102 protein-coding genes, 2 tRNA genes and 1 riboswitch (2 of these 105 only partly in view) are annotated in these 115343 nt (G+C 72.2%); of the genes, 57 read left to right on the top strand and 47 right to left on the bottom strand.

Annotated features, from left to right (window positions below; translation table 11 throughout):
- Positions 1-2069, bottom strand: partial view of an arabinosyltransferase domain-containing protein gene (locus JAP66_RS05640; protein ID WP_199430471.1) — the 5' portion only. 1090 nt of this gene lie to the left of the window's left edge; the window shows 2069 of its 3159 coding nt (coding positions 1-2069); it begins with the start codon at positions 2067-2069; its stop codon lies beyond the left edge, outside the window.
- A 42-nt stretch (positions 2070-2111) separates the two neighbouring features.
- Positions 2112-2855 carry a cobalt-precorrin-6A reductase gene (locus JAP66_RS05635; RefSeq protein ID WP_199430631.1) on the bottom strand — a complete coding sequence of 248 codons (744 nt, stop codon included), beginning with the start codon at positions 2853-2855 and terminating at the stop codon, positions 2112-2114.
- Between the two features lie 19 nt (positions 2856-2874).
- Here JAP66_RS05635 and JAP66_RS05630 point away from each other — a divergent pair, with 19 nt between their 5' ends.
- Entirely contained in the window at positions 2875-3945 is a 1071-nt protein-coding gene (locus tag JAP66_RS05630; protein WP_199430470.1) for a cobalt-precorrin-5B (C(1))-methyltransferase, read from the top strand.
- A gap of 32 nt (positions 3946-3977) precedes the next feature.
- Here JAP66_RS05630 and cobM read toward each other — a convergent pair whose 3' ends face one another.
- Positions 3978-4721, bottom strand: coding sequence for a precorrin-4 C(11)-methyltransferase (cobM, locus tag JAP66_RS05625; RefSeq protein WP_199430469.1), 744 nt, complete (start codon positions 4719-4721; stop codon positions 3978-3980).
- Complete coding sequence (gene cbiE, locus JAP66_RS05620; protein WP_307849446.1) at positions 4718-5908, bottom strand: precorrin-6y C5,15-methyltransferase (decarboxylating) subunit CbiE; 1191 nt, start codon at positions 5906-5908, stop codon at positions 4718-4720. Before cbiE ends, cobM begins: the two co-directional genes overlap by 4 nt.
- A gap of 24 nt (positions 5909-5932) precedes the next feature.
- Positions 5933-6080: riboswitch (adenosylcobalamin (AdoCbl) riboswitch) on the top strand.
- 22 nt (positions 6081-6102) lie between these two features.
- On the opposite strand from cbiE, the gene JAP66_RS05615 reads away from it, so the two are divergent.
- From JAP66_RS05615 to cobC, 4 genes are all read left to right on the top strand, one after another.
- Entirely contained in the window at positions 6103-8094 is a 1992-nt protein-coding gene (locus tag JAP66_RS05615) for a putative cobaltochelatase (protein ID WP_199430467.1), read from the top strand.
- Between the two features lie 150 nt (positions 8095-8244).
- Positions 8245-8859: a cob(I)yrinic acid a,c-diamide adenosyltransferase gene (gene cobO, locus JAP66_RS05610; RefSeq protein ID WP_199430466.1), complete on the top strand. Its 615-nt coding sequence runs from the start codon at positions 8245-8247 to the stop codon at positions 8857-8859.
- Between the two features lie 4 nt (positions 8860-8863).
- Positions 8864-10219 carry a cobyrinic acid a,c-diamide synthase CobB gene (locus JAP66_RS05605; protein WP_199430465.1) on the top strand — a complete coding sequence of 452 codons (1356 nt, stop codon included), beginning with the start codon at positions 8864-8866 and terminating at the stop codon, positions 10217-10219.
- Entirely contained in the window at positions 10212-11273 is a 1062-nt protein-coding gene (gene cobC / locus JAP66_RS05600) for an Rv2231c family histidinol phosphate aminotransferase CobC (RefSeq protein WP_199430464.1), read from the top strand. Before JAP66_RS05605 ends, cobC begins: the two co-directional genes overlap by 8 nt.
- A 7-nt stretch (positions 11274-11280) precedes the next feature.
- On the opposite strand, the gene JAP66_RS05595 is transcribed toward cobC, so the two are convergent.
- Genes JAP66_RS05595 through JAP66_RS05585 form a run of 3 tightly spaced genes read right to left on the bottom strand, consistent with a single transcriptional unit; the run spans position 11281 to position 13698 of the window.
- Positions 11281-12030 carry an adenosylcobinamide-GDP ribazoletransferase gene (locus JAP66_RS05595; protein WP_235998760.1) on the bottom strand — a complete coding sequence of 250 codons (750 nt, stop codon included), beginning with the start codon at positions 12028-12030 and terminating at the stop codon, positions 11281-11283.
- A complete protein-coding gene (cobT, locus tag JAP66_RS05590; RefSeq protein WP_199430463.1) occupies positions 12030-13058 on the bottom strand; it encodes a nicotinate-nucleotide--dimethylbenzimidazole phosphoribosyltransferase in 1029 nt (342 codons plus the stop codon). Before cobT ends, JAP66_RS05595 begins: the two co-directional genes overlap by 1 nt.
- A gap of 13 nt (positions 13059-13071) precedes the next feature.
- Positions 13072-13698, bottom strand: a complete 627-nt coding sequence (locus JAP66_RS05585; protein ID WP_199430462.1) for a bifunctional adenosylcobinamide kinase/adenosylcobinamide-phosphate guanylyltransferase — start codon at positions 13696-13698, stop codon at positions 13072-13074.
- Between the two features lie 36 nt (positions 13699-13734).
- Here JAP66_RS05585 and JAP66_RS05580 point away from each other — a divergent pair, with 36 nt between their 5' ends.
- Entirely contained in the window at positions 13735-14673 is a 939-nt protein-coding gene (locus JAP66_RS05580) for a cobalamin biosynthesis protein (protein ID WP_199430461.1), read from the top strand.
- On the opposite strand, the gene JAP66_RS05575 is transcribed toward JAP66_RS05580, so the two are convergent.
- The 3 genes from JAP66_RS05575 to JAP66_RS05565 form a co-directional block, all read right to left on the bottom strand.
- Positions 14664-15431 carry a CbtA family protein gene (locus JAP66_RS05575; RefSeq protein WP_199430460.1) on the bottom strand — a complete coding sequence of 256 codons (768 nt, stop codon included), beginning with the start codon at positions 15429-15431 and terminating at the stop codon, positions 14664-14666. The two genes, JAP66_RS05580 and JAP66_RS05575, sit on opposite strands and share 10 nt — an antisense overlap.
- Before the next feature lie 107 nt (positions 15432-15538).
- Positions 15539-15754, bottom strand: a complete 216-nt coding sequence (locus tag JAP66_RS05570; protein ID WP_199430459.1) for a CbtB domain-containing protein — start codon at positions 15752-15754, stop codon at positions 15539-15541.
- Between the two features lie 102 nt (positions 15755-15856).
- The gene (locus JAP66_RS05565) at positions 15857-17146 is read right to left on the bottom strand and encodes an epoxide hydrolase family protein (RefSeq protein ID WP_199430458.1); all 1290 of its coding nucleotides are present in this window, start codon (positions 17144-17146) and stop codon (positions 15857-15859) included.
- 62 nt (positions 17147-17208) lie between these two features.
- Between JAP66_RS05565 and JAP66_RS05560 the strand changes: the two genes are divergently transcribed.
- Entirely contained in the window at positions 17209-18195 is a 987-nt protein-coding gene (locus JAP66_RS05560) for a helix-turn-helix transcriptional regulator (protein ID WP_199430457.1), read from the top strand.
- Here the strand turns inward: JAP66_RS05560 and JAP66_RS05555 are convergent.
- The 3 genes from JAP66_RS05555 to gltB all read right to left on the bottom strand — a co-directional run bounded on the left by JAP66_RS05555 (position 18170) and on the right by gltB (position 26246).
- Positions 18170-20074 (bottom strand): LamG-like jellyroll fold domain-containing protein, encoded by a 1905-nt coding sequence (locus JAP66_RS05555; RefSeq protein WP_199430456.1) that lies wholly within the window; start codon positions 20072-20074, stop codon positions 18170-18172. The genes JAP66_RS05560 and JAP66_RS05555 overlap by 26 nt on opposite strands.
- Positions 20075-20263: 189 nt before the next feature.
- Positions 20264-21715 carry a glutamate synthase subunit beta gene (locus JAP66_RS05550; protein WP_199430455.1) on the bottom strand — a complete coding sequence of 484 codons (1452 nt, stop codon included), beginning with the start codon at positions 21713-21715 and terminating at the stop codon, positions 20264-20266.
- Complete coding sequence (gene gltB / locus JAP66_RS05545; RefSeq protein WP_199430454.1) at positions 21708-26246, bottom strand: glutamate synthase large subunit; 4539 nt, start codon at positions 26244-26246, stop codon at positions 21708-21710. The genes JAP66_RS05550 and gltB overlap by 8 nt, the downstream gene beginning before the upstream one ends.
- 457 nt (positions 26247-26703) lie before the next feature.
- Here gltB and JAP66_RS05540 point away from each other — a divergent pair, with 457 nt between their 5' ends.
- Entirely contained in the window at positions 26704-27882 is a 1179-nt protein-coding gene (locus JAP66_RS05540) for an acyl-CoA dehydrogenase family protein (RefSeq protein ID WP_199430453.1), read from the top strand.
- 58 nt (positions 27883-27940) lie between these two features.
- Here JAP66_RS05540 and JAP66_RS05535 read toward each other — a convergent pair whose 3' ends face one another.
- The 5 genes from JAP66_RS05535 to JAP66_RS05515 form a co-directional block, all read right to left on the bottom strand.
- A complete protein-coding gene (locus JAP66_RS05535; RefSeq protein ID WP_199430452.1) occupies positions 27941-28201 on the bottom strand; it encodes a YjhX family toxin in 261 nt (86 codons plus the stop codon).
- Positions 28202-28310: 109 nt separating this feature from the next.
- Entirely contained in the window at positions 28311-29102 is a 792-nt protein-coding gene (locus JAP66_RS05530; protein ID WP_199430451.1) for a 2-keto-4-pentenoate hydratase, read from the bottom strand.
- A gap of 49 nt (positions 29103-29151) precedes the next feature.
- Entirely contained in the window at positions 29152-31971 is a 2820-nt protein-coding gene (locus tag JAP66_RS05525) for an FAD-binding and (Fe-S)-binding domain-containing protein (RefSeq protein WP_199430450.1), read from the bottom strand.
- 6 nt (positions 31972-31977) lie between these two features.
- A complete protein-coding gene (locus JAP66_RS05520; RefSeq protein ID WP_199430449.1) occupies positions 31978-33255 on the bottom strand; it encodes a hydroxyacid-oxoacid transhydrogenase in 1278 nt (425 codons plus the stop codon).
- A 73-nt stretch (positions 33256-33328) separates the two neighbouring features.
- A complete protein-coding gene (locus JAP66_RS05515; RefSeq protein WP_199430448.1) occupies positions 33329-34036 on the bottom strand; it encodes a GntR family transcriptional regulator in 708 nt (235 codons plus the stop codon).
- A 110-nt stretch (positions 34037-34146) separates the two neighbouring features.
- Here JAP66_RS05515 and JAP66_RS05510 point away from each other — a divergent pair, with 110 nt between their 5' ends.
- The 3 genes from JAP66_RS05510 (at position 34147) to JAP66_RS05500 (ending at position 37999) form a co-directional block, all read left to right on the top strand.
- The gene (locus tag JAP66_RS05510; protein WP_199430447.1) at positions 34147-35298 is read left to right on the top strand and encodes a CaiB/BaiF CoA transferase family protein; all 1152 of its coding nucleotides are present in this window, start codon (positions 34147-34149) and stop codon (positions 35296-35298) included.
- Between the two features lie 58 nt (positions 35299-35356).
- The gene (locus JAP66_RS05505; protein ID WP_199430446.1) at positions 35357-37102 is read left to right on the top strand and encodes a beta-propeller domain-containing protein; all 1746 of its coding nucleotides are present in this window, start codon (positions 35357-35359) and stop codon (positions 37100-37102) included.
- A gap of 132 nt (positions 37103-37234) precedes the next feature.
- The gene (locus tag JAP66_RS05500) at positions 37235-37999 is read left to right on the top strand and encodes an isocitrate lyase/phosphoenolpyruvate mutase family protein (RefSeq protein ID WP_199430445.1); all 765 of its coding nucleotides are present in this window, start codon (positions 37235-37237) and stop codon (positions 37997-37999) included.
- 12 nt (positions 38000-38011) lie between these two features.
- Here JAP66_RS05500 and mtnA read toward each other — a convergent pair whose 3' ends face one another.
- Complete coding sequence (mtnA, locus tag JAP66_RS05495; RefSeq protein WP_199430444.1) at positions 38012-38995, bottom strand: S-methyl-5-thioribose-1-phosphate isomerase; 984 nt, start codon at positions 38993-38995, stop codon at positions 38012-38014.
- 133 nt (positions 38996-39128) lie between these two features.
- On the opposite strand from mtnA, the gene JAP66_RS05490 reads away from it, so the two are divergent.
- The 5 genes from JAP66_RS05490 to JAP66_RS05470 are packed head-to-tail and all read left to right on the top strand — an operon-like array spanning position 39129 to position 45807.
- Entirely contained in the window at positions 39129-40481 is a 1353-nt protein-coding gene (locus tag JAP66_RS05490) for a TrpB-like pyridoxal phosphate-dependent enzyme (protein WP_199430443.1), read from the top strand.
- Positions 40482-40527: 46 nt separating this feature from the next.
- Positions 40528-41895, top strand: coding sequence for an MFS transporter (locus JAP66_RS05485; protein ID WP_199430442.1), 1368 nt, complete (start codon positions 40528-40530; stop codon positions 41893-41895).
- Positions 41896-41943: 48 nt separating this feature from the next.
- Positions 41944-43155 carry a cysteine desulfurase family protein gene (locus tag JAP66_RS05480; RefSeq protein ID WP_199430441.1) on the top strand — a complete coding sequence of 404 codons (1212 nt, stop codon included), beginning with the start codon at positions 41944-41946 and terminating at the stop codon, positions 43153-43155.
- Positions 43155-44243, top strand: coding sequence for a tRNA 2-thiouridine(34) synthase MnmA (mnmA, locus tag JAP66_RS05475; protein ID WP_199430440.1), 1089 nt, complete (start codon positions 43155-43157; stop codon positions 44241-44243). The genes JAP66_RS05480 and mnmA overlap by 1 nt, the downstream gene beginning before the upstream one ends.
- A 49-nt stretch (positions 44244-44292) precedes the next feature.
- Complete coding sequence (locus JAP66_RS05470; RefSeq protein WP_199430439.1) at positions 44293-45807, top strand: acyl-CoA synthetase; 1515 nt, start codon at positions 44293-44295, stop codon at positions 45805-45807.
- A 19-nt stretch (positions 45808-45826) separates the two neighbouring features.
- Here JAP66_RS05470 and JAP66_RS05465 read toward each other — a convergent pair whose 3' ends face one another.
- The 4 genes from JAP66_RS05465 to JAP66_RS05450 all read right to left on the bottom strand — a co-directional run bounded on the left by JAP66_RS05465 (position 45827) and on the right by JAP66_RS05450 (position 48618).
- The gene (locus JAP66_RS05465) at positions 45827-46246 is read right to left on the bottom strand and encodes a TA system VapC family ribonuclease toxin (RefSeq protein WP_199430438.1); all 420 of its coding nucleotides are present in this window, start codon (positions 46244-46246) and stop codon (positions 45827-45829) included.
- Positions 46246-46503 carry a hypothetical protein gene (locus tag JAP66_RS05460; protein ID WP_199430437.1) on the bottom strand — a complete coding sequence of 86 codons (258 nt, stop codon included), beginning with the start codon at positions 46501-46503 and terminating at the stop codon, positions 46246-46248. The genes JAP66_RS05465 and JAP66_RS05460 overlap by 1 nt, the downstream gene beginning before the upstream one ends.
- Positions 46504-46638: 135 nt before the next feature.
- Positions 46639-47682, bottom strand: coding sequence for an MBL fold metallo-hydrolase (locus JAP66_RS05455; protein WP_199430436.1), 1044 nt, complete (start codon positions 47680-47682; stop codon positions 46639-46641).
- Between the two features lie 96 nt (positions 47683-47778).
- A complete protein-coding gene (locus tag JAP66_RS05450) occupies positions 47779-48618 on the bottom strand; it encodes an LURP-one-related family protein (protein ID WP_199430435.1) in 840 nt (279 codons plus the stop codon).
- A 118-nt stretch (positions 48619-48736) separates the two neighbouring features.
- Here JAP66_RS05450 and JAP66_RS05445 point away from each other — a divergent pair, with 118 nt between their 5' ends.
- Genes JAP66_RS05445 through JAP66_RS05430 form a run of 4 tightly spaced genes read left to right on the top strand, consistent with a single transcriptional unit; the run spans position 48737 to position 53176 of the window.
- Positions 48737-49774 (top strand): uroporphyrinogen decarboxylase/cobalamine-independent methonine synthase family protein, encoded by a 1038-nt coding sequence (locus JAP66_RS05445; protein WP_199430434.1) that lies wholly within the window; start codon positions 48737-48739, stop codon positions 49772-49774.
- A gap of 9 nt (positions 49775-49783) precedes the next feature.
- A complete protein-coding gene (locus tag JAP66_RS05440; RefSeq protein WP_199430433.1) occupies positions 49784-50479 on the top strand; it encodes a hypothetical protein in 696 nt (231 codons plus the stop codon).
- An 11-nt stretch (positions 50480-50490) separates the two neighbouring features.
- A complete protein-coding gene (gene ligA / locus JAP66_RS05435; RefSeq protein WP_199430432.1) occupies positions 50491-52623 on the top strand; it encodes an NAD-dependent DNA ligase LigA in 2133 nt (710 codons plus the stop codon).
- Positions 52616-53176, top strand: a complete 561-nt coding sequence (locus tag JAP66_RS05430; protein WP_199430431.1) for a GNAT family N-acetyltransferase — start codon at positions 52616-52618, stop codon at positions 53174-53176. The genes ligA and JAP66_RS05430 overlap by 8 nt, the downstream gene beginning before the upstream one ends.
- A gap of 15 nt (positions 53177-53191) precedes the next feature.
- Here JAP66_RS05430 and JAP66_RS05425 read toward each other — a convergent pair whose 3' ends face one another.
- Both JAP66_RS05425 and JAP66_RS05420 read right to left on the bottom strand, forming a co-directional pair.
- Complete coding sequence (locus JAP66_RS05425; protein ID WP_199430430.1) at positions 53192-53857, bottom strand: hypothetical protein; 666 nt, start codon at positions 53855-53857, stop codon at positions 53192-53194.
- A gap of 104 nt (positions 53858-53961) precedes the next feature.
- The gene (locus JAP66_RS05420; RefSeq protein ID WP_199430429.1) at positions 53962-54615 is read right to left on the bottom strand and encodes an ACT domain-containing protein; all 654 of its coding nucleotides are present in this window, start codon (positions 54613-54615) and stop codon (positions 53962-53964) included.
- 241 nt (positions 54616-54856) lie between these two features.
- On the opposite strand from JAP66_RS05420, the gene gatC reads away from it, so the two are divergent.
- The 4 genes from gatC to JAP66_RS05400 are packed head-to-tail and all read left to right on the top strand — an operon-like array spanning position 54857 to position 58711.
- A complete protein-coding gene (gene gatC / locus JAP66_RS05415; protein WP_199430428.1) occupies positions 54857-55156 on the top strand; it encodes an Asp-tRNA(Asn)/Glu-tRNA(Gln) amidotransferase subunit GatC in 300 nt (99 codons plus the stop codon).
- Complete coding sequence (gatA, locus tag JAP66_RS05410) at positions 55153-56670, top strand: Asp-tRNA(Asn)/Glu-tRNA(Gln) amidotransferase subunit GatA (protein ID WP_199430427.1); 1518 nt, start codon at positions 55153-55155, stop codon at positions 56668-56670. The genes gatC and gatA overlap by 4 nt, the downstream gene beginning before the upstream one ends.
- Positions 56667-58172 (top strand): Asp-tRNA(Asn)/Glu-tRNA(Gln) amidotransferase subunit GatB, encoded by a 1506-nt coding sequence (gene gatB, locus JAP66_RS05405; RefSeq protein WP_199430426.1) that lies wholly within the window; start codon positions 56667-56669, stop codon positions 58170-58172. Before gatA ends, gatB begins: the two co-directional genes overlap by 4 nt.
- 2 nt (positions 58173-58174) lie before the next feature.
- A complete protein-coding gene (locus tag JAP66_RS05400; RefSeq protein WP_199430425.1) occupies positions 58175-58711 on the top strand; it encodes a hypothetical protein in 537 nt (178 codons plus the stop codon).
- A 50-nt stretch (positions 58712-58761) separates the two neighbouring features.
- Here the strand turns inward: JAP66_RS05400 and JAP66_RS05395 are convergent, their stop codons facing one another.
- Positions 58762-59952, bottom strand: coding sequence for a PQQ-dependent sugar dehydrogenase (locus JAP66_RS05395; RefSeq protein ID WP_199430424.1), 1191 nt, complete (start codon positions 59950-59952; stop codon positions 58762-58764).
- Positions 59953-60052: 100 nt separating this feature from the next.
- On the opposite strand from JAP66_RS05395, the gene JAP66_RS05390 reads away from it, so the two are divergent.
- On the top strand, positions 60053-60967 hold the full coding sequence (locus JAP66_RS05390; protein WP_199430423.1) for a 2-hydroxyacid dehydrogenase: 915 nt from the start codon (positions 60053-60055) through the stop codon (positions 60965-60967).
- Between the two features lie 73 nt (positions 60968-61040).
- Positions 61041-61640: a DoxX family protein gene (locus JAP66_RS05385; RefSeq protein WP_199430422.1), complete on the top strand. Its 600-nt coding sequence runs from the start codon at positions 61041-61043 to the stop codon at positions 61638-61640.
- Positions 61641-61703: 63 nt separating this feature from the next.
- Here JAP66_RS05385 and ilvD read toward each other — a convergent pair whose 3' ends face one another.
- Both ilvD and JAP66_RS32000 read right to left on the bottom strand, forming a co-directional pair.
- Positions 61704-63548, bottom strand: a complete 1845-nt coding sequence (ilvD, locus tag JAP66_RS05380) for a dihydroxy-acid dehydratase (protein ID WP_199430421.1) — start codon at positions 63546-63548, stop codon at positions 61704-61706.
- 10 nt (positions 63549-63558) lie between these two features.
- Positions 63559-64026, bottom strand: a complete 468-nt coding sequence (locus JAP66_RS32000; RefSeq protein WP_307849445.1) for a PH domain-containing protein — start codon at positions 64024-64026, stop codon at positions 63559-63561.
- A 330-nt stretch (positions 64027-64356) separates the two neighbouring features.
- On the opposite strand from JAP66_RS32000, the gene JAP66_RS05370 reads away from it, so the two are divergent.
- From JAP66_RS05370 to JAP66_RS05330, 9 genes are all read left to right on the top strand, one after another.
- Entirely contained in the window at positions 64357-66225 is a 1869-nt protein-coding gene (locus JAP66_RS05370; RefSeq protein WP_210769675.1) for an acetolactate synthase large subunit, read from the top strand.
- Complete coding sequence (gene ilvN / locus JAP66_RS05365) at positions 66222-66728, top strand: acetolactate synthase small subunit (RefSeq protein ID WP_199430418.1); 507 nt, start codon at positions 66222-66224, stop codon at positions 66726-66728. Before JAP66_RS05370 ends, ilvN begins: the two co-directional genes overlap by 4 nt.
- 60 nt (positions 66729-66788) lie before the next feature.
- On the top strand, positions 66789-67802 hold the full coding sequence (gene ilvC, locus JAP66_RS05360; protein WP_199430417.1) for a ketol-acid reductoisomerase: 1014 nt from the start codon (positions 66789-66791) through the stop codon (positions 67800-67802).
- 93 nt (positions 67803-67895) lie between these two features.
- Positions 67896-68153 (top strand): DUF397 domain-containing protein, encoded by a 258-nt coding sequence (locus JAP66_RS05355; protein WP_199430416.1) that lies wholly within the window; start codon positions 67896-67898, stop codon positions 68151-68153.
- A gap of 311 nt (positions 68154-68464) precedes the next feature.
- Entirely contained in the window at positions 68465-70060 is a 1596-nt protein-coding gene (gene serA, locus JAP66_RS05350; protein ID WP_199430415.1) for a phosphoglycerate dehydrogenase, read from the top strand.
- Positions 70061-70292: 232 nt separating this feature from the next.
- The gene (locus JAP66_RS05345) at positions 70293-71333 is read left to right on the top strand and encodes a 3-isopropylmalate dehydrogenase (RefSeq protein ID WP_199430414.1); all 1041 of its coding nucleotides are present in this window, start codon (positions 70293-70295) and stop codon (positions 71331-71333) included.
- Positions 71334-71459: 126 nt separating this feature from the next.
- Positions 71460-71717, top strand: a complete 258-nt coding sequence (locus tag JAP66_RS05340) for a hypothetical protein (RefSeq protein WP_199430413.1) — start codon at positions 71460-71462, stop codon at positions 71715-71717.
- 230 nt (positions 71718-71947) lie between these two features.
- Positions 71948-73567 (top strand): citramalate synthase, encoded by a 1620-nt coding sequence (gene cimA / locus JAP66_RS05335; protein WP_199430412.1) that lies wholly within the window; start codon positions 71948-71950, stop codon positions 73565-73567.
- A gap of 88 nt (positions 73568-73655) precedes the next feature.
- Positions 73656-74435, top strand: a complete 780-nt coding sequence (locus tag JAP66_RS05330) for a fumarylacetoacetate hydrolase family protein (RefSeq protein WP_199430411.1) — start codon at positions 73656-73658, stop codon at positions 74433-74435.
- On the opposite strand, the gene JAP66_RS05325 is transcribed toward JAP66_RS05330, so the two are convergent.
- Positions 74410-75657 carry an FAD-dependent oxidoreductase gene (locus tag JAP66_RS05325; protein ID WP_199430410.1) on the bottom strand — a complete coding sequence of 416 codons (1248 nt, stop codon included), beginning with the start codon at positions 75655-75657 and terminating at the stop codon, positions 74410-74412. The two genes, JAP66_RS05330 and JAP66_RS05325, sit on opposite strands and share 26 nt — an antisense overlap.
- An 88-nt stretch (positions 75658-75745) precedes the next feature.
- Between JAP66_RS05325 and gltX the strand changes: the two genes are divergently transcribed.
- From gltX to JAP66_RS05305, 4 genes are all read left to right on the top strand, one after another.
- On the top strand, positions 75746-77227 hold the full coding sequence (gltX, locus tag JAP66_RS05320) for a glutamate--tRNA ligase (protein WP_199430409.1): 1482 nt from the start codon (positions 75746-75748) through the stop codon (positions 77225-77227).
- A 146-nt stretch (positions 77228-77373) separates the two neighbouring features.
- Positions 77374-78123, top strand: coding sequence for an HAD family hydrolase (locus JAP66_RS05315; protein WP_372448942.1), 750 nt, complete (start codon positions 77374-77376; stop codon positions 78121-78123).
- 118 nt (positions 78124-78241) lie between these two features.
- A tRNA-Gln gene (locus JAP66_RS05310) sits at positions 78242-78313 on the top strand.
- A gap of 49 nt (positions 78314-78362) precedes the next feature.
- Positions 78363-78435: transfer RNA gene (locus tag JAP66_RS05305), tRNA-Glu, on the top strand.
- Between the two features lie 120 nt (positions 78436-78555).
- Here the strand turns inward: JAP66_RS05305 and JAP66_RS05300 are convergent.
- Positions 78556-79275, bottom strand: coding sequence for an IclR family transcriptional regulator (locus JAP66_RS05300; RefSeq protein ID WP_199430407.1), 720 nt, complete (start codon positions 79273-79275; stop codon positions 78556-78558).
- Between the two features lie 91 nt (positions 79276-79366).
- Here JAP66_RS05300 and leuC point away from each other — a divergent pair, with 91 nt between their 5' ends.
- The 3 genes from leuC to JAP66_RS05285 all read left to right on the top strand — a co-directional run bounded on the left by leuC (position 79367) and on the right by JAP66_RS05285 (position 82298).
- Positions 79367-80794, top strand: coding sequence for a 3-isopropylmalate dehydratase large subunit (gene leuC, locus JAP66_RS05295; protein ID WP_199430406.1), 1428 nt, complete (start codon positions 79367-79369; stop codon positions 80792-80794).
- Between the two features lie 2 nt (positions 80795-80796).
- Entirely contained in the window at positions 80797-81399 is a 603-nt protein-coding gene (leuD, locus tag JAP66_RS05290) for a 3-isopropylmalate dehydratase small subunit (protein WP_199430629.1), read from the top strand.
- 230 nt (positions 81400-81629) lie between these two features.
- Positions 81630-82298 (top strand): HU family DNA-binding protein, encoded by a 669-nt coding sequence (locus JAP66_RS05285; RefSeq protein WP_199430405.1) that lies wholly within the window; start codon positions 81630-81632, stop codon positions 82296-82298.
- A 73-nt stretch (positions 82299-82371) separates the two neighbouring features.
- Here the strand turns inward: JAP66_RS05285 and JAP66_RS05280 are convergent, their stop codons facing one another.
- The 3 genes from JAP66_RS05280 to cofC all read right to left on the bottom strand — a co-directional run bounded on the left by JAP66_RS05280 (position 82372) and on the right by cofC (position 86294).
- Positions 82372-83337 (bottom strand): NUDIX hydrolase, encoded by a 966-nt coding sequence (locus tag JAP66_RS05280; protein ID WP_199430404.1) that lies wholly within the window; start codon positions 83335-83337, stop codon positions 82372-82374.
- A complete protein-coding gene (locus tag JAP66_RS05275; RefSeq protein WP_307849444.1) occupies positions 83334-85553 on the bottom strand; it encodes an RNA degradosome polyphosphate kinase in 2220 nt (739 codons plus the stop codon). Before JAP66_RS05275 ends, JAP66_RS05280 begins: the two co-directional genes overlap by 4 nt.
- A 99-nt stretch (positions 85554-85652) precedes the next feature.
- Positions 85653-86294 carry a 2-phospho-L-lactate guanylyltransferase gene (gene cofC / locus JAP66_RS05270; protein ID WP_199430628.1) on the bottom strand — a complete coding sequence of 214 codons (642 nt, stop codon included), beginning with the start codon at positions 86292-86294 and terminating at the stop codon, positions 85653-85655.
- A 125-nt stretch (positions 86295-86419) separates the two neighbouring features.
- On the opposite strand from cofC, the gene JAP66_RS05265 reads away from it, so the two are divergent.
- The 3 genes from JAP66_RS05265 to JAP66_RS05255 all read left to right on the top strand — a co-directional run bounded on the left by JAP66_RS05265 (position 86420) and on the right by JAP66_RS05255 (position 88805).
- The gene (locus JAP66_RS05265; RefSeq protein ID WP_199430402.1) at positions 86420-87118 is read left to right on the top strand and encodes a lysophospholipid acyltransferase family protein; all 699 of its coding nucleotides are present in this window, start codon (positions 86420-86422) and stop codon (positions 87116-87118) included.
- Position 87119: 1 nt separating this feature from the next.
- Positions 87120-88130 (top strand): NAD(P)H-dependent glycerol-3-phosphate dehydrogenase, encoded by a 1011-nt coding sequence (locus JAP66_RS05260; RefSeq protein ID WP_199430401.1) that lies wholly within the window; start codon positions 87120-87122, stop codon positions 88128-88130.
- A 195-nt stretch (positions 88131-88325) separates the two neighbouring features.
- A complete protein-coding gene (locus JAP66_RS05255) occupies positions 88326-88805 on the top strand; it encodes a cysteine dioxygenase (protein ID WP_199430400.1) in 480 nt (159 codons plus the stop codon).
- Between the two features lie 51 nt (positions 88806-88856).
- Here JAP66_RS05255 and JAP66_RS05250 read toward each other — a convergent pair whose 3' ends face one another.
- A complete protein-coding gene (locus tag JAP66_RS05250; protein ID WP_372448939.1) occupies positions 88857-89534 on the bottom strand; it encodes a pyridoxamine 5'-phosphate oxidase family protein in 678 nt (225 codons plus the stop codon).
- Positions 89535-89568: 34 nt separating this feature from the next.
- On the opposite strand from JAP66_RS05250, the gene pdxR reads away from it, so the two are divergent.
- Both pdxR and JAP66_RS05240 read left to right on the top strand, forming a co-directional pair.
- Entirely contained in the window at positions 89569-90984 is a 1416-nt protein-coding gene (gene pdxR, locus JAP66_RS05245) for a MocR-like pyridoxine biosynthesis transcription factor PdxR (RefSeq protein ID WP_199430399.1), read from the top strand.
- A gap of 11 nt (positions 90985-90995) precedes the next feature.
- A complete protein-coding gene (locus JAP66_RS05240) occupies positions 90996-92093 on the top strand; it encodes a D-alanine--D-alanine ligase family protein (RefSeq protein WP_199430398.1) in 1098 nt (365 codons plus the stop codon).
- Between the two features lie 60 nt (positions 92094-92153).
- On the opposite strand, the gene JAP66_RS05235 is transcribed toward JAP66_RS05240, so the two are convergent.
- Both JAP66_RS05235 and JAP66_RS05230 read right to left on the bottom strand, forming a co-directional pair.
- A complete protein-coding gene (locus JAP66_RS05235) occupies positions 92154-92711 on the bottom strand; it encodes a DUF3515 domain-containing protein (RefSeq protein WP_199430397.1) in 558 nt (185 codons plus the stop codon).
- Between the two features lie 22 nt (positions 92712-92733).
- Positions 92734-92967, bottom strand: coding sequence for an Lrp/AsnC family transcriptional regulator (locus JAP66_RS05230; RefSeq protein ID WP_106178414.1), 234 nt, complete (start codon positions 92965-92967; stop codon positions 92734-92736).
- A 126-nt stretch (positions 92968-93093) separates the two neighbouring features.
- Between JAP66_RS05230 and JAP66_RS05225 the strand changes: the two genes are divergently transcribed.
- From JAP66_RS05225 to JAP66_RS05210, 4 genes are read left to right on the top strand one after another with little or no spacing between them, the layout of a single operon-like run.
- Positions 93094-94062: a thiamine-phosphate kinase gene (locus JAP66_RS05225; RefSeq protein WP_199430396.1), complete on the top strand. Its 969-nt coding sequence runs from the start codon at positions 93094-93096 to the stop codon at positions 94060-94062.
- A gap of 18 nt (positions 94063-94080) precedes the next feature.
- Entirely contained in the window at positions 94081-94551 is a 471-nt protein-coding gene (locus JAP66_RS05220; protein ID WP_199430395.1) for a GNAT family N-acetyltransferase, read from the top strand.
- 8 nt (positions 94552-94559) lie between these two features.
- Positions 94560-95081 carry a gamma carbonic anhydrase family protein gene (locus JAP66_RS05215; protein ID WP_199430394.1) on the top strand — a complete coding sequence of 174 codons (522 nt, stop codon included), beginning with the start codon at positions 94560-94562 and terminating at the stop codon, positions 95079-95081.
- Between the two features lie 20 nt (positions 95082-95101).
- Positions 95102-95779, top strand: a complete 678-nt coding sequence (locus tag JAP66_RS05210; protein ID WP_199430393.1) for a uracil-DNA glycosylase — start codon at positions 95102-95104, stop codon at positions 95777-95779.
- Positions 95780-95853: 74 nt separating this feature from the next.
- Here the strand turns inward: JAP66_RS05210 and rpmB are convergent, their stop codons facing one another.
- A complete protein-coding gene (gene rpmB / locus JAP66_RS05205; RefSeq protein WP_112272104.1) occupies positions 95854-96045 on the bottom strand; it encodes a 50S ribosomal protein L28 in 192 nt (63 codons plus the stop codon).
- Between the two features lie 145 nt (positions 96046-96190).
- On the opposite strand from rpmB, the gene JAP66_RS05200 reads away from it, so the two are divergent.
- From JAP66_RS05200 to JAP66_RS05175, 6 genes are all read left to right on the top strand, one after another.
- The gene (locus JAP66_RS05200) at positions 96191-97774 is read left to right on the top strand and encodes a DAK2 domain-containing protein (protein ID WP_199430626.1); all 1584 of its coding nucleotides are present in this window, start codon (positions 96191-96193) and stop codon (positions 97772-97774) included.
- Between the two features lie 2 nt (positions 97775-97776).
- Positions 97777-99936, top strand: coding sequence for an ATP-dependent DNA helicase RecG (gene recG, locus JAP66_RS05195; RefSeq protein ID WP_199430392.1), 2160 nt, complete (start codon positions 97777-97779; stop codon positions 99934-99936).
- 135 nt (positions 99937-100071) lie between these two features.
- The gene (locus JAP66_RS05190; RefSeq protein ID WP_199430391.1) at positions 100072-100986 is read left to right on the top strand and encodes a S8 family peptidase; all 915 of its coding nucleotides are present in this window, start codon (positions 100072-100074) and stop codon (positions 100984-100986) included.
- Between the two features lie 143 nt (positions 100987-101129).
- Positions 101130-104504, top strand: a complete 3375-nt coding sequence (locus tag JAP66_RS05185) for a pyruvate carboxylase (RefSeq protein ID WP_199430390.1) — start codon at positions 101130-101132, stop codon at positions 104502-104504.
- A 28-nt stretch (positions 104505-104532) separates the two neighbouring features.
- Positions 104533-105375 carry an arginase family protein gene (locus JAP66_RS05180; RefSeq protein WP_199430389.1) on the top strand — a complete coding sequence of 281 codons (843 nt, stop codon included), beginning with the start codon at positions 104533-104535 and terminating at the stop codon, positions 105373-105375.
- A 160-nt stretch (positions 105376-105535) separates the two neighbouring features.
- Positions 105536-106774, top strand: coding sequence for a PucR family transcriptional regulator (locus JAP66_RS05175; protein WP_307849443.1), 1239 nt, complete (start codon positions 105536-105538; stop codon positions 106772-106774).
- 58 nt (positions 106775-106832) lie between these two features.
- Here JAP66_RS05175 and JAP66_RS05170 read toward each other — a convergent pair whose 3' ends face one another.
- The 10 genes in view from JAP66_RS05170 to JAP66_RS05125 are tightly spaced (at most 4 nt apart) and all read right to left on the bottom strand, a layout consistent with a single transcriptional unit that may run on beyond the window.
- On the bottom strand, positions 106833-107363 hold the full coding sequence (locus JAP66_RS05170) for a hypothetical protein (RefSeq protein ID WP_199430387.1): 531 nt from the start codon (positions 107361-107363) through the stop codon (positions 106833-106835).
- The gene (locus JAP66_RS05165; RefSeq protein ID WP_199430386.1) at positions 107360-107872 is read right to left on the bottom strand and encodes an Rv1363c family protein; all 513 of its coding nucleotides are present in this window, start codon (positions 107870-107872) and stop codon (positions 107360-107362) included. The genes JAP66_RS05170 and JAP66_RS05165 overlap by 4 nt, the downstream gene beginning before the upstream one ends.
- Positions 107857-109056 carry an MCE family protein gene (locus tag JAP66_RS05160; protein WP_199430385.1) on the bottom strand — a complete coding sequence of 400 codons (1200 nt, stop codon included), beginning with the start codon at positions 109054-109056 and terminating at the stop codon, positions 107857-107859. The genes JAP66_RS05165 and JAP66_RS05160 overlap by 16 nt, the downstream gene beginning before the upstream one ends.
- On the bottom strand, positions 109056-110120 hold the full coding sequence (locus JAP66_RS05155; RefSeq protein ID WP_199430384.1) for an MCE family protein: 1065 nt from the start codon (positions 110118-110120) through the stop codon (positions 109056-109058). The genes JAP66_RS05160 and JAP66_RS05155 overlap by 1 nt, the downstream gene beginning before the upstream one ends.
- On the bottom strand, positions 110120-111124 hold the full coding sequence (locus JAP66_RS05150; protein ID WP_199430383.1) for an MCE family protein: 1005 nt from the start codon (positions 111122-111124) through the stop codon (positions 110120-110122). The genes JAP66_RS05155 and JAP66_RS05150 overlap by 1 nt, the downstream gene beginning before the upstream one ends.
- Positions 111121-112113, bottom strand: coding sequence for an MCE family protein (locus tag JAP66_RS05145; RefSeq protein ID WP_199430382.1), 993 nt, complete (start codon positions 112111-112113; stop codon positions 111121-111123). The genes JAP66_RS05150 and JAP66_RS05145 overlap by 4 nt, the downstream gene beginning before the upstream one ends.
- Entirely contained in the window at positions 112110-113120 is a 1011-nt protein-coding gene (locus tag JAP66_RS05140; protein ID WP_199430381.1) for an MCE family protein, read from the bottom strand. Before JAP66_RS05140 ends, JAP66_RS05145 begins: the two co-directional genes overlap by 4 nt.
- Positions 113117-114394, bottom strand: a complete 1278-nt coding sequence (locus JAP66_RS05135; RefSeq protein WP_199430380.1) for an MCE family protein — start codon at positions 114392-114394, stop codon at positions 113117-113119. Before JAP66_RS05135 ends, JAP66_RS05140 begins: the two co-directional genes overlap by 4 nt.
- Positions 114391-115233, bottom strand: coding sequence for an MlaE family ABC transporter permease (locus JAP66_RS05130; RefSeq protein ID WP_199430379.1), 843 nt, complete (start codon positions 115231-115233; stop codon positions 114391-114393). The genes JAP66_RS05135 and JAP66_RS05130 overlap by 4 nt, the downstream gene beginning before the upstream one ends.
- A 4-nt stretch (positions 115234-115237) precedes the next feature.
- Positions 115238-115343, bottom strand: the 3' portion of a protein-coding gene (locus tag JAP66_RS05125; RefSeq protein WP_199430378.1) for an MlaE family ABC transporter permease. The gene runs 686 nt beyond the window's last position; only the last 106 of its 792 coding nucleotides appear in the window; the start codon falls outside the window, past its right edge; its stop codon occupies positions 115238-115240.

The following is a 115343-nucleotide window of genomic DNA, read 5'->3' as shown; positions in this document are numbered from 1 at the left end:
GAGCCCCGCCACAGTGCCCGGCCGCGCCGTTCCGCGACCGGCGGCGGCCCCGGCCGTTGCGCGCGCACGTTCTCCACGAAGGCGATCACCGCGGCCATCCCGGCAGCCGCCATGAGGATCGTCGACAGCGCGACACCGCCGAGCGAGGGCGGGATGTCGTACCAGGGCACGCCGATCTGCGAGACGAACCAGTACGCGTTCGGGCCGGTCGCCGCGAGCGCCACCACGACGAGCAGCCCGGCCGCGAAGGCCGCCCGGTTGCGTTTCGAGCGCAGCACCGACGAGCTGATCGCCAGCGCCGTGAGCGCCGCCATCGCGGCGCCGACCGCGGCGAACGCGCCGAAGTGGTGCGTCCACTTGGTCGGGGTCAGCGCGAGCAGCAGGAAGAACAGCGCGACGGTGGCGATCAGCCTGCGGCTGGGACCCAGCGCCGCACCAGGGATCCGGCCACGGCGCAGCAGCACCAGCAGGCACGCGCCGGTGCACAGCATGAGCAGCAGCACGGGGAACCGGCGGCTCGCCGAGCCGTCCGCCCCGGTGCTGAACAGCAGTTCGTAGCGGGTGAGCTCCTCGAACCAGGACAGGCTCGGCCCGACCGCGTTGCGCAGCCTCGTCGCCTCGCCGACGGTGGCGGCCGTCTGGTCCGCGAACACGACGAACAGCACCACCAGTCCGGAGGCGAGGACCGGCCCCAGCATGGGCGCCCAGCCGCCTTCCCTGGCGCGCCGGCGCAGGAGCTGGAACAGCGGTCTGGCCGCGACCAGGAACGGGGCCACCGCGATGAGGCCGGTCGGGGTCGCGGCGAGGGTCAGCGCCGCCGCCAGCAACCCGAGGCACAGCGGCAGCAGCCGCCGGGTCACCAGCGCGCGCTCCACCGCGCACAGCGCGAGCAGGGAGCCGACGGCCGCGACGGGCTCGGGGCGGACGCCGTTGTTGTACGGCATCCACCACACGAGGAACACGGCGGCGGCCGCCCAGCCCGCGGCGCGGCTGGTCCGCACCTCCTTGCCGAGCCGGGGCATCACCTCGCGGGTGATCAGCATCCAGCTCAGCACGCCGAGCAGGAACGAGGGCAGTCGTATCCAGGGCGGCGCGACGCTGACATGCGCCATCAGCTCGTAGACGTGGTAGAACCAGCCGAACGGCGCCTCCGCGACGCCGAACCACCGGTGGTAGTTCGTCAGGTAGCCGGCGTCCTCGGCTACCCGCGACATCGTGAGGATGTAGCCGTCGTCGGAGGTCACCGGCCCGATGAAGACCCACGCGCCGAGCGCCGCGAAGACGGTGAGGTCCCGCGCGGACAGCCGCCACCAGCCGATGGGCGCCCAGCGCGGCGCGCGACGGGCCACCCCGGCGTCGAGCCGGTTCACCGCGACCAGGCAGCCGAGCAGGGCGAGCACGCCGAGTACCGCCACGCCGGTCTTCAACACGGTCGGTGACGTCTGGTAGCGGGTGTCCGGGGTGATCGAGGCACTCAGGCCCTCCGTGGGGTCCTGCGTCCCGTCGATCCCGGAGTAGATGCCGATCACCCGCGGCCGGACGTCGCCGCTCTCGTCGTAGAGCGGGGTCCCGGCGACGGACATGGTCGTCCTGGTGGCTTCCGACTGGAAGCCGACGTCGCAGCCTGCCGGTGGCAGTGGCTGCCGGACGATCTGCTCGCCCCGGTTGGAGCCGATGAGCAGCCCATTCTCGACCTGCAGCTGCATGCCGGCGCCCTCTTCGATGCGCGCGGACGGCACCGTGGAAAACAGCAGCGCGGGGCCCGCCGTGCGCGCGTCTGCGGATCGCACGGTCTCGCACGGCAGCTCCACCCGCATGTCCTGCGCCCAGTAGCCGCTGAGCGGGGCGTTCACCTGCCCGGTGTCCGTGCCGGTGGGCCACACGATCCGGGCGGTGTCCTGCACCACGGGCAGGAACGGGAAAGCGACCGCGCACGCCGCGCTGATCAGGCCCAGTACGATCGCGACCCGTCTGAAGAACCTGGTCCGGTCCGTGCCGTTCGCGGTGTCGACAGCTGAATCGGGCACTGTGCCGGGTGTCTCCGGACGAGGTGAGGTGCCGAGCCGCATCGCCGCTACGCTAGCGGGCCACGCGGAGCAGGTATCAATGGGCTAACGATTAACCCGTTGGAGTGTCCATGCGAGTGCGTCTGCGGTACTGGACACTGCGGACATTCCAGGCCTGGCCGGCCTGCGCACCACGACGACCGGCACCGCCAGCTCGCGTGCGGCCTCCAGCTTCGCGGCGGTCATCGAGCCCCCGCTGTCCTTGGTCACCAGCACGTCGACGCGGTACCGCCGCATCAGGTCGCGTTCCTCGCCGACGTGATAAGGCCCACGGCTGAGCAGCAGTTCGTGGCTGGGCGGCAGCGGCGGCTCCGGCGGGTCGACGCAGCGGACGAGGAACCACAGCCGGGACAGCCCGGCGAAGGCGGCGAGGCCCTGCCTGCCGCTGGTGAGGAACACCCGTTCGCCCAGGCCGGGCAGCGCGGCCGCCGCGTCGGCGAGCGTGTCCACCCAGTGCCAGTCGTCACCGGGGGACTGCTCCCAGCCGGGCCGTTGCAGGCGCAGCGCGGGCACCCCGGCCTGCCGGGTCCCGGCCGCCGCGGACGCACCGATCCGTTCCGCGAACGGGTGGGTGGCGTCGACCACCGCCGCGATCCGGTGCTCGGTGAGCCAGCGGGCGAGCCCGTCCGGGCCGCCGAAGCCGCCGATCCGCACCTCGCCCTCGGGCAGCCGAGGTGCGGCGACGCGGCCTGCCAGCGAGGACACGACGTGCACCCCGTGCCCGACCAGCGCCGACGCGAGCGCCCTGGCCTCGGAGGTGCCGCCGAGGACGAGCACGCCGCCGTTCATACTTTCCACGGGAGTGAGTGTGACTGAGCTGCGATACGGGTGGACCACGGGCGCGTGCGCGACCGCGGCGACCACGGCCGCCTACACGGCACTGCTCACCGGCGCGTTCCCCGATCCGGTCGAGGTGGCGCTGCCGAAGGGCAGGCATCCGAGCTTCGCCCTGGCGACCGAGGAGCTGTCCGCGGGCTCGGCCAGTGCCGGGGTGGTCAAGGACGCCGGTGACGATCCGGACGTGACGCACGGTGCGCTGATCGTGTCCACGGTGTCGGCAGGGGCGCCGGGCAGCGGGGTGACCTTCCGGGCGGGGCCAGGGGTCGGCACGATCACCAGGCCGGGCCTGCCGCTGCCGGTGGGGGAGCCGGCGATCAACCCGGTGCCGCGGCGGCTGATGACCGAGGCGGTGCGGCGGGTCGCGGACCGGCACGGCGGCACCGGCGACGTGGTGGTGGAGATCTCCGTCCCGCACGGCGAGGACATGGCGCGGCACACGTGGAACCCGCGGCTGGGCATCGTCGGCGGGCTGTCGGTGCTGGGCACCACCGGCGTGGTGGTGCCGTACTCGTGCTCGGCGTGGATCGACAGCATCCGGCGCGGCGTGGACGTGGCGCGGGCGATGGGGCACCGGCACGTCGCGGGCGCGGTGGGCAGCACGTCGGAGCGGGTCGTGGCGGAGCTGTACGGGCTGCCCGAGAGCGCGCTGCTCGACATGGGCGACTTCGCGGGCGCGGTGCTGAAGTACCTGCGCCAGCACCCGGTGCCGCGGCTGTCGCTGGCCGGGGGGTTCGCGAAGTTCTCCAAGCTCGCCGCCGGCTACCTCGACCTGCACTCGAAGCGTTCGCAGGTGGATCTGGGGCTGCTCGCCGAGCTGGCCCGCGACGCCGGTTTCGGGCATCTCTCGGCGCCGATCACCGAGGCGAACACGGCGCTGCACGCGCTCGAGCTCGCGGGGGCGGAGGGGCTGGCACTGGGTGAGCTGGTCGCGGAGCGGGCCCGGCGGGCGGCGGCGGACGTGCTCGGTGACGCACCCGTCGAGGTGGACGTCGTGGTCGTCGACCGGGCGGGCACCATCGTCGGCCGGGCACCCTCGTGAGTGGCCACGCGAGTTAGAACACTGTTACGCACTCACGAGCGGGGGCGGGCGGGCGAGTAGAGGAAGCTGTCCGGATGTTCCGCCGCGGCGAGCACGGTGCCGACGAAGATCATCGCGGCCCGCGTGATGCCCGCCTCGCGGACCTGCGCCGCGATGTCGCCGAGCGTGCCGCGCAGCACCCGCTCGCCGGGCTGGCTCGCCTCGGCGACCACGGCGACCGGGCAGTCCTCGCCGTAGTTCGGCACCAGCTCGGCCACCACCTGCTCGATCCGGTTCACCGCGAGGTGCAGCGCCAGCGTCGCGCCACTCGCGCCCAGGGTGGCGAGGTCCTCGCCGTCCGGCATCGATGTCGACCGTGCCTGCGCCCGCGTGAGGACGAGGCTCTGCCCGACCGTCGGCACCGTCAGCTCCTGCTTCAGCACCGCGGCCGCCGCGGCGAAGGCGGGCACCCCCGGCGTCACGTCGTAGGGCACGCCCGCCGCGTCGAGCCGCCGCGCCTGCTCCGCCACCGCGCTGTAGACCGCCGGGTCGCCGGAGCACAGCCGGGCCACGTCCTGCCCGGCCTCGTGGGCCGCTACCAGCTCCCCGGCGATCTCGTCGAGCGTGAGGTCCGCCGTGTCCACCAGGCGCGCGCCGGGCGGGCAGTGCGCGAGCAGGTCCACCGGCGTGAGACTGCCGGGGTAGAGGCACACCTGGCAGCGGGCCAGCAGCTGCTGCCCGCGCACGGTGATCAGGTCCGCGGCGCCGGGACCGGCGCCGATGAAGTGCACTGTCATTTGCTCCTGCTCCACTGGGTCACGGTGCGGGCGGGGGTCCAGCCGGTGAAGCCGCCCAGCGGGGCGGCGTGCTCGACGGCGATCCGGGTCAGCTCCCCGCCGTGCTCGGTGTAGGCCCGCGTGAGCGCCCGCTCGGCCTCCAGCGTCACGCCGTTGGCCACCAGCCGCCCACCGGGGCCCAGCGCGGCCCAGCACGCGTCGAGAACACCCTCGGTGCTCACCCCGCCGCCGACGAACACGGCGTCGGGCGGGTCCAGGCCGGCGAGGGCGTCCGGCGCCGAGCCGGTGACCACGCGCACGTCCGGCACGCCCAGCCGCTCGGCGTTGCGGTGCACCCTGGCCGCCCGCTCGCCGCGCGACTCGACGGCGACGGCACGATTCGCCGGATGCGCCCGGCACCACTCGATCGCGATGCTGCCCGCGCCCGCGCCGACGTCCCACAGCAGCTCGCCGGGGGCGGGAGCGAGCCGGGCGAGGCTGCCCGCGCGCACGTCGCGCTTGGTGAGCTGGCCGTCGTGCTCGAAGGCGTCGTCGGGCAGGCCCGCCAGCAGCGGCAGCGCCCGCGGCCCCGCGCAGTCGATCGCCAGCACGTTCAGGTCGGCGCCGGGCGGATGCGGCCAGTCCTGCGCCGACCCTTCGACGATCCGCTCGTCGGGACCGCCGAGCTCCTCCAGCACGGTCAGTTTGCTCGCACCGTGCCCGGCCCCGGCCAGCAGCGCGGCGACCGTCGCCGGTGTCGAGGAGTCCGCGCTGAGCACGAGCACCCTGCGGCCGGGCGACACCGCCCGCAGCACCCGGTGCACGCCGCGCCCGACCAGGCTGACGACCTCGGTCTCCTCGGCAGGCCAGCCCAGCCGCGCTCTGGCCAGGGCCACCGACGAGACGGCGGGCACTATCCGCACGTGCTCCGCGCCGAACCGGCGCACCAGCGTGCCGCCGATGCCGTACAGCAGCGGGTCGCCGCTGGCCAGCACGCACACGCGGCGGCTGGGGTGGCCGGCGAACAGCTCGTCCAGCGCGGGCAGCAGCGGACTGGGCCATGCCACTTTCTCGAAGCTGCCCTCGGGCACCAGGCCGAGCTGCCTGCGGCCGCCGAACACCACGTCGGAGGCGGTGATCTCGGCCCGTGACGTCTCCGGGAGCCCGGGCCAGCCGTCCGCCCCGATCCCTACTACGGCAATTCTCACAACAGCGCACCGTAGCCGAGGCATGTGCGATGATCGGCCGGACGGCTGCCGTGGAACCCGGTGCGAATCCGGGACGGTCCCGCCACTGTGACCGGCCGCTCGAGGCCGGGAGTCAGAGCTTCGGCGCCCGTCCGTTCTGTTTGTGCTGACGAGGAGTGGGCGAGGACACCCACCCGTGGCAGAGGAGTTTGTGGATGCGGCCGTATCCGTTCACGGCAGTCGTCGGGATGCAGGACCTGCGGCTCGCCCTCGTGCTCTCCGCGATCTCACCCGCGATCGGCGGCGTGCTGGTGCGTGGCGAGAAGGGCACGGCGAAGTCGACGATGGTGCGCGCGCTCGCCGGGCTGCTGCCCGGCGTGGACGTGCTGGACGGCTGCCGGTTCTCCTGCGACCCGGCCGACCCCGACCCGGCGTGCCCCGACGGCCCGCACCCCGCGGGCGCCGCGGCGCACCGGCGCCCCGCGCGCCTGGTGGAGCTGCCGGTCGGCGCGGCCGAGGACCGCGTGGTCGGCTCGCTGGACCTGGAGCGGGCGCTGCGCGACGGCGTCACCGACTACCAGCCGGGGCTGCTCGCCGGTGCCCACCGGGGCCTGCTCTACGTCGACGAGGTCAACCTGCTGCACGACCACCTCGTCGACACGTTGCTGGACGCCGCCGCGATGGGCCGCGCCACCGTCGAGCGCGAGGGCGTCTCGGTGTCGCACGCGGCCAGTTTCGTGCTGATCGGCACGATGAACCCCGAGGAGGGTGAGCTGCGGCCGCAGCTGCTCGACCGGTTCGGGCTCACCGTCGAGGTGACCTCCAGCCGTGAGCCGGGGGAGCGGGCCGAGGTGGTGCGCCGCAGGCTCGCCTACGAGGCCGATCCGGAGTCCTTCGCCGCCCGCTACGCCGAGGAGGACGAGCTGCTCGCCGCCGACATCGAGGCGGCCAAGCGGCTGGTGCGCTCGGTCGAGCTGACCGACGACGCGCTGCTGCGGATCGCCGAGGTGTGCGCCGCGTTCGAGGTGGACGGGATGCGCGCCGACATCGTCATCGCGCGCACCGCGGCCGCGCACGCCGCCTGGTGCGGCCGGGACACGGTGACCACCGAGGACATCCGCGCGGCCGCCCGGCTCGCGCTGCCGCACCGGCGACGGCGTAACCCGTTCGACGCGCCCGGCATCGACGAGGAGCAGCTGGAGCAGACGCTGCGCGACGCGGAGCCGCCGGACGGCCCGCCGGACGACGACGGGCCCGGCTCCGGCGGTGAGCCGCCTACCGACGGACACGACGACACGGATGGCGGGCACGGCGACACAGACGGCGGACACGGTGACACGGACGGCGGACACGGCGACGCGGAGCGCGGACACGGCGGCGCGGGTGGCGAGCGCAAGGTGGGCGCGGGCAGTCCGTACCGGGCGCGGCTGTTCACCGTCGGCGGCACCGGCGCCGGGGCGCACGGACGCCGCTCGCGCGCCGTCACCGACAGCGGCCGCATGGTCGGCGTCCGGCCTCCGGGCGAGCGGGAGGGCGGCCCGCACGTGCTCGCCACGGTGCGTGCGGCGGCGCCGCACCAGCACGCCAGGGGCCGCCGCGGCACCGGGCTCGTGCTGCGCCCGCAGGATCTGCGCTACGCGCGGCGCGAGGGCAAGGAGGGCAACCTCGTGCTGTTCTGCGTGGACGCCTCCGGCTCGATGGGCGCCCGCTCGCGGATGCGCGAGGTGAAGTCGGCGGTGCTCTCGCTGCTGCTGGACGCCTACCAGCGCCGCGACAAGGTGGGGCTGGTCACCTTCCGCGCGGCCACCGCCGAGCTGGCCCTGCCGCCGACGATCAGCGTCGAGACGGCCGCGGCCCGGCTGGAGTCCCTGCCGACCGGCGGGCGCACGCCGCTGGCGGAGGGGCTGCTGCGTGCGGCGGAGGTGCTTCGCGTCGAGGCACTGCGTGACGCGCGGCGGCGGCCGTTGCTGGTCGTGGTCACCGACGGCCGGGCGACCAGCGGCGCCGACGCGGTGGCCCGCTCGCATGCGGCCGCCGACCTGCTCGCGGGCACCGGGGTGGCGAGTGTGGTGATGGACTGCGAGAACGGCCGGATGCGACTCGGCCTTGCCGCCGAGCTGGCGGCCCGGCTCGACGGCGAGCACGTCGCGCTCGGTGAGGTAGCCGCGGACGCGCTGGCACACGAGGTGAAACGGAGGGCCGCCTGAATGACAATCGCGAAGCGCCGATCGGGTGGGCCGACCGGGTGCGGGTGTCCCGCAGGACACAGGAGGGCCGCCTGAATGACAATCGCGAAGCTCCGATCGGGTGGGCCGACCGGGTGCGGGTGTCCCGCAGGACACAGGAGGGCCGCCTGAATGCCGAAGGGCCAACCCGAGACGGTCCCGGACGACGGGCTCACCACGCGCCAGCGCCGCAACCGCCCGCTGCTCGCCGTGCACACCGGCGAGATGAAGGGCAAGTCCACCGCCGCGTTCGGCATGGCGCTGCGCGCGTGGAACCAGGGCATGTCGATCGGGGTGTTCCAGTTCGTCAAGTCGGCGAAGTGGCGCGTCGGCGAGGAGTCCGCCTTCCGTGCGCTCGGCGGGCTGCACGAGCGCAGCGGTGAGGGCGGCCCCGTCGAGTGGCACAAGATGGGCGAGGGCTGGAGCTGGACGCGCAAGCGCGGCACCGAGGACGACCACGCCGCGAACGCCCGCGAGGGCTGGGCCGAGATCAGGCGCAGGCTGGCGGAGGAGCGGCACGGCTTCTACGTCCTCGACGAGTTCACCTACCCGCTGCACTGGGGCTGGATCGACACCGGCGAGGTGGTGGCCGCGCTGCGGGAGCGGCCCGGAAGGCAGCACGTGGTGATCACCGGCCGCAACGCGCCCGCCGCGCTGATCGAGGCCGCCGACCTCGTCGCGGAGATGACGAAGGTCAAGCACCCGATGGACGCGGGACAGAAGGGTCAGCGGGGGATCGAGTGGTGATCGCGTGGTAGCCCGTCTCGTCATCGCCGCGCCGGGCTCCGGGCACGGCAAGACGACCGTCGCGACCGGCCTGATGGCGGCGCTGCGCGAGCGCGGCCGCCAGGTCTCCGGGCACAAGGTGGGGCCTGACTTCATCGACCCGAGCTACCACGCGCTGGCGACCGGGTTGCCCGCCCGCAACCTCGACCCGTTCCTGCAGGGCGAGCAGCGGGTGGTGCCCCTGCTGCGGCACGGTTGCCGCACCGCGGAGATCGCCGTGATCGAGGGCGTGATGGGCCTGTTCGACGGCGCGCTCGGCACCGAGGGCTACGCCTCCACCGCGCACGTCGCGCGGCTGGTCGAAGCGCCGGTGGTGCTCGTGGTGGACGCGGGCGCGGCCAGCCGCAGCGTCGCGGCCGTGGTGTACGGGTTCGCGCACTACGACCCGCGGGTACGGCTGGCCGGGGTGATCCTGAACAAGCTGGGCTCGCAGCGGCACGAGGACGAGATCCGCGCGGCCCTCGCGCCGACGGGCATCCCGGTGCTCGGCGCGTTGCGGCGCAGCGACGAGATCCACGCGCCGAGCAGGCACCTCGGGCTGGTCCCGGCGGCGGAGCGCGCGGGCGAGTCGCGGCAGACCCTGCCCCGGCTGGCGCGGTGGGTCGCCGGGGGCGTCGATCTAGGCGCCGTCGAGCGGGTCGCCCGCACCGCCCCCGCACTGTCCGGGCCGGTGTGGGATCCGGCAGCGCAGGTGCGGCCCCTTGCGCGGCGGGCGGTGGTGGCCGCGGCAGGCGGCCAGGCGTTCACCTTCCGCTACACCGAGACCGCGGAGCTGCTGGACGCGGCGGGTGTCGACGTGGTGGACCTCGACCCGATGCACGACGAGGCACTGCCGCCTGGCTGCGCGGGCCTCTACTTCGGCGGCGGCTTCCCCGAGGTGCACGCGGAGGCGATCTCGGCGAACGCCGTGCTGCGCGAGCAGGTGGCCGCCGCTGTCCGGCGCGGCATGCCGGTGAGTGCGGAGTGCGCCGGGCTGCTCTACCTGTGCCGGGAGCTGGACGGGCTGCCGATGGTCGGTGCGCTCGACGCCACGGCGCGGATGACGGAGCGGGGTGCGCTCGGCTATCGCCGGGCGAGCGCGCCGACGGCGAACGTGCTCGCCGAGCGGGGCGGCACGGTGACCGGGCACGAGTTCCATCGCACGGTCGTCGAGCCGCGGCACGGCGGCACGCCCGCGTGGCAGTGGGACGGGCAGCCGGAGGGTTTCGCGACGCCGACCCTGCACGCCTCCTACCTGCACGTGCACTGGGCGGGTCACCCGGAGCTGGCGGCGGCGTTCGCGGCGGCGGCACACCGGCACGAGACGGTGCCCGGTGGCTGACCCCGTCGACCAGGGCGGGTACGACCTGCGCCACCACGGCGACCGGGAGGTCGGCGGTGGCCTGGTCGATCTCGCGGTCAACGTGCGGATGGCCACGCCGCCGGAGTGGCTGCGCGACGAGCTGGCCCGCTGCCTCACCGGCCTCGCCGCCTACCCGGATGTCCGGGCGGCCACCGAGGCGATCGCCGCGCGGCACGGCCGGGAACCCGCCGACGTCCTGCCGACCGCGGGCGCGGCGGAGGCGTTCACCCTGCTGGCGAACGCGCTGCGCCCACGGAACACGGCCGTGGTGCACCCGCAGTTCACCGAGCCGGAGGCGGCGCTGCGGGCCGCCGGGCACCCGGTGCTGCGCGTGCCGCTGTCCGCGGCCGGCGGCTTCGTGCTGGATCCGGGCGCCGTGCCGGAGCACGCGGATCTGGTCTTCGTCGGCAACCCGACGAACCCCACGTCCGTGCTGCATCCGGCGGCGGCGCTGCGGCGGCTGTGCCGGCCGGGCCGGATCGTGGTGGTGGACGAGGCGTTCATCGACGCCGTGCCCGGCGAACCGGAGAGCCTCGCGGGCGAGCGCCTGCCCGGTGTGGTGGTGCTGCGCAGCCTCACCAAGACGTGGGGGATCGCCGGTCTGCGGGCCGGCTACCTGCTCGCCGAGCCCGCGGTCGCCGAGCGGCTGCGGGCCGCGCAGCCGCCGTGGTCGGTGTCCACGCCGGCCGCGGTGGCGATGGTGGCGTGCAGCCGCCCGGCTGCGCTCGCCGAGGCCGGGGAGCTGGCGCGGGCCGCGGAGCGGGACCGGGCTGAGCTGGTCGCCGGGCTGCGCGAGCTGGGCGTGCACGTCGCGGGTGCGCCGCGCGGGCCGTTCGTGCTGGTGCGGCTGCCGCGGGCCGGGCAGGTGCGGCTGGCGCTGCGGGCCGCCGGATACGCGGTGCGCCGCGGCGACACGTTCCCCGGGCTGGACGAGGACTGGCTGCGGATCGCGGTCCGCGACCCCGCCACCACGCGCGGCCTCCTCGACGCGCTGGCCACCGCACAACGACTCGTGAGTGCGCACACGAGTTAGAACGCGGCTACGCACTCACGAGGACGAGGGCGGCGGCGGTTCCCGCTTCCACGCAGGCGCCGAGCACGTCGCCCGTGGTGCCGCCGAGACGGCGCACGCAGCGCAGCAGCAGCAGTCCCGCGACGGCGCAGCAGGCCACCACCGCGAGCGGCCCGCGCCACCACGGCAGGCCGGGCGCCGCCGCGGCGAGCCCCGCGACCAGCAGCGGCACCGCCACGGCCGCGGGGACCGGCACCGCACCCGCGACCGTCGCGCCCAGCCCGTCCGGCCGCGCCGAGGGCACCCCGCGGACACAGCACAGGGGCAGCACCGCCCGCCCGGCGACCACCCCGATCGCGGCGGCGGCCACCCCGTGCCCCGCCACGACCGCGCCGGCCAGCGCCGCGCTCTGCACGATCAGCACGAGCACCAGGGTGGCCACCCCGGCCGGGCCGGAGTCACCCCGGCGCATGATCTCCAGGGCCCGCTCGCGGTCGTAGGACGCGGCGAGCCCGTCGGCGGTGTCGGCCAGCCCGTCCAGGTGCAGCCCGCGTCCGGCCAGCGCCACCGCGCCCACCGCGAGTGCCGCCGTCACCAGCGCGGGCAGCCCGGCGAGCTCGCCGCCGAGCACGATCAGGCCCGCGAGCACCGCGAGCGGCACCGCGGCGACGGGCGCGAGCAGCATCGCGCCACCCGCCACCCGCCGGTCGATCACCCGGGGCGCGGGCACCGGCAGCGCCGTCAGCGTGCCCAGCGCCATCCGGACGGAGTCGCGCATCACAGGTCGGCCAGCGACCCCATCCCGGCCAGCACGGCGCGCGCGTTGCGCAGCACCGCCACCGCCTGGACCGCGCCGCTGCCCTCCCCGAGCCGCAGCCCGAGGTCCAGGATCGGTTCCAGGCCGAGCGCCTTGAGCGCGTAGGCCTGGGACGGCTCGGTGGAGCGGTGCCCGGCCAGCCACCACTGGGCGGCCGCGGGCGCGATCTCCCGCGCGACGATCGCCGCGGCCCCGGAGAACACACCGTCCAGCAGCACCGGGACCCCGCGCACGGCGGCCTGCACGAGGAAGCCCGCGGTCGCCGCCGCGCAGGCACTGCCGAGCGCGGTCAGCAGGTCGAGCGGGTCGGTGGCGCGCGCACCGGCCCTGGCCAGCGCCGCCTCGACGACCGCGACCTTGCGCGCGCGCCCCGCCTCGTCCACCCCGGTGCCGGTGCCCACCACGTCCGCGGCGGGCAGTCCGAGCGCCGCGGCGACCAGCGCGGCGGCGACCGTGGTGTTGCCGATGCCCATGTCGCCGGGGATCAGCAGGTCGGCGCCGCCGTCGACCTCCTCGTCGGCGATCGCCCTGCCCTCGGCGAAAGCACGTTCCGCCTCCCCCGGCGCGAGGGCGTCGGTGACGTCGATGGCGCCGGAGCCGCGCCGGACCTTGTGGGCGCCCACCGCGGCCGGTACGTCGCCGAGATCGCCGTCCACGGCCAGGTCGAGCACCCGGACCCGCGCACCGGCCTGCGCGGCGAGCACGTTGACGCCGCTGGTGCCCGCCAGGAACACCCGCACCATCGCCGCGGTGATCTCCCGCGGGTAGGCGGAGACGCCGGGCGCGGTGGCCACGCCGTGGTCACCGGCGAACACCACCACGCGCACATCGTCGAGCGGGCGCGGCGGCACGGTGCCGTGCGCGGCGCACAGCCACGCGGCCAGCTCCTCCAGCCTGCCGAGCGCGCCGAGCGGCTTGACCAGCCCGTCGAGCCGTTCCTGCGCCGCCGTGCGCGCCCGCTCGTCGAGCGCCGGGATGTCGAACCTCACATGGACTCCTTGTTCACAGGTGCACCACCTTGCCCGCCACCACGAGCCGGGTGCCGTGCGACTCCGCGGCCACCGCGGTGTTCAGGGCACCGAGCACGTCGCGGAAGACCCGGCCCGCCACCGTCGGCGGCACGATCCCGCTGCCTACCTCGTTGCTCACGGCCACCACCGGGATCGTCGTGGCCCGCCAGGCGTCCAGGAAGTCGTGCAGCCGCTCGTCGACGCGTTGCTGCCAGCCCTCCTCCTGCTGCCAGGCGCCGACCTCGTCGAGGACCCGGCTCACCCAGGTGCCGAGGCAGTCGATGAGCGTGGGCGCGGTCGCCGCGCGCAGTGCCCCGGCCAGGTCGGTGGTCTCCACGGTGCGCCAGTGCGCCGGCCTGCGCGCGCGGTGCGCGGCCACCCGCGCGGCCCACTCGGCGTCGTCGTCGCCGGGGGGCAGCCCCGCGGCGACGTAGACGACATGGTTGTAGCGGGCCATCAGCTGCTCGGCGTGCCGCGACTTGCCCGAGCGCACCCCGCCCAGGATCAGCACCCGGCCGTTGCCCTGCCCGCGGCGGCCGTAGCGGCGCACCAGCGCGGCGGCCGTCTCCAGCCGGGTGGCCGTGAGATCGGCGATCCGCCGCCTCCGATCGTTCATCATGCCGGGCATTCTTGCCGACGGATTAGGGTTCGCGCTGTGCCCGATCGCAAACAGCTCGCCGCAGCCGGGATCGTCGCAGGTTATGCGGCCGACGCGATCTTCGGAGATCCCCGGCGCGGCCATCCCGTCGCCTGGTTCGGCAGGGCCGCCGCCGCGCTCGAACAACGCGTCTGGGCCGACTCGCGGCAGCGTGGCGTGCTCTACGCGGCCACCTGCGCGGGCGCGGCGACCGTCGCCGGGGCCGCGCTGGAGGCCGTCACCCGCCACCGGCCGCTCGGCCGCTTCGCCGTGACGGCCGTGGCGACCTGGGCCGTGCTCGGTGGCCGCGGGCTCGCCGGTGAGGGGGCCGAGATGGTGAGGCTGCTCGACGCCGGGGACGTGGCCGCGGCCCGCCGGAGGCTGTCGCACCTGTGCGGCCGCGACGCCGGCACGCTCGGCCCGGCGGCGCTGGCGCGGGCGGCGACCGAGTCGATCGCGGAGAACACGTCCGACGCGGTGGTCGCCCCGCTCGTGTGGGGCGGGCTGGCCGGGATACCCGGCCTGCTCGGTTACCGGGCGCTCAACACGCTCGACGCGATGGTCGGGCACCGCACCCCGCGCCACGCCCGGTTCGGCTGGGCCGCCGCGCGGGCCGACGACGTGGCCAACGTGCTGCCGGCCCGGCTCAGCGCGGCGAGCGCCGTGCTGGCCGCGCCGCTCGTCGGCGGGCGCCCGGCCCTTGCGTGGCGCGCGTGGCGGCGGGACGCGGCCCACCATCCGAGCCCGAACGCCGGACCGGTGGAGGCGGCGTTCGCCGGGGCACTCGGGGTACGGCTGGGCGGGACGAACAGCTACGGCGGCCGCGTCGAGGATCGTGGCCCCCTCGGTGACGGCCCCGAGCCGGGCACCGCCGACCTGCGCCGGTCGGTGCGCCTTTCCCGGGCCGTCGGGCTCGCCGCGCTGGCCGCAGGCGCGGCGCTGGCCCGCTATCGCTGACCCGCCGGTGCCGGGGCCTTGGCACGCTCGCGCAGCACCCGCTCGGCGAACGCGCCGAACGTGAGGCCGAGCGCGGACCACAGCACCAGTTGCGTGCCCAGCGCCGCGGTGCGGAACGTCCACAGTGTCGAACCGGGGAACTCGGCAGGCACCTCGTCGACGACCGGCAGCAGCGCCGCGCACACCGCCATCACGACGATGTAACCGCCCATGCCGAGCAGGCCGCCCCACCACGCGCCGAACCGGTCGGCCAGCCCGCGGCCGCCGACCACCGCGGCGATCCCAGCGACCAGCGACAGCGCGGCGAAGCCGAAGTACAGCGCGGTGCGGTCGCCGATCGTCCCGGCCGACCCCACCGCGGGCGGGTTGGCCGGGTACTTGAGGAACGGCACCAGTACGACCACGGCAAACGCGCCCGCGGCGAGCAGCGCCGAGGTCAGCCTCGGCCGCAGCGTGCCGACCCTGCCGTGCAGGAACGCGAACGCGACGGCGAACAGCCCGCCGATGGCGATGCCGTACGCGCCGATGCCGGTGAGCAGGCCCACCGTGCTCTGCACGCCCCTGCTGACGAGTTCCTCGTCCTCACCGCCGCCGTGCCCGTGCCCGCCCTCGGCGGTCGCGTGCGAGTGCCCGCCGGACTCCTCCAGGCCGATCGCGACGTTGACGGACGGCTCACCGAAGAAGTAGGCGAACAGGGTCGCCAGCACACCGGCGATCAGGCCCGCGAGCATTCCGCGGACCAGCAGGTTCCTCATCATGGCGGTCTCTCCCTGCCGCTGGGCCGCGCCGCGGCCACCGTCGTGGGGCTTCGCCGGGCGCGTTCGGCCATGCCCTCGACGGGGCACGGACGTGCTCGGATGCTCGGTCAGTGGCAGGGGAAGGCCAGCAGGTGCCTGCCGTCGTGCACGAACTCGTGCACGAGCCCGTTGCCGGCGAACAGTTCCACCGCGCCCGCCTCGGTGCTCACGAAGAACAGCACGATCAGCGACAGGATTCCGACGAAGATCGCCCACGGGACGATCTCCCGGAGCGGGATGCTGACCTGGACGGGATGCGGGACGGTGGCAGTCGCCTGCGACATCGGGACCTCCTCGGGCTTGGCGCGGCCCTGTTGGGACGGTTGCGATGACGGCGGGTCTGACTTCCGAGTGACTCGGTTACAGTGGCGCGACCGTGCGGAATCTCACCGGCTTCCGGCCGCCATCGCGCAGCCGGTCGAGCGTAAGTTCGCCGGCTGCGCGGTGTCAATGTGACGTGATCGCGGCATGGGCCACGCGGTCCTCCCGGGTCGGCGCACGGTGCGGAAGAACTCGCGGATGTCGCCGGTGAGCAGGTCGGGTGCCTCGTAGGCCGGGAAGTGACCGCCCCGGTCGTACTCCGTCCAGCGCGCGGCGTGCCCGGCCGGGTCGACCAGCTCGCGGATGCTGTCGTCCCCCGCGAACACCGCGACTCCTTGCGGCTGCGCGGGTGCCTCCGCCGCGGCGCCGTCGCCCGCGGACTCGGCGATCTCCCGGTAGGCCCGCATCCCCTCGTAGGTGCTGTGGGCCGAGGAGGCGCCGCTGCCGGTGAACCAGTACAGGCTGACGTTGGTGAGCAGCTGGTCGCGGTCCACTGCCTCGTCCGGCAGTTCGGCGCCAGGGTCGGTCCATTCCCGGAACTTCTCGACGATCCAGGCGAGCTGCCCGGCGGGCGAGTCGTTCAGCGCGTAGGCGAGGGTCTGCGGCCTGGTGGCCTGCAGGTGGAGGTAGCCGAGGCCCTCCCGCTGGAACTCGTTGAACCGCTCGGCTCGCAGCGTGTCCGCTTCGGACAGTCCGGCCGGGTCGACCGGCGGCCCGAACGGGAACGCGGGCGCGGGTCCGTTGATATGCGTGCCGGTCACCCGGTGTGGCGCGATCATGCCGAGCAGGCCGGTCAGCCCCGCACCGATGTCGCCGCCGTGCGCGCCGAACCGTTCGTAGCCCAGCCTGCTCATCAGCTCGGCGAACGCGCCGGCCACCCGGAACAGGTTGCCCCAACCCGCTTCGCGGACCGGCGTGGAGAAGCCGAACCCGGGCAGTGAGGGAATCACCACGTCGAACGCGTCCGCGGGATCGCCGCCGTGGGCCACCGGGTCGGTGAGCGGCCCGATCACCCTGAGGAAGTCCACGAACGAGCCCGGCCAGCCGTGGCTCAGGATCAGCGGCAGCGCGTCCGGCTCGGCCGAGCGGACGTGCACGAAGTGGAAGTCCTGGCCCTCGATCGTGGTGACGAACTGCGGCAGCTCGTTGAGCTCACGTTCCCTGGCACGCCAGTCGAAGCCGTCGGCCCAGTAGCCGGCCAGTTCCCGGAGGTAGGACGCGGGCACGCCGCGCTCCCAGCCGGTGCCGGGCAGCTGCTGCGGCCAGCGGGTGGCGGCCAGCCTGGACCGCAGGTCGTCGAGGTCGTGTTGCGGGATGTCGATACGGAAGGGACGGATCTCGGTGTTGGTGTCCATGCCGCGAACACTAGGAACCAAACAGGCACGAACAGTTCCTGTTTCCGTGCCAGGATCGAAAGATGTCCGACACCCCGCAGCGGCTGCTGCGCCTGCTGTCCCTGCTGCAGACCCCGAGGGACTGGACCGGACCCGAGCTGGCCGGGCGGCTCGGGGTGACCGTTCGCACCGTGCGCAACGACATCGAGCGGCTGCGCGACCTCGGCTACCCCGTGCACGGGATCCGGGGCGCCGCGGGCGGCTACCGGCTCGGCGCAGGCACGTCGCTGCCACCGCTGCTGCTCGACGACGACGAGGCCGTGGCGGTCGCGGTCGGGCTCCGGATCGGTACCGGCAACGGCGCGGTGACCGGCATCGAGGAGTCCTCGCTGCGGGCGCTGGCGAAGCTGGAACGGATGCTGCCCTCCCGGCTCCGCCGCCGGGTGCACAACCTGCGCGACTACGTGGTGCCGGTGCCCGGTGCCGGCCCGGCGGTGGACGCCGACACGCTCACCGCCATCGTGGCGGCGGCCCGCGACAACGAACGGCTCCGTTTCGACTACACCGGCCACGACGCAACCGTGACCGGCCGGGACGCCGAGCCGCACCGTCTCGTGCACACCAGGGGGCGCTGGTACCTGCTCGCCTGGGACACCGGCAGGGCGGGCTGGCGCACCTTCCGCGCCGACCGCATGCGGCTGCGCGTCCCCAACGGGCCCCGGTTCACTCCCCGCGAGGAACCCGAGGGCGGTGTAGCGCGCTACGTCTCCGCGGGGCTGGACACCGCGACCTGGCAGGTGCGGGCACGGATCGTCGTGCACGCACCCGTTGAGGTCATCCGGCCGCAGCTCCCCGCGGTGGTGTCCGTGGCCGAGCTGGACGAGCGGACCTGCGTGATCAGCGCCGGCTCGGACTCGCCCGCCCGGCTCGCGCACTACCTCGGCCTGCTCGACGCCGACTTCGAGGTCACCGAGCCGCCCGAACTGGTCGAGCACGTCCGCCTGCTGGCGCGGCGCTACCGGCGCGCGGTCGCCGCGGCACCGTTCACGGGCGGCGACCCGTCGCGCTGAGGAACTGCTCCGGCCGCAGCGCGCGGGCGACGATCCGGGTGTCGCCGAGCCAGCCGTAGAAGCCCTGTCCGTAGCGCTCGGCGAACTGGGTGCCGCCGAGCGCGAACGGCTTGCCGAGCGTCGTGATGCCGTGCGAGCGTTCGGCGGCGTTGCGGGCGATCCGCGAACCGTCCACGTAGGTGACGGTGTGCCTGCCGTCGTTGACGACCGCCACGTGCATCCAGCGGCCCACCGGCACGGCGTGGCTCCACGACGTCGGGTCGGCGTCGCGGTCGGTGGGATAGACCACGAACTGCAGGAACCGCTCCCCGGAGAGGTTGAGGCTGCACGTCGGCTCGTCCGGCGACCAGCCGCTGGTCTTGCCCGCGTCCCCGGCCCGGCCCTCCCAGCTCAGGATTCCCATCCACGCGTGGTCGCCCTCGAACGGCTCGGGCAGCTTGAGGAACGTCTCGATGGTGTAGCCGCGCTCGAACGTCATGCTGTTGAGCGGCGCGTTCACGCCGGTCCGCAGCGCGGCGCCCCGGTCGGGGTTCTTGCCGCCGCCGAACCGAAGGCTCGCGTGCGCGGGCTGCGTGTGGTGGTGCTCGGCCGAGAACGTCAGCACGTCCGGCCCGCTCGCGTGCAGCCGCTCGACGGTGAGGTCGTTGCCGTGGCCGGACAGGTCGCGGGCGACGGCACCGGCCGGTACCGGGCCGCCGTCCCGGCCCGCGACGAGCCCGGAGCCGTCGAAGCGCCAGTACGCCACGGTGTCGCGGAGCAGCACCGTCCCGGCGGGCCGCGGCGGGGGCGGCACCAGCGGGGCGAAGCCGGCGAAGCGGCGGTCGAAGTCGAGTTCGACGCTGAACCGGTCGACATCGCCGGTGAGCTCCACGGTCTCCGCCTCCAGCTGCGTGCGCTGGGCGGGCCTGCGGGCGAGCAGCCACGGCGAGAACGTCTCGACGTCGAGCACGTTCCGCGCGAGGTCGAACGAGTAGAGCCGGAGCATGCCGGCGCCGCCGTAGTAGCGGTCCTGGTAGTTGGTGATGTGCAGGTGCACCGGGTTGCCGTGGTCGTTGGTGAGGACGGTGCGGCCGGGCGGCCAGTAGTGGCCGCTGAGCGTCAGGAAGATCTGGTCGCTGCGGCGGATCAGCCCGTCCCAGAGCCGTTGCCCGTGCTCGGAGAGCCGGGCGTCGCCCGCGTCGTCGGCGTGGACGAGGTCGTGCGTGGTCAGGATCGCGGGCAGCGCCGGGTGGTCGGCGACGACCCGCCGCGCCCAGGCGATGCCGCCGTCGGACACGCGCCAGTCCATCGCGAGCAGCAGCCACTCGCGGCCACCGGCGCGGAAGACGTGGAAGCTGTTGTAGCCGTCCGGCGAGGAGCCGCCGTAGGTCTCCACCCTGGCGAAGCGGCGCGGGCCGAACGTGCGCAGGTACGGCGTGTCGCCGCGCTGGTCGGTGCCGGAGACGTCGTGGTTGCCCGCGATCACGCTGTAGGGCAGCTTGCCGTGCACCGTGCGGAACACCTCGTCGGCGACGCGCATCTCGGCGTCGCTGCCGTGCTCGGTGACGTCACCGAGGTGCGCGAGGAACACGATGTTCGCCTCCCGGCGCGAGCGCACGGCGTGACGCAGCGCCGCCCGCACCGGCTCGGGATCCGAGCCGCCCTCGTCGATCAGGTACTGGGTGTCGGGCAGCACGGCCAGCGTGAACCGCGGGCTCTCCGGATCACCGGCCTCCGTGCGGGCCGCACGCGTCCCGGCGGCAGCGGTGCCCGCGGAGAGAGCCGCCGCGGCGACCGGCGTTCCCGCCGCGATCCGCAGCAGGGTGCGGCGGGTGACGTCGCCGGCTGCCGGGGCTCTGTCTGTTGTGTCCCCTGTGCCCTCTGTGTTCGCTGTGTCCACGCTGTTCTCCCAGGCTCGGAATGTCCGAGCCCAGCGTGCGGAGCACAGCTGGCCTGCCGGTGACGTACGGCCGAACCGCGTGCCACGTTCGGGTGATGATCACGCGCGGCGGCCCACGACGCCCAGGCCGGCTCGTGAGTGCGCAGCCGAGTTAGAACGCGGCTGCGCACTCACGAGCGGTGGGACTGTTCAGGCGATCGGGCGCTCGGTGGGCGCGATCGGCGCGGGCAGCACGTCCCGGCCGGTGAGGTAGGCGTCCACCCCCGCGGCGGCCGAACGGCCCTCCGCGATGGCCCACACGATCAGCGACTGGCCACGGCCCATGTCGCCGGCGACGAACACCTTGTCCAGACTCGTCCGGTAGGTCGTGTCCCGCGCGACGTTGCCGCGCTGGTCCAGCTCGACGCCCAGCTCGTCCAGCAGCCCTTCCCGCTGCGGGCCGACGAAGCCCATCGCGAGCAGCGCCAGCTGCGCGGGCAGCTCCTGCTCGGTGCCCTCGACCGGCACGAATCTGCCGCCCTCGTTGCGCACCTCGACCAGCTGCAGCGCCCGCAGGTTGCCCTCGTCGTCGGCGAGGAACTCCTGCGTGTTCACCGAGTAGAGCCGCTCGCCGCCCTCCTCGTGGGCCGAGGAGACGCGGTAGATCATCGGGTAGGTGGGCCACGGCTGCTCGTCCGGCCGCGACGAAGGCGGCTTCGGCATGATCTCCAGCTGCGTCACCGACCGGGCGCCCTGGCGGTGTGCCGTGCCGACGCAGTCCGCCCCGGTGTCACCGCCGCCGATCACCACGACGTCCTTGCCCGCCGCGTCGATCGGCGGCCGTGCCAGCTCGCCGCTGGCGACCCGGTTCGCGGGCGGCAGGTACTCCATCGCCTGGTACACACCGGGCACGTCCCGCCCGGCGATCGGCAGGTCACGCCAGGCCGTCGCCCCGCCGGCCAGCACGATCGCGTCGTACTCGGCCCGCAGCCGCTCGCCGGTGATGTCCACGCCCACGTTGACGTTCGTGCGGAACTCGGTGCCCTCGGCCCGCATCTGCTCGAGCCGCCGGTCCAGCCGGTTCTTCTCCATCTTGAACTCGGGAATGCCGTACCGCAGCAGCCCGCCGATCGCGTCGGCCCGCTCGAACACGACCACGTCGTGCCCGGCGCGGGTGAGCTGCTGCGCCGCCGCCAGCCCCGAGGGACCCGAACCAACCACAGCGACCTTCTTGCCGGTCCTGGTCTCCGGGATCTCGGGCTTGACCCAGCCCTCCTCGAACGCGCGGTCGATGATCGAGATCTCGACGCGCTTGATCGTCACCGGGTCGTCGTTGATGCCCAGCACGCACGCGGTCTCGCACGGTGCGGGGCACAGGGTGCCGGTGAACTCGGGGAAGTTGTTCGTGGCGTGCAGGCGCTCGATGGCGTCCCGCCAGTCCTCGCGCCACACCAGCGTGTTCCACTCCGGGATGAGGTTCCCGAGTGGACAGCCCTGGTGGCAGAACGGGATGCCGCAGTCCATGCAGCGGCCCGCCTGCTTCTCCAGCTTCGTGCGCTCGAAGTCCTCGTAGACCTCACGCCAGTCCTTGATCCGCACGTCCACGGGACGCGACTTCGGCGTCTCCCGGGGAGTGGTCAGGAAACCCTTCGGGTCAGCCATGTGCCGCCTCCATGATCGCCTCGTTCACGTCCCTGCCGTCGCGCTCGGCCGCGGCCTGCGCGCGCAGGACGCGCTTGTAGTCCTTCGGCATGACCTTCGCGAACCGCGGCAGCGCCGCCTCCCAGTCGGTGAGCAGCGCGTGCGCCACGGCCGAGGAGGTCTCGGTGTAGTGCCGTTCCACGGCTTCGCGCAGGAACTCCACGTCCTCGTCGTCGAGCGCGTCGAGATCCACCATCTCGCGGTTGACGCGGCCCAGCGTCAGGTCCAGCACGTAGGCGATACCGCCCGACATGCCCGCCGCGAAATTCCGGCCGGTCGGCCCGAGCACGACCACCCGGCCGCCGGTCATGTACTCGCACCCGTGGTCGCCGACGCCCTCGACGACGGCCAGCGCGCCCGAGTTGCGCACACAGAATCGCTCGCCGACCTTGCCCCGCAGGAAGATCTCGCCGCTCGTCGCGCCGTAGCAGATCACGTTGCCCGCGATGATGTGCTCCTCGGCGGCGAACTGCGCCTCCTTCGGCGGCCGCACGACGATCCGGCCACCGGAGAGGCCCTTGCCCACGTAGTCGTTGGCGTCGCCGACGAGACGCAGCGTGATGCCCCTCGGCACGAACGCGCCGAACGACTGGCCGGCCGTGCCGGTGAACGTGATGTCGATCGTGTCGTCCGGAAGGCCGTCACCGCCCCAGTGCTTGGTGAGCTCGGAGCCGAGCATCGTGCCGACCGTGCGGTTCACGTTGCGTACCGGCAGTTCCAGCCGCACCTTGTCGCCCGAGCTCAGCGCACCCTCGGCGAGCTGGATCAGCGTGTTGTCCAGCGCCTTGTCCAGCCCGTGGTCCTGCGTGACCACCTGGTGCCGCGCCGCCCGCGGCTCCAGCTCGGGCACGTGGAAGATCGGCGAGAGGTCCAGGCCGGTGGCCTTCCAGTGCTCCACCGCGGCCCGCGTGTCCAGCACCTCGGCGCGCCCGATGGCCTCGTCGATCGAGCGGAAACCGAGCTCGGCCAGGTACTCCCGCACCTCCTGGGCGACGAACTCGAAGAAGTTCACCACGTGGTCGGCCTTGCCGGAGAACTTCTCGCGCAGCACCGGGTTCTGCGTCGCGACCCCCACCGGGCAGGTGTCCAGGTGGCACACCCGCATCATGATGCAGCCCGACACCACCAGGGGAGCGGTGGCGAAGCCGAACTCCTCGGCGCCGAGCAGCGCGGCGATCAGCACGTCCCGGCCGGTCTTGAGCTGACCGTCGGTCTGCACCACGATCCGGTCGCGCAGCCGGTTCTCCAGCAGCGTCTGCTGGGTCTCGGCGAGGCCGAGCTCCCACGGCGCCCCGGCGTGCTTGATCGACGACAGCGGCGACGCGCCGGTGCCGCCGTCGTGCCCGGAGATCAGCACCACGTCGGCATGCGCCTTGGACACACCCGCGGCGACCGTGCCGACGCCCACCTCGGACACCAGCTTCACGTGGATCCGCGCCGCCGGGTTGGCGTTCTTCAGGTCGTGGATCAGCTGTGCCAGGTCCTCGATCGAGTAGATGTCGTGGTGCGGCGGTGGCGAGATCAGTCCCACCCCGGGCGTGGAGAACCGGGTCTTTGCAATCCACGGATACACCTTGCTGCCGGGCAGCTGGCCGCCCTCGCCGGGCTTGGCGCCCTGCGCCATCTTGATCTGGATGTCGTCGGCGTTGACGAGGTACTCGCTGGTCACGCCGAACCGTCCACTCGCGACCTGCTTCACCGCGGACCGGCGCTCGGGATCGTAGAGCCGCTCCGCGTCCTCGCCACCCTCACCGGTGTTGGACTTGCCGCCGAGCCGGTTCATCGCGATGGCGAGGGTCTGGTGCATCTCCTGCGAGATCGAGCCGTAGGAGATGGCGCCGGTGGCGAATCGTTTGACGATCGACGAGACCGGCTCGACCTCCTCGATCGGCACCGGCTCCCGCACGCCCTTCTTGAACCCGAACAGCCCGCGCAGGGTCATCAGCCGCTCGGACTGGTCGTCCACAGCCTTCGTGTACTCCTTGAAGACCTCGTACTTCCCGGAGCGTGTGGAGTGCTGGAGCTTGAACACCGTCTGCGGGTTGAACAGGTGCGGCTCGCCCTCGCGGCGCCACTGGTAGTCGCCGCCGGTCTCCAGCTCGCGGTGGCTGGCGCGCACGCCGTCCGAGGGGAACGCGTGCCGGTGCCGCTCGGCGACCTCCCTGGCGAGCATGTCGAAACCGACCCCGCCCAGCCGCGACGTGGTGCCGGTGAAGCAGGTCTCGATGACCTCGGAGCCGAGCCCGATCGCCTCGAAGATCTGCGCGCCGGTGTAGGAGGCGACGGTCGAGACGCCCATCTTGGACATCGTCTTGCGCACGCCCTTGCCGAGCGCCTTGATCAGGTTGCGGGTCGCGTCCTTCGCGGTGACACCCGCGATCAGCCCCTGCTCGGCCATCTCCTCCACGGTGGCCATCGCCAGGTACGGGTTCACCGCCGCCGCGCCGTAGCCGATCAGCAGGGCGATGTGGTGCACCTCGCGGGCATCGCCCGCCTCGACCACCAGGCCGACCTGGGTGCGGCTCTTCTCCCGCACCAGGTGATGGTGCACCGCGCCGGTGAGCAGGAGCGAGGGGATCGCCGCGTGCTCGGCGTCCACCCCGCGGTCGGACAGCACGATCAGGCGGGCACCCTCCGCGATGGCCTCGGACACCTCGGTGCGGATCTCCTCCAGCCTGCGCAGCAGCGCCTCGCCGCCGCCGGCCACCTCGTAGCAGCCGCGGATGGTCACCGCCTGGAACTCCGGCAGCGTGCCGTCGTCGTTGACGTGCACCAGCTTGGCGAGCTCGTCGTTGTCCAGCACGGGGAACGGGAGCACGATCTTGCGGCAGTGCTCGGGCCCGGCCTCCAGCAGGTTCGCCTCGGAGCCGAGCTGGGTGCCCAGAGCGGTCACCAGCTCCTCGCGGATGGCGTCCAGCGGGGGGTTGGTGACCTGCGCGAAGAGCTGGACGAAGTAGTCGAAGATCTGCCGCGGCCTGCTGGAGAGCGGCGCCAGCGGCGAGTCGTTGCCCATCGAGCCGATCGGCTCGGCGCCGGTGCGGGCCATGGGTTCGAGCAGGACGGAGAGCTCCTCCTCGGTGTAGCCGAAGGACTGCTGGCGGCGCACCAGCGAGGAGTGGGTGGGCACCTCGCGCTCGCGCTCGGGCAGCTCCTCGAGCCGCAGCATCCCCGCGTCGATCCACTCGTCGTACGGGTGCTCGGTGGCCAGCGAGCCCTTGATCTCCTCGTCGTCGATGATCCGCCCCTCGGCGGTGTCGACGAGGAACATCCGGCCCGGCTCCAGCCTGCCCTTCCGGACGATGCTCGACTGGTCCAGCTCCAGCACGCCGACCTCGCTGGCCAGCACGACCAGGCCGTCGTCGGTGACCCAGTAACGGGCGGGGCGCAGGCCGTTTCGGTCGAGCACGGCGCCGATCTGGGTGCCGTCGGTGAAGGCCACCAGCGCCGGGCCGTCCCACGGCTCCATCAGCGCGGAGTGGAACTCGTAGAAGGCCCTGCGGGCCGGGTCCATCTCCTCGTGGTTCTCCCACGCCTCCGGGATCATCATCAGCACCGCGTGCGGCAGCGGCCGTCCGCCGAGGTGCAGCATCTCCAGCACCTCGTCGAACGAGGCGGAGTCACTCGCGCCGCGGGTGATGACGGGGTAGATACGCCGCAGCTCACCGGGGATCAGGTCGGTGGACAGCCGCGACTCGCGCGCGTCCATCCAGTTCCGGTTGCCCTTCAGCGTGTTGATCTCGCCGTTGTGCGCGACGTAGCGGTACGGGTGCGCCAGCGGCCACGACGGGAACGTGTTGGTGGAGAAGCGGGAGTGCACGAGGCCGATGGCGCTGGTCACCCGCTCGTCGGTCAGGTCGGGGAAGAACCGCTCGACCTGTGGCTCGGTGAGCATTCCTTTGTAGACGATGGTGCGCGCCGACAGGCTGGGGAAGTACACCTCGGAGTCGGTGAGCGCGTGCTCGGCGCGCTTGCGCACCACGAAGGCGGCGCGTTCCAGCGCCAGCCCGGTCACGTCGTCGCGGTTCGGCGCCAGGAACAGCTGCGCGAAGTACGGCATCGTCGTGCGGGCGGTGGGGCCGACGTGCTCCGCGTCCACCGGCAGCTCCCGCCAGCCGAGGATGCGCATCTCCTCCTCGGCGGCGATGCGCTCGACCGTCGACATGGCCTTGCCCCTGGCCTCCTCGTCGACCGGGAGGAAGGCCGTGCCGACCGCGTAGGCGCCCGGTTCGGGCAGCTCGAAGCCGGCGACCTCCCGGTAGAAGGCGTCCGGGATCTGGATGAGGATGCCTGCGCCGTCCCCGGTCTCGGGTTCGGCTCCCCGGGCACCGCGATGCTCCAGGTTGCGCAGGGCGACGAGGGCCTTGCGCACGATTCCGTGATCGCGCCTCCCGGCGAGATCGGCGACGAAGGCTACGCCGCAGGCGTCGTGCTCGTACTGCTCGTCGTACAAGCCCTGCGCCTTGCGCGGCTCGTGCGGTACGTGGCGGGTCACGGCTGGCCGCCCTCCTATGGCTTCGGCGTGGCCGGGCCGGGCTGTTGGTCAGGCGGAAGCGCCGATGCTCCACCTGGCTAACGGTCCGGCCCGGTTTGGCGATGGTCAGTTGAGGGAAGTCGTCGATCGTCCCGGCCCCGGGACGGGCGCGGGCATCGTCGAGTGGCCACACCACGTCGTGCGGCCGGGGGCACGTCACTGTGCGTCCGGGCGCGGCCGAGAACAGCCCACACGGGTGGGTGGCCGTTCCGGCGCGCGCTGAATGCTCCCGGGTTCGCCGGTCTTATGACAGTAGTGTGAAATCCCGGTTATCGGGATAGGTCGACGGTTGCGCGTGGGAAACAACACGTCCGGATTGACGGAGGCCAGTTTCGCTGCATCGGCACTGTTCCGGCTGATGCGCCCGCCATGACCAGCGATAACGTGGATCTTGTCCGGGCGGGATACGCTTCCGGGCATGGCCAGCAGCGCAGCAGCAGATCCCAGGGATTTTCTCGACGTCGACGCCCGGCTCGCCGACGAGGAGCGTGACATCCGCGACGCGGTCCGTGATTACGCTCGGGCACAACTTCGACCGCAAGTCGCCGAATGGTTCGAGACCGGAATGTTACCCGCCCGCGAACTGGCGAAGGAATTCGGCCGGCTGGGCGTACTCGGCATGCACCTTCAGGGCTACGGCTGCGCCGGTACCTCGGCGGTCGCCTACGGCATCGCGTGCCGCGAGCTGGAGGCCGTCGACTCCGGGCTGCGCAGCTTCGTGTCGGTACAGGGCTCACTGGCGATGTTCGCGATTCACCGGTGGGGCAGCGAGGAGCAGCGCGGGCGCTGGCTGCCGGGGATGGCCGAGGGCGAGCTGCTCGGCTGCTTCGGGCTGACGGAGCCCGACGCGGGCAGCGATCCCGGCTCGATGCGCACGCGGGCGCGCCGGGACGGTTCCGACTGGATCCTCGACGGCACCAAGATGTGGATCACCAACGGCACCGTCGCCGACGTGGCCGTCGTCTGGGCGCAGACCGACGAGGGCATCCGCGGGTTCGTCGTGCCGACGGACACGCCGGGCTTCAGCGCCCGCGAGGTCCAGCACAAGCTCTCCCTGCGCGCCTCGCTGACGGCGGAGCTGGTGCTGGAGGGCGTCCGGCTCCCCGCCGAGGCCGCGTTCCCGGACGTGCGCGGCCTGCGTGGTCCGCTGAGCTGCCTGAACGAGGCGCGCTACGGCATCCTGTACGGCGTCGTCGGCGCCGCCCGCACGTGCTACGAGACGGCGCTGGAGTACACGCTGTCCCGCGAGCAGTTCGGCAAGCCGCTGGCGTCCTTCCAGCTGACCCAGCGCAAGCTGGCCGATCTCGTGATCGAGGTGAACCGCGCCGGGCTGGTGGCCCTGCATCTCGGCAGGCTCAAGGACGACGGCGAGCTGGACCACAGCCAGGTCAGCTTCGGCAAGATGGCCAACGTGCGCAGCGCCCTCGAGGTGGCCCGCACGGCACGCACGCTGCTCGGGGCCAACGGAATCTCGCTGGAGTACCCGGTGATGCGGCACATGGCCAACCTGGAGACCGTGCTCACCTACGAGGGCACGGAGGAGATGCACGCGCTCTCGCTCGGCCAGGCGGTGACGGGTATCGCGGCGTTCCGCTGAGCCCGCCCCTCGTGAGTGGCTACCGGCGTTCTAACTCGTGCGCGTACTCACGAGCGCGTCAGGCGGCGGCTACCAGTCCGAGCGCGGCGCGGCCCGCCTCGGTGAGCACGGCGGGTACGCGCTGGCCGGGCCTGCCCGCGACGGCGGGGGCCACGAGGCCGATGCGCGCGAGACGGTGCGCGGTCGCCTGGTCGCAACAGGCGAGGCCGTCGATGAAGAGATCCGGTTCGCAACTGCAGCTGATCTCCGCGCCGCCCTGTGCCACTGCGTGCAGGGTGGCGCGTTCGCGGTGATTCAGTTCGTTGTCCGTGTCATCCATGGTTGAGGCACCCCTGCCCCCTGGTTCTTCACCCGGTTCCTTTACCGGGAGGCTGCCCGCCATTCAACGTCAGTACACCGACAATTTCTGGCACCCTGTGCGATATCTCTCACAGTGTCGCGTCGAACACCGCGGTCACGCTGCCCAGACCCGCGACTTCCGCGACCACCGAGTCACCCGGCGTGACCGGGACGGCTCTGGTCATGGAGCCCGGCAGCACCACGTGCCCGGCCTCCAGCTCGATGCCGAGCGGGCCGACCGTGTTCGCGAGCCACACCAGCGCGTTGAGCGGGGAGCCGAGCACCGCGCCGCCCGCGCCGGTGGCCACCAGCCGCCCGCCGGAGTGCAGGGTGCAGCCGGCCAGCCGCAGGTCCACCGCGGAGAGCGGCGTCGGTCTGCTGCCGAGCACGACGCCACCGGAGGACGCGTTGTCGGCGACGGTGTCGACGATGGAGATGTTCCAGTCCCGGACACGCGAGTCGACGATCTCCAGCGCGGGCAGCACGAAGTCCACCGCGCGCGCGGCGTCGGCGACGGTCACGCCCGGCCCGGAGAGCGTGCGGCCCAGCACGAAGGCGATCTCCGGCTCGATGCGCGGCTGCAGGAAGGCCCGCGTCGGGATCGGCTGCTGCTCCAGGTGGAACATGCCGCTGAGCAGGTGCCCGTAGTCGGGCTGGTCCACGCCCATCTGCTCCTGCATGGCCGCCGACGACAGCCCCACCTTGTGCCCCTTGACCCGCTCGCCGCGCTCGACCCAGTGGCGGACCTGCTCCTGCTGGATGCGGTAGGCGTCGGTCACCGTCGCGTCAGGGTGGTCCTCGATCACCGGAGGTATCGGCTTCCCGGTGTCGTAGGCGCGCAGGAACCGGGCGGCGACGTCGGCCAGGGCGTCCGGGGTCATGGCTGAACACTCGCCGCGAAGCCGGGCGCGGGCAAGGCGGGCGTTCCGGTCACCGGGACGCGGCGATCGCGCGGTCGAGCACCTGGGCGAGATGCAGCGAGCCGCGACCGGTGAGCTCGCCGATCTGCGTGCGGCAGCTGAACCCGTCGGCGAGCACGAGCGTGTCCGGGTCCGCGCCGGTCACCTCGGGTACCAGCACGCGCTCGGCCGCCGCCACCGACACCTCGTGGTGCCCGCGCTCGACGCCGAAGTTGCCTGCCAGCCCGCAGCAACCCGAGTCGAGCGTGCGGTTGTCGACGCCGACGCGGCGCAGCAGGCGCTCGTCGGCGGCGTTGCCGAGCACCGCGTGCTGGTGGCAGTGCTGCTGCGTGATGGCCTCGGCGCGCAGCGGCGGAAACTCCACGTCCGGCGCGTGCCGTTCGAGGAACTCGGCCAGCGTGAACGCGCCGCGGTCCACCCCGCGCAGCTCGTCGGCGCCGAGCAGGTCGTGCGCGTCGTGCCGGAACACCGCCAGGCAGCTCGGCTCCAGCCCGACGACCGGCGTGCCCGCCGCGAGGTCGGGCCCGAGTGCCCGCAGGGAGCGGCGCAGCACCCGCCGCGCGACGTCGAGCTGCCCGGTGGAGATCCAGGTGAGGCCGCAGCACACCGGTCCGCGGGGCAGGCGGACGTCGAACCCGGCGTACTCGAGCACCCGCACGGCCGCCACGCCGACCTCGGGGGAGAGGAAGTTGGTGAACGTGTCCGGCCACAGCACCACCTGCGGCCGCTCGCCTTCCGGCGGGCGGTGCCGCCGCCACGCGCCGCGGAAGCTCGCGCGCGCGAACCTGGGCAGCTCCCGCTCCCCCGCGATCCCGCCGAGCCGTTTGAGCAGGGGCGACACCCGGGCCGAGCCGAGTATCGCGTTGGTCAGCGCGGGCGCGGCCGAGGCCAGCCGCGCCCACAGCGGCAGGAAGCCGAGCGAGTAGTGGCTCGCCGGCCGCACCCGACCCCTGTAGTGCTGGTGCAGGAACTCGGCCTTGTACGCGGCCATGTCCACATTGACCGGACAGTCGGAGAGGCAGCCCTTGCACGCCAGGCACAGGTCGAGTGCCTCGTGAACCTCTTCCGAGCGCCAGCCGTCGGTGATGACGTCCCCGCGCATCATCTCGAACAGCAGCCGCGCCCGGCCGCGCGTCGAGTGCTGCTCCTCGCCGGTGGCCATGTAGCTCGGGCACATCACGCCGGTCGAGGTGTCGATGCACTTGCCGACGCCGACGCAACGGCGGGTCGCGGTGGCCAGGCTGCCGCCGTCCTGCGGGTACCGCAGCGTGATCGGCAGCTCGCGCACCGGCCCGTCGAAGCGCAGGTCGGCGTCCAGCGCGCGGGGCCGCACCAGGTTGCCCGGGTTGAGCAGGTTCTGCGGATCCCAGATTCCCTTGAACGCCTCGAACAGCTCGATGATCTCGGGGCTGTACATCCGGGGCAGCAGCTCGGCCCTGGCCTGGCCGTCGCCGTGCTCGCCGGAGAGCGAGCCGCCGTGCTCGACCACGAGGTCGGCGGCGTCGGTCATGAACTCGCGGAAGCGGGCGATGCCCTCGCCGGTGGTGAGCGCGAAGTCGATGCGCACGTGCACGCAGCCCTCGCCGAAGTGCCCGTACGGCGCGCCGCGCAGCCCGTACTTCCGCAGCAGGGCCCTGAAGCCGCGCAGGTAGGAGCCGAGGTGCTCGGGCGGCACGGCGGCGTCCTCCCAGCCGGGCCACGCCTCCGAGCCGTCCGGCATCCGGGTCGCGATCCCGGCGGACGCCTCGCGCACCGACCACAGCTGCTTCTGCTCGCCCGGGTCGTCGGCGACCATGATGCTCGCGCCGGTGCCCTCGCGCAGCGCCGCGGCCAGCTCCCGCGCGCGGTTCGCGGCCTCGGCCGGGTCCTCGCCGCCTACCTCGACGAACAGCCAGCCCTGCCCTTCCGGCAGCCGGTCGAGCGCGGCGGGGCGCCTGCCGGTGGCGGTGAGGGTGGCCAGCAGGTCGGCGCCCATGCCCTCCACGGTCAGCGGTTCGAGCGGCAGCACGTGCGGCACGGCGTCGGCGGCGGCGACGTCGTCGGCGTACCCGGCGACCACGAGCACGCGTGCGGCCGGTGCGGGCACCAGCCGCACGGTCGCCTCGGTCACCAGCGCGCACGTGCCCTCGCTGCCGACGAGCGCGCGCACCACGTCGCCGCCGTTCTCCGGCAGCAGCGCGTCGAGCGCGTACCCGGACACCCGGCGGGGCAGCGCGGGAAAGCCCTGCCGCAGCAGGGCGAGGTTGTCCTGGGCCAGCGCTCGGAGCCTGCGCCCGATCTCGCCGCCGGGGCCGTCGCCGGGCAGTTCCGGGTCCGCCCGCAGCGCTGTGCCGTCGGCGGTGAGCAGGTCGAGTGCGACCACGTTGTCGGCCGTGCGGCCCCAGGCCACCGAGTGCGCTCCGCACGCGTCGTTGCCGATCATGCCGCCGATCGTGCAGCGGCTGTGTGTCGAGGGGTCGGGCCCGAACGTGAGGCCGTGCTCTGCGGCGGCCTCGCGGAGCCGGTCGAGCACCACACCGGGCTGGACGCGCGCGATCCGCCGCTCCGGGTCGATCTCCAGGATGCGGTTCAGGTGCCTGCTGCAGTCCACGACGATGGCCTCACCGAGCGACTGGCCCGCGATGCTGGTGCCCGCGCCGCGCATGGTGACGGGGACCCGGTGCCGGTGGCACAGCCGCACCGCCGTCTCGAGGTCGGCGGCGTCGCGCGGGAAGACCACCGCCAGCGGCACGTGCCGGTAGTTGGAGGCGTCCTGGGAGTACATCGCGCGGGCGGCGGAGCCGTCCTCGACCTCACCGGAGAGGGCGCCGCGCAGTTCGGTGACGAACATCGGGCATCACCAGTTCTCGATCGAGCCGGCGAAGATCGCCTCGAGCTCCTCGCCGTGTACCGGACGCGGGGCGATGGCGAGCAGGCGCTGCTGCTTGAGGGTGCCGTCGACCAGGTCCGGGATGTCGTCCTCGGTGTACCCGACCGCGCCGATGCCGCTGGGCGTGCCGATGTCGCGCATCAGCGCGGACAGCGCCGCGGGCAGCCGCTCGGCCGGGTCGTCGTGCCGCGCGGCCACGGGGTCGAGGATCTCGGCGGCGCGCATGTGCTTGGCGGGGTCGGTGGGGAAGGTGAACCGGAACGCGGCGGGCGCGGTCAGCGACACGGACTCGCCGTGCGGCACCAGTGCCTCCTCCCGCGGGTAGTCCCGCGGCCGGTAGTCACGCACGCGCCCGGCGATCGGGTAGGCGCACGCGTGCGGGATGTGCACGCCGGCGTTGCCGAAGCCCATGCCCGCGAACGTGGCCGCGAGCATCATGTCGGTGCGGGCCTCCAGATCGCCGCCGCTGAGCACCGCCTTGCGGAAGGAGCGCGCCAGCAGAACCAGTGCCTGCTCGGTCCAGGCGTCGGAGATCGGGTTGGCGCCGCAGTAGGCGACGCGCGTCTCCGGGCTGTGCCGGGGGAAGGAGTGGAACGGCTTGGCGGTGTAGGACTCCAGCGCGTGGCAGAGCACGTCCATCCCGCTCGCGGCCGTCACCCCGGGCGGCATGGACAGCGTGAGCAGCGGGTCGATCACGGCCATCGAGGGGCGCAGCCGGGGATGGCTGATGCCCGACTTCACCTTCAGCTCCAGGAAGTCCATGATGCAGACCGGGGTCGTCTCAGAGCCCGTGCCCGCGGTGGTGGGCACGGCCACCAGCGGCTTGAGCGGGCCCGGCGGGGCCTTCGCCTCGCCGAGCGGCTTGTTCACGTAGTCGAAGAGGTCGGCCGGGTAGGTGGTCATCAGGTTGACGGCCTTGGCGGTGTCGATGGACGACCCGCCGCCGACACCGATGAAGGCGTCCCATGTGGACTGTGCGGCGAACTCGACGGCGGCCCTGATGGACTCGTCGGTGGGCTCGATGTGCACCTGGTCGTAGACCTCGACCGTGAGCCCGGCCGCCTTCGCGGCGTCGGCGACGCGCTGCGGGACGCCGCTGGCCGCGACGCCGGGGTCGGTGACGATGAGCACGCGCTCGGCGCCGAGCTGGCCGAGGTCCCAGCCGATCTCGTCGACGGCGCCCGCACCGAACTTCAGCGGCGTCGCGCCCCAGGTGAAGACCGTCTCGTGCAGGTACTCGGTCACTGCTCGCTCCTTCGCGCGTCGGCCGGTCCGCCCACAGTGGCATGTAGCATGCCACTCGTCAAATTCGAGCAGGTCAGCCGGGGTATCGTGTCCAGTCGAAGGAGACGTCCGGCACCGGGTCGCCCGCCTCGCCAGCCTCCTGGCTGAGCAGCAGCTGGGCGGTGTGGACCAGGTGGGCGCGCATCGCCTCGGCGGCGTCGCCCGCCTTGCCCGCCTCGATGAACGCGAAGATCTCCTCGTGCTCGGCGAGGATGTCGGCCAGCCCCCGCGAACGGTCGACGGTGGACGTGCCGCGCAGCAGCACCATGTCCCGCAGCGAGTCGATGTAGCGGGCCAGCCGCAGGTTGCCGGACGCCTCGTTGATCGCCTCGTGGAAGCGCCGGTCCGCGGCCATGAACCGGGCCTCGTCGTGCTTCGCGGCCGCACGGCGCATGGCCTCGAGGTGCCGGCCCAGCTCCCGAACCCAGCCGGGCGCGCCGTGCCCGGTCGCGCGGAACGCGGCCGGTACCTCCAGCAGCAGCCGGATGGCGAACACCTCCTCGAGGTCGTGCAGGGAGGTCCGCATGATGCGGATGCCGCGGTTGCGCTCGAACCGGACCATGCCGCGTTCCGAGAGCTGGATCAGCGCCTCGCGGACGGGGGTGCGGGAGACGCCGAGCCGGGCCGCGAGGTCGTGCACCGAGTACAGGCCGCCCGGCACGAGCTCGCCGTTGACGATCGCGAGCCGCAGTTCGTCGAGGATCTTCCCGGCGAAGTTCCGGTCCGTGTCGATCTGCCGCATCGGCACATCCTCCCACCTCACCGTGTCCGCGTCCTGCGTACGCGTGCCCGCGCCGCGTGACGCGGACACGTGTGCGGGAGGCGCGGACACGCGCGGGTTACCGTGGCGGCGTGCTTCCGCTGGCAGGTATCACCGTCGTCGCACTGGAGCAGGCGGTCGCCGCGCCGTTCGCCACCAGGCAGCTTGGCGACCTCGGCGCGCGGGTGATCAAGATCGAGCGGCCCGGCGCCGGGGACTTCGCGCGGAGCTACGACGAGACCGTGCACGGCCTTTCGAGCCACTTCGTGTGGCTCAACCGGAACAAGGAGAGCGTCGCCCTCGACCTCAAGGACGACCGGGACGGGGGCGACCGGGCCGTGCTCGGCGCGCTGCTGGAGCGGGCCGACGTGTTCGTGCAGAACCTCGCGCCCGGCGCCGCCGACCGGCTCGGGCTCGCGGCGGAGGCGTTGCGGGCCCGGCATCCCCGGCTGATCGTCTGCAACATCTCCGGCTACGGCACGAGCGGCCCCTACCGGTCGAAGAAGGCCTACGACCTGCTGGTGCAGTGCGAGGCGGGGGTCGTCTCGGTCACCGGCAGCGAGGAGGAACCGGCGAAGGCGGGCATTCCCGTCGCCGACATCGCCGCAGGCATGTACGCCTACAGCGGGGTGCTGTCGGCACTGTACGAGCGGGAACGGACGGGGCAGGGATCGAGCTTCGACGTCGCGATGCTCGACGCCCTCGGCGAGTGGATGGGGTTCCCGTACTTCTACGCCACCTACGGCGGCACGCCGCCGCGGCGCAACGGTGCCCGGCACGCCGCGATCTCGCCGTACGGGCCCTACACCGCTGGCGACGGCGCGGTGGTGTTCATCGGCGTGCAGAACGAGCGCGAGTGGGCTGCGCTGTGCGAACGGGTGCTGCGGCGGCCCGGACTGGCCGCTGATCCGCGGTTCGCCCGCAACTCGCTGCGCGTGCGGCACGATGCCGAGCTCTCGGAGCTGATCGAGGCAGCGCTCGCGGACCTGCCCGCGGCGGATGTGGTGGCCAGTCTCGACGAGGCCGGGATCGCCAATGCCAGGATGCGCACGATGGCGGAGTTCGCCGAGCATCCGCAACTCGCCGCGCGCGGGCGCTGGGCGGAGGTCGGCTCTCCCGCGGGGCCGTTGCGAACCCTGCTTCCGCCGGTGGAGGTACCCGGCCGCGAGCCGCGCCTCGACCCGGTCCCGGCCGCGGGCGAGCACACCGCCGCCGTCCGTGCCGAACTCGGCTTCGACACGTGAGTGTCCGGCCGGGGCAGGCACGTGCAACCGGCGAGGGTGCCGGCTCCGTCCTGGCGGCATGAAGCCACGTCTCGCCTTCGTGCTCGGCCTCGTCACCATGCTCGCCGCGCTCACCACCGGTTGCGGCGCACCCGACGAGCGCGGTTCGGCCGAGCGGCCCGCGCTCGTCGCGTTCGACTCCTGCGAGAGCGCGCTGGAGGGCCTGCGGGGCGCCGCCGAACGGCACCTCCACGAGAACGGCCACCTGGACAGCCCGGGGATCGCCGAGGAAGGCGACGCGGTGAGCGCCGAAGCGGCTGGGACCGCAGGGACCGCGGTCGCCGGCGAACGTGGCGTGCCGGAGCATTCGACGACCAACAACCACGAGACCGGGGTCGAGGAGCCGGACGTGGTGCGGACCGACGGCCGCCGCGTCGTCACCGTCGTGGACGGGCGGCTGCGGGTGATCGACGTCGCCACCCGGCGGATGACGTCCACAGTGGAGCTCCCAGGCGGCACGGCGAGCGGCCTGCTGCTCGACGGCGACCGCGCGCTGGTCATCGCCGCGCCGGACACGATCACGATGGTCGACATCGGCGGCCCGGCACGGATACTGGGCACGCTGACGGTGGACGGCCACTACGTCGACGCGAGGGCATCCGGCGGGTGGGCGCGGATCGTGGTCCGCTCGGCGCCGGAACTGGCGGAGCCGTACCCGCAAGGCGGAGCCGAACAAGGCAGGGCCGAACAAAGCGGAGCCGAACCGGCGTTCGGGCGTTCCTCGATCGACGACTGGCTGCCCGGCTACGAGCTGCGCACCGGCGGCGGCACCGAGCGGGGGCGGCTCGTCGACTGTGACCGGGTCAGCCATCCCGACGACTACTCCGCGACCTCGCTGCTCACCGTGCTGTCCATCGACCTGGCCGGTGAGCTCGGCATCGGCGACCCGGTGGCGATCGCGGCCGACGGGGACACGGTGTACGGCACCGGCTCGAAACTCTACGTGGCCCACCAGCCGGGCGGGCGCACGGAGATCCACCAGTTCGACGTCAGCAGGCCCGGCACGCCCCGGTACGTCGCTTCCGGCGACACCGACGGAACGCTGCTCAACCAGTACGCGATGTCCGAACACGACGGCCACCTCCGAGTGGCGACCACGCTCGCGCCCACCGGCCGGGACAGCATGCCGGACTCGGAGAGCGTGGTCACCGTGCTGCGGCGCGAGGAAGGGGCACTGGTCCCGGTCGACAGCCTGGCCGGGCTCGGCAGGGGTGAACGGATCTACGCCGTGCGTTTCATCGGCCCTGCGGCCTACGTCGTGACCTTCCGCGAGACCGACCCGCTCTACACGGTGGATCTCAGCGATCCCGCCCGGCCGCGCGCGGTCGGCGAGCTGAAGATCACCGGCTACTCCGCCTACCTGCACCCCGCGGGTGACGGGCGGCTGATCGGGGTCGGTCAGGAGGCGGACACGCAGGGCAGGACGCTCGGCCTGCAGGTGTCGCTGTTCGACGTCGCGGAACCGGCCACGCCCCGCCGGATCGCGCAGCACCATGTCGCGGGCGGCCGCGCGCAGGCCGAGACGGACGCGCACGCGTTCCTCCACTGGCCTGCCGACGGCCTGCTGGTGCTGCCCACCGAGTCCGACGCGCTGGTGCTGCGCCTCGCCGGTGACCGCTTCACCGACCTGGGCACGATCGCCCACGCCACCCCGGTCCTGCGGGCGATGGTGATCGGCGACGAGCTGTGGACGGTCTCCTCGTCCGGAGCGGTCGTCCACGACACGGGAACCCTGGCGGAGCGGGCGGCGCTGCCGTTCCGCTGAGGACCTGTGTGCCTGGTCATCTCTCGTGAGTGCGCACACGAGTTAGAACACTGTTACGCACTCACGACCGGTGACCTGCGGCGCCGGAAAACCGCTTGGAGCAGGCGGCTCCGCGGTGCTGGACTTGAGCCCATGACGAGCACCCGGCACAGCACGGCACAGCAGTTCCGTTCGCTGCACCACGCCAGGACCCCGCTGGTGGTGCCCCACGCCGGGAACGTCGCCGCGGCCAGGGCTGCCGAGGCAGGCGGCGCCGTGGCGGTGTCCACCGACGCCACCGCGCCCGACGCCGTGGCGAGGATCGTGGCCGCCGTCGGCGTGGCGGTCACCGTCGACATCGGAGACGGCCGGGCCCGCACCGCGCCGGACACCGCCGACACCGCCGCCACCGTCGCCAGGGTGCTCGCCACCGGCGCCGCCGGGGTGGAGCTGACCGACCGCCTCGGGACCGGCGGTCTGCGACCGGAGGCGGAGCAGTGCCATCGCATCGCCGCCGCCCGGTGCGCCGCCTGCCAGGCCGGGGTCCCGCTGTTCGTCAACGCGCGCGTCGACATTCCCCTGGCCGCCGAGGACACCCGGCTGCAGGACGTCCTCGACCGTGCGGCGGCGTACGTGGCGGCGGGGGCCGACGGGATCCTCGTGCCCGGCGTCACCGCGATCGCCACCGCGCGCCGCCTCGTCGACCGGATCGCCGCGCCGCTGACCCTGCTGGCCGGTCCGGGCACCCCGACGGTCACGGAGCTGGCGGAGACCGGTGCGGCGCGGATCGGTCTCGTCCCGGCGCCCGGCTACGCGGCCGTCACCGGTGTCTCCGCACGGCTGCCGCGCAGCAGGCCCAGTGCGGCCACCAGCCCGAGGACGCCGAACGCCGCCGCCGTGGCGAAACCGGCCGGGTGAGCCCGGCTCCGCTCAGCGGCCCTCGGTGAACACACCGTGCTCGGTGACGACGGCGGTGATCAGCTCCACCGGTGTGACGTCGAAGGCGGGGTTGAACACGGCGGCGCCCTCCGGCGCGACCGGCTGCCCCGCGAAGTGCGTGACCTCCTCGGCGGCCCGCTCCTCGACGGCGATCGAGCCGCCGCCCGGCAGCTCCTTGTCCACTGTGGACGACGGCGCGACGACGACGAACGGGATCTCGTGCCGGGCCGCGGCCAGTGCGAGCCCGTAGGTGCCGATCTTGTTGGCCACGTCGCCGTTGGCGGCGACGCGGTCGGCGCCGACCAGTACGCAGTCGACGAGCCCGCGCGCGATGGCGGAGGCCGCTGCGGAGTCGGGCAGCAGGCGGTACGGCACGCCCGCCTCGGCCAGTTCCCACGCGGTCAGGCGGGTGCCCTGCAGCAGCGGGCGGGTCTCGCCGGCCAGCACGTACTCGACCTGACCGGTGGCGTGCAGATGCCAGACGGTGCCGAGGGCCGTGCCCCAGCCGACCGCGGCCAGCCTGCCGGTGTTGCAGTGGGTGAGCAGCCGCAGTGGCCGCCGCGGGCACCGGCGCAGCACGAGGTCGGCGGCGTGGCGGGATGCCGTGTGGTTGGTCCGCTCGTCCTCGGTGAGCATCGAACGGGCCTGGGCCAGCACGCTCTCGGCGCCGCCGCCGAGCGCAGCCAGTGCACGCTCGACGCCCCAGCGGAGGTTCACCGCGGTCGGCCGCGCGCCGGCGAGCCGGGCCGCGTCCGCCCGGACGGCCTCGGTGTCGTCGCCGTGCTCGCGGACCGCCAGCGCGACCCCGAGCGCTCCGGCGGCACCGAGTGCGGGCGCGCCGCGCACGGCGAGCCGCTGGATCGCCGCGACGAGCTCGTCCACGGTCCGCAGCCGCAGCGTGCGATGCGCCGCGGGCAGCGCGCACTGGTCCACGATGACGACCGCGTCGTCATCCCAGTCGATGGTCCTTCGCACGTTTCCATCCTCCCAAGGCAGCCGCCAAGTTCACCCACTTGCGTCCCGGCTCTCACTCTGGTGCGGAGCGTGGGAGCTTTACTAACGTCTGGCTACAGCAAAGCTCCCACGCTCCACACCTCGGAGGCGCGTCATGTCCGGCCGCACGAAGTACGTCCTCGACGAGGACGACATGCCGACCCAGTGGTACAACATCGTGCCCGACCTGCCGGAGCCGCCGCCTCCGCCGTTGCACCCCGGCACGAGGCAGCCGGTCGGGCCGGACGACCTGGCGCCGCTGTTCCCGCAGGCGCTGATCGCCCAGGAAGTGTCGACAGATCGCTTTGTCGACATTCCCGGTGACGTACTCGACGTCTACCGGCTCTGGCGGCCCTCGCCGCTGTTCCGCGCCCACCGCCTCGAGAAGGCGCTCGGCACCCCCGCCAGGATCTACTACAAGTACGAGGGCGTCAGCCCGGTCGGCTCACACAAGCCGAACACCGCCGTGCCGCAGGCGTTCTACAACGCCGCGGAGGGCATCACCCGGCTCACCACCGAGACCGGCGCCGGGCAGTGGGGCAGCGCGCTGGCCTTCGCGTGCGCGCAGTACGGCATCGACTGCGAGATCTGGCAGGTGCGTGCCTCCTACGACCAGAAGCCCTACCGCAAGCTGATGATGGAGACCTACGGGGCGACGCTGCATCCCAGCCCTTCGGACCTCACGGAGGCCGGGCGCAAGATCCTCGCCGAGCACCCGGACTCCACCGGCAGCCTCGGCATCGCGATCAGCGAGGCGGTGGAGAAGGCCGCCGCCGATCCGGGTGCCCGCTACGCCCTCGGCAGCGTCCTCAACCACGTCCTGCTGCACCAGACGGTGATCGGTGAGGAGGCGCTCAAGCAGTTGGAGCTCGCCGGGGACACCCCGGACGTGCTGGTCGGCTGCACCGGCGGCGGCTCGAACTTCGGCGGCCTGGCTTTCCCGTTCCTGCGCGAGAAGCTGGCCGGCCGGATGTCGCCGGAGATCCGGGCGGTCGAGCCCACGGCCTGCCCGTCGCTGACCCGTGGCCGCTACACCTACGACTTCGGCGACACCGCCGGCCTCACCCCGCTGCTGAAGATGCACACGCTCGGGCACGACTTCATCCCCGATCCCATCCACGCCGGTGGCCTGCGCTACCACGGGATGTCGCCGCTGCTGTCGCACATCTACGAGCTCGGGCTGATCGAGGCGCTCGCCGTGCCACAGCAGGAGTGCTTCGCCGCGGGTGTGCGGTTCGCCCGTGCCGAGGGCATCATCCCCGCGCCGGAGCCCACCCACGCGCTCGCCGCCTGCGTGCGGGAGGCCCTGCGCTGCAAGGAGACGGGCGAGGACAAGGTGATCCTGACCGCCCTGTGCGGCCACGCGCACCTCGACCTGCCCGCCTACGGCGCCTACCTCAGCGGCGAGATGGTGGACAACGAGCTCTCCGACGCCGTGCTGGAGACCTCACTGGCCAGCCTGACCTGAGCGCTGGCTGGACCTCCAGCGCGGTCGAGGGTGCACGCTGGGCCTCGTGACCGAGACGCTGGAGCAGCCCCGCCGGAGGGTGCTGTGGACCCCGGAACACCGCACCACCACGGCGGGGCTGCTGCTCGTCGTCACGCTCATCGCGTTCGAGTACATGGGCGTGGCCGCCGCGATGCCCACCCTGGTGGCCGACCTCGGCGGCGGGGCGCTGTACTCGTGGCCGTTCACCGCGTTCCTCGTGGCCGCCGTCGCGGCGACCGTGCTCTCCGGCCGGATCTGCGACCGCCGCGGCCCGGCCGCCTCGCTGCTCGCCGGGCCCACCGTGTTCCTGGCCGGGCTGCTCGTCGCCGGGTTCGCCGACGGCATGCCGATGCTGCTGCTCGGCCGGGTGCTGCAGGGCCTCGGCACGGGCACCGTGCTGGTGGCCACGACACTGCTGATCGCGCTCGTCTACACCGACCGCGAGCGGCCCGTCATCTACGCCGCCAACGCCGCGGCCTGGGTGCTGCCCGCGGTGGCGGGCCCTTCGATCGCGGGGCTGGTCACCGAACGGGTGGGCTGGCGCTGGGTGTTCCTCGGCCTGGTGCCGCTGACGCTGGTGGCGCTGGGACTGCTCTTCCTCGTGGTCCGGCGGCTCGGGACGCACGCACCCGGGGACCGGAACCGGCGCAGGGCCGGGATTCCCGCCGCGGTGGCCGTGGCGCTCGGCGTCGCGGCCCTGACGTGGGCCGTGCAGCACCCCTCGCCCGCCGCGCTCGGCTACGGTGCCGCGGGCCTGGCCGCGGTCGCGCTGGCGCTGCGGCGGCTGCTGCCCGCCGGCACGTTCACCGCCCGGCCGGGACTGCCGACGGTCGTGCTGTCCCGCGCGCTGCTCGCGGGCACGTTCGCGGGCATGGAGGCATACCTGCCGCTCACCATGACCGCCGTGCACGGCTACGGCCCGGCACTGGCCGGGCTGCCGCTCACCGTCGTCGCGCTCGGCTGGACCGCGGCGTCGATGCTGCAGGGCCGCTACCCGGACTGGCGGCGGGAGACCCTGCTGCGGGCCGGGTTCGTGCTGGTCGCGGCCGGTCTCGCGCTGTTCGCCGCGGTCTCGCAGCCGTGGTGTCCCGGCTGGGTGGCGTTCGCGGCGGCCGTGGTCGGCGGTGCCGGGATGGGCATCGCGATGCCGTCGGTCTCGGTGCTGCTGCTGCGCTACTCGCCGGTGGCCGAGCGCGGCTTCAACACCTCCGCCATGCAGCTCGGCGACTGGGTGGCCTCCGCGCTCGCGATCGGCTGCGGGGGCGTGCTGCTGGGCTTGCTGGCCTCCACGGCGGCACCCGGGCCCGCGGTCGTCGTGCTCGCGGCGGTGCTGGCCGGCGTCGCCGCGGTGGGCTCCGTTGTCACCGGCCGGTGGCCGCCGAGAACGGAGTGAGCGGCACCGCACCGCCACCGGGCGGGGCAGGACTACCCTGGTACCGCGATGACGTACCTAGACCACGCGGCGACCACTCCCATGTTGCCGGAAGCCATTGCGGCGATGACGGAAGCGCTGTCCACCGTGGGCAACGCCTCGTCGCTGCACTCTTCCGGCAGGCGGGCGCGGCGCGTGGTGGAGGAGGCCCGCGAGGTCGTCGCCGAGGCCCTCGGCGCGCGGCCGTCCGAGGTGATCTTCACCGCGGGCGGCACGGAGAGCGACAACCTCGCCGTCAAGGGCATCTACTGGGCCCGCCGCGACGCCGAGGCCGCCCGCCGCCGCGTGCTCGCGAGCGCCGTGGAGCACCACGCCGTGCTGGACACCGTGCAGTGGCTCGCCGACCACGCCGGTGCCGAGGTGAGCTGGCTGGACGTCGACGCCCACGGCAGGGTGCGGCCCGAGACGCTGCGCGCCGCGATCGAGGAGAACCCCGGCGACGTGGCCCTGGCCACCGTGATGTGGGCGAACAACGAGGTCGGCACCGTCAACCCGCTCGGCGAGCTGGCCGCCGTCTGCGCCGAGTACGAGATCCCGCTGCACACCGACGCCGTGCAGGCCGTCGGCGCGGTCGACGTCGGCTTCGCCGCCAGCGGCGCGAGCGCGCTCACGGTCACCGGGCACAAGCTCGGCGGCCCTTACGGTGTCGGCGCGCTGCTGCTCGGCCGCGACACCCCGTGCGTGCCGCTGCTGCACGGTGGCGGGCAGGAGCGCGACGTCCGTTCGGGCACGCTCGACGTTCCGGCGATCCACGCGTTCGCCACCGCGGTCAGGACGAGCGTCGAGCACCGGCAGTGCACCGCCGACGAGCTGACCAAGCTGCGCGACGACCTGATCGACGCGGTGCTGCGCGAGGTGCCGGACGCGGTGCTCAACGGAGCGCCCGCGGACGGCTCCGGCGAGCGGCTGCCCGGCAACGCGCACTTCACCTTTCCCGGCTGCGCGGGCGACAGCCTGCTGATGCTGCTCGATGCCAAGGGCATCGAGTGCTCTACTGGCTCCGCCTGCACCGCGGGTGTCGCCGAGCCCAGCCACGTGCTGCTCGCGATGGGTGCGGACGCCGTGTCGGCGCGCGGCTCGCTGCGGTTCTCGCTCGGCCACACCTCCAGCCGCGACGACATCGAGGCGCTCGCCGGGGAGATCGGGGCGGTGGTCACCAGGGCACGGCAGGCCGGGCTTGCGGGAATGCGCAAGCAGAACCACGAGCAGGGGGTGCAGTGATGCGGGTACTGGCCGCGATGAGCGGGGGAGTGGACTCGGCGGTGGCCGCCGCGCGTGCCGTGGACGCCGGGCACGAGGTCGTGGGCGTGCACCTCGCCCTGTCCGCCAAGCCCGGCACGCTGCGCACCGGATCGCGGGGCTGCTGCACGGTCGAGGACTCCCACGACGCCCGGCGCGCCGCGGACATGCTCGGGATTCCGTTCTACGTCTGGGACTTCGCGGAGCGCTTCACCGAGGAGGTCGTGGAGACCTTCGTCGGCGAGTACGCGGCGGGCCGCACGCCCAACCCGTGCGTCACCTGCAACGAGAAGATCAAGTTCGAGGCGCTGCTGGACAAGGCGATCGCGCTCGGCTTCGACGCCGTCTGCACCGGCCACTACGCGCGGCTGTCCGTTGTGGATGGTGTGCCGGAGCTGCGGCGAAGCGCCGACGAGGACAAGGACCAGTCGTATGTGCTCGCCTCGCTGACTCCCGAGCAGCTGCGGCACTCGCTGTTCCCGCTCGGCGGCTCGGTCAAGTCGGAGGTGCGCGCCGAGGCCGCCGAGCGCGGGCTCGCCGTGGCGCAGAAGCCGGACAGTCACGACATCTGCTTCATCCCGGACGGCGACACCAGGAAGTTCCTCGACGACCGGCTGGGCGAGCAGCCTGGCGAGCTGGTGGACGCCGAGACCGGTGCCGTGCTGGGCAGGCACACCGGGGTGCACGGCTTCACAGTCGGCCAGCGCAAGGGGCTCGGCATCGAGGCGCCCGCGCCGGACGGCAGGCCGCGCTACGTGCTGGCGCTGGAGCCGAAGTCGGGCACGGTGCAGGTCGGCTCGGCGGAGAGGCTGGCGGTGCGCCGGATCGAGGCCGACCGGCCGATCTGGCCCGCCGAGCGGCCGCCTGCCGGGCCCACCGAGTGCCACGTCCAGGTCCGCGCGCACGGCGGTATCGCGCCCGCCGTCGCCGAGGCCGTCGGCGCGGGCGTGGCCATCGACCTGCGCGAGCCGCTGACCGGGGTCGCGCCCGGCCAGGTGGCCGTGCTCTACCGCGCCGACCCAGGGGGCGATGTGGTGCTCGGCAGCGCGAAGATCGCTTCCACCGCGTGACGTCGCTCGGCTAGCCTCGGCGGGGCAACGGCGCCTTGGGAGGAATTCGATGAGCACGCCCCGGTCCAGCACGGTCTCCGACGTCCTGCGGCGCAGCGCCGCGCGGGTCCCGGGGCGGACGGCGCTGCGGTTCGCCGACCGTACGTGGAGCTACGCCGAGCTGGACGCGGCCGTCACCAGGGCCGCCGCGCACCTGCTCTCGCTCGGCCTGCGCTCCGGCGACCGGGTGGCGGCCTACGGCAAGAACTCCGACGCGTACCTGATCGGTTTCCTCGCGTGCGCCAGGGCGGGGCTGGTGCACGTGCCGGTGAACTACAACCTCGTCGGCACCGAGCTTTCCTACCTTGTCGAGCAGTCCGGCAGCACGGTCGCCCTCGTCGATCCCGCCCTGCGGGGCAACCTCGACGAGCTGCCGCTCGAGCTCAAGCACGTGCTGCCGCTGCGCGACGCCGGCGGCTCGCTGTTGGCGGCCGCGACGGAGGGCGAGGTGCCCGTGCTCGACGTCGAGGTGGCCGACACCGACCTGGTGCAGCTGCTCTACACGTCCGGCACGACGTCGCGGCCCAAGGGCGCCATGATGACGCACCGTGCGCTGGTGCACGAGTACCTGTCCTGCATCTTCGGCCTCGACCTGACCGAGCATGACGACCCGCTGCACGTCATGCCGCTCTACCACTCCGCGCAGATGCACGTTTTCCTCGTGCCGTCGCTGGCGGTCGGCGCCACCAACACTCTCCTGGAGACCCCCGACCCGGCCGACATCCTGCGCCGGCTCGCCGCCGACCGGCACGGCGGCTTCTTCGCCGCGCCGACGCTGTGGGTGGCGCTGGCGAACCATCCGGAATTCGGGCGGCAGGACCTTTCGGCGCTGCGCAAGGCGTACTACGGCGCGTCGATCATGCCGGGACCGGTGCTCGCGCGGCTGCGCGAGGCCATGCCAGGGCTGGGTTTCTACAACTGCTTCGGGCAGTCGGAGATCGGGCCGCTTGCCACGATCCTCGGCCCCGCCGAGCACGAGGCGCGCCCCGAGTCGGCGGGCCGGGCGGCGCTGTTCGTGGAGCTGCGGGTGGTGGACGCCGAGGGCAACGACGTCGAGCCGGGCGGGCAGGGCGAGTGCGTCTACCGGTCGCCGCAGCTCTGCCTCGGTTACTGGGACAAGCCGGAGGAGACCGAGGAGGCGTTCCGCGACGGCTGGTTCTACTCCGGCGACCTGGTGCGCATCGACGACGAGGGATACATCTACGTCGTCGACCGGATCAAGGACGTGATCAATACCGGTGGCGTGATGGTGGCCTCACGGGAGGTCGAGGACGCGCTCTACACGCATCCCGGAGTGGCCGAGGTGGCCGTGGTGGGACTGCCGGACGAGGAGTGGATCGAGGCGATCGCCGCGGTCGTGGTCGCCAAGGAGCCCGGCAACGTGGGCGAGGAAGACCTGCTCGCGCACGCACGCGAGCACCTGTCGCCGTTCAAGGTGCCCAAGGTGGTGTACTTCGTCGACGACCTGCCCCGCAACGCCTCCGGCAAGATCCTCAAGCGGGAGCTCCGCGACCGCCTCGCCTAGCCTGCCCGGCCGCCGTGAGTCAGAGCAGCGATGTCACGTTGATCGACCCGTAGCGGCCGGCGAAGCCGGTGTCCAGCGTCACCAGTGTGAGGCCCGCGGCCTGTGCGAACGACGCCAGGTAGTCGTCCGTCCAGAGCTTGTGGCTGTTGTCCTCGCGCGCGGAGATCGCTCGCCACGCCTGTTCCACCTGGGCCGGTTCGCCCGCCCACTGCACCCGGTCGTCGGCCCGGAGCCGGTCGAGGACCTTCCAGGCGCCGGCGCGGGCAAGCACGTCGTCGCCCATGACGGCGGGGTTGGACAGCAGCCGCAGCAGGCCCATCTGGGTCACCCGGCAGAGCCGCAGGTCGCCGGTCTGTTCGTCGAACCAGGCGGCCGCGCGCGGGTGGTGGACGTGTCCCGCCCAGACGGCCGCGAGCCAGACCCCGACGTCGAGCAGCATCAGTGTCCGCCGTGCTTCTCGGCGTCCTCGGCGGCGAAGACCGCCTCGATGTCCGCGTTCGAGATGTCCACGGTGTGCGGTCGCGTGCTTTCCACGAGCGGCAGCCGCACCCGGGTCCGCGTGGGGGCGGTGGTGGAATCACCGAGCTCGTGCACGACGGCGCGCGTGAGGAACTCCTTCAGGGTCTCGCCCCGGGCAGCCGCCTCGGCTTTCGCGGCGCGGAGCACTTCGGTAGGCAGCTGAACGGTGGTGCGCATAAAAGCATATTAACACCACACCGCCTAGCCCCGCCCCCCGCGAGTCCCGCGAGTGCTGCGTTCAGACCCGCGAGTGCTGCGTTCAGGCGGCGCGGCGGATCCGGGCACTCACCGGCTACGGGGGATCGCGGGCGGTCAGGGGAGTGTGTAGCGGCGGATGCCGTCCGTGTCGGTTGCCGCGAGCCTGTCCTGCGCCACCAGCAGGTCCAGGTGTGCGCCGGTCTCCAGCACGGCGAGCATCTTGTTGAACGGGTCCAGCTCGGTCAGCTTGCGGGCGCGCCTGGTCCAGCCCAGCCGCAGCGCCGACTCGTACGCGGTGCTCGCGCCGCGCGCGATCGTCTCGCCGATCTCGGCCAGCCGGTGGTCGTGGTGGGCCAGCAGCTCGTCGACCCGCTCGTGCACGCTCGGCGACACCTCGCCGTGCGCGGGCAGCATCCGCCGGTCGGGCATCTCCCGCACCAGCCGCAGCGAGCCGAGGTACTGCCGCAGCGGCAGCTCGGCCGGCGCGGGCTGGAAGCCGATCGACGGCGTGATGTGCGGCAGCACGTGGTCCCCGGTGAACAGCAGCCCGGCCGGGTCGTCGACGAACACCACGTGCCCGGCCGTGTGCCCGGGCGTGTGCACGACCTCTAGCTCCCTGCCGGGCAGCGCCGCGCGCCTGCCAGGGGTGAGCCAGACGTCCGGCTCCTCCCACACGTCCTCGGCGGTGCGCCGCGGGGACTCGCCGAACAGCGCGGTCAGTTCCTCGACGACCGGTTCCGCGCCGGCCTGGTGCAGCAGCCGCACCTGCGCCGCCATCGGCGCGGTGCCGGGCGCGCCGGCGAGCTTCAGCGACGGCTCCTCGTGCTCACCGAGCGCGATCGTGCCGCCGAACTCCCGCCGCAGCGTCACCGCCAGCGTGTAGTGGTCGCGGTGGACGTGGGTGACGAGGAACTGGCCGACGTCCCCGAGCCCGGCGCCAATGCCCTTGAGCCCGGCCGCCAGCTGCTCGCGCGCCTCGGTCAGCGCCCAGCCGGAGTCGATCAGGGTGAGCGACTCGCCGTCGGTGACCGCGTAGACGTTGACCGCCCTCAGCGCGTCGTGCGGCAGCGGAAGGGGGATGCGGTACACACCCGGCGCGACCCGGTAGACGCCCGGTTCGGCCCAGTGCCTGCTGCTGTCCTCGTCGAGCGGTTCCACGGCGACCTCACTGTCTCGCGTTCACTACCTCCTCGATCTGACCAGGTCGGGAGCGCTCGACGGAGCAAGCTGAGACACACATCACTGAACGAACGCTTAGTTGGCGTCCTGCTTGAGTGCCGTGTCGACGGTGAGCGCCGCGGCGATGACCATGCTCGCCAGCGGGTCGGGCAGCGGCCGGTGGATCTGCACCACGTAGTTGTCCGCGGTGGTGAACGCGGCCTTCACGAAACCGCCGAAGGTCTTGGTGATCCGCGCGACCTCGGTGTCGGTGTGATCGGTGATCGAGAAGTTCCACGCCCGCCAGTTCTCCGCCTTGATCGCGCCCACCTTCTGTCCCTGCACGGTGAAGGCGAACCGGATCTTGCCGAAGACGTTCTCCTGGGACACCTCGCCGACCGGTGAGCCGTCCGCCCTGCTCACCTGGAACCGCGACTTGAACACCTTCGCCGGGCGGGTCACCCGCAGCAGCGTGTTGTGCGCGGCGTCGCGGACCTCGAACCGGTGGGTCAGGAACTGGTCGTACTTCGTGAGCAGCCGCACCATCTTCTTCAGCATGCTCTGCCCGACCTGGACGACGCCGCCGATCTGCCTGCCGTGCTGGTCGAACACGCCGTACTCGCTGGCCATCTCGATGAGCTTGGCGCGCTGGTTGACCACCAGTACCGGCTCGGTGAACAGCGTGCCGCCGCCCGCGAAGCCGCCGCCGGAGCCGCCCGTGCCCTTGGCCGCCTGCTGCTGGATGCGCGCCGGGTCGTGACCGCGCTCGATGTCGAGCTCGATCGCCTCCGCATCGTGAGCACCGGGAGCACCGTGGGCGGGCTGCTGCTGGGCGGGCTGGGTATGGGCGGTCCAGGCCCGGCCGTCCCACCAGCGGGCCAGGTGTGCGTCGTGGTGGTCGGGATACCAGCCCGGTGCCGGTGCGCTGCTCGTCATGGCCTGAGCGTAGCCACGCCGGACGCCGCCGGGTACCAGCTGATCGTTCGATCCGCGTGACCCGAGCAGGGACCGGGGGCCTTCCGCACCGGCACCGGGCGGCGAGCAGAATCGGGGTGTGACTGAGCAAGCCTGGCCCGCTGGAGTGGCCACCGGAATCGGCTCGATGCCGGGCACCGACGCGGCCGAGACCGCCGCGATCGTGCTCGGTGAGCTGCCCGAGTTCCCGTACCTGCCGGAGCTGCCGGACCGTGGCGTCGGCGCCGACATGCTCGGGCGCACCGCCGCGCTGCTCGTCGACCTGGCCGTCGAGGTGGTGCCGAGCGGCTACCGGGTCGCCGCCCGCGCAGGCCGCGACCACCGGCGCGGCACCGACCTGCTGCGCTGGGACCTCGACGCCCTCGAGGACGCCTGCGGCCGCGTGGGCACCGCGCCACGGGTGATCAAGACGCAGGTCGCGGGGCCGTGGACGCTCGCCGCGGGCATCGAGCTGGCCCGCGGGCACCGGGTGCTGACCGACCCCGGCGCCACGCGCGACTTCGCCACCTCGCTCGTCGAGGGGCTCACCGCGCACGTCCGCGAGCTCGCCGCCCGCACCGGGGCGCAGGTGGTGGTGCAGTTCGACGAGCCAACGCTGCCCGCCGTGCTCGCGGGTGCCCTCTCGACCCCGTCCGGCTACGGCACGGTCCGTTCGGTGCCCGAGCCGGAGGCGCGTGACCTGCTCGCGACGGTCGTGGCGGCGGCCGAGCGGGTCACCGGCCAGCGGGTGGTCCTGCACTGCTGCGGGCCTCGGCCGCCGGTCGGCCTGCTGCGCGCGACCGGCGCCGGGGCGCTCGCCATCGACGCGACGCAGCTGGAGGGCGCGCCGGGCACGCTGCTCGACCAGTTCGGTGAGGCGTGGGACGCAGGCACGGTCTTCCTGCTGGGGCTGGTGCCCGCGGAGGAACCGGAAGACCGGCCCAGCCTGCACGACGTGGCCTCGCCCGCGCTGCGCCTGGTCGACCGGCTCGGCTTCGGCCGGTCGACTCTCGGGGAGCGGTCGGTGCCGACGCCGACGTGTGGCCTTGCCCGAGCGAGCCACGACTGGATGCGCCGCGCGCTGGCTCTCACCCGGGATCTCGGCAAGGCGTTCGTGGAGCCGCCCGAGGGCTGGTAGGACTCGGGCATGCGACTTTTCGGGCGATCCCGCCGGGAACCGCCGGACCCCCGCACGCCGTGGCCGGAGCAGCCCGTGCCCGCCGACCCCGCCGAGGCGGCCCGCGAGTTCTGGCGCCGCTGGCAGGGACTGCTGCCCGAGGTGAGCGCCGCGCTCGGTGACCGCGAGCCGCAGCGGGTCGAGGTGGCGCTGTGCGACGCGGTGGCCAGGGTGCATCCGCGCCTTCAGTTTTCACTCGAACGTGGGCGGCGGGCGGTCTACGCGCTGGTCGTGAGCGGTCAGGAGGATCCGGCGCTGCGGCCCTACACCGACGCGTGGCGGGCCGCGGCGCCCGCCGAGGACGCCATCTGGGAGTACCACGACTCGGTGCCGCCGGTGCCAGATCCGAGCGAGGTCACCGTCAACGTCGGCGAGCACCGGGTCGCGCTCGCCGACGTGCGGCTGGCCGTGCAGGTCGACGAGGCCGAGCAGGTGGTCGACGTGGCCGTGCACCACCCGCGGTTCGCCGAGCTGGACGAGCAGACGCGCGTGGCACTGACGTTCCTGCCGCTGGACGCGGCGCTGGGCGAGCGGCTGGCCGCCGACCGGCTATGCCGCGTGGAGACCGCCGAGGCCGAGCCCGCCGGCTCGCTCACCCTGCTGGAGTTCCGTGACCTGGTCCGCAACCTGAACAGCCTGAACGAGAATGTCGGGGGAACTGACTAGGCTAGGCGCCTGTGAGCAGTGAAGACCTTGCCGCAGGGCAGGTGGCCCAGGACATCGGGGACGTTCCCGCGGACGCGCGGGAGCGCCACACCGCGCTGGCCGAGGAGGTCCGCGGCCACCAGTTCCGGTACTACGTGCTCGACTCGCCGACGATCTCCGACGGCGAGTTCGACGCGTTGTTCCGCGAGCTGGAGGAGCTGGAGGCGAAGTACCCGGGGCTGGCCACCCCGGACTCGCCGACGCAGAACGTCGGCGGCACCTTCTCCACCGAGTTCACCGCGCACGACCATCTCGAACGCATGCTCAGCCTCGACAACGTGTTCGACTTCGAGGAGCTGTACGCGTGGATCGACCGGGTCGAGCGCGAGGTCGGCGGGAGCACGCGCTACCTGTGCGAGCTGAAGATCGACGGGCTCGCGATCAACCTGCTCTACGAGAAGGGCAGGCTGACCCGCGCGCTGACCCGTGGCGACGGCCGCACCGGGGAGGACGTCACGCTCAACGTCCGCACCCTGCAGGACGTGCCGACGCGCCTGCGCGAGAGCGAGCGGTTCGGAGTGCCTGACCTGGTCGAGATCCGTGGCGAGGTGTACTACCGCGTCGGCGAGTTCGCCGAGCTGAACGCCCGCCTGGTGGAGGCGGGCAAGCCGCCGTTCGCGAACCCGCGCAACGCCGCCGCCGGATCGCTGCGGCAGAAGGATCCGCGGGTCACCAGGACGCGCCCGCTGCGGTTCATCTGCCACGGCCTCGGCAAGCGGGACGGGTTCGAGCCCGCGCGGCAATCGGAGTCCTACGAGGCACTGGCGGCATGGGGGATGCCGGTGTCCGCCTACAGCAAGGTGATCGAGACGGCGGACGGGCTCGCCGAGCACATCCGGTACTGGGACGAGCACCGGCACGACGCCGAGTACGAGATCGACGGCGTGGTGATCAAGGTCGACCAGGTCTCCCTGCAGCGCAGGCTCGGCTCGACCTCGCGGGCGCCGCGCTGGGCGGTGGCGTACAAGTACGCGCCGGAGGAGGCCACCACCACACTGCTCGACATCCGCGTCAACGTGGGGCGCACCGGCCGGGTGACGCCGTACGCGGTGATGGAGCCGGTGAAGGTGGCCGGTTCCACCGTCGCGATGGCGACGCTGCACAACGGCGCGGAGGTACGGCGCAAGGGGGTGCTGATCGGCGACCGGGTGGTGATCCGCAAGGCGGGCGACGTGATCCCCGAGGTCCTCGGCCCGGTCGTGGACGTGCGCACCGGCGAGGAGCGCGAGTTCACGATGCCCACGCACTGCCCGGAGTGCGACACCCTGCTCGCCTACGAGAAGGAGGGCGACGCCGACATCCGTTGCCCGAACGCGCGGCACTGTCCCGCGCAGCTGCGGGAGCGGTTGTTCCACCTGAGCAGCCGATCGGGGCTGGACATCGAGGTGCTCGGCTACGAGGCGGCCACCGCGCTGCTGCAGTCCGGTGTGGTCGCCGACGAGGGCGACATCTTCGACCTCGACGAGGAGAGCCTGAAGCAGGCCGACCTCTTCCGCACGAAGGCAGGGGAGCTCTCCGCCAACGGGCGCAAGCTGCTGGCCAATCTGGAAGCCGCCAAGGAACGTCCACTGTGGAAGGTGCTGGTCGCCCTGTCCATCCGGCATGTCGGGCCGACCGCCGCGCAGGCGCTCGCCAGGGAGTTCGGCTCGATCGAGCGCATCGACGAGGCGAGTGAACAGGAGCTCGCCGACGTGGACGGCGTCGGGCCCGCCATCGCGCAGGCGGTGCGGGAGTGGTTCGAGGTGGACTGGCACCGGGAGGTCGTCGAGAAGTGGCGCCGTGCGGGTGTGCGGATGGCCGAGGAGCGCGACGAGTCCATACCGCGGCACCTCGAGGGACTGTCGATCGTCGTCACCGGATCGCTGGAGACGCTGTCCCGCGACGAGGCCAAGGAGGCCATCATGGTGCGCGGTGGCAAGTCGGCGGGCTCGGTGTCGAAGAAGACCGCGTTCGTGGTGGTCGGCGACGCGCCAGGGTCCAAGTACGACAAGGCCGTGCAGCTCAAGGTTCCCGTGCTCGACGAGGACGGCTTCCGGGTGCTGCTCGAACGCGGCCCGGACGCGGCGCGTGAGGTGGCCGAGGTGCAGGGCGAGCCCGATGAGTGAGAGTGCCTGCCGGAGCGGTACCGACCCGCGGCCGCCGGGGGCGCCGCTGATCCGCGTGGTGCGGCCGGGCGAACTGGCCGAGGTGGGTGAGCTCACCGTCGCCGCCTACCAGGCCGACGGCCTGCTCAGCCACGAGGGCACCGAGTCCTACGCCGACGAGCTGCGCGACACCGCACACCGGGCCGGGCACGCCGAGGTCCTGGTCGCGGTGGACGGGGCGGACACGATCCTCGGCTCGGTCACCGTCGTCCGGGCAGGGAGCCCGTACGCGGAACTCGCCCGCGACGGCGAGGTGGAGTTCCGGATGCTGGCGGTCGCCGAGCACGCGCGCGGGCATGGTGTGGGGGCGGCACTGACCAGGGCCGTGCTGGACCGCGCCGTGGCGCTCGATGCCCCGCGGGTGGTGCTGTGCAGCCTTGAGTCCATGAAGACCGCCCACCGCCTGTACGAGCGGCTGGGCTTCCGGCGCCTGCCCGAGCGCGACTGGTCTCCCGCGCCCGATGTGCTCCTGCTCGCGTACGCCCTCACCCTCGTGAGTGCGCACACGAGTTAGAACTCGTCTGCGCACTCACGAGGCGTCGCGGCGGCGGGTGAGTCTGCGCAGCGTGTCGCGGACCCGGTCGCTGCTGCGGTAGCGGAGCGTGAGCACCGTCGCGGCGGCGAGCACCAGCCCGCCCGCGATCGCGGGGACGACGCCGACGTTGTCGAGCACCCAGTCGGTGACGCGGCGGCTGCGCGAGGTGGGGTCCGCGAGCACGATCGCCACGAACACGGCGGCCAGTGCCGTCGCACCGGCCAGCAGCCACCGGCCGCGGCCCTTGTCGAGCCCGGCCCTGCGGCGGATCACCCGGCCGGCGCGCACGATCCGCCCCGCTCGCAGGATCCGCAGGGCACCGAGTGAGAGCAGCAGCCGCAGGATCTGCACGGGGCCGACGGCGAACACGACCGCGGGCACCGTCGCCCCCGTCACGATCAGCTGCCACCGGTGCTCCCGCACCCACTTGGCGACATCGCGGCTGACCCAGAGCAGCACGGCCGACTCCCCGAGCAGCACGACCAGTGACAGCCAGTTGAGCAGCATCCCGACCACTGCCGCCGTGCCGCCGGTGGTGGTGAGGAAGACCGCGGGCACGGACACCAGCGCCGCGACGAGCACGGGGATGGCGAGCCGCTCCTCCACCTGCTCCGCGCGCGTGCCGGGCGCGGAGTCAGCGGTGGAGTCGGGCGAGGCCATCGCCTCGATTGTACGTTCTCACCTGGTCAACGATCTGGGCCACGCGGTGGCACGCCTGGTCACCTCTCGTGAGTGCGTACACGAGTTAGAACTCGTGTACGCACTCACGAGTCCAGGACGACCGCGACGATTCCGGCGAGATGGGCGAGCCGGGCCACCTCGGCGGCGCGGAACATGGGGCCGCCGGGACGTCCCACGAGCAGCGCCCGGTCGGGCTTGCCAAGGGGCGTCGCGGCCAGTTCCGTGCCCAGCTCCTGCCAGGTCTCCGGTATCCAGGAGTCCTCCGAGTCGAGCACCGTCGCCCGTTCCAGCGGCAGCCACGGCATGTCGGTGACCGGCGCCTCCGGGGCCGCGCCGGACGCGGCCAGCCGCAGCACGCCCTCGTCGGACTGCTGCACGACCAGCGACCAGCCCGCCCGGATTATCCGCGGCACCCCTTCGGCGAGCAGGCTGAGCCCGGACGCGGGCTGACCGGCGATCTCCTCGACGAGCTCCAGCTCACGATGGGTGTCGAGCACACCCGCATACGGCCGTACGGCGTCGACCTCGACTCCCTCGATGCTCTCGGCCGCCGTGATCAGCGCGTCCGGCAGCCGCCCCGACGGCAGCTCCACGACCAGGTCGTCGACGGCGATGCCGTTGCCCCGCTCGACCACGTCCACGCTGAGGATGTCGGCCCCGGCGAGGCCGAGGGCGGTGGCCACGGCACCGAGGGTTCCCGGACTGTCCGGCAGCTGTACCCGGATCAGGAAAGACACCTGTTCACCTCGTTCAAGCAGCTCACCGCAGCTTTCAGACGGTCAGTCGAGTCGGGCACTCCCTCCTTGCCGTGGAGCGCGTGTGCCGGCCGCTGATTGTGGCAGAAGCGCCGCGCCAAGTGGAGTCGCCGCTCGCGTCCAGCTTCCCAGCGCACCCGTGGGCCAGTCGAGAGGGCCGGCTCGCAAGCCATAGACTGCCTGGGGAAACACCCAAGTCGAGAACATCCGGGGAGTCACCCGCGTGCCCAACATTTCCCGCGACGAGGTCGCGCACCTTGCCAAGCTGGCCAGGCTGGCCGTCACCGACGAGGAACTGGACGTCTTCGCAGGCCAGCTCGACCAGATCCTGGACGCGGTGGCGAAGGTCGGCGAGGTCGCCGGGGACGAGATCCCGCCCACCTCGCACGCCGTGCCGCTGACCAACGTCTTCCGGGCGGACGAGATCCGGCCGGGGCTGAGCCAGGAGCAGGCGCTCGCCGGCGCGCCCGCCGCCGAAGAGGGCAGGTTCCGGGTACCGCGGATTCTGGGAGAAGAACAGTGACCGACCTGACGAGGCTCACCGCCGCCGAGCTGGCCGCCAAGATCCACGCGCGGGAGGTCACCTCCGCCGAGGTCACGCGGGCGCACCTGGACCGCATCGCCGAGGCCGACGGCCGCGTGCACGCCTTCCTGCATGTCGACACCGAGGGAGCGCTCGCCGCGGCCCGCGAGGTGGACGCCGGCCTCGAGGCGGGACACGCGCCCGCTTCCCCGCTGGCCGGGGTCCCGCTCGCGCTGAAGGACGTCCTCACCACCGAGGGCATCCCCACCACGTGCGGGTCGAAGACGCTGGAGAACTGGCTCCCCCCGTACGACTCGACGGTCACCCGCAGGCTGCGCGAGGCCGGGATCGTCATCCTCGGCAAGACGAACATGGACGAGTTCGCGATGGGCTCCTCCACCGAGAACTCGGCGTACGGACCCACCCGCAACCCGTGGGACCACGAGCGGATCCCCGGCGGTTCCGGCGGCGGTTCGTCCGCCTCGCTCGCCGCGTTCGAGGCGCCGCTGGCGATCGGCACGGACACCGGCGGCTCGATCCGCCAGCCCGGTGCCGTCACCGGGACGGTCGGCGTCAAGCCCACCTACGGCGGCGTCTCCCGTTACGGGCTGGTGGCGTTCTCCTCCTCGCTCGACCAGGCCGGGCCGTGCGCGCGGACGGTGACCGACGCGGCCCTTCTGCACGAGGTCATCGGCGGCCACGACCCGCTCGACTCCACCTCGATCGACGCGCCCGTGCCGCCGGTCGTCGCGGCTGCCAGGGAAGGGGCGCGCGGTGACCTGAGCGGAGTCCGGGTCGGCGTCGTCCAGGAGTTCGCCGGGGAGGGTTACCAGCCGGGCGTGCTCCGTTCGTTCCAGGCCGCGGTGGAACAGCTGCGCGAGCTGGGCGCGGAGGTGGTCGAGGTGTCGTGCCCCAACTTCGCCTACGCGCTGCCCGCCTACTACCTGATCGCGCCCAGCGAGTGCTCCTCGAACCTGGCCCGCTTCGACGCAATGCGCTACGGGCTCCGGGTCGCCGACGACGGCGAGCACGGCGCCGAGGAGGTCATGTCGCTCTCCCGCGAGGCCGGGTTCGGCGCCGAGGTCAAGCGCCGCATCATGCTCGGCACCTACGCGCTGTCCTCGGGTTACTACGACGCCTACTACGGCTCCGCGCAGAAGGTGCGCACGCTCATCACCCGCGACTTCACGGCGGCGTTCGAGCGGGTCGACGTGCTCGTGTCGCCGACGACCCCGACCACCGCGTTCAAGATCGGTGAACGGGTCGACGACCCGCTGGCGATGTATCTCGCCGACCTGTGCACGATTCCCGCCAACCTGGCGGGCAACCCGGCCATGAGCGTTCCGAGCGGGCTCTCCGACGAGGACGGTCTCCCGGTCGGCCTGCAGATCATGGCGCCGACGCTGGCCGACGACCGGCTCTACCGGGTCGGCGCGGCCTACGAGGTCGCACGCGACGCCGCCGCGGGCGGCTCGCTGGTTCACCAGGTTCCGGAGTTGGAGGCGGCGAAGTGACCGCGGTGGCTGAACTGATGGACTACGCCGAGGTGATCGAGCGGTTCGATCCGGTGCTCGGGCTGGAGGTGCACGTCGAGCTCTCCACGAACACGAAGATGTTCTGCGGCTGCGCCAACGTGTTCGGCGGGGAGCCCAACACGCACGTGTGCCCGACCTGCCTCGGCCTGCCCGGTGCCCTGCCGGTGATGAACGGCAAGGCCGTGGAGTCGGCGATCCGGATCGGGCTGGCGCTCAACTGCGAGATCGCGCAATGGTGCCGCTTCGCCAGGAAGAACTACTTCTACCCGGACATGCCGAAGAACTTCCAGACCTCGCAGTACGACGAGCCGATCGCGTTCGACGGCTACCTGGACGTGCCGCTCGACGACGGCGAGGTGGTGCGGGTGGAGATCGAGCGCGCCCACATGGAGGAGGACACCGGCAAGTCGCTGCACGTGGGCGGGGCGACCGGCCGCATCCACGGCGCCGAGCACTCGCTGCTGGACTACAACCGGGCCGGCGTGCCGCTGATCGAGATCGTCACCAAGCCGATCACCGGCGCGGGGGAGCGCGCGCCCGAGATCGCCCGCGCGTACGTGACCGCGCTGCGGGATCTGCTCCGCGCGATGGACGTCTCCGACGTCCGTATGGATCAGGGCTCGCTGCGCTGTGACGCGAACGTGTCGCTGATGCCGAAGGGCACGAGCGAGTTCGGCACCCGTACCGAGACGAAGAACGTCAACTCGCTGCGCAGTGTCGAGCGCGCGGTACGTTACGAGATGGCCCGGCACGGCGCGGTGCTCGCGGGCGGCGGCACGATCAGGCAGGAGACCCGGCACTTCCAGGAGAGCGACGGCACGACCGCCCCTGGCCGCACGAAGGAGACGGCGGAGGACTACCGCTACTTCCCGGAACCCGACCTGGTGCCCGTCGCGCCGTCGCGCGAGTGGGTGGAGGAGCTGCGCGGCACGCTGCCGGAGCCGCCGTGGGAACGTCGCAAGCGGATCCAGGAAGAGTGGGGCCTCACCGGCGAGGAGCTGCGGGACCTCGTCAACACCGGCGCCGCCGACCTAGTCGCGGCGACCGTGGACGCCGGTGCCGAGCCGGGCGACGCCCGCAGCTGGTGGGTGCAGTTCCTGACGCAGCAGGCCAACGCGCGTGAGGTCGAGCTCGCCGATCTGCCGATCACGCCTGCTCAGGTGGCGAGGGTGATCGAGCTGGTCAAGTCCGGTGAGCTGACCAACAAGCTCGCCCGCGAGGTCGTGCAGGGCGTGCTGGCCGGTGAGGGCGAACCGGACGAGGTCGTGGAGACGCGCGGCCTCAAGGTCGTCTCGGACGACACGGCCCTGCTCACCGCCGTGGACGAGGCGCTGGCCGCGCAGCCGGACGTCGCCGAGAAGATCCGGGGCGGCAAGGTGCAGGCCGCCGGTGCGATCGTCGGCGCCGTGATGAAGGCGACGAAGGGGCAGGCCGACGCCAAGCGCGTGCGCGAGCTGATCCTGGAACGCGTCGGCGCCTGAGCATGTTCTCTCCCGCGCGGGTTTCCTGGCGCGAGTGGCTCGGCCTCGGTGCCGGGCTGCTCGGGCTCGGGACGCTGTTCCTGCCATGGACGCGGCTGCGCGCCACCGACCCGGAGGTCGGCGCCGCGCTGGCTGAGCTGCCGGCGGACGAGGTGTCCCGCTCGGCGTGGGACTCGACGTTCTTCGCGTGGTTCCCGCCGCTGTTGCTCCTGCTCGCCGGGCTCGCGGTCACGCTGGCCGGGCAGTCCGCGAAGGCGCGGGTGAGCGGCCTTCCGCAGCTGTGGCTGGTGGCGTGCGCGGTCGCGCTCGTCTCCCTCGTGCTGGGCTGGCTGATCATCGACTGGCAGTTCGGCAGCGAGCAGCGGGCGTTGCTGCGGGCCGGCGGTGTCACGGTGAACGCGGGGATCGGCCGTTACCTGGGGCTCGCCGCGGCGCTCGCCTCGACGGTGGCGGCGGTACTCGACGTGCGGGCGGCCCGCGCCGAGGCGCGGCACCCCCGTAAAGGCACTCCCGGAGGAAGACGCCGCCCGGTCTCGTGAGTGCCTACGCGAGTGAGAACGCCGGTAGCCACTCACGAGGGCTGGTGAGGTCAGTCGCGGCCGGCGCCGGACGACGGTGGCCGCACGATGATGACCACCCGGTCGTCGCTGGACACCGGGTCGCCGCCGTCCTTGTTGACGGTGCCCGCGACGGCGTAGTCGGGGGTGACCGGGTCGAAACCGTCCAGCTTGCCGTAGCTGGTCCCGTTGTCGCCGTCCATGGTGACCTGTGGCTTGCCGCCGATCGAGCCGTCCTGGGTGACCGGAAGGGCCTGCAGGTTGCCCGCCCCGGAGGTGACGACCGCCAGCATGTCGGTCCAGTCGGTGCAGCCGGTCACGCCCGGCTTGTCCGGCCAGGTCCAGGCGGGCGCGTCCAGCTTCTCGCCCGGCCGGACCAGGTGGATCGCGTCCTGTTCCGGGCCCTGGTCGGTGACCCACAGGCGGGAGCCGTCCGCCGCCTTGCAGAGCCCGCCGGGGGAGTGCAGGCCGCTCGCGAGCACCGGGGAGTCCGGACGCGGGTTGCCCGGTGCGGGCCGCCCGCCGGTGTCGATCCGCAGGATCTTGCCGGCCAGTGAGTCGGGGTCGGCGGCCGCGGCGGGGTCGCCCGCGTTGCCGGTGGCGACCAGCAACGCGCCCTTGCCATCGGTGAGCAGGGCGCCCTGGTTGCCGGTGCTGCCCTTCGGGATGCCGGTGAGCACGGGCTTGGGCTCCTGGCCTTCGGCGAAGCGCACCACCCGGTTGTCCTCGGGGGTGGTGATGTAGGCGAAGACGAGCCGGTCCTCGGCGTAGGTCGGCGACAGCGCCAGGCCGGTCAGCCCGCCGTCGCCCGTGGCATCGACGTTCAGCGCGGCGAAATCGGAGCGCTCGGCGTCCGTGCCGACGAGCGAGATGCGGCCGCTGCGGCGCTCCGCCGCGAGCGCCGTGATGGCCGAGCCGTCGGTGGGCAGGGCGGCGACCGCCGACACCGTGTCCAGGCAGGTGGCGATGACGGCCTTGTCGTAGTCGGTGCAGCCGTCCGGCGGCGGGACCGGGGTGGGCGAGCCGGGCCTGCCGCTTGGCACGGCCGGGGTACCCGCTTCGGGCAGCTCCGGCTGCGGGCCGGCCTCCGGGGTCAGCTCCGGCGCGGGTTCCCAGTCCTGCTCGGCCGTGCTCTCGCTGAAGTCGGCGCAACCGGACAGCAGCAGCGCGCCGCTGGCGGCCAGCGCCAGCGGCCACGACGTCTTCCGGGGCCGGATCCGCACAATGATCGAGCGTAGGCGGCACACCGTGAACCTCGGGTAAGCGGGTCGGCAGGCCGACCCAGCCGCGAGCCGGGCGCGCGAGTAGGCGACGATGGCGGGAATGACGGTCACGGTCCTGGTTCCCGACGACGACGGTGTGACGGCGCTGACGGAGGTCGCCGGCGTGCACCCGGTGCGCTACACGGCGGGCGAGCCGCTGCCCGCGGAGGCCGCCGACGCGGAGGTGCTGATCCCGGGGTTCCCGTGGTCGTCGCAGACCCCGGCGCTGCTGGCCGAACTGCCCCGGCTCAAGCTGATCCAGCTGCTCTCGGCGGGTGCCGAGGACTGGGTGGGCGAGCTGCCTCCGGGGGTCCTGCTGGCCACCTGCCGTGGCGCGCACGGTGGCAGCACCGCCGAGTGGGTGATGGCCGTGCTGCTGTCGATGTTCCGTGATCTGGGCGCCTTCGCCCACGCGCAGAACGAGCGCGACTGGACGCCGCGCAGCACCGACACGCTCCAGGGCAAGCGGGTGCTCATCGTGGGTGCCGGGGACCTCGGCCGCCAGTTGCGGCGCAAGCTGGAGCCGTTCGACACCTGGGTGACCATGGTCGGGCTGTCCGCGCGGGACGGCGTGCACGGCGTCGACGAGTTGCCCGGCCTGCTCACCGACAGCGAGGTGGTCGTGCTGATGGTGCCGCTCACCTCGCGCACGCAGGGCATGGTCGACGCGGCGTTCCTCGCGGCGATGCCGGACGGCGCGCTGCTGGTGAACGCCTCGCGCGGGCAGGTGGTGGACACCGAGGCCCTGCTCGGGGCCCTGACTTCCGGGCGGCTGCGGGCGGCGCTGGACGTCACCGATCCCGAGCCGTTGCCACCGGAGCATCCGCTGTGGAAGGCGCCCGGCCTGCTGCTGACCCCGCACGTGGCCGGCTCGGTCCGTGGCGCGCGGCGGCGCTCGTACGTCGTGGCGGTCGCCGAGATCGAGCGCTACGTGCAGGGCGAGCTGCCGCAGAACCTCGTGCACGGCGAGTACTGAGCGGCGGGCCCGCCGGGGAGAAGTGCACAGCCGTTCTCCCGCGCGTCACCCGGATGCTCTACTCTGCCCGCGCATGACGACTCGTGACGATGGGTACGACGACGGGTTCGACGAGCCGACGACCACCATCTCGCAGCCAGACGACTTCGAGAGCCGGATGGCCGACGAGCCGGAGCGCTGGCACAGCGGGCTCGACCTCGGCCTGCTCGTGCTGCGGCTGGTGCTGGGCGGCACCATGGTGGTGCACGGCCTGCAGAAGCTGTTCGGGTGGTTCGGCGGGCCGGGCATCGGCGGCTTCGCCGATGCGCTGGAGTCCTTTGGCTACACGACACAGACCACGCTGCTGTCCTGGGTCACCGCGCTGGCCGAGGTGACCGGCGGCGCGCTGCTGGTGGTCGGGCTGTTCACGCCGCTCGGCGCCGCGGCCGTGCTCGGGGTGGCCGCCAACATCGTGTTCGTCAAGTTCGGCGACGGCTTCTTCATGGGCGACGGTTCGGGTTACGAGTACGAACTCATGCTCGGCGCCGCCGCGTTCGCGCTGATGTTCACCGGCTCCGGCCGGATCGCGCTGGACAAGAACACCCCGTGGCGGCGCAACACCCTGCCGTTCGGCTTCGTTGGCCTCGTGCTCGCCGCGGCGGGCTCGGTGGTCGTGCTCATCCTTTGCCGCTGAACCGCAAGGGAGCTTCACCACGGCACGACGGTGGTGAAGCTCCCTTGCCGCGCGCGGTCGAGGTCACCTCGCGGGGTCGCGGACGGCGCCCGTGTCGGCGGAGGTGGCCATCCGGGCGTAGGCGCGCAGCGCGCCGGTGAGCGGCCGCTCGCGCTGCGCCGGCTGCCACGGCCGCTCGTTCGCCTCCATCTTCGCGCGGCGCTCCGCGAGCACGTCGTCGTCCACCAGCAGTTGCAGTCTGCGCTCGCGCACGTCGATGAGAATCTGGTCTCCGTCGGCGACCAGGCCGATCGCGCCGCCCGCCGCCGCCTCGGGCGAGATGTGGCCCACCGAGATCCCGGACGACCCGCCGGAGAAGCGGCCGTCGGTGATCAGCGCGCACCGCTTGCCGAGCCCGGCGCCCTTGAGGAACGCCGTCGGGTGCAGCATCTCCTGCATGCCGGGACCGCCCGCGGGCCCCTCGTAACGCACCACCAGCACGTCACCGGGCTGGATCCGCTTGCCGAGGATCGCCGAGACGGCCTCCTCCTGGCTCTCCACGACCCGCGCCGGGCCCTGGAAACGCCACAGCTCCTCCTCGATGCCCGCCGACTTGATCACCGCCCCCCGCTCGGCCAGGTTGCCGCGCAGCACCGCGAGCCCGCCGTCGGTGGTGTGGGCGTTGGCGACGTCGCGGATGCAGCCGCCCGCCGCGTCGGTGTCCAGATCGGACCACCGGTTCGACGTCGAGAACGCCTCGGTGGTGCGCACCCCGCCCGGTGCGGCGTGGAACAGCTCCAGCGCCTCGGCCGAAGGTGAACCGCCGCGGATGTCCCAGGTGGACAGCCACTCCTCCAAAGAGGACGCGTGCACGGCGTGGACGTCCTCGTTGAGCAGGCCGCCGCGGTACAGCTCGCCGAGAATCGCCGGGATACCACCCGCGCGGTGTACATCCTCCACGTGGTAGTCGGAGTTTGGCGCCACTTTGGACAGGCAGGGAACCCGCTGCCCGACCGCGTCGATGTCGTCGATGGTGAACGCGATCTCGCCCTCCTGCGCGGCGGCGAGGATGTGCAGCACCGTGTTGGTCGAGCCGCCCATCGCCATGTCCAGTGCCATCGCGTTCTCGAACGCGTTCCGGCCGGCGATCGAGCGCGGCAGCGCCGCCTCGTCGTCCTGCTCGTACCAACGCCTCGCCAGCTCCACCACGGTGCGCCCGGCACCGGTGAACAGCTCGCGGCGGGCCGCGTGCGTGGCCAGCGTGGAGCCGTTGCCCGGCAGCGCGAGCCCGAGTGCCTCGGTGAGACAGTTCATCGAGTTGGCGGTGAACATGCCGGAGCACGAGCCGCACGTGGGACACGCCGAACGCTCCACGGCGGACAGTCCGTCGTCGTCGACGGCGGTGCTCGCCGAGGCGGAGATGGCGGTGATGAGATCCGTGGGCGCCTGCGCCACCCCCTCGACCACGACGGCCTTGCCGGCCTCCATCGGTCCACCCGAGACGAACACGGTGGGGATGTTCAGCCGCATCGCGGCGTTGAGCATGCCCGGCGTGATCTTGTCGCAGTTGGAGATGCACACGAGCGCGTCGGCCTGGTGCGCGTTGACCATGTACTCCACCGAGTCCGCGATGATCTCGCGCGAGGGCAGCGAGTAGAGCATCCCGCTGTGCCCCATCGCGATGCCGTCGTCGACCGCGATCGTGTGGAACTCCCTGGGGACGCCGCCCGCCTCGCGCACCGCGCCTGCGACCACGTCACCGAGGTCCCTGAGGTGCACGTGCCCGGGGACGAACTGGGTGTAGGAGTTGGCGACGGCCACGATCGGCTTGCCGAAGTCGCTGTCGGTCATGCCGGTGGCGCGCCACAGGGAGCGGGCGCCCGCGGCGTTGCGGCCGTGTGTGGTGGTTCGGGAGCGCAGCTGAGGCATGCGCGCCAGATTACGCCTGGTCTCCTTCGCCCTCTCCGGGTTGTTCGCCTTCCTCGGCGAGCACGCCCGAAGGGTCGGGGAGCCTGCCCTCGCTGACGAGGGCGAGCACGGGCAGGTGCCGGGTGCGCACCGCGGGCAGCGCGATCCTGCTGTCGTCGGCGAGCACGGCGCGAACCTTGGACCGCTCGGTGAGCGCCAGGCCCTTGAGCGCCGTCCACGGCAGGTGGCGCGTGCGGAACATCGTCCGCACGGTCAGGCCCTCGCGCGTCGCGACGGTGCGGGTCCGGATGATCCACACGGTGAGCCCGAGCGGAACCAGGTACAGCGCCTGCAGTCCGGGCAGCGCGAACGCCGCGGGCGTCACGCAGAACAGGAGGATGATGACGGCGAGCAGCGCGATCCCGGGTACCCGGAAGACCGCGCGCCTGCTCTCGTCCGGCTGCTGGGGCTCGTCGGCGTTGCCTGCCTCGTCGGTCACGCCCAGATAGTGCCCCGGGCCGCGGCGCGCCCGGAAAGCGGGGGAGTCCGACCGTCGGAGTGTCCAGTATCCGGAATCACCATCCCGCCAAGTTGACACTCGTGACAGTGGGCGATTAACGTCGTGCCCGTGACACCGCAGATCGGCCTCGTACTTCCCAAGCGCGTCGACGCTTAGGGACAGCCTCTGCATCGACGCGCGACCCTCGTGCGACCTTCTCGGTCGGCGGGGGTTTTTTGATGCCCGGACCGCAAGCCCGCCGAAGAACGACCGCTGAGAACGACAAGACCCCACAAGCAGCCAGCACCGAGAACCCACGAGGCAGAACCGATGACAAGCGCCACCTCGCGATCGGAATCGAACGCTGGGCCGACACCGCAACCGGCGTCGCCCAGCCAACTGGGAGCCCGCCCGAAGCCGGGACCGCCCGCCGGAACACCCGTCCGGGTGACCGGCGCGCAGTCGCTCGTGCGTTCGCTCGAGGCGGTCGGCGCCGAGGTCGTATTCGGCATTCCGGGCGGCACGATCCTGCCGGCGTACGACCCGCTGCTCGACTCGACGAAGGTGCGGCACGTGCTGGTGCGGCACGAGCAGGGCGCGGGGCACGCCGCGACCGGCTACGCGCAGGCGACCGGCAAGGTCGGCGTGTGCATGGCGACCTCGGGGCCCGGTGCGACGAACCTGGTGACCCCGCTGGCCGACGCGAACATGGACTCGGTGCCGCTGGTGGCGATCACCGGGCAGCAGTCGCGCGCGCTGATCGGCACCGACGCCTTCCAGGAGGCCGACATCTGCGGCATCACGCTGCCGATCACCAAGCACAACTTCCTGGTGACCGACCCGGCGGAGATACCGAGGGTGGTCGCGGAGGCGTTCCACCTGGCGAGCACGGGCAGGCCGGGGCCGGTCCTGGTGGACATCCCCAAGGACGTCCTGCAGGAGATGACGTCGTTCTCGTGGCCGCCGGAGATGCGGCTGCCGGGGTACCGGCCGACGCTGCGCCCGCACGGCAAGCAGGTGCGCGAGGCGGCCCGGCTGATCTCGCAGTCGCGGCGGCCGGTGCTCTACGTCGGCGGTGGCGTGGTGAAGGCACGGGCGGCCGCGCAGCTGCGGGAGCTGGCCGAGCTGTCCGGAATCCCGGTGGTCACCACGCTGATGGCGCGGGGGGTGTTCCCCGACTCGCACTCCCAGCATCTGGGCATGCCCGGGATGCACGGCTCGGTGGCCGCGGTGGCCGCGATGCAGCGGGCGGACCTGCTGATCGCCCTCGGCGCCCGGTTCGACGACCGGGTGACCGGCCAGCTGACGACGTTCGCGCCGGACGCCACCGTGGTGCACGCCGACATCGACCCCGCGGAGATCTCCAAGAACCGCAAGGCCGACGTGCCGATCGTGGGGGACTGCGCCGAGATCATCACCGAGCTGATCGCCGCCGTGCGCGAGAGCGAGCGGTCCGGCCCGCCGGACCTCGCGGCCTGGTGGACGCAGGTCGACTCCTGGCGGGACACCTTCCCGGCGGGCTACGAGTGGCCGCCGGACGGCGCGCTGTCGCCGCAGTACGTGATCGAGCGGATCGGTGAGCTGGCCGGCCCGGACGCGATCTACACGGCGGGCGTCGGCCAGCACCAGATGTGGGCCGCGCAGTTCATCCGCTACGAGAACCCGAACACGTGGATCAACTCCGGCGGGCTCGGCACGATGGGCTTCGCGGTCCCCGCCGCGATGGGCGCGCAGTTCGGGTTCCCGGACAGGCAGGTGTGGGCCATCGACGGCGACGGCTGCTTCCAGATGACCAACCAGGAACTGGCGACCTGCGCGATCGAGGGGGCGCCGATCAAGGTCGCGGTGATCAACAACGGCAACCTCGGCATGGTCCGCCAGTGGCAGAACCTGTTCTACGCCGAGCGTTACTCCAACACCGACCTCGGCACGCACAAGCACCGCATCCCGGACTTCACCCTGCTCGCCGAGGCGCTCGGCTGCGCGGGACTGCGCTGCGAGACCAAGGACGAGGTCGACGACGTCATCCAGCGCGCGATGGCCATCAACGACCGCCCCGTCGTGATCGACTTCGTGGTGGGCAAGGATGCCCAGGTGTGGCCGATGGTCGCCGCGGGCACCAGCAACGACGAGATCATGGCCGCGCGCGGCATCCGGCCGCTGTTCGACGACGACGAGGTGTCCGAGGTGTCCCAATGACGAACCACACACTGAGTGTTCTGGTGGAGAACGTCCCGGGTGTGCTGGCCCGCGTGTCGGGCCTGTTCTCCCGGCGGGGATTCAACATCGAGTCCCTCGCCGTCGGGCCCACGGAGAACCCCGAGGTGTCCCGGATGACGATCGTGGTCGCCGTTGAGGAGCTACCGCTCGAACAGGTGACCAAGCAGCTCAACAAGCTCGTCAACGTCATCAAGATCGTGGAGCTCGACCCGGAGGTCTCCGTGCAGCGCGAACTGCTGCTCGTGAAGGTGCGGGCGGACGCCACGGTGCGCAGCCAGGTCCTGGAGACCGTGCATCTCTTCCGTGCCAAGGTGGTGGACGTGTCGCCGGAGGCACTGACCATCGAGGCCACCGGCACCGGCGACAAGATCGGCGCGCTGCTGCGCATGCTGGAGCCCTACGGCGTGCGCGAACTCGTCCAGTCCGGCATGGTCGCGGTCGGCCGGGGCGCCCGGTCGATCACGGCGACCTCCTCGCGCTGACGCGCCCGCCCTTCGCTCTGCCGGACCGTTTTCAAGAACCGAAAGGAAGTACCACCCCTCATGTCAGTCGAAACCTTCTATGACGACGACGCGGATCTGAGCATCATCCAGGGTCGCAAGGTCGCCGTGATCGGATACGGCAGCCAGGGCCACGCGCACGCCCTGAGCTTGCGCGACTCCGGGGTCGATGTGCGCATCGGTCTGCCCGAGGGGTCGCGCTCGCGTGGCAAGGCCGAGGACGAGGGCCTGCGCGTGCTGACGCCGGCGGAGGCGTCCAAGGAAGCCGATCTGATCATGATCCTGGCGCCCGACACGAAGCAGCGCACCATCTACACCGAGGACATCGAGCCGAACCTGAAGGACGGCGACGCGCTGTTCTTCGGGCACGGCTTCAACATCCGCTACGACCTCATCAAGCCGCCGGCCAATGTGGATGTCGCGATGGTGGCGCCGAAGGGGCCGGGGCACCTGGTACGCCGCCAGTTCGTCGACGGCAAGGGGGTGCCCTGCCTGATCGCGGTCGAGCAGGACCCGAGCGGCAACGGCCAGGCGATCGCGCTCTCCTACGCGGCCGCCATCGGCGGCGCCCGCGCGGGCGTCATCAAGACGACCTTCAAGGAGGAGACGGAGACCGACCTGTTCGGGGAGCAGTCGGTGCTCTGCGGCGGCACCTCGGCGCTCGTGCAGACCGGTTTCGAGGTGCTCACCGAGGCGGGCTACGCGCCGGAGATCGCCTACTTCGAGGTGCTGCACGAGCTGAAGCTCATCGTCGACCTCATGTACGAGGGCGGCATCGCGCGGATGCGGTACTCCATCTCCGACACCGCCGAGTACGGCGACCTGACCAGGGGCCCGCGCGTGATCGGCCCGCAGGTCAAGGAGAACATGAAGGCGATTCTCGCCGAGATCCAGGACGGCACGTTCGCGCGGGAGTGGGTCGCCGAGGACGAGGCGGGCCGCCCGAACTACCGCAAGCTGCAGGAGGCAGGCGAGCAGCACTCCATCGAGGAGACCGGCAAGAAGCTGCGCGGCCTGATGTCGTGGGTGGACCGCCCGATCACCGAGACCGCCTGACGCGCTACGCACCGTCTATCGAGGTCACCTCACTCGGGTGACGAGTGAGGTGGCCTCGCGCGTATCCGGCGCCGATGGCTTAACGTGCGGCATATGAGTGACGAACGGCGATCCGCCGTCGACGACAAGGCCCACATCCGCGACGAGCTCGACCTCGACAGTGCGGAGTGGCGGCGGGTGCCGCCCGAGGGAAACGTGATCGAGTACGCGTTCGTCCCGCACACCGACGGCCTGACCTACGTCGCGATCCGCTCGCAATCCGATCCGGACACCGCCGCCCTGGTCTTCACGTCCACCGAGTGGGACGCGTTCATCGCGGGAGCGCGGGACGGTGAGTTCGACCAGCCCTGAGCCACCGGCCGGATCGTCTCGCGTTGTGGACACATTGCGGCGTGGTTAACACGGAGCCCACTCCGGGGCTAGACTGCGCGCGTCCGGGCACAGCGTCGTGACCCGATGAGCGCGTCCGCGAGGGCTATTCACGATCCTGCCGGCGGGACCGCCCGGAACTCACGGAGCTCACGGAGCTCACCGAGCTCACGGAGGGTGGTTCGCGACGACGGGATGCCGGCGCCGCGCGGGTGGCGAAGCCACGTACCGGTGTGAAGAGCCCGGGTGCCGTACCGGGCACCGCGAACCGAACCCGATCCGAAAGGCGCATCGTGACCAATTCCAGCCAGCCCGTCGTTCTCCTCGCCGAGAAGCTCGCTCCCTCCGCGGTGAGCGCGCTCGGCGACGAGGTCGAGGTCCGGCATGTGGACGGGACCGACCGTCCGGCACTGCTGGCCGCGGTCGGCGACGCCGACGCGTTGCTCGTCCGGTCCGCCACGAAGGTCGACGCCGAAGTGCTCGGTGCTTCGAACAAGCTCAAGGTCGTCGCCCGCGCCGGGGTGGGGCTGGACAACGTCGACGTGCCTGCCGCCACCGAGCGGGGCGTGCTGGTGGTCAACGCGCCGACCTCGAACATCGTCTCCGCCGCCGAGCACGCCGTGGCGCTGCTGCTCGCGGTCGCCCGGCGGGTGCCGGCCGCCGACCAGAGCCTGCGCGGCGGGGAGTGGAAGCGCAGCGCCTACACCGGCGTCGAGCTCAACGGCAAGACCGTCGGCGTGGTGGGCCTCGGCAAGATCGGCCAGCTCTTCGCGCAGCGGGTCGCCGCGTTCGACACCCACGTCATCGCCTACGACCCGTACGTCTCCGCCGCGCGCGCCGCGCAGCTCGGCATCGAACTCGTCTCGCTCGACGAGCTGCTGGAGCGCGCCGACGCGATCTCCATCCACCTGCCGAAGACGCCCGAGACGAAGGGCCTCATCGACGCCGCCGCGCTGGCCAAGACCAAGAAGGGCGTGCTGATCGTCAACGCCGCCCGCGGCGGGCTCGTCGACGAGGACGCGCTCGCCAACGCCGTCAAGGACGGCCAGGTCGGCGGCGCGGGCGTGGACGTGTTCGTCACCGAACCGACCACCTCCAGCCCGCTGTTCGACCTGCCCAACGTCGTGGTCACGCCGCACCTGGGCGCCTCGACCGCGGAGGCGCAGGACCGGGCGGGCACCGATGTCGCCGTCTCGGTGAAGCTCGCGCTGCGCGGTGACTTCGTCCCGGACGCCGTGAACGTCGCGGGCGGCACGGTCAGCGAGGAGGTGCGGCCCTACCTGCCGCTCGCCCAGAAGCTGGGCACGGTCCTCTCGGCGTTCAGCGCGAAGCCCCCTTCGTCGGTCTCCGTGGTCGCCAGTGGCGAGCTCTCCGGTGAGGACGTGAGCGTGCTCCAGCTCTCGGCCTTGCGCGGGGTCTTCTCCGGGGTCGTCGAGGACCAGGTGACGTTCGTCAACGCGCCGAGGCTCGCCGAGGAGCTCGGCGTGCAGGTGCAGGTCACCACCGAGCCGGAGAGCCCGAACTTCCGCAGCCTGCTGACCGTGCGCGCCGTGCACAACGACGGCAGCGCGCACTCCGTGTCGGGCACGGTCATCGGCAAGGACGAGGTACAGAAGGTCGTCGAGGTCAACGGACGGCACTTCGACCTGCGCGCCGAGGGCCACGTGCTGCTGCTCGAGTACCCGGACCGCCCGGGGATCATGGGCAGGGTCGGCACCCTGCTCGGCGAGGCCGGGATCAACATCGAGGCCGCGCAGATCAGCCAGACCACGGATCGCTCCGACGCCGTGATGCTGCTGCGGGTGGATCGCGCGGTCGACTCGCACCTGCTGGAGCCGATCGGCGCCACGGTCGACGCGCGGATGATCCGCGCGGTCGCCTTCGAGTGAGCCTGCGCGCCCGGCGGCGCCGAGCCGCCGGGCGCCCTCGCCGCCAACGGGGACCCAAGATCAACATATGGGTAGCGCTGTGCCACGATCGGGTGGCTACAGGCAGGCCGGACTCCGGCGTAAGGGTGGTTCTGCTTCGGCGGATTGTCGACTGCCGGTAACCTGCCGTGGCTGGAGTTTGATCGCAAATGGGGCATCCGGGGTCCGGTCCCCGATCGACGGAGGTGTATGGATGCGGCTCGCTGTGATCCCAGGTGACGGGATCGGGCCCGAGGTGGTCACCGAGGCGCTGAAGGTGCTGGGTGAGGTCGTTCCGGGCGCGGAGACTACGAACTACGACCTCGGCGCCGCGCGCTGGCACGCGACCGGTGAGCTGCTTCCCGAGTCGGTACTCGGCGAACTCCGGCAGCACGACGCCATCCTCCTCGGCGCCGTCGGCGATCCGACCGTGCCGAGCGGGATCCTGGAGCGCGGGCTGCTGCTGCGCCTGCGCTTCGAGCTCGACCACCACGTGAACCTGCGGCCCGCCCGGCTGTACCCGGGCGTGCGGGGCCCGCTGTCCGATCCCGGTGAGATCGACATGCTGGTGGTGCGGGAGGGCACCGAGGGCCCTTACGCGGGCAACGGCGGCCTGCTGCGCAAGGACACCGAGCACGAGATCGCCACCGAGGTCAGCGTCAACACCGCGTTCGGGATCCGGCGGGTCGTCGCCGACGCGTTCGCGCGTGCCGAGCGGCGTCCCCGCAAGCACCTCACCCTGGTGCACAAGACGAACGTGCTCGAACACGCGGGCTCGCTGTGGTCGCGCATCGTCGAGGAGGTGTCCCTCGAGCACCCCGACGTGACCGTGAACTACTCGCACGTCGACGCCGCGACCATCCACATGGTCACCGATCCCGGCCGTTTCGACGTGATCGTCACCGACAACCTGTTCGGCGACATCATCACCGACCTCGCCGCGGCGGTGACCGGCGGCATCGGGCTCGCCGCGAGCGGAAACCTGGACATCACCAAGCGCAACCCCAGCATGTTCGAGCCCGTGCACGGCAGCGCACCGGACATCGCGGGCCAGAACCTGGCCGACCCGACAGCGGCCGTGCTGTCGATGTCCCTGCTCCTCGACCACCTCGGCGAGATCGAGGCTGCGCGGCGGATCGAGGCCTCGGTGGCCTTCGACCTGGCGACCCGTGACCAGTCCTCGCCGGGCAGCACCCAGGGCATCGGCGACCGGCTGGCCGCGCTCGTCTCCTCGAACGCCCGCCAGGCCAGCTGAGGCGTACCCGTACAGCGAAGGCCACCTGGACCGCGTCCGCGGCTCCAGGTGGCCTTCGGCGTGTGTTGGCGGGCCCGTGGCCGGGAACTCCTCGCGGGAGGAACTCCCCTTGTGAGGTGGTTCGCCATGTGGAAATGGCTGCGCAACCTGCTGGAACGCCGCGAGCCGGCATCGTCGAGCGCGCCCGAGGCCGACGCGGCCACCGACCCCGCGGTGGCCAGGGCGCGTCCGACCGGCGGCAGGCCGGACGAGCGCGCGGACAACCCGAGCACGACCGGTCCAGGGCCCAGCGACACGTTCGTCGGCCGGGCCGAGGGCGAGGACATCGGCTACACCGGTGAGACCGGAGCCGGTGCCCGCGCGGAGCGTGACCGGGAGGACTGACCCGGTACGGTCCCGGGCCGGCAGGTCCAGTATCCGGGAATGCGCGCCCACGAGTTGGGCCCGGCGCGTTCCTGTGGCATGATGCGGGCATGAACGCGTCTCGCGTGATCATTATCCGCCAGCGCGCCGGGTAGGTGCCTTCCCAGGCACCCGGCGCGCAGACCTCTCGCATCCGCGGGGGGTCTTTTTGTTTGTCAGGACAACCCGCTCGACCGCCTGAGGAGAGACCCGTGAGCCGCACGGAACCGGCCGACACCCCGCTCGGGGACGACTTCCACCTCTACGACACGACTCTGCGCGACGGGGCCCAGCGAGAGGGGATCTCGTACTCCGTGACCGACAAGCTGGCGGTCGCGCGGCTGCTGGACGAGCTCGGCGTCGGCTTCATCGAGGGCGGCTGGCCGGGGGCGATGCCGAAGGACACCGAGTTCTTCGCCAGGGCCACCTCGGGCGAACTGGTGCTCAAGCACGCGGCGCTGGTCGCGTTCGGCTCCACCCGCAAGGCCGGGGTCAAGGCTGCCGAGGACAAGCAGGTCCGGGCCCTGCTCGACTCCGCGGCCCCGGTCATCACGCTGGTGGCCAAATCGGACCTGCGGCACATCGAGCGCGCGCTGCGGGTGGATGTCGACGAGGCGTGCGCGATGGTGGAGGACACGATCTCCTTCCTCGTCGCCGAGGGCAGGCGGGTCTTCCTGGACGCCGAGCACTTCTTCGACGGCTACGCCCACGATCCCGACGCCGCTCTGCGGGTGCTCGACGCCGCCGGGCGGGGCGGCGCCGACGTCGTGGTGCTGTGCGACACCAACGGCGGGCAGTTGCCGTTGCAGCTCGCCGAGACCGTGCGCGAGGTGGCGGAGCGCACCGGTCTGCGGCTGGGCATCCACTGCCAGGACGACACCTCCTGCGCCGTGGCGAACAGCATCGCCGCGGTGCAGGCCGGCGCGACGCACGTGCAGTGCACCGCGAACGGTTACGGCGAGCGGGCCGGCAACGCCGACCTGTTCGCCGTGACGGGAAACCTCGTGGCCAAGCTCGGCATGGACGTGCTCCCCACCGGGAGCGCAGCCGAGCTCACCCGCGTCTCCCATGCCCTTGCCGAGATCGCGAACATCGCCCCCGACACCCACCAGGCCTACGTCGGGGCCTCGGCCTTCGCCCACAAGGCGGGGCTGCACGCGAGCGCGATCAAGGTGGATCCGTTGTTGTACAACCACATCGATCCAGCTCTCGTCGGCAACGACATGCGGGTACTGGTCACGGAGATGGCTGGCAGGGCCAGCCTTGAGCTCAAGGGACGTGAGCTCGGGGTGGACCTTGCCAGCCGGCCCGAGGTGCTCACCAGCGTGCTGAGCAAGGTGAAGCGCCTCGAGGCGGGCGGCTGGTCGTTCGAGGCGGCGGACGCGTCGCTGGAACTGCTGCTGCGCAGGGAGGCCGAGGGCCCGGACGGCCACGAGCTCGCGGAGCCGCCGTTCACCCTGGAGTCCTACCGGGTCGTGCTCGACCACCGCGCCGACGGCGAGGTCATCTCCGAGGCGACGGTGAAGGTGCACGTCGGCGGTGAGCGCATGATCGCCACCGCTGAGGGCAACGGGCCGGTCAACGCGCTGGACGCAGCGCTGCGCAAGGCGCTGCTGCCGCACCTGTCCTGGTTGGACACCGTGGAGCTGTCCGACTACAAGGTGCGCATCCTCGCCGGGCATCCCGGTACGGATGCCGTGACCAGGGTGCTCATCGAGTCGAGCGACGGCAGGCGCGAGTGGACCACGGTGGGGGTGCACGAGAACATCGTCGAGGCGAGCTGGCTGGCCCTGTGCGACGCGCTGGTGCACAAGAGCCTGCGGTGCTCGTGAATGCGCAGACGAGTTCTAACTCGGGTAGCCACTCACGAGTCATGAACCCCGGTAGGCGCTGACGAGGCGCGGGCCATAGGCTGAGGACGTGCGCTTGGCTCGAATCGCTCATCCCGACGGTGTCGCGTTCGCCTCGATCGAGGGGGACGTGGACAGCCCGGACGACGCCCAGGTCCTGGAGATCGCCGAACACCCGTTCGGGCAGCCGAACTTCACCGGGCGGCGCTGGCCGCTCGCCGACGTCCGGCTGCTCGCACCCATCCTGCCGACGAAGGTGATCGCGGTCGGCCGCAACTACTCCGCGCACGCCGCGGAGTTCGGCCACGAGGTGCCGGCCGACCCGATGATCTTCCTCAAGCCGAACACCAGCGTGATCGGCCCGAACGTGGCCATCAAGCTCCCGCCTGCCTCGTCGCGGGTGGACTTCGAGGGCGAGCTGGCCGTCGTCATCGGCCAGCCGGTCAAGCACGTGCCCGCCGCCCGCGCGAGCGCCGCCGTGCTCGGCTACACCATCGCCAACGACGTCAGCGCCCGCGACCTCCAGAAGTCGGACGGCCAGTGGGGCAGGGCCAAGGGGTTCGACACGTTCTGCCCGCTCGGCCCGTGGATCGAGACCGCGGTGGACCCCGGCGACCTGGCGATCCGTTCCGAGGTGGACGGTGTGGTCAAGCAGGACGCCCGTACCTCCGCGCTGGTGCACGGGGTGCCGGAGCTGATCGAGTTCGTGTCGGCGGTGATGACCCTGCTGCCCGGCGACGTGATCCTCACCGGAACCCCGGAGGGGGTCGGGCCGATCGAGGACGGGCAGCAGGTGTCGATCACGGTCGAGGGCATCGGCACGCTCACGAATCCGGTGCGGACCGCCTAGCGAACTCCGGCGCGTGCTCGGGCCGCAGCCCGACGCCGACGAGGTACGCCGGGATGAACGTGGCCTGCGGTAGCCGCCGCATCAGCGCGATGAACGGCTTCGGCGGGCCCATTCGCGTCCCGTTGACGACCGGCGTCATCACGGCACGGTGCAGGATGCGTTGCAGCCCCTGGACGAGGATCGTCGGCAGCAGCCTGCGGGCGCGGACCTTCGCCAGGTCGCGCCCCTGCACGGCCCCGCGCCGCAGCGGCTCCGCCAGCAGAGTGGCCGCGGCCACCGCGTCCTGCACGGCGAGATTGATGCCGACACCGCCGATCGGCGACATCGCGTGCGCGGCGTCGCCGATGCAGAGCAGGCCGTCGATGTGCCAGCGGTGCAGCCGGTTCAGCCGGACGTCGAGGTGCTTGATGTCGTCCATCGACTCCAGCGAGCCGGTCCGGTCGGCCAGCCCCGGCATGAGCTCGTCGAGCTCCTCCCGGAAGTGCTCGATCCCGCGCGCCCGCAGCTGCGGGTCGGTGCCCTTCTTCGCGATGTAGGCGATCTGGAAGTAGCCCTCGCGCGGGATGACGATCGCGAACTGGCCACGCCGCATCCGGGGGGTGAGTGCCGCAGCCTGCTCCCCGGCCTCGCGGGGCAGCCCGAACCACCACGCGTCGAAGGGCACCGGCGACTCCTTCGGGCGCAGCCCGGCCTGTGCGCGGGACATCGAGCCGCGGCCGTCGCAGGCGACCGTCAGCTCGGCACGCAGCTCACCGCTCTCGCCCTCGGCGGTCCGGTAGCGCACCCCGCGCACCCGGCCGCCCTCCTGGATCAGCTCGGTCGCCTCGGTGTTCATCCGCAGCGTGAACGTGGGTTCCTCGCGCCCGGCGTCGGCGAGGAGGTCGAGCAGGTCCCACTGCGGGACCATCGCGATGTAGGGGTGGCGTACCCCGACCCGGCTCAGCCGCCGCAGGTCGCCGACCACGACGCGCTCGTCGTCCGACACCGGGAAGGCGATTTCCTCCAGCCTGCTCTGCGGCAGCTTCGCGAAGCGCTCACCGAGGCCGAGCTCGTCCAGCAGCTGCATCGTCGACGGGTGCACCGTGTCGCCCCGGAAGTCCCTGAGGAAGTCGGCGTGCTTCTCCAGGACGGTCACCTCGACACCGGCACGCGCGAGCAGCAGCCCGAGCACCATCCCGGCGGGACCACCCCCGACGACGACGCAGGTCGTGCGTTCGCTCATCATCCACACCTCTTATTCATCATTTGTTGAATAAGCTCACGATGCACCCTCACGCGCCCTGGGTCAACCGATATACGCTGAACGGGCTATGACTGAGACCAAGCCAGTACGCGCTCGTTTCTGCCCCTCGCCGACCGGGACCCCACACGTCGGGCTCATCCGCACGGCGCTGTTCAACTGGGCGTTCGCCCGCCACCACGGCGGCAGCCTGGTGTTCCGCATCGAGGACACCGATGCCGCCAGGGACACCGAGGAGTCCTACGAGGCGCTGCTCGACGCGCTGCGCTGGCTCGGTCTGGACTGGGACGAGGGGCCCGAGGTCGGCGGGGAGTTCGGGCCGTACCGGCAGAGCGAGCGCGGGGAGATCTACGCCGACGTCGCCGCGCGGCTGCTCGAAGCCGGTGAGCTGTACGAGGCGTTCTCCACCGCCGAGGAGGTCGAGCAGCGCCGCCGGGCCGCCGGGCAGGACCCGAAGCTGGGCTACGACAACCACGACCGGGAGCTCACCGCCGAGCAGAAGGCGGCCTTCCGGGCCGAGGGCCGCGCCCCCGTGCTGCGGCTGCGGATGCCCGGTGAGGACCTGACCTGGAACGACCTGGTGCGCGGCGAGATCACCTTCAAGGCGGGCACGATCCCGGATCCGGTGCTGGTGCGGGCCAACGGCCAGCCGCTCTACACGCTGACCAACCCGGTCGACGACGCGCTGATGGGCATCACGCACGTACTGCGCGGGGAGGACCTGCTGCCCTCCACGCCCCGGCAACTCGCGCTGTACCAGGCACTGCGGCGGACCGGCGTCGCCGGCTTCATCCCCGAGTTCGGGCACCTGCCCTACGTGCTGGGGGAGGGCAACAAGAAGCTGTCCAAACGCGACCCCACGTCCAACCTGTTCAACTACCGCGAGCGTGGCTTCATCCCGGAGGGCCTGCTGAACTACCTCGCGCTGCTGGGCTGGTCGATCGCCGAGGACCGGGACATCTTCACCGTCGACGAGCTCGTCGAGGCGTTCGAGATCACGAAGGTCAGCGCCAACCCCGCCCGGTTCGACGTGAAGAAGGCCGAGGCGATCAACGGCACCCACGTGCGCGCGCTCGCGCCTACCGACTTCGCCCACCGGGTCGTGCCGTACCTCAGCGCCGCCGGAGTGCTGCCCGCCGAGCCGAGCGACGACCAGCTCGCCCGGCTGCGGGCCATCGCCCCGCTGGTGCAGGAGCGCGTGACCGTGCTCTCCGACGCCACCGACATGGTCCGGTTCCTCTTCGTCGACGAGGACAGCTTCGCGCCGGAGGAGGCCGCGGCGACCAAGGCGCTCGGTCCGGATGCCGAGCCGGTGCTGCGCGCGGCGATCGAGTCGCTCGAGGCGCTACCGTCGTGGGATGCCGCGTCGATCGAGCAGGCGCTGAAGGACGCGCTCGTGGAAGGTCTGGGACTCAAGCCCCGTAAGGCTTTCGCGCCGGTCCGGGTGGCGGTTACCGGGCGCACGGTTTCGCCGCCGCTGTACGAATCGATGGAACTTCTCGGACGGCAGGTGTCCCTCGGGCGGCTGTACCGGGCGCTGCCGGGCAACTGAGCGTAGAGGTGCTAAACCGAAACAGAGCAGCACTTATCACCTCCTCAGCCGAGTCGGTATCCGCGAAAGTGCCCTAGCCTCGCGGGGTGGAATTTGCGCCTGCCTCCCCGACAGCACCGCAAACCGCCGCCGGGCTCGGCCGCGACGTGCCGTGGATCTCTCCGGAACTCCGGCTGGTATGCCTCGATATCGACGACACCCTGATCGACTTCTCCGCGGCGGGCCGAAGATCGCTGGCCGCGCTGATCGGCAGGGCGGATCTGTGGCCGCTGTGGGAGCACATCACCGACGAACACGTCGCCAGGGTGGTGGCGGGCGAACTCGACTACGCCGACATGCACACGCGCCGCTCACACGCGTTCCTTGCCGAGATCGGCATTCTCGTCGACGCCACGGACGTCATCGAGTTCGAGACGCGTCGTCGTGAACGGTTGCGTCGATCCTGGCGGCTCTTCGACGATGTGCTGCCGTGCCTGGACTGGCTGGTCGCGGCCGGCGTCCGGCTCGCCGCTGTGACCAACGCCTCCGGGGCGCACCAGCGCGAGAAGCTCGCCGACCTGGGGCTGCTGAGCTTCTTCGATCACATCGCGATCGCCGGGGAGGTCGGCGTCGCGAAACCCGATCCGGTGATGTTCCACTCGGTCTGCCTCGAGATCGGCTGCGCACCGAGCGAGGCCGTGCATGTCGGCGACAAGCTGGAGACCGACGCGATGGGTGCCCGGGACGCCGGTCTCGGCGGCGTGTGGCTCAACCGCGGCCACGACGCGGAGTATGTCGACGGCGCCGGGGACGCGCCCCGCGGCGTGCACGTCGTCAGCAGCCTGGACGAGTTGCCTGAGCTGCTCGTATGCGAGTTCGCCAGGGTGGGCGTGCCAGGCGTGCCACTGCCGCGGTGACACCGTCCCCCGGTGACCGGGGGGTGGGGCAGGGCCGCTTGTCCGGCCGTGAACCCGATGGTCTACTATTTCTTCCCGGTGGTGCTGAGCCGGAACTTCGCTCGGGCGCGGCATCCTTTGGGGTATGGTGTAATCGGCAGCACGACTGATTCTGGTTCAGTTAGTCTAGGTTCGAGTCCTGGTACCCCAGCTGCGGAGCGAGAAGCCGAACCTGGTAAGTTCTCTCCAGCAGCAAGCAAGCCCCCGTCGTCTAGCGGCCTAGGACGCCGGCCTCTCACGCCGGTAGCGTGGGTTCGAATCCCATCGGGGGTACGCGAAAGAGTCAAGGGCCCCTGTCCGCGGAACACGTGGACAGGGGCCCTTTCTCGTGGGCAACGCTCGTGAGTGCGCACACGAGTTAGAACTCGCGTGCGCACTCACGAGGGCCAGGGGCTAGAGGCGCTCCTGGAGGGCGTCGGCCGCGGCGAGCAGGTCGGTGGCCCAGCGGGCACCCGGCTTGCGGCCGATCCGCTCCACCGGTCCCGACACCGACACCGCGGCGACGACGGTGCCCGAGGAGTCCCGTACCGGAGCCGAGACGCTCGCCACCCCGGGCTCGCGCTCGGCCACGCTCTGCGCCCAGCCCCGGCGGCGCACCTCCAGCAACGTCCGCTCGCCGTAGACGGCCTCGGCCAGCACGGCGCGCTGCGTGTGCGGATCCGACCACGCGGCGAGGACCTTCGCCCCTGAGCCCGCCGTCATCGGCAGCCGCGCGCCCACCGGCACCGTGTCGCGCAGGCCGCTCGGCGGTTCGGCGGTGGCGACGCACACGCGCTGCACACCGTCGCGCCGGTACAGCTGCACGCTCTCGCCGGTGATGTCGCGCAGCTTCGGCAGCACCGAGCTCGCCGCGTCGAGCAGGGGATCCACCGTGCCGCCCGCGAGCTCGGCGAGCGCGGTCCCGGGACGCCACCTTCCGTCCGCGCCGCGGCGCAGCATCCGGTGTACCTCCAGGCCGACGGCGAGCCGGTGCGCCGTCGCCCTCGGCAGCCCCGTGCGCGTGCACAGTTCGGCGAGCCCGCACGGATCCTCGGCCACGGCCTGCAGTACGGCCACCGCCTTGTCCAGGACTCCGATACCGCTGTGCTGGTCGTTAGGGCTATGCTGTCCCACGACTCGATACTATCTTCCCGCAGTTTGGGAAGTCCAGATTTTGGGACAAGTGAGTTCCCTTGCCCCGACCAACCTCGTAGGAGGAGCCCTGATGACATCCACGCGGGGCCGCACGCTGGCGGAGAAGGTGTGGGACGCGCACACGGTGCGCCGCGGCGAAGGCGCCGAGCCGGACCTGCTCTACATCGACCTGCACCTGGTGCACGAAGTCACCAGCCCGCAGGCATTCGACGGCCTGCGGCTGGCCGGCAGGCCCGTCCGGCGGCCCGACCTCACGATCGCGACCGAGGACCACAACGTCCCGACGGTCGACATCGAACTCCCCATCGCCGATCCGGTGTCCCGGACGCAGGTGGACACACTCCGCCGCAACTGCGAGGAGTTCGGCGTCCGGCTGCACCCGATGGGCGACGCCGAGCAGGGCATCGTGCACGTCATCGGCCCGCAGCTCGGCCTGACCCAGCCCGGGATGACCGTGGTGTGCGGCGACAGCCACACCTCCACGCACGGTGCCTTCGGGGCCATGGCGTTCGGGATCGGCACCTCCGAGGTCGAGCACGTGCTCGCCACGCAGACGCTGCCGCTGCGCCCGTTCAGGACGATGGCGGTCAACATCGAGGGCACCCTCGGCGAGTCCGTGACGGCGAAGGACATCATCCTCGCCGTCATCGCGCGGATCGGCACCGGCGGCGGCCAGGGCTACGTGCTGGAGTACCGCGGCAGCGCCATCGAGTCGCTCTCGATGGAAGCCAGGATGACGATCTGCAACATGTCGATCGAGGCGGGCGCCAGGGCCGGCATGATCGCCCCGGACGAGACCACCTTCGCGTACCTGAAGAACCGCCCGCACGCCCCACAGGGCGCGGACTGGGACGCCGCGGTGGCGGCCTGGCGGGAGCTGCGCACCGATTCCGACGCGGAGTTCGACGCCGAGGTGCACCTCGACGCGAGCGAGCTCACCCCGTTCGTCACCTGGGGAACCAACCCGGGGCAGGGGCTGCCGCTGAGCGGGACCGTGCCCGATCCGGAGCGGATCTCCGACGAGTCGGCGCGGTACTCGGCGGAGAAGGCCCTGTCCTATATGGATCTTGAACCGGGCACCCCCCTGCGCGAGATCGCGGTGGACACCGTCTTCCTCGGCTCCTGCACCAACGGCCGGATCGAGGACCTGCGGGCGGCCGCGGAGGTGCTGCGCGGCCACAAGGTGGCCGGGAGCGTGCGGATGCTCGTGGTCCCCGGGTCCATGCGGGTGCGTCAGCTGGCCGAGGCGGAGGGGCTGCACGAGGTCTTCACCGAGGCCGGAGCCGAGTGGCGGCAGGCGGGCTGCTCGATGTGCCTCGGGATGAACCCGGACCAGCTCAAGCCGGGGGAGCGCAGCGCCTCGACGTCGAACCGCAACTTCGAGGGCAGGCAGGGCAAGGGTGGCCGGACCCACCTGGTCTCGCCGCTGGTGGCCGCGGCGACGGCCGTCCGCGGCACGCTGTCCTCGCCCGAAGACCTGAACCAGGAGGTGAAGTGACCATGGAGCCGTTCACCAAGCACACCGGCGTCGGGGTACCCCTGCGCAGGTCCAACGTGGACACTGACCAGATCATCCCGGCCGTCTACCTCAAGCGCGTCAGCAGGACCGGCTTCGAGGACGGCCTGTTCGCCGCCTGGAGGGGCGACGAGCACTTCGTCCTCAACCAGGAGCCGTACCGGCAGGGCAGCGTCCTCGTCGCGGGGTCCGACTTCGGCACCGGCTCGTCCCGCGAGCACGCCGTCTGGGCCCTGATGAACTACGGCTTCCGGGTGGTCATCTCCTCCCGGTTCGCCGACATCTTCCGGGGCAACGCCGGCAAGCAGGGCCTGCTGGCCGCCGAGTGCGAGCAGTCGGACGTGGAACTGCTCTGGAAGCTGCTGGAGAACGAGCCCGGCACGGAGGTCACGGTGGACCTCGAGGCGAAGACGGTACGCGCCAAGGACTTCGTCGCGGGCTTCACGATCGACGACTACACCCGCTGGCGGCTGCTCGAAGGGCTCGATGACATCGCTCTCACCCTGCGACACGCCGGGGACATCGACGCCTTCGAGGCGCAGCGACCTTCGTGGAAGCCGGTGACCACCCCGCGGGGCTCCTCCTGAACCAGGGATTCCCTGCTCAGAAAGGGAATCCTGGCCCGGCCAACAGCCGGCCGAACCACGCCGGACGGCACCGGAGAGGGCCCCGAACGGGTGCCCCGGGGGGCGGAAGAGCCCACCCGATAAGGAAAAAATCCGCGCGCCGTTTGGAATTTGTGCTGCATTGGTAATACCGTGTGCGCAAGTCGGCCGGTGTGGCCGTGCAACAAGTAGTTCTTCATGGAGGACTGGAAATGGCCAACAAGGCCCAGCTGATCGAGGCGCTCTCCGAGCGTCTGGGCGACAAGAAGGTCGCCTCGCAGGCGGTCGACAACCTCGTCGACATCATCATCCGTACGGTCAACAAGGGCGAGAAGGTGAACATCACCGGCTTCGGTGTGTTCGAGAAGCGCGCTCGTGCTGCCCGTACCGCGAGGAACCCGCGTACGGGTGAGACCGTGCGCGTGAAGAAGACCAACGTCCCGGCCTTCCGTGCCGGTACGACCTTCAAGGACGTGGTGAGCGGCGCGAAGAAGCTGCCGAAGGCCACCACCAAGCGGGCCACCGCCACCTCGCGGACCTCGGGCACCACCGCGCGTGGCACCACGGCGACGCGGGCGGCCGCCAGCCGGCCCACCGCGACGCGCAGCACCACGACCCGCACCCGTGCCACCACGGCCCGCAGCACGGCTTCCACCCGTGCCGCCTCGAGCCGCACGGCGCCGAAGACGGGTTCGCGGGCCACGGCCACGAAGAGCACCACCGCCAAGGCGGCTCCGAAGACCGCGGCCAAGAGCAGCGGCACCACGAAGAAGGCGACGACCGCCAAGGCCGCTCCGAAGACCGCGGCGAAGTCGACCGCCAAGGCGGCCCCGAAGACCGCGGCGAAGAAGACCACCGCCGCGGCCAAGAAGAAGAAGTAAGCGGCTTTCAGCCGGCCACTTCTCGGCAGGGCCCCGCGCGATGCGCGGGGCCCTGCCGCGTTTTCGGTGACCGCTAGGGAGTGGCGGGCGCGGGTGCCGGCAGCGGGCTCGGGAAGTAGCTGGCGGCGACCAGCTTCGGCCCCTCGCCGTGGCGTGCGGGCGTGAAGGACAGCAGCCACAGCGAGCCCTTCTTGCTCGCCACCGTGCCGTTCTTGATCGCCGTCAGCTCCACGCCGTCCCGCTCGGCGAGCGTCGTCACCACATCGGGGATCACGCCCCCCTGGCTGCACACCAGCGGCCTGCCGCCGTCGGCCACGATCGCGAGCAGCCGGGCGATCCCGAGCACCGGATCGGCCCAGTAGCCCTCCTCCGACAGCAGTTCCTCGTGCACCACCCCGCCGCCGGCATCCTCCGCGACGCCCTGCACGGTCTGCACGCAGCGCAGGCGGGGCGCCGAGAGCACCCGGTCCGGGCGGAAGGCGCGCATCAGCACGCGCAGTGCCTCCGCCTGGCGCAGCCCCGCGTCGGACAGCGGCCGCAGATCGTCGTCGCCCGTCCATTCCTCCCGCTTGCCTGCCTTGGCGTGCCGCACCAGCAGCAGCGTGGTGAGGTCGGTGGGCAGGGAGCAGAACTCACGCAGTACGCCGGCATCGGCCGGATACGTGAGCAGCGGCTCCGCCGCGGACGGCGACAACCAGCGCAGTTCCCCGACCTCCTCGTTGGGCTCGAACCGTCCTTCGCCGGCCTCCGCGCTGAAGTAGTCGACGGCTTTGAGCACCCGCCCCCGCGGACCGGAAACGTCGTATTCGACCCTTTTCAGGAAACGGCCGAGCACCGCGGCGTAGCCGGTTTCCTCCACCAGTTCCCGGACCGCCGCGACCGGTGAGGTCTCACCGGGGTCGAGCTTTCCCTTGGGCAGCGACCAATCGTCATAGCGGGGCCGGTGCACGAGTGCGATCTCGATACTCCCGGATTCGCTCCGGCGCCAGAGCACCGCGCCCGCCGCCCGGATGCCGGGCTGCCGCGTCGCGCCGCTCATCCGGTCGCTCCGTGCGCGCGAAGGAGCTCGACCTGGTGGTCCCGCACCTGGGTGCCGTCGGCGGGGGAGGGCATCCACTCGCCGGTGGAACTCAGCACCCAGCACCGGGTCACCGGGTCCAGCGCGGAGTCGAGCGTGGCACCGAGTTGCGCGGCGAGGCGGGCGTCCTTGACCCGCACCATCGCCTCGATCCGGCGATCCAGGTTGCGGTGCATCATGTCGGCGCTGCCGAGCCAGTACTCGTCGGTGCCTGCGAAGTGAAAGAGCCGTGAGTGCTCGAGAAACCGGCCGAGCAGGGAGCGCACGGTGATGTTGTCGCTCAGCCCGGGCACGCCCGGCTTGAGCGCGCAGATGCCGCGCACCACGATGTCCACCCGGACACCGGCCTGCGACGCGCGGTAGAGCTGGTCGATGATCTGCTCGTCGACGAGCGAGTTGCACTTGATCCGGACACCGGCGTGGCCGCCGGACTCGGCAAGCTCGATCTCGTGCGCGATTCGCCGCAGGATGCCACGCCGGATGCCGTTCGGCGACGTGAGCAAGGTCCGGTAGTCCTCCTGGCGGGAGTAGCCGGTGAGCACGTTGAACAGGTCGGTGAGATCGGCGCCGATCTCCGGATCGGCGGTGAGCAGGCCGACGTCCTCGTACAGCCGCGCGGTCTTCGGGTTGTAGTTGCCCGTGCCGATGTGGCAGTAGCGGCGGATCGTGGCACCTTCCTGCCGCACCACCATCAGCACCTTGCAGTGCGTCTTGAGGCCGACCAGGCCGTACACCACGTGCACGCCCGCCCGTTCCAGGGTGCGCGCCCACGTGATGTTGGCCTGTTCGTCGAACCGGGCCTTGATCTCGACGAGGGCCACCACCTGCTTGCCTGCCTCCGCGGCGTCGATGAGCGCGTCGACGATCGGCGAGTCGCCGGAGGTGCGGTACAGCGTCTGCTTGATCGCCAGTACCTTGTCGTCGGCCGCCGCCTGCTCGATGAAGCGCTGCACGCTCGTGGAGAACGAGTCGTACGGGTGGTGCACGAGCACGTCGCCCTCGCGCAGGGTGGCGAACACGCTCTTCGGCGTCTCCCGCTCGCCGAAGGCCGGGTGCGTCGCCGGCACGAAAGGGCGGTCCTTGAGCTCCTTCCGGTCCACCGCGGCGAGCTGGTGCAGGCAGGTGAGATCGAGCAGCCCCGGCACCTCGACCACGTCGCCGGGGTCGACCTCCAGCTCGCGCAGCAGCAGCTCGAGCACGTGCTCGCTCATGTCCTGGGCCACCTCGAGGCGCACGGGCGGGCCGAACCTGCGCTGGGCGAGCTCGCGTTCCAGCGCCTGCAACAGATCCTCGTCGCGGTCCTCCTCGACCTCGAAGTCGGCGTTGCGCGTGACGCGGAACACGTGGTGCTCGATCACCTCGACACCGCTGAAGAGGTCGTCGAGGTGTGCGGAGATGAGCTCCTCCAGCGGCAGGAAGGTCGCGGCCGGGCTGTCGCGCCGCTGTTCGATGCGGATGAGCCGCGGCACGTTGTTCGGGACCTTGACCCTGGCGAAACGCTCGGTGCCGCCGTCCGGATCGCGCACCGTGACCGCGAGGTTCAGCGAGAGGCCGGAGATGTAGGGGAACGGGTGCGCGGGGTCGACGGCAAGCGGGGTGAGCACCGGGAAGATCTGGTCGCTGAAGTAGTGGGAGAGGCGGACCCGGTCGGCGGCGTCCAGGTCGGCCCAGTTGACGATCTCGATGTTCTCGGCCGCGAGCGCGGGCCGCACGTTCTCCTCGAAGGCCGCGGTCTGCCGTTCGACCAGGTCCTGGTTGCGCTTGGCGATGTAGGACAGCTGCTCGCGAGGGGTCAGGCCGTCGGCGCTGCGCACCGAGAGGCCGGTCTCGTGGCGGCGCTTCAGCCCGGCGACCCGCACCATGTAGAACTCGTCCAAATTAGACGCGAAGATCGCGAGGAACTTGGCCCGTTCGAGCAGCGGCTGCGACTCGTCCTCGGCCAGGGCGAGCACGCGGGCGTTGAAGTCCTGCCAGGAGAGCTCCCGGTTGAAGTAGCGGTCGTCCGGCAGTGTGTCGAGTGGCTGGCCGGCCGTCACGGCGGGTGGCGCCGAGGGGACCGACTGGACCTCGCGTGCGTGCCCGTCGGTGTCGCTGACGCCGGGCGGCGGGGCCGTGGTGACCCGCCTCCGCACGGCTGCCGGCCGATCGGCCGCCGGGATGCTCTCTTCGTTGCTCACACCCGCATTGTTCCCCACCCGGGCAAGTGCCGGGCGGATCCGGCGGGACGTCCAGGTGAAGCCTCGGCGGGGAACTCGGCGGGGAACTCAGCGGGGAACTCAGCGGGGAACACAGCAGGTTTCGACCAGGGCCGCCGTCCGTTCCCCGAGCCCGAGCAGCCGGGCGTGTTCCAGATCACCGGGCGTGTCGACGTCGCCGCGCAGCGACGGCGCGGGCAGCCGCAGGGCCAGCGCGCCGGAGTCGGTGTGCGCCAGCGCGGAACCCGGGCCGAAGCGCGGGTCGAGCGGTTGCCCCGGAGCGGCGAGCAGGAGTGTCGTGCCGGTGCCGTGCCGGTCGGCCGTGAACGCCCTGTGTCCCGCCGCCTCGGTGAGCGCGGCGGCGAGCTCGTCCGCCCGCAGTGCGGGCAGGTCGGCCTGGAGCGCGCCCACGACGCCGGCCGGGTCGCCGGCCCGCAGGTGCCGCTCACCGTGGCGCAGGGCGCCGTTCAGCCCACGTTCACCGTCCTCGCCGATCACCTCGACACCGAGGTCGCGCAGTTCGCCGAGCGCGGCCGGATCGGTGGCCACCACGAGCACGCGTCGCACACCGGCCGCGGCGGTGGCGGCGCGCAGCGTGTCGGCGGCCAGTGCACGGACGAGACCGGCGTGCTCGTCGTCGGCGGCCGGGCCGCCGAGCGCGCCCCGCAGCCGGGACTTGCCGGAGCGGGGCGGCTTCATCGGGACGATCAGATCCACGCCCACGGAGGGGGCGGGTTCCCGCCGGGGGGTCGGTTTCGACGCTGCCACGTACTCCATCATGACCGAACGGGGGCCGGCGGTGCTTGTGGGAGGATCAGCCGGCGTGGAGAACCTGTGGAGGAGGAGCCTTGGCTGATCGGGAGAAGGGCGGCTTCTGGGTCGGGGCCGCCGCGGCACTCTTCTACCCGCTGACCTGGATCGGGCGCAGCGAGTACCGCGGCGCCGAGCGGATCCCGCGGTCGGGCCCCGCACTGCTCGTGCTCAACCACGTCTCCCACCTGGATCCCGCCGTGGACGCGGTGTTCGTGCACCGCAACAAGCGCGTACCGCGGTTCATGGCGAAGGACAGCCTCACCCGCGTGCCGGTGTTCGGCCGCATCCTGCTCGGCTCGGGCGGCATCCCGGTGTACCGGGGCGGCGCCGGTGCCGGGGACAGCCTGCGGGCCGCGCACAGGACCCTGCGGGAGGGCAAGATCGTGGTCATCTATCCCGAAGGGACGATCACCCGGGACCCGGCGGCCTGGCCCAAGCGCTCCTACACCGGTGTCGCGCGGCTCGCCCTGGAGAACGACGTGCCGGTGATCCCGATCGCGCGCTGGGGGACCCAGGCGATCTGGAACGGCTACTCGAAGAAGTTCCGGCCGCTGCCGCGCAAGACCGTGGTGCACTCCGTCGGGGAGCCCGTCGACCTGTCCGCCTTCCGGGAGAAGGAACCCACCCAGGCGCTGCTACGCGAGGTGACCGACGTGCTGATGGACGAGGTGCTCCGGCTCCTCGTGGACATCCGGGGTGAGCAGCCGCCCGCCAGGACCGCGGACGGTGCCTGAGATGACTGTGCAACGCGTCACGGTGCTCGGTGCGGGTTCGTGGGGGACCACGTTCGCGAAGGTGCTCGCGGACGCGGGCCGCGACGTCACGATGTGGGCCCGGCGCCCCGAGGTCGCCGACGAGATCCGGACCGGCCACATCAACGGCGGCTACCTGCCGGGCGTGCGCCTGCCGGACCGGCTGACCGCGACCACCGACGCCCCGCGGGCGCTCGCCGGAGCGGATGCGGTGGTGCTCGCGGTGCCGAGCCAGAGCCTGCGCGCCAACCTCACCGGGTGGCGCGAGCTGCTGCCCTCCGGGGCGATCCTGGTCAGCCTCGCCAAGGGGGTGGAGCTGGGCACGCTGAAGCGGATGAGCGAGGTGATCAGCGAGATCGCGCGGGTGCCCGCGGCGGAGGTCGTCGTGGTGTCCGGGCCGAACCTCGCGCGGGAGATCGCCCAGGAGCAGCCCTCCGCCGCGGTGCTCGCGTGTGCCGACCACGAGCGTGCGGTGGCGATCCAGCAGGCGAGCTTCAACAACTACTTCCGGCCCTACACCAACACCGACGTGGTCGGCTGCGAGCTCGGCGGCGCGTGCAAGAACGTGATCGCGCTGAGCTGCGGGATGGCAGCGGGGCTCGGGTTCGGCACGAACACGATGGCGACGCTGATCACCCGTGGGCTCGCCGAGATGGCGCGGCTCGGCGCGAAGCTCGGCGCCGACCCGCTGACCTTCGCCGGACTGGCCGGTGTCGGCGACCTGGTGGCCACCTGCTCGTCGCCGCTGTCGCGCAACCGCACCTTCGGCGAGCGCATCGGCCGTGGCGAGACGATCGAGCAGGCCCAGGCCGCGGCAGGCGGGCAGGTCGCCGAGGGGGTCATGTCCTGCAGGTCGATCCGCGACCTGGCCGGCGGGGTTGGTGTCGACATGCCGATCACCGATGCGATGTACCGGGTGTGCCACGAGGGTGCGGCCCCCGCCAGGGTGGGCGCCGGGCTGCTCGGCCGCGAACGCAAGCACGAGTGGTCCTAGCAGCTCCCACGGTGTGGGACGGGTTGACCGGGGTTGGTCGCGCTGGTTCGCTCGGCGTCGTGCTGACGCGAGGCGGGAACGTACGGCGGGGTCACCTGGACCTCCGCCGCACCGCGCGCGTGCTGTGTCCTTGTTGTTGCCGGTGACCCTGCCCGACGACGCCCGTTTCCCCTTTCATTCGCCGAGGACACACCCATGTTCGCCGTTCCAGAGAACACCGTCACGCGTGCCGAGAACCCGCTGCTGCGCCACCCCGTCCGGACCGCGCTGGAGTTCGCCGCCGACCGTGAGCGCTGGCGCAACCTGCTGCGTTACGACCCGGACGAGCGCTACGCCGCGCTGCTCGAACGGGACGCCGGGCAGGAGGTGTGGTTGCTGAGCTGGCTACCGGGGCAGCACACCGGCCTGCACGACCACGGTGAGAGCACCGGGGCGTTCACCGTCGTCAGCGGGCAGCTCACCGAGACCGTCACCCGGCGCGCCCCGGACGGGCGGGTGCTCACCGAGCTGCACACGCCCGCGACCGGCCAGTCCAGGGTGTTCGGCCCCGGCTACGTGCACGAGGTGCGCAACGAGGGGCCGGACCCGGCGATCAGCGTGCACGTCTACCGCTCGGGCGGGCGCACGCTGCGCGGCTACCACCTTGACCCGCTGACCGGCCCTGTCCCGTCCTGAGCCTCCCGCACCCTCGTGAGTGCGTAGCAGTGTTCTAACTCGCGTAGGCACTCACGAGAGGCGACGGGCGACGTGGTCCGGCACCGGGGCTTCCCCGGGGACGTAGGCCGCGGGCTCCGGCGCGCCGAAGACGGTCCGCACCGGCAGCACGCCCGCCCACGCGGTGCCGTGCTCGACGTCCTCGGGCTCGTCGACCGGTTCCCCGGTGCGCATCTTCACCGATGCCTCCGCGAGGTCCAGGGCCAGCACGGTCACCGACGCGAGCTCCTTCGCGTTCACGCCACGGGCGTGCTCCCACGATCCGGGGGAGAGGTGGTCGGTGAGCACGCGGAGGCCGTGCAGCTTCCCGGCCTTGTCGGTGACCTGCCGGGCGCGGCCGTGGACGACAGCGCTGCGGTAGTTCATCGAGTGGTTGTTCAGCGAGCGGGCGTAGACGATCCCGTCGAGGAGCGTGGCGGTCACGCAGACGTCGACGCCGTCCTCGGCGGCCCGCAGGCTGCTCGCGCCGGTCGAGCCGTGCAGGTAGAGCGTGTCGCCGTCCCGGCCGAAGCCGGTGGGCAGCACCACCGGTGAGCCGTTCAGCACCAGGCCGAGGTGGCAGATGAGGGCCTCGTCGAGGACGTCGTGGAGGGCGCGGCGGTCGCTCGCCGCGCGGTCCCGTTTCCGCGTGAGCGTGGAGCGGGCGGTGGAGGACAGTGCCGGTGCGGTGGTCATGGGCTCGGTGGTCATGGGCTCAGCGTTTCCCGGCCAGTGGTACTTTGGAATGGCCATTGACGGACTAGATCGGGAGTCCACTTTGCCGTCCGAGGACACCGCGCTGCCGGTCACGCTCGACCGCGGGTCCGAGGTGCCCCTGGCCGTGCAGCTGGCGGACGCGCTGCGCGAGTCGGCCTCGTCGGGTCATCTGCGCGGCGGCGACCGGCTGCCGTCCACCCGCGCGCTGGCCGGCCGCCTCGGCGTGAGCCGCACGGTCACCTCGGCGGCGTACGAACAGCTGCATGCCGAGGGCTGGATCGCGGGCAGGCACGGTTCCGGCACCTACGTGACCACGTCGCCGCCCACGGGCGGAACCGCGCGCCGCACGGTCGTCGAGGGCGATCCGGTGCCCGCCGACCTGCTCGTGCTCACCCCGGGCGTGCCGTGGGCCGACGGGCTCGACCGCGCCGCCTGGCGGCGGGCGTGGCGGGCCTCCGCGGACGAGCCGCCGACGCTGTTCGCCGCGCGCGCCGGGCTGCCCGAGTACCGCGCCGCGATCGCCGAGCACCTGTTGCGCCACCGTGGCCTCGACGCCGGTACCGAGTCGGTGCTCGCGACGGCAGGCACGACAGCCGCCGTGGTGGAGCTGGCGAGCGCCGTGCTGGCGCCCGGCGACGTGGTGGCGATGGAGGAGCCCGGCTACCAGCGGGCGGTGCACGCCTTCCGGGGTGCCGGGCTGCGGGTGGTGCCCGTGCCCGTGGACTCCGAGGGGCTGCGGCCGGATGCCGTGCCGGCCGGGGCACGTGCCGTCTACTGCTCGCCCGCGCACCAGTACCCGATGGGCAGCCGGATGAGCGCGTCGCGGCGGGTCGAGCTCGTCGAGCGGGCGCGGGCGGAGGACTTCCTGCTCATCGAGGACGACTACGACGGCGAGCTCCGCTACGATGTCGCGCCGCTGCCACTGCTGGCCTCGCTCGCACCGGACGTGGTGGCGCACCTGGGCACCACGAGCAAGATCCTGACCCCCGTACTCGGCGCGGGCTGGATGGTGGCGCCGCCTTCGGTGACCTCGGCGGTGCTGGAGTACCGGGAGCTGACCGGGACCCGGCCCTCGCCCGCGGGCCAGCGCGTGCTCGTGGAGCTCGCCCGCCACGGCGATCTCGGCAGGCACCTGCGGCGCCTGCGCCGGGAGCTCTCGGAACGGCGGTCGCTGCTGGTCGGCGCGCTGCGCGAGGCCGGGGTGCCGGTGCTGGGCGACGACGCGGGGGCGCACCTGGTGGTGCCACTCGACTCGGCGGAGCGGGAACTGCGGCGGATCGCCGAGGGACGCGACCGCGGGCTGCTGCTCGACGGCCTCCGCCGGCATTTCACGGGCCCGCCCACGGCCTGCGGCGTGGCTGTCGGCTATGCGGGCTGCTCCCGTGAGGCGCTGCGGGAAGCACTCCCGGTGCTCGTGGACCTGCTGCGCGGAGCGCAGGGGTAGGGTGGCCGCCCATGAGTAGCCGCAAGACGCGAGTCGCCGTCGTGTTCGGCGGGCGAAGCACCGAGCACACGATCTCCTGTGTGTCCGCGGGCAGCGTCCTGGCGAATCTCGACCCGGACCGGTTCGAGATCGTCCCGATCGGCATCACCAGGGACGGTGGCTGGGTGCTCGGCACCGGCGACCCGAGGGCACTCGAGATCCGCGGGCGCGAGCTGCCCTCCGTGACCGGCGGGAAGGCGCTCGTGCTCGCCGGCGACCCGACCAGCCAGCAGGTCGTCTCCGTCGACCCGGGCACGGGGGTCGAGGTGCTGGGTGGGGTCGACGTCGTCTTTCCCGTGCTGCACGGCGCGTTCGGGGAGGACGGCACCATCCAGGGGCTGCTGGAGCTGGCCGACCTGCCCTACGTGGGCGCGGGGGTGCTCGCCAGCGCCGCCGCGATGGACAAGGAGTACGCGAAGAAGCTCCTGGCCGCCGAGGGACTGCCGGTCGGCAGGTACGCGGCCCTCCGGCGTGGACAGTCCACCTTGGACGAGGGCGAGCGGGAGCGGCTCGGCCTGCCGGTGTTCGTGAAGCCCTCCAGGGCCGGTTCCTCCATCGGCATCAGCAAGGTCACCGACTGGGCCGACCTCGACGAGGCGATCGCGCTGGCTCGCCGCACTGATCCGAAGGTGCTCATCGAGGCGGGGGTCGATGGCCGTGAGGTCGAATGCGGCGTACTGGAGTTCCCCGACGGCCGGGTGGAGGCGTCCCTGCCGGCCGAGATCCGTGTGCTCGGCGACGACGCCGGTGCCTGGTACGACTTCGAGACCAAGTACCTGGGCGAGGACGCGGAACTGGACATCCCCGCGAAGCTGGACGACTCGGTCACCGAGCGGCTGCGCGAGCACGCGGTGCGCGCGTTCGCCGCGCTGGACTGCCAGGGCCTGGCGCGGGTCGACTTCTTCGTGAGCGAGGACGGCGAGCTCACGATCAACGAGGTGAACACGATGCCCGGGTTCACCTCGACGTCGGCGTACCCGAAGATGTGGGCGGTCACCGGCGTGGACTACCCGACGCTGCTCGCCACCCTGATCGACACGGCGATCGCCAGAGGCACCGGCCTGCGGTAGCGCGCCACCCTCGTGAGTGCGCACGCGAGTTAGAACTCGTTTGCGCACGCACGAGGCGGGTCAGTCGAATCGCGGCGGCACCGGGGGCAGTGTCGCGGACACGGTGTCGGAGACGGCCTGCAGCGGTCCGGTCCCGGTCCCTTCCGGAACCGTGAGTGCCGCGTAGACGTCGCGATCCACCACGTACCAGGTCGCGCTGCCCTGGCCGGGCACCTGGAGCCACTGGACGCCGTTGATGCTGCGCAGCGACGCGGTCCGGGTGAGCTCCGCCGGCCGTTCGAGCCCGCAGCGCAGGACGACCGCCTCCGGTCCGCCCCACGCGACGGTGGCGGGGGGCGCAGGCTCGGCCAGCTCACGCCGCTGCAGGGTCGTCCCGGACGACTCGAGCTCCGGTGGCAGCGCCTCGATCAGCCTGCCGCACTGCGGGGTGTCCGACTGCGGCGCCGGCACCGCCACGAGCGGGAGCGGGCCGCCCGACTCACCGGCATCGGACGGTTCGCCCGAGCCGTACGTCAGCCCGACCACGGCCACCGCGATGGCGAGGGCCACGGCGAGTGCCGCCGCGACGACGAGAACCTTCCGGGAGGGCGCACCGGTCTCCTGGGCACCGCTGCTCATGCCGTTACCGCCACCGGACCCGTCAGAGGTGCACCACGGGGCAGGTCAGGGTGCGCGTGATGCCCTCGACGTTCTGTACCTTCGCCACCACGAGCTGACCGAGCTGGTCGACGTTGTCGGCGGCGGCGCGGACGATGACGTCGTACGGCCCGGTGACATCCTCCGAACTGGTGACGCCGGGGATGCCGGCGATCTCGGCCGCGACGGAGGCGGCCTTGCCGACCTCGGTCTGGATGAGGATGTATGCGTGGACCACGGCGCGCCCCTTCGTCTGGATCGATCGGCTCAGGATAGGAACGTTGTCAGCAACGTACCGCAGGTGGGCAATGATCGGATATCCGAGTAGTCGGTGGCGCGAGCGGACAAGCACCGGAGGTGTTTTGTGCACGAGAGATCCACGTCCGGTGAGGGCACCGTGGCCGAGATCGGTGAGTTCGGCCTGATCCGTGCGATGACGGAGGGACGGGTGCAGCCGTCGACGACCCTGCTCGGCCCCGGCGACGACGCGGCGGTGGTCGCCGCGCCCGACGGAAGGGTCGTCGCCACGACGGACGTGCTGGTGCAGGGCGTGCACTTCAAGTTCGGCTGGTCCAGTCCGGCCAACGTCGGCCGCAAGGCGGTGGCGGTGAACCTCGCCGACATCGCCGCGATGGGTGCCGTGCCCACGTCGGTGCTCGTCGGGCTCGCGTGCCCCGCCGACACCGAGACCGCGTTGCTCGCGGAGCTGACCGACGGGATGTGGGACGAGGCGACCCGGGCCCGGGTCGGCGTGGTCGGCGGGGACGTGGTCCGCGCCGACGCGATCGTGATCAGCATCACGGCGCTGGGGGACCTCGGCGGCCGCGCGCCGGTGACCCGCTCGGGCGCCCGGCCGGGTGACATCGTCGCCGTGTGCGGACGGCTCGGCTGGGCGGCCGCCGGGCTCGCCGTGCTGGGCCGTGGTTTCCGCTCGCCGGTCGGCGTCGTCAACGCCCAGCGCTATCCCGAGCCGCCGTACGCGGCGGGTCCGGCGGCGGCGCTCGCGGGTGCGACCGCGATGATCGACGTGTCCGACGGCCTCCTCGCCGACCTCGGGCACCTGGCGGCGGAGTCGGACGTCGGGATCGACGTCCAGACCGACCGGCTGACGGTGGACCGGAAGCTGGTCGACGTGGGCTCGGCGCTCGGCGCCGATCCGCTGCGCTGGGTGCTCACCGGTGGTGAGGATCACGCGCTGGTGGCCACCTTCCCGTCCTACACCGATCTGCCGGAGGGCTGGACCCGGATCGGCGGCGTGCTGCTGCCGGACACCGGGGTGACCGTCGACGGCAGCCCGTACGAGGGGGAAAGCGGTTGGGCGCACTGGCGCTGATCCGGTTTCATTGGACGGGTGGACATCCGGATCACCCCCTTCGACCATCCCGACGCGGTGAAGCTGATCGACGCCGTGCAGCAGGAGTACGTGCGCCGCTACGGCGACCCCGACGTGACGCCGGTCGATCCGGCCGAGTTCGCGCCGCCGGACGGCCTCTTCCTGCTCGGCTACCTCGACGACGTGCCGGTGGCCAGTGGCGGCTGGCGCGCGCACGACGGCCCGGAGCCCGAGTTCCGGCCCGGGGACGCCGAGCTCAAGCGCATGTACGTCGTCGACGAGGCGCGCGGGCGGGGCTTCGCCAGAGCCGTGCTGGCGGAACTGGAACGCACGGCGGCTGCCGCGGGGCGCAGGAGGGTCGTGCTGGAGACCGGCACGCGGCAGCCGGAGGCGATCGCGCTGTACCGTTCGGCGGGCTACACGGACATCCCGAAGTTCGGGACGTACCGGCACGAGCCGGAGAGCATCTGCCTGGCGAAGGACCTGTAGGAGCGGCGATGGCGATCTACGCGCTCGGTGAGCTGGAGCCGAGCATCCACCCGGACGCCTATGTCCATCCGGACGCGACCGTGATCGGCGACGTGCGGATCGCGGCAGGGGCGTCGGTGTGGCCGCAGACCGTGCTGCGCGGCGACCACGGCCACATCGAGCTGGGAGAGCGGGCGAACGTGCAGGACGGGTGCGTGCTGCACTGCACGTGGCAGCATCCGACGATCCTCGGGGCGGAGTCGGCGATCGGGCACTCCGTGCACGTCGAGGGCGCGACGATCGGCACCGGCTGTCTCATCGCCTCCGGGTCGGTCGTGCTCAACGGCAGTGTGGTCGAAGACGGCGGGATGGTCGGCGCAGGCGCCGTGCTCTCCTACGGCGCACACGTCCCTTCCGGGCACATCGCACTGGGCGTACCGGCGAAGACGCGGCCCAACACCTCGTTCGGACCGGAGCAGATCGCGGCCGTGGTGGACGGCTACGCGCGGCGCGCGAAGACATTCCGGGCCGAGCTTCGCCGCCTGGACTGAGCGCGCTAGAGTCGCTGGCCGTGACCGCACGACCGCTGCCCGAGATCGTCGAGTCAGGCTGGGCGAGCGCCCTCGAACCCGTCGGGGACCGGATCGCCGCCATGGGCGAGTTCCTGCGGGCCGAGGTGGCCGCGGGCCGGCGCTACCTGCCCTCGGGCGAGAACATCCTGCGCGCGTTCCAGCAGCCGTTCGACGACGTGCGCGTGCTCATCGTCGGCCAGGACCCCTACCCGACACCGGGCCATCCGATCGGTCTGTGCTTCGCCGTGGCGCCGGACGTCCGACCGTTGCCGAAGAGCCTGGTCAACATCTTCAAGGAGTACAGCGACGACCTGGGGCATCCGCTGCCTGCCAACGGCGACCTCACGCCGTGGACCCGGCAGGGCGTGCTGCTGCTCAACAGGGCGCTCACGGTGCAGCCGGGCAAGCCGAACTCCCACCAGGGCAAGGGCTGGGAGGAGGTCACCGAGCAGGCCATCAAGGCGCTCGCGGCCCGGAACCGGCCGATGGTGGCGATCCTGTGGGGCAGCAACGCCCGCAAGCTCAAGCCGCTGCTCGGTGCCGTGCCGTGCGTCGAGTCGGTGCACCCGAGCCCGCTGTCGGCGCACAACGGGTTCTTCGGCTCCCGGCCGTTCAGCCGCGCCAACGAGCTGCTGGAGCAGCAGGGCGCCGGGCCGATCGACTGGAAGCTGCCGTAGGCACGCCGCCGTTCCGAGCGCACGAGAAAGGGCCCGGTGATCGCTCACCGGGCCCTTCGTCGTCGTGAGGTGGCTCAGCCGCGGACGACCTTGCCCGCCTTGAGGCACGACGTGCACACGTTCAGGCGCTTGCGCTGAGACAGCCCGATCTTCGCGTGCACGGTCTGGATGTTCGGGTTCCACCGGCGGTTGGTACGCCGGTGGGAGTGTGAGACCGACTTGCCGAAGCCCGGCCCCTTGCCACAGACGTCGCACACGGCAGCCACGTCGAACACTCCTCGAGAATAGGGAAACTAATCGGCCCGGCTGTGCCGGGCAACCTCGAACAGGGTAGCCGGTGCGCTCCCGGCCGCCGACGCCGGGTCGCTACCCTCGCCACTGTCCCTGGAGCCCGTGTGGAGAGGATACGTGGTGCAGGCCTTGGACGCGGCGGCCGTACGCAGGTGGGCCGACGCGTGCGTGCACAGCCTCGGCGCGTTGCGGGCGGACATCGACGGCATCAACGTCTACCCGGTCGCCGACTCCGACACCGGGTCCAACCTGCTGCACACGCTGACCGGTGCGCGGGACGCGCTCGCAGCGGAACCCGGCGTCGCGGACGCCGGTCCGGCGCTGGGCGTGCTGGCCCGTGGCGGTGTGCACGCCGCGCGCGGCAACTCGGGAGTGATCATCTCGCAGGTGCTGCGCGGGATCGCCGAGTCGGCGGGCGAGGCACCGGAGCTGGACGGCCCGGCGCTGGCCGCGGCGCTGGTCCGGGCCGATTCGGTGGCCACCGAGGCGGTGGCCCGCCCGGTCGCGGGCACGATGCTCAGCGTCCTGCACGCGGTGGCGACCGCGGTCGGTGAGCCCGGTTCGGTCCGCGGCGTCGCCGAGGTCGCCGAGGCCGCCGCGAAGGCGGCCGCCGACGCGCTCGACGAGACCCCGAACCAGCTGGCCGCCCTGGCCGTGGCCGGGGTCGTCGACGCAGGCGGCCGGGGCGTGGTCGCCGTACTCGACGCGTTGCTGAGCGTGGTCACCGGCGCGCAGATCGAGCACTCGCACCCGCTGCGGGCACAGGCTCCCGCTCCGGAGGCTCCCCGCGCCTGGGAGGTCATGTACCTGCTCGCGGACGCCGACGAGACGGCGCTGCCCGCGCTGCGCAGGGCGCTGTCCGGGCTCGGCGACAGCGTCACGGTCGCGGGCGACGGCGCGGGCAACCACGCGGTGCACGTCCACTGCGGCGACATCGGCGCGGCGATCGAGGCCGGGCTCGCGCACGGCAGGCCGCACCGCGTACGGGTAGAGCCGCTGATGACGCCCGCACCGCCGGACACCGGCGTGGCCAGGGACAACCGCGCGGTCGTCGCCGTGGTGCGCGGCGCGGCGCTCGCGGAGCTCATCGGCGCGGAGGGCGCTCCCGTCCTGGCGGTGCGGGCCGGTGCGGAGCCGACCGCCGAGGAGCTGATCGGCCTCGTCACCGAGACCGCGGCGACCCACGTGACGGTGCTGCCCGGTGATGTCCGGCTCACCGCCGCGGCCGAGCGCGTCGCGGGCCACGCGATGCTGGAGGACCGCGACGTGGTCGTCGTCCCGTGCGCCTCGCCGGTGCAGGTGCTCGCCGCGCTCGCGGTGCACGACCCGGACCGCCGCGCCAACGACGACGTGGTGGCGATGGCCGAGGCGGCCGCGGCGACCAGGCGCGCGGAGCTGGTGGTGGCGGGCGAGGAGTCGATCACCTGGGTCGGCCGTGCGCAGGCCGGTGACCTGGTCGGTCTTGTCGACGGCGAGGTGGTGCTGATCGAGCCCGAGGGCGCGGTCGAGCGGGCGGCGCTGGCCATGCTCGAGCGGATGCTGGCGGTCGGTGGCGAGCTCGCCACGGTGCTGACCGGGCGCGACGCGCCCGCCGGGATCGGCGACGCGATCGCCGAACGCCTGCGTGCCGGGCATCCGGAGGTCGAACTGGTGTGCTATCCCGGTGGTCAGACGGATGCACTGCTGGTGATGGGTGTGGAGTGACGATGGCCACGATGCAGGACCCGCTGCGCTCGCTGCTCGGCGCGCGGAGCGCGGACGCGCTCGCGAAGTCGCTCGACATCAACACGGTCGGCGAGCTGCTGCGGCACTACCCGCGCCGCTACGCCAAGCGCGGTGAGCTCACCGACATCGCCGGGCTGGAGATCGGCGAGCATGCCACGGTGCTGGCGCGGGTCCAGCACGTCACGAAGAAGCCGATGCGTGCCCGCAAGGGCAGCATCCTCGAGGTCGTGCTGACCGACGGCCACCGGAAGCTGAACTGCGCGTTCTTCGGCAACCAGGTCTGGCGCGAGCGCGAGCTGCGGCCGGGGACCACGGGGCTGTTCGCCGGGAAGGTCAACGCGTTCCGCAACACGCTCCAGCTCGCCAACCCCGAGTACGAGCTGCTCGACCCCGACGACTACGAGATGTCCACGATGGACAGCTTTCTCGCCGAGATCATCCCGGTGTACCCGGCCGCGGCGGGGATCCAGTCGTGGACGATCGGCAAGTGCGTACGGCAGGTGCTCGACGTGCTCGACCCGCAGCCGGACCCACTGCCCGACTCGCTACGGGCGCGGTACCGGCTGGACGAGCTCACCGAGGCCCTGCGCAACATCCACCGGCCGCCGAGCTGGGAGGCGCTGGACAGCGCCCGGGTAAGGCTGAAGTGGGACGAGGCGATGGCGATCCAGCTCATCTTCGCCCAGCGCCGCTACTCGGCCGTGTCCCGCGCGGCGCCCGCGTGCCCGCCGAAACCGGGCGGCATCGCCGAGGCGTTCGACGCCCGGCTGCCGTTCGAGCTCACCGCGGGGCAGCGGGAGGTCGGCGACAGCATCGCCACGGACCTGGCGAGCGAGCATCCGATGAACCGGCTGCTGCAGGGCGAGGTCGGCAGCGGGAAGACGATCGTGGCACTGCGGGCCATGCTGCAGGTGGTGGACGCGGGCAAGCAGGCCGCGATGCTCGCCCCCACCGAGGTGCTCGCGGCTCAGCACGCCCGTTCGCTCCGGGAGATGCTCGGTGACCTCGGGATGGCCGGCGAGCTGGGGGCCGCCGAGAACGCAACCAGGATCGCGTTGCTGACCGGGTCGATGCCGGCGAAGGAGCGCAAGCAGGCGCTGCTCGACGCGGCGAGCGGGGCGGCGGGCATCATCGTCGGCACGCACGCGCTGATCCAGGAGCACGTGTCCTTCGCCGACCTCGCACTGGCGGTGGTCGACGAGCAGCACCGGTTCGGGGTGGAGCAGCGGGACGCGCTGCGTTCTCGTGGTGCCGACTTCACCAGCCCGCACGTGCTGGTCATGACTGCGACGCCGATCCCGCGCACGGTGGCGATGACGGTGTACGGCGACCTGGAGATCTCGTCGCTGCGCGAACTGCCCGCGGGCCGTTCGCCGATCTCGACCACGGTGGTGCCCGTCGCGGAGAAGCCGGCGTGGCTGGAACGGGTGTGGCAGCGGCTGGCCGAGGAGGTCGGCAAGGGCCACCAGGCCTACATCGTGTGCCCGCGCATCGGCGACGAGCCGCCCGCGGACAAGAGCGACAAGCGGCCCGCGATCGCGGTGCTCGACCTGGCGCCGCAACTGGCGGAGGGACCGTTGCGGGACCTGCGGATCGGGGTGCTGCACGGCAGGCTGCCCAGCGACGAGAAGGACTCGGTGATGCGGGCCTTCGCCGCGGGCAAGCTGGACGTGCTCGTGGCGACCACGGTCATCGAGGTCGGCGTGAACGTGCCGAACGCGACCGCGATGGTGATCATGGACGCGGACCGGTTCGGGGTCAGCCAGCTGCACCAGTTGCGCGGACGGGTCGGCCGTGGCGACGTCCCGGGGCTGTGCCTGCTGGTCACCGAGGCGCTCGACGGCACAAGCACGCGCGCCAGGCTGTCCGCGGTGGAGTCCACTCTGGACGGTTTCGAGCTGTCCCGGCTCGACCTGGAGCTGCGCAGGGAGGGCGACGTCCTCGGGGCCGCCCAGTCCGGCAAGCGGTCCGGGCTCAAGCTGCTGTCGCTGTTGCAGGACGAGCACCTGATCGCCCAGGCCCGCACGACGGCGCAGCGGATCGTCGATGAGGACCCCGCACTGGGTGAGCACCTCGGGCTCGCGCACCTGGTCGCCGAGGTGATCGACGCCGACAGCGCGGAGTTCCTGGAGAAGTCCTAGCCGCCCGTCCCGCCCTCGTGAGTGCCTACGCGAGTTCTAACGCGGGTGCGCACTCACGAGGCCGGGCGTGCGCTGACGTACCCGATGGTGGTAGCCGGCTTTCGGAACCGGAGGCGAGCGGGTAGACGGGTGCGCATGGCACAACGACTGGCTCTGACCGTGCTCACCGCGTGCGTGGCCACCCTGGTCGCCGCGGCGCCCGCGCACGCGCAGCCCCGCGAGCAGCTCGACCCGCCGAACTGGGGGCTCGACCGGATCGACCAGCGGGAGGGCCTCGACCAGCGGTACCGCTACGACACCGACGCCGCCGAGGTCACCGTGTACGTGATCGACACCGGGGTGGACGGCACCCATCCCGACTTCGAGGGTCGCGTGTGGCGCGGACGTGACTTCGTCGACGGCGACGACTTCGCCATGGATGCCAACGGGCACGGCACCGGGCTGGCGGGGATCATCGGCGGCGAGCGCTACGGCGTCGCGAAGGGTGTGCGCATCGTGCCGGTCCGGGTGCTGGACGCCGAGGGCGGCGGCAACGGCCTTACCGTGGTGGCCGGGATCGACTGGGTGGTGAACAACGCGCAGCAGCCGGCCGTCGCGATGATCGGCATCGGCGGCCCCACGAGCGAGGCCGTCGACGAGGCCGTGCGCGGGCTCGCCGAGGTGATGCCGGTCGCCGTGCCCGCGGGCGGTTCGTCGGGCGACGCGGGTGAGCACTCCCCCGGGCGCGTGCCGGAGCTGCTGACCGTCGGCGCGAGCGATCGCGGCGACCGGATGGTGGAGACGTCCAACTTCGGCCCGGCGGTCGACCTGTACGCCCCCGGCGCGGAGATCGAGGTCCCGGGGCTCGGTGGCGGGACGTTCGAGCTGTCCGGTACGTCGGCGGCAGCGGCGCACGTCGCGGGCGTGGCGGCGCTGTACCGGGCGCGGCACCCCGAGGCGAGCGCCGCGGAGACCACCGAGGCCGTGGTGGCCGGTGCCACCGAGGACGCGCTGACCGGGTTGCCGGAGAACACGGCCAACCGCCTGCTGTACGCCCCCGACGCCTCGTGAGTGCGCACACGAGTTAGAACACTGTTACGCACTCACGAGGCGGGCGGACGTGAGGTCCAGCACTTGGGAGTGAACTCCCGGAGGGCGGGAGAAACGAGGTAACGTGCCCACGCTACCGATCCGAACAAAGGGAAGGACCGGGCATGTTCCGCAAGGTGCTCGTCGCCAACCGTGGTGAGATTGCCATCCGCGCGTTCCGCGCCGCCTACGAACTGGGCGCCGGAACGGTCGCGGTGTTCCCGCACGAGGACCGCAACTCGCTGCACCGGCTGAAGGCGGACGAGGCGTACGAGATCGGCGAGCAGGGACATCCCGTGCGCGCCTACCTCTCCGTCGAGGAGATCGTCCGGGCCGCCCGCCAGTCGGGCGCCGACGCCGTCTACCCCGGCTACGGGTTCCTCTCCGAGAACCCGGATCTCGCCCGCGCCTGCGAGGAGGCCGGGATCACCTTCGTCGGGCCGAGCGCCGAGATCCTCGAACTGACCGGTAACAAGGCGCGTGCCGTGGCCGCGGCCAGGGCCGCGGGCGTTCCCGTGCTCGGCTCCTCCGCGCCGTCCTCCGATGTGGACACACTGGTGGCCGACGCGGAGCAGCTCGGCTTCCCGCTCTTCGTCAAGGCCGTCGCCGGCGGCGGCGGGCGCGGGATGCGCCGGGTGGAGAACGCGGCCACGCTGCGCGAGTCGATCGAGGCCGCCGCCCGCGAGGCCGAGTCGGCGTTCGGCGACCCCACGGTGTTCCTGGAGAAGGCCGTCGTGGAACCCCGGCACATCGAGGTGCAGATCCTGGCCGACGGAACGGGCGAGGTCATCCACCTCTTCGAGCGCGACTGCTCGGTGCAGCGCCGCCACCAGAAGGTCATCGAGCTGGCTCCGGCCCCGAACCTCGATCCGGAACTGCGGGAACGGATCTGCGAGGACGCCGTCCGCTTCGCCCGGCAGATCGGCTACCGCAACGCGGGCACCGTCGAGTTCCTGCTCGACCGCGACGGCAACCACGTCTTCATCGAGATGAACCCCCGCATCCAGGTCGAGCACACGGTGACCGAGGAGGTCACCGACGTCGACCTGGTGCAGTCCCAGCTGCGGATCGCGTCCGGGGAGACACTGGCCGACCTGGCGCTCCACCAGGACCAGGTCTACCTGCGCGGCGCCGCGCTGCAGTGCCGCATCACCACCGAGGATCCGGCCAACGGCTTCCGCCCGGACACCGGGATGATCAGCGCCTACCGCTCGCCGGGTGGCTCGGGCATCCGGCTCGACGGCGGCACGGCGTTCTCCGGCACCGAGATCAGCGCGCACTTCGACTCGATGCTGGTCAAGCTGACCTGCCGGGGCCGCGACTTCAAGACCGCGGTGGGCCGGGCGCGGCGCGCGGTCGCCGAGTTCCGCATCCGCGGGGTGGCCACGAACATCCCGTTCCTGCAGGCGGTGCTCGACGACCCGGACTTCCAGGAGGGCCGGGTCACCACGGCGTTCATCGAGGAGCGCCCGCACCTGCTGACCGCGCGGCACTCTGCCGACCGCGGTACCCGGCTGCTGACCTACCTCGCCGACGTGACGGTGAACAAGCCCAACGGCGAGCGGCCACGGCTGATCGACCCCGATGCGAAGGTGCCCGCGCGACCCGCGGGCGAGCCACCCGCCGGATCGAAGCAGCGGCTCACCGAACTGGGCCCGGAGGGCTTCGCGCGCTGGCTGCGGGACGCCCCGCACATCGGCGTCACCGACACCACCTTCCGCGACGCGCACCAGTCGCTGCTGGCCACCCGGGTGCGCACGAAGGACCTGCTCGCCATCGCCCCGGTCGTCGCGCGCACGGTGCCGCAGCTGCTCTCGGTCGAGTGCTGGGGTGGCGCGACCTACGACGTCGCGCTGCGTTTCCTCGCCGAGGACCCGTGGGAGCGGCTGGCCGCGCTGCGCGAGACCATGCCGAACATCTGCCTGCAGATGCTGCTGCGCGGGCGCAACACCGTCGGGTACACGCCGTACCCGACCGAGGTGACCGACGCCTTCGTCGAGGAGGCGACCGCGACCGGCATCGACATCTTCCGGATCTTCGACGCGCTCAACGACGTCGAGCAGATGCGCCCGGCGATCGACGCCGTGCGCGCGACCGGATCGGCCGTCGCCGAGGTGGCGCTGTGCTACACCTCGGACCTGTCCGACCCGGCCGAGAAGGTCTACACGCTCGACTACTACCTCAAGCTCGCCGAGCAGATCGTCGGCGCGGGCGCGCACGTGCTCGCGATCAAGGACATGGCCGGGCTGCTGCGGGCGCCCGCGGCAGCCAAGCTGGTCACCGCGCTGCGCAGGGAGTTCGACCTGCCGGTGCACATCCACACGCACGACACGGCCGGTGGCCAGCTCGGCACCTACCTCGCCGCGATCGACGCCGGAGCGGACGCGGTGGACGGCGCGGTGGCTTCGATGGCGGGCACGACGTCGCAGCCGTCGCTTTCGGCGATCGTGGCGGCCACCGACTACTCCGAGCGGCCCACCGGCCTGGACCTGCAGGCGATCGGTGAGCTGGAGCCGTACTGGGAGATCGTGCGCAAGATCTACGCGCCGTTCGAGGCCGGGCTCGCCTCGCCCACCGGGCGCGTCTACCACCACGAGATCCCCGGCGGCCAGCTCTCCAACCTGCGCACGCAGGCACGCGCGCTCGGGCTGGGGGACCGGTTCGAGGACATCGAGGCGATGTACGCCGCCGCCGACCGGATCCTCGGCCACCTGGTCAAGGTGACGCCGTCGTCGAAGGTGGTCGGCGACCTCGCGCTGCACCTCGTCGGCGCGGGCGTCTCCCCCGAGGAGTTCGAGGCGGAGCCGGGCAAGTTCGACATCCCGGACTCGGTCATCGGTTTCCTGCGCGGCGAGCTGGGTGACCCGCCGGGTGGCTGGCCGGAGCCGTTCCGCAGCAAGGCACTGGCGGGCCGGTCGGAGGCCAGGCCGGTGGCGTCGTTGTCGGCGGAGGACCGTGCGGAGCTCGTGAGCGACCGCCGCACGGCGCTGAACCGGCTGCTGTTCCCCGGGCCCACCAAGGAGTTCGAGGCGCACCGCGAGGCATACGGCGACACCAGCGTGCTGCCGAGCAAGGACTTCTTCTACGGGTTGCGGCCGGGGGAGGAGTACGCGGTCGACCTCGAACCGGGAGTGCGGCTGCTCATCGAGCTGGAGGCGATCGGCGAGGCGGACGAGCGCGGGGTGCGCACGGTGATGTCGACGCTGAACGGCCAGTTGCGGCCGATCCAGGTGCGCGACCGGTCGGTGGCCTCGGACCTGCCCGCGAAGGAGAAGGCGGACAAGAACAACCTCAAGCACGTCGCCGCGCCGTTCGCCGGCGTGGTGACGGCGAACGTGGCCGAGGGCGACACCATCGAGGCTGGCGCGACGGTGGCCACGATCGAGGCGATGAAGATGGAGGCGGCGATCACGGCCCAGGAGGGCGGCACCGTGCAACGGCTGGCCATCAACTCGGTGCAGCAGGTGGAGGGCGGCGACCTCCTCATCGTCCTGGAATGAGCGCCACCTGCCGCGCTAGGGTGCCGTGATGCTGATCCACGCGGTGCCGCAGCGGCAGGGTGCGCTGACCCCGAACGCCGGGTTGTTGCCGGAAGGCTGCCGGCTGGTGGCTGCGCTGGCCGGTGAGGTGCTGGGCGCGCCGGTGCGCCAGGTGCCCGTCGACACCGGTGAATCGCCTGCACCATCCATAGTGGACGGTATAGCCAACAGGGCCGCGCTCTTGCGTAACCGGGACGCCCAGCTCGCGGCGCTGGAGGCGCCGGAGGGCAAGGTGCTCACGATCGGCGGCGACTGCGCCGTCGACCTCGTCCCGGCCGGTGTCGCGCGCTACCGCTACGGCGAGTCGCTCGGCGTGGCGTGGTTCGACGCGCACGCCGACCTCAACACCGCCGACAGCTCGCCGTCCGGTGCGTTCCACGGGATGGTGCTGCGCTCACTGTTCGGCGAGGGAGATCCGGAGTTCGCCGCGGCACCCGCGCTCGCCCCCGGCCGGGCGGTGCTGGTCGGCACCCGCGCGTTCGACCCCGCCGAACGCCGGGCCGCTGACGACGGGCTCGTGCGGCACGTGCCGGTGACAGCGGCCGGGGAGCCGGGCCGGGTCACGGCCGCCGTTGAGGCGACGGGCGCCCGCCGCGTGTACGTGCACGTCGATCTCGACGTGCTCGACCCGGGCGAGTTCGCCGCGACCGACTACCCCGAGCCCGGCGGGCTGGGCATCGGCGAGCTCGCGGCGGCTCTGGAGGCACTGGCCGGGCCCGGCGGCATCGAGGTCGTCGGGGCGTGCGTCGCCGAGTGCGTCGCCAGGGAGCCGGACGAGGTCAGGCCGCTGGTGCCGATCCTGGAGGCCCTCGGCCGACTTCTGGCGGATTGACAGCGCGGATTTCTGTCACGCCGTTGCGTGCCGTCTTCCGGGACTTTGTCACTCCTCGCGTATTGGGCCGGTCTTTTGCTGCCCGGGTGATACATTTCGGCGCTCGCTTTCGATGTGTCCGGTATCACCCCTCGACGACTGCGGGGAAGGAGCTGTGACTGTGGCCGGGCGCGTATTCGACGACTCCGCGACCTCGGTGGCGCTGCCGGGGCGGCTCGCCGAGATCCTGAGACCGGAACTGGAAAGCCTCACCGAGGAGATCATCAGCGAGGTCCGGGCACTGATCCCGGAGTACCGGCGGCCCATCGACGGGCCGTACGGCAGGTCGATCCGGGCGGGGGTGGAACACGCGATCACGCTGTTCGTGGAGCAGATCGCCGAACCGGCCGTGTCCAAGGAACACGCGCACGAGGTGCATCGAAGACTCGGGCAGAACGAGATGCGCGAGGGGCGCAGCCTGGACACCCTGCAGGCGGCGTACCGGGTGGGGGCCAGGGTGGCGTGGCGGCGGATCATGCGGGTGGGCCGCCGCAGCGGGCTCTCCTCGGCCGTGATGTCCCAGCTGGCCGACTCGATGCTCGCCTTCATGGACGAGCTGGCCTCGGTGGCGCTCGACGGCTACCTGGAGGCCAAGGCCGGGTCGGCGAGCGCCCTGCAGACCTGGCGGCACCGGCTGCTGCAGCTCATCCTGGAATGGCCGCCCGCGCCGGCCGAGGCGATCGCCGAGCTCGCGCAGCTGGTCGGCTGGCCGGTGCCGCGAACCGTCTCCCCGGTCGCGCTGCAACCGCTGAGCAGCGTCGCCGCCCGCCGCAGGCCCGAGCTCGACGACGACGTCCTGACCCAGCTCGGTGGCCCTGATCCGCACCTGCTGGTGCCCGGCGAGCTGACGAGCGCCCGCCTGGCCGCACTGCAGGACGCGCTGCCGGAATGCCGCCTCGCGATCGGCCCTGGCGCCCCGCTGACCGCCGCCGCCGACTCACTGCGCTGGGCGCGCCGCACGCTCGTCCTCGTGGACGAGGGGGTGCTGCCGAACCGCCGCGTGACCTGGTCCGCCGACTGCCTTCCCGCGCTGCTGCTGCACTCCGACGAGACGCTGCTCGGCCAGTTGCGTGAGCGGCTGGCGGCCAGGCTGGAGGGGCTCACCACCAAGCAGCGCGACCGGATGATCGAGACCCTGCGAGCCTGGCTGGACGCCCAGGGCAGCGTGGTCGACATGGCGGAGCGGCTGGCCGTGCACCCGCAGACCGTCCGCTACCGGATGCGCCAGCTGGAGGCGACCTTCGGCGGCGCCCTGCGCGATCCCGACGCGCGGTTCGAGCTGGAGCTCGCCCTGCGGGCCGGAACGGCGACCGCCGTTCGCTACACCGGGACACTGCCCGCACAACGGTCGCGCACGTAGCCCCGGCTCGTGAGTGCGTAACAGTGTTCTAACTCGTGTGCGCACTCACGAGGGGCGGCTAGCGGGGCTCCAGTGCGGTGATGACCCAGCCCTCGCCCGAGCTCCCGTCCTCGTCCGAGCCTTCGCGTTCCGCCGTCACCAGCAGCTGTGCGGCCGACACGCCGGGGCCCTCGCCCGCCCTGCTCGCCGACTGGTCGAGGAAGACGAGTACCCGCGCCCGGTCGCCGATCAGCGATTGCACCGCGGCGCCGACCACCCGGGTGGTCACCACCAGCCGCTGCTCCGGCGCCAGCTCCCGCACCCGGGTGAACAGCCGCTCGTAACTCTCCCCGGCCTGCCCGCGCAGCAGCCGTTGCGCCGCCCGCTCGGTCGCCGCCGTCTCGTCGAAGGAGTACGAGAGCACCTTGTTCAGCGTGTGGGTCACCGACGCGCTCACCTCGGCGGTCTCCTCGGCGGCCACGAGCGCCCGGTTCTGGGCCGACTCCGCCGAGCGCAGGGCATGTGCCTGCAGCACGCAGTACGCGCCGAGGCCGGCCAGCACGAGGGCGGCCGCGAACAGCAGCACCGGCAACCTGATCCGGAGTCTCATCCGCCGCCTCCCACCGGGACCTGGTCGAGCGCGCTGAGCTTCCAGCCCTCGCCGGTCTGCCGCAGCTGCGCGGTGAACCGGTTGCGGGTGGTCGCCGGTTCGCCGCCATTGCCGCCGCTGGTCGTGATCTCCACCGACACCAGCATGCGCGCGGTCCCCGCGGCCGGGTCGAGCTCGCTGATCGCCGCGTCGAGGACCTCGCCGGTGGCCACCGTGCCGCCCTCGCGCAGCGCCCGCTTCGTGTCCTCGCCGGTGCCGGCGAGCTCGTCGCGCAGTGCCCCGGTGGATACCGCAAGCCAGCGGTCGATGCCGGCGTCCACGTCGTTGTGGTCCAGCGTGGTGAGCCGGGCGACGTGCTCCCGGCCCGCGTCCAGCGCGGCGTCCCGCATGGCGGCGTGCGCCAGCGCCTCGTCGTGGGCGGCGTCGAACCAGAACCAGCCCGCCCATCCCGCGAACGCGGCGGCGGCGCCGAGCGCGGCGATCGCCGCGCGGGTCAACCGGTCGGCCACAGCAGCTCCTCCAGCGTGGTCGCCACCGCCGGCAGGGCGGGGGCCGCGAGCGGCCCCGAACCGGGCACCGCCACGTCCGGCACCCCACCCCTGGGCGCATGCTGCGAGCCGCGCACCGACCGCCGGTCCCCGCGGGGCAGCGTGCACGCGGCCGTCGTGTTGAACGTCGCAGGGCCGGTGTCCTCGCCCCTGCGGTAGGGCGTGCCCTCGTACCCGTCGACGCACGGCGGCGGCTCGAAGAACGTCAGGGCCTGCGACAGCTCGCCGCCGTCCGGCGTGATCGACGCCGAGGTGGCGGCCACGGCCTTGGGCAGCGTCACGAACAGCTGCTCCATCCCGGCGGCGCGCGACTCGAACAGCCGCGCCGTCGTCAGCAGGTTCGCCACGACGACCGACAGGCCCGGGTTCGTGTCCTCCAGCAGGCCGCTGAGCTGGGTGGCTGCGCCCGGTGCGGTGCCGATCAGTTCGCGCAGATCGCCGTCGGCGCCGGCCAGCTCGGCGGCGAACAGCTTCGCGTTCTCGCCGAAGGAGCGCCACGCCCGCGCCGAGTCGGCCTGTGTGCGCAGCACGGTGGCGCTGTCGTCGATGAGCGTCGAGGTCTGCGGCAGGTACGCGGCCGCCGTGTGCGTGAACGACGTGGAGGAGTCGAGCAGCACCTGCAGATCCGGGCCCGTGTCGTGCATCGCGTCGTAGAGCTCGTCCACGACGGTGCGCAGCGAGCCGGTCGGCACCGATCCGGTGAACGCGCTGAGGTTCGTCAGCAGCGTCTCCACCGGCAGCGGCAGCGTCGTCTGCTCGCGCCGGATGACCGAGCCGTCACCGAGGAACGGGCCGCCGTCGGTGCGTGGTTGCAGGTCGACGTACTGCTCGCCGACCGCCGACCGGTTGGCCACCACCGCCCGCGAGTTCACCGGGACCCGCGCGGAGTCCTCGATGAGCAGGTCCGCCTCCATGCCGTCGTCGGTGAGCCGTAGCTCGCCCACGCGGCCGACCGCGACCCCGCGGTAGGTGACCTCCCCGTTGGTGAACAGGCCGCCGCCGTCGTCGAGCTGGAGCCGCACCACGTACTCGCCGCCGCCGAACAGCCTGCCCAGGCCGGCGTAGTTCGCGCCGACGAACGCGACCGTGGTCAGCGCGACGACCACGAAGGCGACGACCTGGACGCGGATTCTCGTGGTGAGCATCAGGGCGAGCCTCCGTCACCATCACCGTCACCGTCCACCGGCGGCACCGGCAGCGGCGGCAGCGGCTCGGTGAAGCCGGGATCCGGCTTCATGGTGATGAACACGTTGAGGTAGTCGCCCTCGACGGCGTCGAGGACGGCATCGGTGAACGGGAAGGTGGGCAGGATCTCCAGCGCCCGGGGCAGGTCCTGGCCCGCGTCGGCCAGCCTGCGCAGGATCGGGGCGAGCGCCTCCAGGTCGGCGACCATGTCCCGCCTGCTCCGCTCGATCGTGTCGACGGCCACCGTCGAGAGCTCGTCGAGCGACTGCAGCATCGTCACCAGCGCGCCGCGCTGCTCGCTCAGGGCCCGCAGCCCCGGCGTCAGCTCGGTCAGCGCGGCGGAGATCTGCTCCTCGCGGCCGGCCAGCGTGGACGCGAGCCGGTTGAGGCCGTCCAGCGCGGCGGTGATCTCGCCGCGGTGCGAGTCCAGGTTGGACACCAGCTCGTCGACGCCGGAGAGGAACGACCTGATCCGCTCCTCGTTTCCGGTCAGCACGTTCGACAGCTCCCGGTTGATCGTCTGCAGCTGCCCGATGCCGCCACCGTTGAGCAGCAGCGAGAGCGCGCCGAACACCTCCTCGATCTCGGGGTGCCGGTTGGTGCGGGAGACCGGGATGAGTGCGCCGTCGGCGAGCCGGGCCCGCTCCTCGCCCGGCTCGCGGTGGGGTGCGGCCAGCTCGACGAACTTCTCGCCGAGCAGGCTCGACTGCCGCACGTTGGCCACCGCGTCGGCGGGCAGCTCGACGTCACCGTTGACCGCAAGCACGGCCTCCGCGGTCCAGTCCCGCGCACCGCCGAGGCCGATCGACTCGACGGTTCCGACCGGAACGTCGTTGACCTTCACGGCGGCATGCGGGACGAGGTCGAGCACGTCGTCGAACTGGACGGTGACGCGGTACGGGTCGTCGCCGAGGTCGGCGCCGCCGGGCAGCGGCAGGTCGTGGATGCCGGTGAACTCGCCGGGGGAGCAGGCCGCGGTCACGGCGCACAGCGCGACCCCCGCGACCAGAGCACGGCCTCTCATCAGCGCTCACCTCCCGAGTCGGTGCGGGGCAGCGGCAGGTACTCCAGCAGGTTCGCCCGGCCCTGCAACGTGCCGCTGTCCGGATCGAACGCGCCGAGCACGTTCGTCGCGGCCAGCGGAGCGATGTCGAGCGTCTCGGCCAGTGCCGCCTGGTTGTCCACCAGCACCTGGGTGGTCTCGGCGAGCTTGTCCACATTGGCGGCGATCGCGGCGCGGTTGTCGCGCACGAACGCCTGGATCTCACCGAGTGCCCGGCCGAGCGTGTGCAGCGCGGCGGACAGTTCCTCCCGGTCGGCCGACAGCGTCCGCCACACCCGCGCGAGTTGCTGGTTGGCCTCCCGCACCTGGCCGTCGTTGCCGGCCAGCATCGCGGTGAACCGGCGCAGTTGGTCGATGGTGCCGAACAGGTCGTCCTTCGAATCGGCGAGCGTGCGGGCAAGGTCGGCGAAGTTGCGGACGTTCTCGTTGAACGCCGCGCCGTTGCCGCGCAGGTTCGCCGCGCCGGTGTCCAGCAGTTCCGACAGCGCGCCTTCGGAGTTCGCGCCGTCCGGCCCGATCGCGGAGACGAGGTCGTTGAGGCTCGCGTAGAGCTCGTCCAGCTCCACCGGCGTCGCCGTGCGCTCGACCGGGATCATCGCGCCGTCGGCGATCCGTTCGCCCTCCCGGCCGAGCGTGGAGAGCTGCACGTAGCGGTCGGCGACCACGCTGGGGGCGACGATGACGGCACTGGTCCCGGCGGCCACGGGCACGTCGTGGTCGAGGCGCATAGTCACCTCGACCCGGTCGCCACGAGGCATGACCGCGTCGACCTGCCCGACGCGGACACCGAGCACCCGCACGTCCGAGCCGGAGTACACGCCGACCGTGCGGCTGAAGTAGGCGGTCACCCGCCTGTCACCGTCACCGGAGAAGATCCACCACAGCGCGCCCGCCGCGACCAGCCCGACCACCACGAGCAGGGTCATCGCCCTGGTCAGCCGGAGCCGGAACCGGGTCGTGGTCATGAGCCACCTCCGGAGATCCGCGGCGGCTCGCACGGATGCCGGTTCTCCGGGATGAGGCCGCAGATGTAGACGTCGATCCACCGGCCGTTGCCCACGGTGTTGTTGACCACGCGGAAGTACGGGGCGGCCAGCTCGATGCTGCGCTCCAGGTTGCCGGTGTGCCGCTGGAGGATGTCGGTCACGGTGCCGAGGCGCTCCAGTGCCGGGGCGAGCTGCGCCCGGTTGTCGGCGACCAGCCCGGAGATCTGCTCGCCCAGCCGCCGCGCACCGGTGAGCAGGTCGTGGATGGCCTGCCTTCGCTGGTCCAGCTCGGTCAGCAGCAGGTTGCCGTCCTCGATGAGCCGCTCGAACTCGTCGCTGGACTCGGCGAGTGTGCCGGCGATGGTCCTGGCGTTGCCGAGCAGCTCGGCGAGCTGGTCGTCGCGCGAGGCGATCGTCCGCGACAGCGCGGTGAGCCCCTCCAGCGCGGTGCGCACGTGGTCGGGGGAGTCCGCGAACGTCTCCGACATCGTGCGGAAGCTGCGCGCGAGCTGCTCGGTGTCGATGGCGCCCGCCGTGCCGGCCAGGTCCTCGAACGCGGCCGTGACGTCGTAGGGGGTCGTCGTGCGGTGCAGCGGGATCGGCTCGTCCGGGTCCTGCACCGCCGCGCCGATCGGGTGCAGCGCGAGAAACTTCTGCCCCAGCAACGTCTTGATCTTGATCTCGGCGGAGGTCTTGTCGCCCACCCAGGCATCGGCCACCCGGAAGGAAACCAGTACCCGGTCCCCGGCCAGTTCCACGTCGGTCACCTTGCCGACCTTGATCCCGGCCACGCGCACCTCGTTCTCCGGTTGCAGTCCCGCCGCCTCACCGAACTCGGCCTGGTAGGTCGTGCCGCCGCCGAGGATCGGCAGCTCTTCGTAGTTGAAGACCGCCGCCGCGACCGCCGCCATCGCGACGGTGCCGACCACGCCGAGGGTGAAGGGGTTGCGTTCGCGGAAGGACCTCATCGCCCGCACCTCTCCGGCAGCGGGTCCGGCGCGACGCCTCGCGGCGGGTCGGTGCCGAGCACCCCTGCGCACAGGTAGAAGTTCATCCACGAGCCGTAGCTGCCGAGCGTGCCGACGCTCTCCAGCTTGTCCGGCAGCAGCGTGAGGAACCGTTCGACGTCGGCCGAACCGGTCACGAGGTTCCCGGAGAGCTCACCGAGCCCGGCGATGCTCTGCTTGAGCGGCGGCCGGGCGGCCTCGAACAGGCCCGCGGTGGCCGTGCTGAGCTCGGCGATGCCCTCGATCGACTCGCCGATGGCCGCGCGGTCCTCGGCGAGCCCGGAGACGAGCCGCTGCAACGTCGACACGAGCGTGGAGAGCGCGTCGCCCTCGTTGTTGATCGTCTTCAGCACCGAGTTCAGGTTGCTGATCACGTCCCCGATCACCTTGTCCTTGCCCGCCAGCGTCGACGTCAGCGACCCGGTGTGCGCGAGCAGGCTCTCCACCGTGCCGCCCTCGCCCTGCAGCACCTGCACGATCTCGCCGGAGAGCTGGTTGACGTCCTGCGGCGACAGCGCCTGAAACAGCGGTTCGAAGCCGTTGAACAGGTCCGTGAGGTCCAGCGCGGGGCTGGTCCGCTCGAGCGGGATCTCGGCACCCGGTTCCAGCGTGCCGGGCCACTGCTCGCTACCTCGCTCCAGCGCGATGTAGCGCTGTCCGATCATGTTGCGGTACCTGATCGTCGCGGTGACGTCGGCGGGCAGCTCGCGCAGGCGCTCGACCGAGAAGTGCACGAGTGCGATGTGCTGGTCGACGACGGTCAGTTCCTCGACCTGCCCGATGCGCACCCCCGAGATGCGCACGTCGTCACCGGGGTTGAGGGCGGTGGCGTCGACGAACCGGGCACTGTAACGGTCCATGTCACCGACCCCGGTGTTGCCGATCGAGATGGCCAGCAGCACGGTCGCCAGACCGGTGACGACGACGAACAGCAGGCCCTTGAACAGCGGCGCCCCGACGTTTCTCACTTCAGCGTCACCTCCGTTCCCCGGTACAGCGGCCCGATCAGCACGCTGCTCCACCCGGGCACCGCGCCGGGCGTGACGCCCAGTTCCGGGGCCACCAGCGTCGAGAGCAGCTCCCGCTCCTGCGGCGAGTTGGGCAGGCCGAGGTCACCACCGGCGCCCGGCAGCAGCGCGTGCGCCTCGTCGCCCGCGGAGGCGGCGACCGTGCCCGCCGTTGGCGCCAGCCCGCTCGGGTAGCAACGCGGTCCGCCGGTCGCGTCGTAGACGGGTGCGTCGGCTCCCGGCCGGTACGCGCCGCGTGGCTGGGTGACGGAGGCCTCGATGTGCAGCCCCGGCCGGGACGTGCCGGCGCCCAGCACCTTGTCCATCGCCGGTTTCAGGTCGGTCAGCGCCTTGAGCGTGCAGGGGAAGCTGGGGGAGTAGCGCGCGGCGAGCTCCAGCGGTTCCCGCCCGGTTGCCGCGAGCCGGATCAGGTTCTCCTTGTTGTTGCGCAGGAACACAGTGACGTCCTGCGAGGCCGAGGTGACCTGCGCGTAGAGCAGGTCGAGCTCGGCGCCGCGCTCGTCGACGGTGCCGAGGGTCACCGCCGTGTCGGTGAGCGCGTCGAGCACGTCCGGGGCGATGTCGCCGTAGAGCCTGCTCACCTCGGCCAGATCGCGGACCGTCCGGTTGAGCTGCGGCAGGCTGGGGTTGAACTCCTCGAGGTAGTCCGCGGCGGCCACCAGGGTGTCGCCGATCTGCTCGCCGCGGCCCTCCAGCGCGGTGGAGACCGCGGTGAGCGTGCTGGCGAGCTTCTGCGGCTGCACGGCCTGCAGCACCGGCATCAGGTCGTCGAAGACGCGTTCCAGCTCGATCGCGTTGGCCGAGCGGTCCTGGGAGATCACGTCGCCCTCGGCCAGCGGCGGCGTGGTGGAGCCCTCCGGAATGGACAGTTGCACGTAGCGTTCGCCGAACAGCGTCTTCGGGATCAGCAGGGCCGAGACGTCGCGGGGCAGCCTGGCGACCTTGCCGGGATCGAGTGCGAGGCGGATCTCGGCGCCGTGCTCGACGCTGCGGATCTCCCGGACCTCTCCGACGACCACGCCGCGAGCCTTGACGGCCGAGGTCTCCCGGAGCTGGTTGCCGACGTGGCCGGACTCCAGCGTGACCATGACCGCGGGCACGAAGTCCTTCTCGTAGATCCGCACGGACAGCGTCACAAGCAGTGCGACGACGAGCAGGAACGCGACGCCCGCCGTGCGGACCCCGAGCTTGCGCAACAGTGCCCGCCGGTTCATCCCGCCACCTGCACCGTGGTCGTGGCGCCCCAGATCGCGAGGCTGAGGAAGAAGTCGAGCAGGCTCACCGCGACGATCGCGGTGCGCACCGCGCGCCCCACGGCCACGCCGACACCGGCCGGGCCGCCGGAGGCGCGGAAGCCGTAGAAGCAGTGGGTGAGCACGATGACGACGCTGAACAGCAGCACCTTGCCGAACGACCACAGCACGTCGACGGGTGGCAGGAACAGCTCGAAGTAGTGGTCGTACGTGCCCGCCGACTGCCCGAAGAACCACACGGTGATCTGCCGCGACGCGACATAGGAGCTCAACAGCCCCACCGCGTACAGCGGAATGATCGCGAGGAAACCGGCCAGGATGCGGGTGGTGACGAGGTAGGGCACGCTGGGCACGCCCATCACCTCCAGCGCGTCGATCTCCTCCGAGATCCGCATCGCGCCGAGCTGCGCGGTGAAGCCGCAGCCGACCGTCGCCGAAAGGGCCAGCCCGGCCACGAGCGGGGCGATCTCCCTGGTGTTGAAGTAGGCGGAGATGAACCCGGCGAAGGCGGCCGTGCCGACCTGGTTGAGCGCCGTGTAGCCCTGCATGCCGACGACCACGCCGGTGAACATGGTCATGCCGACCATCACGCCGATCGTGCCGCCGATCACGGCCAGCGCCCCGCTGCCGAAGCTCACCTCGGCGAGCAGGCGGACGATCTCCTTGGTGTAGCGGCGAAGGGCGCGCGGTGTCCACGCGAGCGCCCGCACACAGAACAGGATCGCCTCGCCGAGCGTGTCGAGAAAGCTGAACCGGCGGTCGACGGATTCGAGCGCCCGCCGGGTCGGGGTGGTCACCACGTCCTCACATCCCCTTCGGCGGCACGATCTGCAGGTACAGGGTGGTGAGCACGGTGTTGACCAGGAACAGCAGCAGGAACGTGATGACCACCGACTGGTTCACCGCGTCG

The organism is Qaidamihabitans albus, from assembly GCF_016464705.1.
Lineage (GTDB): Bacteria > Actinomycetota > Actinomycetes > Mycobacteriales > Pseudonocardiaceae > Qaidamihabitans > Qaidamihabitans albus.
This window is presented reverse-complemented; position numbering and strand designations above follow the sequence as displayed.

Bases quoted from the DNA above. Each gene is read 5' to 3' on its own strand.
- JAP66_RS05585 (WP_199430462.1), bottom strand. From the start codon at position 13,698: ATGATGAACGATCGGAGGCGGCGGATCGCCGATCTCACGGCCACCCGG.
- JAP66_RS05370 (WP_210769675.1), top strand. From the start codon at position 64,357: ATGACAAGCGCCACCTCGCGATCGGAATCGAACGCTGGGCCGACACCG.
- JAP66_RS05565 (WP_199430458.1), bottom strand. From the start codon at position 17,146: ATGGACACCAACACCGAGATCCGTCCCTTCCGTATCGACATCCCGCAA.
- JAP66_RS05595 (WP_235998760.1), bottom strand. From the start codon at position 12,030: ATGCGCGACTCCGTCCGGATGGCGCTGGGCACGCTGACGGCGCTGCCG.
- JAP66_RS05325 (WP_199430410.1), bottom strand. From the start codon at position 75,657: ATGAGCGAACGCACGACCTGCGTCGTCGTCGGGGGTGGTCCCGCCGGG.
- JAP66_RS05135 (WP_199430380.1), bottom strand. From the start codon at position 114,394: ATGAACCGGCGGGCACTGTTGCGCAAGCTCGGGGTCCGCACGGCGGGC.
- JAP66_RS05285 (WP_199430405.1), top strand. From the start codon at position 81,630: ATGGCCAACAAGGCCCAGCTGATCGAGGCGCTCTCCGAGCGTCTGGGC.
- JAP66_RS05515 (WP_199430448.1), bottom strand. From the start codon at position 34,036: ATGCGGCAGATCGACACGGACCGGAACTTCGCCGGGAAGATCCTCGAC.
- JAP66_RS05575 (WP_199430460.1), bottom strand. From the start codon at position 15,431: ATGATGAGGAACCTGCTGGTCCGCGGAATGCTCGCGGGCCTGATCGCC.
- JAP66_RS05425 (WP_199430430.1), bottom strand. From the start codon at position 53,857: ATGGCCTCGCCCGACTCCACCGCTGACTCCGCGCCCGGCACGCGCGCG.
- JAP66_RS05560 (WP_199430457.1), top strand. From the start codon at position 17,209: ATGTCCGACACCCCGCAGCGGCTGCTGCGCCTGCTGTCCCTGCTGCAG.
- JAP66_RS05440 (WP_199430433.1), top strand. From the start codon at position 49,784: ATGCGACTTTTCGGGCGATCCCGCCGGGAACCGCCGGACCCCCGCACG.
- JAP66_RS05450 (WP_199430435.1), bottom strand. From the start codon at position 48,618: ATGACGAGCAGCGCACCGGCACCGGGCTGGTATCCCGACCACCACGAC.
- JAP66_RS05280 (WP_199430404.1), bottom strand. From the start codon at position 83,337: ATGAGCGGCGCGACGCGGCAGCCCGGCATCCGGGCGGCGGGCGCGGTG.
- JAP66_RS05500 (WP_199430445.1), top strand. From the start codon at position 37,235: ATGACGAGCACCCGGCACAGCACGGCACAGCAGTTCCGTTCGCTGCAC.
- JAP66_RS05255 (WP_199430400.1), top strand. From the start codon at position 88,326: ATGTTCGCCGTTCCAGAGAACACCGTCACGCGTGCCGAGAACCCGCTG.
- leuC (WP_199430406.1), top strand. From the start codon at position 79,367: ATGACATCCACGCGGGGCCGCACGCTGGCGGAGAAGGTGTGGGACGCG.
- JAP66_RS05160 (WP_199430385.1), bottom strand. From the start codon at position 109,056: ATGCTCACCACGAGAATCCGCGTCCAGGTCGTCGCCTTCGTGGTCGTC.
- JAP66_RS05340 (WP_199430413.1), top strand. From the start codon at position 71,460: ATGTGGAAATGGCTGCGCAACCTGCTGGAACGCCGCGAGCCGGCATCG.
- JAP66_RS05145 (WP_199430382.1), bottom strand. From the start codon at position 112,113: ATGAGGTCCTTCCGCGAACGCAACCCCTTCACCCTCGGCGTGGTCGGC.
- JAP66_RS05355 (WP_199430416.1), top strand. From the start codon at position 67,896: ATGAGTGACGAACGGCGATCCGCCGTCGACGACAAGGCCCACATCCGC.
- ilvN (WP_199430418.1), top strand. From the start codon at position 66,222: ATGACGAACCACACACTGAGTGTTCTGGTGGAGAACGTCCCGGGTGTG.
- JAP66_RS05530 (WP_199430451.1), bottom strand. From the start codon at position 29,102: ATGACCCCGGACGCCCTGGCCGACGTCGCCGCCCGGTTCCTGCGCGCC.
- JAP66_RS05535 (WP_199430452.1), bottom strand. From the start codon at position 28,201: ATGGATGACACGGACAACGAACTGAATCACCGCGAACGCGCCACCCTG.
- gltX (WP_199430409.1), top strand. From the start codon at position 75,746: ATGACTGAGACCAAGCCAGTACGCGCTCGTTTCTGCCCCTCGCCGACC.
- JAP66_RS05400 (WP_199430425.1), top strand. From the start codon at position 58,175: ATGTTCTCTCCCGCGCGGGTTTCCTGGCGCGAGTGGCTCGGCCTCGGT.
- JAP66_RS05385 (WP_199430422.1), top strand. From the start codon at position 61,041: ATGACGACTCGTGACGATGGGTACGACGACGGGTTCGACGAGCCGACG.
- JAP66_RS05570 (WP_199430459.1), bottom strand. From the start codon at position 15,754: ATGTCGCAGGCGACTGCCACCGTCCCGCATCCCGTCCAGGTCAGCATC.
- JAP66_RS05180 (WP_199430389.1), top strand. From the start codon at position 104,533: ATGCTGATCCACGCGGTGCCGCAGCGGCAGGGTGCGCTGACCCCGAAC.
- ilvD (WP_199430421.1), bottom strand. From the start codon at position 63,548: ATGCCTCAGCTGCGCTCCCGAACCACCACACACGGCCGCAACGCCGCG.
- JAP66_RS05240 (WP_199430398.1), top strand. From the start codon at position 90,996: ATGAGTAGCCGCAAGACGCGAGTCGCCGTCGTGTTCGGCGGGCGAAGC.
- JAP66_RS05150 (WP_199430383.1), bottom strand. From the start codon at position 111,124: ATGACCACGACCCGGTTCCGGCTCCGGCTGACCAGGGCGATGACCCTG.
- JAP66_RS05250 (WP_372448939.1), bottom strand. From the start codon at position 89,534: ATGACCACCGAGCCCATGACCACCGCACCGGCACTGTCCTCCACCGCC.
- JAP66_RS05505 (WP_199430446.1), top strand. From the start codon at position 35,357: ATGAAGCCACGTCTCGCCTTCGTGCTCGGCCTCGTCACCATGCTCGCC.
- leuD (WP_199430629.1), top strand. From the start codon at position 80,797: ATGGAGCCGTTCACCAAGCACACCGGCGTCGGGGTACCCCTGCGCAGG.
- JAP66_RS05215 (WP_199430394.1), top strand. From the start codon at position 94,560: ATGGCGATCTACGCGCTCGGTGAGCTGGAGCCGAGCATCCACCCGGAC.
- JAP66_RS05465 (WP_199430438.1), bottom strand. From the start codon at position 46,246: ATGCTGCTCGACGTCGGGGTCTGGCTCGCGGCCGTCTGGGCGGGACAC.
- JAP66_RS05550 (WP_199430455.1), bottom strand. From the start codon at position 21,715: ATGGCTGACCCGAAGGGTTTCCTGACCACTCCCCGGGAGACGCCGAAG.
- pdxR (WP_199430399.1), top strand. From the start codon at position 89,569: ATGGCCATTGACGGACTAGATCGGGAGTCCACTTTGCCGTCCGAGGAC.
- JAP66_RS05430 (WP_199430431.1), top strand. From the start codon at position 52,616: ATGAGTGAGAGTGCCTGCCGGAGCGGTACCGACCCGCGGCCGCCGGGG.
- JAP66_RS05390 (WP_199430423.1), top strand. From the start codon at position 60,053: ATGACGGTCACGGTCCTGGTTCCCGACGACGACGGTGTGACGGCGCTG.
- JAP66_RS05155 (WP_199430384.1), bottom strand. From the start codon at position 110,120: ATGAGAGGCCGTGCTCTGGTCGCGGGGGTCGCGCTGTGCGCCGTGACC.
- cobM (WP_199430469.1), bottom strand. From the start codon at position 4,721: ATGACAGTGCACTTCATCGGCGCCGGTCCCGGCGCCGCGGACCTGATC.
- JAP66_RS05480 (WP_199430441.1), top strand. From the start codon at position 41,944: ATGACGTACCTAGACCACGCGGCGACCACTCCCATGTTGCCGGAAGCC.
- JAP66_RS05185 (WP_199430390.1), top strand. From the start codon at position 101,130: ATGTTCCGCAAGGTGCTCGTCGCCAACCGTGGTGAGATTGCCATCCGC.
- JAP66_RS05345 (WP_199430414.1), top strand. From the start codon at position 70,293: ATGCGGCTCGCTGTGATCCCAGGTGACGGGATCGGGCCCGAGGTGGTC.
- JAP66_RS05190 (WP_199430391.1), top strand. From the start codon at position 100,072: ATGGCACAACGACTGGCTCTGACCGTGCTCACCGCGTGCGTGGCCACC.
- mnmA (WP_199430440.1), top strand. From the start codon at position 43,155: ATGCGGGTACTGGCCGCGATGAGCGGGGGAGTGGACTCGGCGGTGGCC.
- JAP66_RS05615 (WP_199430467.1), top strand. From the start codon at position 6,103: ATGCGGCCGTATCCGTTCACGGCAGTCGTCGGGATGCAGGACCTGCGG.
- recG (WP_199430392.1), top strand. From the start codon at position 97,777: ATGGCCACGATGCAGGACCCGCTGCGCTCGCTGCTCGGCGCGCGGAGC.
- JAP66_RS05635 (WP_199430631.1), bottom strand. From the start codon at position 2,855: ATGAACGGCGGCGTGCTCGTCCTCGGCGGCACCTCCGAGGCCAGGGCG.
- JAP66_RS05525 (WP_199430450.1), bottom strand. From the start codon at position 31,971: ATGTTCGTCACCGAACTGCGCGGCGCCCTCTCCGGTGAGGTCGAGGAC.
- JAP66_RS05460 (WP_199430437.1), bottom strand. From the start codon at position 46,503: ATGCGCACCACCGTTCAGCTGCCTACCGAAGTGCTCCGCGCCGCGAAA.
- JAP66_RS05235 (WP_199430397.1), bottom strand. From the start codon at position 92,711: ATGAGCAGCGGTGCCCAGGAGACCGGTGCGCCCTCCCGGAAGGTTCTC.
- JAP66_RS05170 (WP_199430387.1), bottom strand. From the start codon at position 107,363: ATGAGACTCCGGATCAGGTTGCCGGTGCTGCTGTTCGCGGCCGCCCTC.
- JAP66_RS05260 (WP_199430401.1), top strand. From the start codon at position 87,120: ATGACTGTGCAACGCGTCACGGTGCTCGGTGCGGGTTCGTGGGGGACC.
- ilvC (WP_199430417.1), top strand. From the start codon at position 66,789: ATGTCAGTCGAAACCTTCTATGACGACGACGCGGATCTGAGCATCATC.
- cobO (WP_199430466.1), top strand. From the start codon at position 8,245: ATGCCGAAGGGCCAACCCGAGACGGTCCCGGACGACGGGCTCACCACG.
- JAP66_RS05490 (WP_199430443.1), top strand. From the start codon at position 39,129: ATGTCCGGCCGCACGAAGTACGTCCTCGACGAGGACGACATGCCGACC.
- JAP66_RS05470 (WP_199430439.1), top strand. From the start codon at position 44,293: ATGAGCACGCCCCGGTCCAGCACGGTCTCCGACGTCCTGCGGCGCAGC.
- JAP66_RS05540 (WP_199430453.1), top strand. From the start codon at position 26,704: ATGGCCAGCAGCGCAGCAGCAGATCCCAGGGATTTTCTCGACGTCGAC.